This window comes from Microbulbifer sp. TB1203, assembly GCF_030997045.1.
Taxonomy (GTDB): Bacteria; Pseudomonadota; Gammaproteobacteria; order Pseudomonadales; family Cellvibrionaceae; genus Microbulbifer.
Genome location: NZ_CP116899.1, coordinates 1,153,433 through 1,268,775, shown reverse-complemented (window position 1 = coordinate 1,268,775; position 115,343 = coordinate 1,153,433). Strand labels below are relative to the sequence as shown.

Here is a 115,343-nt window from a genome sequence, read left to right as displayed (position 1 = left end):
GCGCGCGAAGCGCCTCATCAGATCGTAGCCGAGCTCGGTGTCCCGATTGCATTTTTCACGTAGGCATTTGCCGCCCAGGCGAATCGCGCGGACCTCATCCAGAGCGCGCGCATCGAAAGTCCACTGATGGGGAGGGAACAACCAGGACCAGCCAAAAATATCGCCATCCTGCAGGGTCTGCAGGCACACCCTCCCGTGTCCGGGCACGTAGGTCTCGATAGCGACCCTACCCCGGCGAATCAGGAAAAAATGATCTGCCGGGGCGTGTTCTTCCGCGATTGTATCGCCGGCACTGTATCCGATAATCTCGCCACAACCACCGATAAATTCGAGGTACTCCTCTTCCATACCGTCAAAGAACGGGTGCTCGCGCAACAGGTCCACGATTTTCTTCACGGCTTTTCTGCCTCCTGGATACGCTGCACCTCCTCGGTGATGTCGATGCCAACCGGACACCAGGCAATGCAGCGCCCGCAGCCGACACAACCTGAGGTACCGAACTGGTCGTACCATGTGGCCAGTTTGTGGGTCATCCACTGGCGGTAACGGGAGCGGGTATCCGGCCGCACCGGGCCGCCGGTGATATAACTGAAGTCAGCCGTAAAGCAGGAATCCCAGCGCTCCCAACGCTGTGCGTGTTCACCGCTGAGATCGGTGGTGTCCTCCACCGTGGAACAGAAACAGGTGGGACAAGCCATAGTGCAGTTGGCGCAGGACAGGCAGCGCTCTGCGACCTGATCCCAGGAGGGGCTCTCGTAGTTGCGGTACAGCAGTTCCTTCAGGTCCGAACTGTCGAAATTGCGCGGCCCTTCCCGCATCTGCTGGACCGCCTGCTGTATTGCATCGTCCCCGGCCTTGCGGTGACGTTTATCGGACGCTTCTAGTGGCAGCTGTCGCAATATCTTCTCACCTTTTTCCGAGCCGCTGCTAATCAGGAAAAAGTGCTCTCCGCCGCCGATCACCTCGGTCATTTTCAGGTCGTTTGGCAGCGTCACCTCCGGCCCGGTATTCATCGAGGTGCAGAAACAGGTTGCCGCAGTGGAGGTACAGTTGATCGCCACGATAAAAAGACTTCCGCGCCTCTGGGCGTAGCTGTCGTTGCGGTATCGATCGTCGACAAACACCCGGTCCTGGGTGGCGATGGCGTGTAGCTCACAGCTGCGCACACCCAGAAACGCCATCGACGGCGCCTCGTCGACAATTTCGGTGACCTGAATCCCGGCGGCTTTTTTTTGTGCCCGCCACACCTGGCGCCGCGGCAGCTGCAGGAATTTCTTCCACGAGTGGGGGCCGGCCGCGTAGCCGAAATAGGCGCCGTCGTCGCGTCGCACAACCCGGTAGTACCCCTTTTCCTGTTCGTCGGTCCAGCCCCTGGGCAGGTCGGCGGCAGTCTCTATTTCATCGTAGACAATGGCCCTGTCGCGAAGCACCGGTCCCAACAGCTGGTAGCCTTCCGCGCGAATCGCCTGGAGCAATAAATCGAGGTTCTCTGCCTGCAGTACGGATTCTTGCATTGTTGGGGCGCTCTACCCGGATCAATCCTGCGCATAAATACATCTGTCTGGTTGGCCGGTAACAACTACACAGATCTCTTATTGATGCAAGATTGTAGAATCTGCTGGCCCGACTTGAGAGGAGATAGGTGACAATGTCCGACGAACAACACCGCGAAGCACTAACGCTGCGTTTCAAAGCCCCTTCTCTGGGGGGAATCGCTGGCACCCACAGGCCGGGAAAGACGTATCCGGATTTGTTTCTCTATCTCGATGATGGTAAACAGAGCCGCGCCTATACCGACGATAATCACTCCATCCAGAATGGGCACGGCTTCTGTGACGAAGATTTTTTGCAGGGGAGGAAGGTAGGTAATGGCGAACTGCCCGGCGGTGACCACGATCACCGCCATCCATACAACCCTGGTGCCGCGCACTGCCTTCCATGTCAACGATGTTCCGTACATATTGCGGATAAAGAAAAGATGAAATATCTCCATCACCACCAGCGTATTCATCGCCATGGTGCGGGCCAACTCCAGGGAATACCGCTGGTCAATCGCATAGGTATAAATCCCGAAAACACCGCAAAGGAACAGGATGCCCACCAGCGCGATATGCCACACCAGCACGCTTGTCAACAGCGACTGACCACGCTGGCGAGGTGGCCGGTGCATGGTATTCTCCTCGGTGGGCTCGAAAGCGAGCGCGATACCGAGAGTGATTGCGGTAATCAGGTTCACCCATAAAATCTGGATTGGCGTAATCGGCAGGACCATACCGAGCATCAACGCCACGATGATGGTCGAGGCTTCCCCCGCGTTGGTCGGCAGCGTCCAGCTGATCACCTTTTTGATATTGTCGTAAACTGTGCGACCTTCGCGTACAGCGACGGCAATAGAGGCGAAGTTGTCATCCGCCAGTACCAGCTCGGAAGCTTCCTTGGCAGCTTCACTGCCTTTCCGGCCCATTGCGATACCGACATCGGCGCGTTTGAGAGCGGGGGCGTCGTTAACGCCGTCGCCGGTCATCGCCACGGTGATACCGTGTGCCTGCAGGGCTGTCACCAAACGCAGCTTGTGCTCCGGGCTGGTACGGGCAAAGATGTCGACGTCCAGTACCTCCATTCCCAATGCCGTGTTATCGAGGTTATCGATGTCTGCTCCGGTCAGCGCCTTCTCAGGCCTTTGCAGGCCTATCTGCAGCCCGATGGCTTTGGCGGTCGACATATGATCACCGGTAATCATCTTTACCCGGATGCCAGCCCCGTGACATTCCGCCACCGCGGCGATCGCCTCCTGCCGGGGCGGATCGATCAGCCCGACCAGGCCGAGAAAGATCAGCGTACCCTCCACATCGGATTGCTCCAGCACGGTATGTTGGGGCACAACCGGTTTGGTGGCCAGGGCCAGCACGCGCTGGCCCTGCGCCGCAATATTGTCGGCCTGCTCCCGCCAATAGGTTTCCTCCAGGGGGGCGGTACCGCCTTCTTCGGTACGGTGCTCTTTGCACATCGACAGAATTTGTTCCGGCGCACCTTTGACTGCGATAAGCGCATGATTTTCATGGTTGTGGTTCAGGGTGGCCATGAATTTGTGCCTGGAATCGAAGGGAATGATATCGGTACGCGTCCACTGATTGCGCGTTTCGCCTCCGTCCATCCCGGCCTTTGCGGCCAATGCCAGCAGGGCCCCTTCCATGGGGTCGCCTTCGACGGTCCAGGTGTCTTCACGCTTTTTGAGTTCGGCGTCGTTACACAGCGCTGCAACGCGGGCCAGCTCGGTCAAAGGCTGGTGGTCGGGAAGGGAAACCGGGCTGCCTTCCAGCTTTATATTGCCCAGCGGTTCATACCCCTCGCCCTCAATGGTATATCGGTGACCCTGCATGACCACCGAAGCGACGCTCATCTCGTTGCGCGTGAGGGTCCCGGTCTTGTCCGTGCAGATTACCGACACCGATCCCAGGGTTTCGATGGCTGGCAGGCGGCGGACAATGGCGTTGCGCCGCGCCATGGCCTGCACTCCGACCGCCAACGTGATGGTCAGCACCGCCGGCAGGCCCTCCGGTATGGCGGCCACCGACAGGCCCACTACCGCCATAAACAGCTCGGAAAATTCGTGATGCTGTACAAACAGCCCAAAGGCAAAAATCAGCGCGGCAATCGCCAGAATAAAAAGGGCGAGCCACTTGGCGAAAGTTCCCATCTGCTCCACCAGAGGAGTGGTCAAGGTCTCGACCCCGGCGAGCAGGCCGCTAATGCGCCCGATTTCCGTCGCCGCACCGGTGGCTACCACGACACCCACACCCTGGCCGCTGGTAATAGTCGTACCGCTATAGGCCAGACAGGAGCGGTCTCCCAGGGGGGCGTCAGCGTTGACCGGATCGGTCTGCTTTTCCACGGCAACGGATTCACCCGTCAGGATCGCTTCCTGAACCTGTAAACCGTAAGTCTTCAGGAGGCGAAGATCGGCGGGCACCTTGTCGCCCGCCTCGAGCAACACGATATCGCCGGGCACGAGCTTTTCCCCTTCAACGGTATGCCTCTGGTTGCCGCGCAGCACCGCCGCCCGCGGCGCCAGCATAAGTCGGATGGCATCCATCGCCTTTTCCGCCTTGCCTTCCTGGGCGAAACCGATAACGGCATTGACGAGGACCACTGCGAGGATCACGGCGGTATCCACCCAGTGACCGAGCAGGCTGGTGATAAGCGCTGCACCCAGCAGCACGTAGATCAGAATATTGTTGAAATGCACCACAAAGCGCAACAGCATCCCGCGCCTGGGGGGCGCCGGCAATCGGTTGGGGCCGTGGGTGTCGAGCCGCGCCAGCGCTTCGTCCTCGCTGAGCCCCTCTGGTGTCGTCTCCATTTCAGAGAGCACCTGCCCCTGCGACAACGCGTGCCAATTGTGATCATGCCTCATCTGAACCTCGGACCGAGCGGCCGACGAAGTGCACGGACAAAACTTGGTGTTGTTGGCCTACCTCCACCAACCGGATCGAAATACCCTGTCAGCGAATGTGAAGGCGGCACGCGGGAGTTGCTTTGACTAATCCGAGAGCCTTCCACCGCGACGCAGCCTTCTTCGCTAGTGAACCGCCGAGAACAGAAATGCGACACAGATGATAGCCCCACCGGCATAGCGCTGCGCATACAAACACCGGGTGCCACGCACCAGCAGACCCAGCAGGAGGCCGCAGGCGTTTAGCGCCAGTGTGGCCAGTACAAAACCGAAATCGTAGCCTGCAGCATCCGCTGCCTGTGGTATTTCCGCGCCGTGGGCCCAGCCGTGGAACAGCGCAAAGAATCCCACCAGCGAAATAGCGACAGACAGTGACAGCCGGTAGCCGAGCGCGATCATGGCACCGAAAACCGGCGCAGAAAAGAAAATCGCCACTTCCATTAGAGGAAGATCCATGCCCGCCAGCCCGGCCATGCCACCCAACGACATGGCTGCAACGAATACCGACGGCAGCAGCCAGATTGCCCGGCCGCCCAATTGAACTGCCCAGAACCCCGCCGCGAGCATGGCGAGCAGGTGATCCGCACCGCCTAAAGGATGTAAAAAGCCGGCGACAAACCCGCTGTGCCCGTCCGCGCCGCCGTGTGCAACGGCCACCGCTGGTAATAATATTCCCGGCAAACAGGCCGGTACAGATAGATTACCCTTAACTGAGTTCATTGTAATCTCTCACCGTGTATTGCATCTGTCCACAAACTTAGCACTCAATACCCAATGAGTGCCTCGCAAACGAATCACCACCGGCGCCGTTAATTTCCTCAGCGTGGCGCCGTTTTTCAACTGCGCGCAGATATCGGTAAGGGAGCCGCCCATGAGCCAACCATTTCAGAATATGGAGGCAGGTGCTGCCGGGAAGTGATCTTACAATACGGCACAGCTGCCTCGCGCAGGAGCTTGCCGATTCAGAGCCCCAAGGGCGCACAGGCTTTAAACTGCGCGAAATAGCTCTCTCCGGCTTGGAGCGCCAGCCGCTCACAGGAAAAGCCGGAGATATCCGCACAGAAGCGTGCATTTCCCGTCGACAGCAGCAGGCGTATCCGACCATCGTCGACTGTCTCCAGGCTTTCGAGACGTACCGGCAAGCAGTTGAGCGCACTGGACAGCCCCGGGTGCACCACAGACAGGCTGATGTCCCCGGCCGCCAGCAGGAAATGCACTGCCTGCGCCACCCGGTAATTATTCGCCACCCGGTCGGCGTAGAGGCTGTGGCCCTCCAGCGACAGGCGCAGCAGCCCCGCGCGCTGCTCTGTCACCAGCGCGTCGATGCGGCTGTACTCCGGCATTTTCCCGCCGGCCAGCCGCGCTGCCACCTGGGGGGTAGGCAGCGGGCCGCGCAGGCGGCCGCACTCCATCCACAGGCAGCTGTCGGCGAGCAGCTGGATTTCCTCGACACTGTGGCTGGCCCAGACAACCAGCGCCGGGTGCCGCTGCCAGAAATCCCACAACTGCGGCAGCAACCGCAAGCGCAGGGGCCGGTCCACCGCCGACAGCGCCTCGTCGCACAGCTGGAGCGCCGGATTGCTGAACAGCTGGCGCAGCAGCGCGACCCGCTGTGCCTCTCCTCCGGACAGGCTCTCCACCGTCTTGTGGAGCAGATCCGTCGCGCCGAATCCGGCCAGCAGCCGCTGCCGCTCCGCCGGCGGCAGCGGTCTGCGGCTGTGGCGGTGCACCAGCGCCAGGTTTTCCGCCACACTGGTTCCTGCAAACAGGCGGCTGTCCTGGAAACCCACACAGGCGTCACGCCGGTGAGCCGCCAGCCCCCGGTTTCCGGATTGCCAGCAAATGCCGCTCCAGTGGATTTCGCCGCTACACCCGCGAAGGCCCGCCAGAGCCTGCAGCAGAGTACTCTTGCCCGCGCCGGATGGACCGCTGAGCCCCACGATGCCTCGCGCGGGCAGGTCCAGGTCCCAGGGAGCCCCCGGGTTCAGCGGGGTGACCAGCTTCCGCGCGCGCAACCCTTCCCCACTTATTTCCATATCGGCCCCTGCACCGCGGCTTCGCCGGCACTGCGCCCGGCAGCCGCACCGCCGCGCGCCGAAGCCAGCCAGCGCGCGGCAAGCAACAGCGTGGTAGACAGCCCGAACAGCAGCAGTGCCAGGCGGTGCGCGGCGCCGTACTCCAGTGCCTCCACATGTTGGTAGAGGGCGATGGAGACCAGTTGGGTTTCCCCCGGAATGGAACCGCCGATCATCAGCACCACGCCGAATTCCCCGAGGGTGTGGGCGAAGGTCAGCGCGCAGGCACTGATCACCGCCGGGCGGCAGGCGGGCAGCACCACGTGAAGCAACGCCGCGGCCGGCGGCACTCCCAATGTGGCCGCGGCGTGGGACAACCGCTGCCCACTCTGGGAGAAAGCGCCCAGCAGCGGCTGCACCATAAACGGCAGCGAATAAATCACCGAGGCCACCACCAGACCGGAAAAGGAAAATACCAGTGGCCCGCCCACTACCTTGACCAGCAACCGGCCAGCGGGGAAATTCGGGGAGAAGAGCAGCAGCAGGTAAAAACCCAGCACCGTGGGCGGCAGCACCAGCGGCAGGGTGACCAGCACCTCCAGCAGGTGCCGCCAGCGACTGCGCCACCGGCTCAACCACCAGGCCAGCGGTACCCCCAGCAGCAGCAACAGCACAGTGGTGATGGCGGCCAGGCGCAAGGTCAACGCCACTGCCTCGAGGTCACTGGGATCCACGGTCAATTCCCCGTCCGTAGCCCAGTTGCATCAGCCTGCGCTGGACCGGCGGGCTGCGCAAATAAGAGGAAAGCGCCTCGGCCATGGCCCGGCGGCGGCTGGAAGCCGGAATTGCCAGCTGGTGTTCGATGGGCGGATACCAGTTCTCCGGCAGCAGCCAGTAATCCCCGCCGCGACCGGCGGCGCGCAACTGGCTGGCCGCGACAAAGCCGATGCCGCCGTGCCCGGATTCCAGCAATAGATAAGCCTGCCCCGCGTTGGCGGCACGCGCCAGGCGCGGGCGCAGCCGCGACCAGAGCCCAAGGTACATCAATGCCTCCCGTGCCGCCGCGCCAAAAGGCGCGAGTTCGGGATCGGCGATTACGACCCTGCCCCGCCAGCGCCGCAAAGTATCGGCGGACGGCGCGGCGCCCCCCGGCGCCCACAACGCCAGCAGGCCGCGGGCATAACTGGCGCGGCTGCCCGGCACCAGCAGCCCCTGCCGCTCCAGCAGTTCGGGACGCAGCCGGTCGGCGGAGAGAAAGAGATCGTAGGGAGCACCGTGCACAAGCTGTTGGTAGAGGACTCCGGAACTCCCGCTGCTCAGCTGCACCCCGCAGTCGTGGCGGCGTTGGAATTCCGGCAGCAGCGATTCCAGCGCCGGCCGAAAACTCGCCGCGACCGCGACCCGCAGGCGGCACTCCGCGGCGGGCGCGGGAAACGGCAGGCAGAGTATCAACAGCAGCGCGGTCAGCCGGTACGCCATTTTTCCAACTCGCGCCTGTCGCTTTGCCGCGCCGCCACCCAGCGGTCTCCCGCCTCTCCGGATTCCAGCTTCCAGAAAGGGGCCTCCGTCTTGAGGCGGTCGACTATATAGTGGCAGGCCGCGAATGCCGCCTGGCGATGGGGACTGGTGACGCCCACAAACAGGATATTCTCCCCCAGTGCCAGGGGGCCGGTGCGGTGCAACAGCCGCACCCGCCCCAGTTGCCAGCGGCTGCGGGCACCGGCCACTATCCGCCGCAGGCTTTCTTCCGTCATGCCCGGGTAGTGCTCCAGCGTCAGCCCGCTGACGTCGGCGCCGGCGTTGTAGTCGCGCACCGAACCCGCAAACACGGCGCAGGCACCGTCAGAGATATTCGCCGACCTGAGCGCCGCGTACTCGACTGGCACCGCAAAGGGTGCCCCGCACACTTCGATGTAATCCACTCGCCCCCTAGCCTCCGGTTACCGGTGGGAAGAAAGCGACTTCATCGCCGTCGCGCACCGGTGTTGAAGACGCGGCTATCTCCCGGTTGACCGCCGCCTGAATATCGGCGGATTGAAGGGCAGCCCGCCAATCCGGAAACAGGCTGCACAATTGCGCGCGCACCTCTTCCACACTGCCGGAAAATCCATCCAGCTGGTGTTCGGCGGTGCCGAGCTCGGCCCGCAGGCGGGCGAAAAACAGAACCTGAATCACTATTCATCTCTCCTTATTGAGCCCGCCTCGTTCGCGTCTTCGCGGCGCCACTCCCCGCGCTTGCCGCCGCTTTTTTTAAGCAGGCGCGTGGGACCTATGCACATGGCCGGGTCAACTGCCTTGCACATGTCGTAGATGGTGAGCGCCGCCACCGCCGCCGCGGTCAGTGCCTCCATCTCCACCCCGGTTCTGCCCGCCAGGCGGCAGTAGCTTTCCACCCGCACCCGGTTCTCATTGGGTAGAAGCTCAAACTGCACCTTCACTTTTGTGAGTGCGAGTGGGTGACACAGAGGAATCAGTTCCGCGGTTTTTTTTGCCGCCTGAATGCCGGCGATGCGGGCTACCGCCAGGACGTCGCCTTTGCGGTGGCTGCCGTCCACCAGCAGTGCAAAAGCTTCGGCGCTCATGCTGACGGCGCTCTCGGCGCGGGCGCTGCGGTCGGTCACGGCTTTGTCCGTCACGTCCAGCATATTTGCTTCGCCGCGGGAATTGAGGTGAGTCAATTTACCCATCGGCTTACCCCCTGGTGGCGCACACCGGCTGCGCGGGGCGAATGTGGGGTATGAAATTGCAGGGCCGGTGGCGCGCGTCCAGCTGCTCCAGCAGTATCTTTTCCCAGGCGGTGCGGCAGGCGCCGGTGGAGCCCGGCATACAGCAGATCAGGGTGCGATTCGCCAGCCCCGCCAGGGCGCGGGACTGCACTGTGGCGCTGCCGATATCCGCAAAGGAAATTTTCCGGAACAACTCGCCGAAGCCGTCCACGGTCTTGTCGAACAGCGGCTGCAACGCCTCCGGTGTCGAATCCCGCGCGGTAAAGCCGGTGCCACCGGTTACCAGCACTGCGTGAATATCTTCCTGTGCTATCCACCGGGAAACCTCGGCGCGCATCCGGTAGATATCGTCCGGCACTATCTTCCTGTCCGCAAGTTTGTGTCCCGTCGCCTGCAGTGCCTCTGCCAAGTACTGGCCGGAGGTGTCGGTCTCTTCGCTGCGGGTGTCGGATACCGTCAATACCGCGATATTGAGCGGAATAAATTCCTCTGAAACGTGTGTCATAAGTGTTTCGCCTGAATCAAAAAACTGAATGTGTGAATTCCTGCGCGTACTGCGCCGGTGTATTGATATTGCAGTGGAAGCCCGCGCATCAGGCCCAGCGCGTGCTCGAGAAAACTGTCGCCGCCGGCCAGCACCACGCCGCAGCTTGTCACCGGGCTTTCGTCCACGGTTCAGCCTCCCAGCATCGCCAGGTTGTGGGTCGCCCCGGTCCGGCCGCTCGCCAAATGATGGCCGGCGGCCTTGCCGCTCACCGCTGCCCGGATCATTTCCGCCAGGGCCCGGTGGTCGCCGCCGGCGATGGCGTCGCGCAGGTCGATACCCTGCTCCGCAAACAGGCACAGGTGCAGCGCGCCCTGTGCGGACATGCGCAGGCGGTTGCAGTCCGCACAAAAATCCTTGCTGTAGGGGGTGATCAGTCCGATGCGGCCGGCGTAGTCCGGGTGCCGGTATTCCCGCGCCGGACCGGCGCTGCGGTGGCGGGCCAGCCGTTCCCAGCCGTCCCGCAGCAACCGCTTTTCGATATCGCGGCCGGAGACGTGATTGCTGGCAAAAAAACTGCGGTTATCGCCGGTGCGCATCAATTCGATAAAGCGCAGGGTCACCGGCGTTGCCCGGACCCACTGGAGAAATTTGTGATATTCGCCCAGGTTGTGTTCCCGCAGCAGCACCGTGTTGACCTTGGTCTCGACGCCCAGCTCCAGGGCCCGCTCGATTCCGCGCAGCGCTTTTTCCAGCTTGTGGTGTCCGGTGATGCGCTCGAACTGGTGCGGGTCCAGGCTGTCGACACTGACGTTGAGCTGGTCCAAACCCGCGTCGCGCCAGCGGTCGATTTCGTTGGCGAGCCTGTAGCCGTTGGAGGTGATGGCAACCCGGCGAATACCGGCGGCGCCGCTGGTTGCAGCAATAAGATCCGGCAGATCCCTGCGCAGGGAGGGTTCACCGCCGGTGATGCGAACTTTTTCCGTGCCCAGGGAGGCGAAGGCGCGCACCACTGTGCGGACCTCGGCAACACTCAGGGTTTTTTCCCGCGCTTGCGCTCCTGTGCACTGATAGCCATCCGGCAGGCAGTAATTGCAGCGGAAATTGCAGACATCGGTCACGGACAGACGCAGGTAAAAAAACCTGCGCCCAAATTCATCGGTTAACATTAAACGCCTTTATTAAACGCCTTTCCAGTTTCGGGAGGCCGGCCGGTTTCCCGGGCGGCCCTGGTGGCCGGCAGTGCCGGCCACGGCCCCCGCACCATACGCAGGGCGCTTAGGCATGGGGGCTCGGTGTTTAAACTCTTTGCAGTGTATCAGCGGGCGATTGTGTTGCACGGGGGCAAAGGTGGTACTCCCTTTGTCTGTCAGAAGGATGCCGTGAGCATCAGCCACAACTTGTCGGTATCGACACTGTAAGCATCGGCTCTGTAGCTGGCGTATTTGACCGTCGCCGATAACTGTTCGGTCAATTTGCGGCTGTAGCCGAGGTCCCACTCGCTGCCCCAGTCGGTGGAGGTCTCCACTGCGGAAAACCGGTGATAAGTGGTACTCAGGATCCCGCCGGCCAGCTTGCCGGCGGCGCCCAGGTACAGGTCCTCGATGCCGTCCGCGGGAGTGGACAGGAACTGGTCGGCAAAGCCCTGGAATTTGTGCAGGGTGGCCAGCGGCGTGGAGAAACCCACTCCGTTGTCCGCTCCCAGCTCTTCATAGCCGAGGCGAACATTGACCGGTCCGAAATCCGTATCCAGTTCAGCGAGGTAATAGGGTGCGCTGTAGTCGAGGCCGCTGTCCCCGGCCTCCGTCTGGCGGGCGTAGCCCAGCTGCGCCTTGACCGGCCCGAAGGCACCGCTATAACGCAGCGCGAGGGTGCGGCTGGAGGCATCGACGGCGTGCTCCAGTTGGAGATCCACAGCCAGGAAGACCAGTTTGTGATTTTCCGTCAGGGGATAACCGGTGCGGAAAATCTGTATATCCCCTTCCAGGTTTCCCTGTTCGCTATCCTCGCCGAAAATTCGGTTGACGTTGTAGATATAGCTGTAGTCCAGCTGCAGCGCGCCGTCGCGCCCGTAGCGAAACCGGTAGCCGTCGAAGGTCTGCTCGTTCTGGCGCCAGGCGACACCGCCGACGAAACGCTGGTCGTCCAGCACTATGCGCTGACGCCCCGCCGTAGCCTTGAAAGTCCCGTTGCCGTACTGCAGATAGGCCTGGTTCACCTCTGTTCCCAGCGGATCGGCGACTACCGGATAATCGGTCCGCCCGTTGGTGGTTGAGTTGTAATTCTCCTGCCCTATTGCGCTTACGTCGTCCACTTCGATCATCGCGCTGAATCCGCGGTAATTTCCGCTCTGCCAACTCAGGCGCGTTCTCAGGGTGGATGCGGTGGCGTCGTTGGACAGGTTGTCCCGCTCGACGTTTTCCGCGCGATAGCGCAGATTGATCGCCAGATCGCCGTTTTGCACGGCACTGGAAAACGTCTGCGCGGTGTCTTCGGCGCTGGCACGCGAAGAGGCCACACCGCTCGCGCACAGCAATGCGCTACAAACAAGGCTGGGAAATTTCTGTGTAATCATTCTCTGGTCCTCTGCAACTGTTTGGGAATTCTGCATGACAAGTTACAGCGCCAGGTAAAACAATGAAAACCTGCCCCATCCTTCCCATCGCGGTGGAGCTGCCACCTGCCGGTGCACAGAGCTAATACCAAATGGCTGGAGGGCATTACCCGAAAGGGGTGTCCTCCCGGTGCAGAAAATTGTGCTGCCTGGCAAATTCGAGACGCTGCAAGGCGCGCTCCCGCTGCAGGGCCAGATACATCGCCAGCATACACACCGCGAGCACGCCGTAGAGCAGCATAAAGGCGGCGCTGTGAATACCCACAATATCCTGGGCGATACCAAACATGACCGGGAGACTGAAGCCTCCCAGGGCGCCGATCGTGGCCACGGCGCCGCCGACGCTGCCCATATAGCGGGGATAATTGTCGTAGACGATCTTGTACACAGAGGCGCGCCCGAATCCCTGAGCGATGCCGATCACCAGGATCAACAGCGTGAAGAGTTCGATGCCCACTTCGAGTTCGATCTGCACGTCCCGCTCGATGCCGTGAATGGTCATGCTGGTGGGCGGATAACTGAGAAAGAAGAGGCACACTAGGCAGGTCCAGAAGACACTCCAGTTGACGGCGCGGGCACCGTAGCGATCGGCAAACCAGCCTCCCAGAGCGCGCACCGTACTGGACAGCGCCACAAACAGCAGCGTAAGGGCCATCGCCGTTTGCGTGGAAACCCCGTAGGCATCCAGGTAGTACTGGGGCAGCCAGAGCAGCAGCGCGAGAAAACTGCCGAAGACAAAATAGTAATAGAGCCCGAAGCGCCACACCCTGATTTCGGATAAGGGGCGCAGGTGAAATTCCAGTTCGGAGCGGCGCCGGCTGCGCATGTAAGGTATCTCCTCCGGCGCCCAGTACGCGAACAGCAGGATCGCGATAAACATGGCGGCGCCGTACACTGGCCCCACCATCTCCCTCCCCAGCCAGTTTTCAATGGCCGGTGCCAGTGCCAGCGTGACGGCGGCGCCGGCATTGCCGGCACCGAATATTCCCATGGCGGTGCCCTGCCGGCGCCGGTCGAACCAGGGGCTGATATACCGGATTCCCGAGACAAAGGCGGTACCGGAAATACCCAGCCACAAACCCGCCAGTAAATGTCCGGAGTAACTGTGAACGCGCGGAAGCAGCAGCAGAATAGGTAGAAGCGACAACGCCTGCGCCAGGATTATTTTCTTTGCGGAAAACCGCTCCGCCAGCAGCCCAACGGGAAACCGCAACAGGGCGCCGCTCAGCATGGGGGCCGCCAGCAGCACGCCGAATTCGGTCGCGGACAGATTTAACTGGTCGCGAATGGATACCCCCAGCACCGCGTACAGGGTCCAGACGGAAAAGTTGGCCGCAAACATGGCGGTGGCGGACACAAGAGCCCGGCCGGCGAGCTGTTCGGTGTATTGCATGATAAATCCCCGGTTTACATCTGGAATTCTACGCAATCCTCGCCCCTGATCCGTGCCGCTCCGTCCCAACTACCCACAAAAACACCGGCGCTGTACACAGTGCGGACCAGCTACCACCAACGAGGTAGGCGGCCGGTGGAGTCACCGGGATCACCGCCGCCCCGCGGTTCGCCGCGACTACCGGGCGGAGGTAGGCGACCGCACTTTGCAGGCTTTTTTCCGGCAAAACTACCACTCCTGTCCGCTGTTCGGGAGCGGGCCCGCTTTTAAACTGTGCGTCAACAATTGGCGGCTAAAGGGCAGACAAGCCAAAGGAGTTATCATGACCACATCCAGCGGGCTAAATTTTTTTAATTGGCACGATCCAAAGATAAAGACACTGCATATCACCTGGTTTGCATTTTTCCTCACGTTCGTCGTGTGGTTCAGCCATGCGCCGCTGATGGTCTTTATCAAGGAGGCTTTCGATCTCAGCAGCCAGCAGGTAAAGGCGCTGCTGATCCTCAACGTGGCACTGACCATCCCGGCGCGCATCGTGATCGGCATGCTGGTGGACAGGTTCGGGCCGCGCCTGGTGTACAGCGGGCTGCTGGTAACGTCATCCGTTATCTGCCTGGGTTTCGCCACCGCAGACAGTTACCGGGCCCTGGCCCTGTTCCGCTTCCTGCTTGGATTTGTGGGCGCAGGCTTTGTGATCGGTATCCGCATGGTAGGCGAGTGGTTCCCAGCCCGGCAGGTGGGGCTCGCCGAGGGCATTTACGGCGGCTGGGGTAATTTCGGTTCCGCTGCCGGTGCCATGACCCTGCCCGCGGTGGCGCTGATGTTCGGCGGTGAAGACGGCTGGCGCTATGCGCTGGGACTAACCGGTGTCGTCGCCGGCCTGTACGGCCTTCTCTACTATCGCATCGCGCGCGATACCCCCAAGGGTTCCACCTATTTCAAACCCCGGAAGAGTGGCGGACTGGAAGTCAGCAGCAAAAGAGACCTCTATTTCTATCTGGCGATGAACGTCCCCATGTACCTGGCCCTGGCCATCCTCGCATACAAACTGTCTCCCGCCGGCGTCGGCCTGCTGTCCGGGAGCACTACCTATATTCTGTGGATATTGCTGGCAGTCCTCTTCGCCTTCCAGACCCGGCAGATCTGGCTGGTAAACAGGGAACACTTGCAGCAGGGCGTGCCGGAGCTGGAGAAATACCAATTCAAGCAGGTGGCCATTCTCGACCTGGCCTACTTCGTCACCTTCGGCTCCGAGCTCGCGGTGGTGTCCATGCTGCCTTTGTTTTTCCTTGAGACATTCTCCGGTGTCAGCGCAGTCGAGGCGGGCCTGCTGGCCTCCGGTTTCGCTTTTATGAACCTGGTCTCCCGCCCCACCGGCGGCCACTTCAGCGATAAGCTGGGGCGGCGCCGCAGCCTGATGTTCCTGATTTCCGGGCTGGCCGTCGGCTATCTGGTACTGAGCCAGATCGACAGTGGCTGGTGGATATCCCTGGCTGTGCTCGCGACTATGGCCTGTTCCTTCTTCGTGCAGGCTGGGGAAGGTGCGGTATTTGCGATAGTGCCACTGATCAAACGCCGTATGACAGGACAGATCGCGGGCATGGCTGGTGCCTACGGCAATGTGGGTGCAGTCACCTATCTCACCGCCTTGTCCTATGTGGACTACAGCACTTTCTTCCTGATCATCGCCGCCTCCGCCGCGCTGGTCGTTTTCGCCTGTGCGTTTATCGAGGAGCCCAGGGGCAAGATCGCGGAAGTGCTGCCCGATGGCACGGTGCAGCTGATCAGCGTGGAGTGATCCGACTCCATGGCCGCGCCGGTGACCAACAGTACTGCCACAGAGAGCGAACAACTCGGACGGCTGCAACTGGCCGCGGGTATTTGCAGCCGCGCCGGGAGCAAGCCGCAAAACGAGGATTCGGCGGTTTTCCACTGGCCGGCGGACCCGCATCTGCAGGAGTACCTGGGCGCCCTGGCCGCAGTGGCGGACGGGGTCAGTTCCGCCGAGGCCGGCGCCCTGGCCAGCCGTATGGCCACCAGCCAGTTTGTCGGCGACTACTACAGCGCGCCGGACACCTGGTCCGCCGCGCGTGCGGGGCAACGGGCGCTCGCCTCCATCAACAGCAAACTCTACCGCAGCAGCCACGAATACTCCCGGGAGGAAAAAGGTTTTCTTTGCACTTTTTCCGCTCTGGTTTTCAAGTCCCGCACTGCCCACTTTTTCCATATTGGCGACAGCCGCATCCAGCTGTTGAGGGGTGGCAAACTGGAGTGCGTGACCCGCGATCACAGCGTCGCCCTCGGGCACCGCCAGAGTATGCTGTCCCGGGCCCTGGGCATGGACACAGGGCTGCAGGTGGATTACGGCAGGATCACAATGGAGCGGGACGACCGCTTTCTACTGACCAGCGACGGGGTGCACGATTTTCTTCCCTGGGAAGTCCTGGTGGACATCCTGCAGCGTGAAGAACTGGAAGAGCGCGAAATGGCCGAAACCCTGGTGCGCCTCGCCGAAGAAAACGGCAGTGACGACAACCTGACAGCGGTGGTCGTTTCGGTCCGCGGCCTTCCGGATGCGACCCTGGATGAATACAGCCACAAGATCGCACGCCTGCCTTTTCCCCCGCCGCTGACCCCGGGAATGATCCTGGATGGCTTTGCTGTCGAGCGGGAAATTTTTTCTTCACAGCGCAGCCAGCTCTACCTGGTGCGGGACACCCACACCGGGTCGGCACTGGTAATGAAAACCCCCTCGGTCAACTACGAAGACGATATCCACTATATCGACCGCTTCGTGCAGGAAGAGTGGATAGGCCTGCGTATCCACAGCGAGCGGGTGGTACGCGTATTTCGCCAGAAGCGGCCCAGAACTGCGCTCTATTACCTGATGGAGTATATCGAAGGCTGCACCCTGGAAACCTGGATTGAGCGCCACCGCTTTCCGAAACCGGCGGAGGCATTCCGTATCGTCAGGCAGATCGCCGAGGGACTGCAAGCCTTCCATGACCGGGAAACCATCCACCAGGACCTCAAGCCCGCCAACATCATGATCGACGGAAAGGGTGGGGTTAAAATCGTGGATTTCGGTTCCGTGTATGTGGCGGGCAGCGCGGAAATTTTCCGTCCACTGGAACATCCCGGAGCGCTGGGCACCGCTTCCTATTCGGACCCCCACTACCTGATGGGCCGCAACACGGCGATCCAGGGCGACATTTATGCCCTGGCCACTATCGCCTACGAGATGTTTACCGGCGAGCTGCCCTATGGCGAAGAGATCAATGAATGCCGCTCCCTGGTGGACTACGAGCAATTGCGCTACCGCAGTGCGCGACAGTTCAACCCGATCATACCCATCTGGTTCGATCGCGCCCTGGAGCGGGGTTGTTCAATGGACCTGGAGAAACGCTATCACACGGTCGACGGGCTTATCACCGACCTGGGTAATCCCAATCCGGACTACCTGCGCGACGATCCGGAAGATTACCGCAATCGGGGCGCCTACCTCTTCTGGAAGATTCTTTCCGGGTTGTGGATAGTTACCCTGCTGTCGGTGCTGGCGCTTTTCTATACCAGTCGCTAGTTAAGCAGAGGTTCCCTTGTAGGATGGGCAAAGGAGCGAAGCGGCGTGCCCATCTTCCAAGGCCTTGATGGGCACGCTACGCTTTGCCCATCCTACAGGGGCCGCTTAACTTGGTGCCATTCAGCTTAGAATTCAATGGCTCCAAGCTTGATGCGAAGGGATGTCACGGCGTGTCCCGGCCGGCTCGGCATTAACTTCACCCGCTGCGGGCAATAATCTCAAAGCCGGGGCGGTCGCACCAATAACCGTCAACACCCCGCGGCAACAGGCCGGAATCCGGCTCGCCTCTGCGCGCGCTATCGAAGGCGGAAATCACCTGCTCCATCTGCTGCCTCTGCGGCGACAGGCGCAGACTATCGACACCGATATCGCACAGTTGATCGTAGTGGCGTAGCAAGTTGACCGGCTCCCCGGACAGGGTCTGGATGCCGTTAATCACAAACAGTTCACTTCCCTCCTGGGATTCCAGCGGTAGTCCATGGGGATGTTCGATGCAACGGTTGGCACAGTTGTCTTTGTCCAGCCCCAGGTGCCGGGCGGTGAAACAGCGCGCGGAATACGCCAGCGGCATATGGCCATAGGCGAACAGTTCGACTTCGGGTTTGCGTTTACAGGAATCCAGCAGCTCACCTAATTGCCGCCCGCTCATCTCCACCGGCACTGTCCAGCGTACCAGACCGAGGGAAGCCAGATGTGCGAGGGCGTGCTGGTTATAAATATTGATTGCCGGGCCGCAGGCAAACGGCAACCCCGCCTCCGACAGCAGCTGTATCGCCGACAGATCGTTGGCCTCCACCAACAGCTTTCCGTTGTCGCAGACCTTCCTGACCCAGTTCAGATCCGCTCCGGATTCCAACAGCGTCAATGTGGAGAGCACCACCTGCTTGTCCGAAACTTCGGCCAGGGTATGGGCGAGTTCAATCCATTCCGCCGCGCGCAATTCCTTGCGCTTGCCGCACACCGCTTCCCCGAGGTAGAGGATGTCCAGGGGTGTGGACAGCATCTCTTCATAAAATTGGTTGATGTCGTTTCGTGCCCAGTAGTACTGCACGGGGCCCAGGGCCAGCTGCATATCGGTTTCTCTCTATTTTCTCTACTGCCACGGACGGTCATAGGCGCCCAGGGTGGTCTGCTTGCCTTCGGAGTTCTTTGCCAGCGTTTCCTTCCAGCGCTCCCTTACCGAGAAACCACCGCCCTCTTCCATCACTGCGTCGATGGCTTCGCGCCAGGTGCGCACCACCTGTGCCACATAGGCCGGACTGCGCTGCCGGCCCTCCAGCTTGATAGCGCCGATCCCCGCCTCCCTGAGCGCGGGCAGCAGCGCCATGCTGTTGAGACTCACCGGCTCCTCGAGGGAGTGCTGGCGTTTGCCCTCCACCACAAAACGCCCCTTGCACAAAGTGGGATAACCCGCGTGTTCATCCGGCGCGAAATGATCGATCAGCACGCCGTTGAGCCGCGCGTCCATACCGCTCTCCGTGGGCCGCCACTGCACCGCTTTGGCAGGGGAGCAAACACCGTTCATATTGGGCGACTCCCCGGTGATATAGGAACTCAGATGGCAGCGGCCTTCGGCCATAATGCACAGGCTTCCGAATCCGAATACCTCCAGTTCCACCGGGCTCCCGGCCGCCAGTTGCTGCACCTGCTTCAGCGAGAGCACCCGCGGCAGTACCGCGCGGCGGATGCCGAACTGCTGCCGATAAAATTCGAGGGCGGTGGCGCTTGTGGCCGATGCCTGCACCGACAGGTGCAGCGGCAACTGCGGATACTTGTCCCGGACATAGCCCATCAGCCCGATATCCGCGACGATGACTGCGTCGGCGGAGAGGTCCGCGGCGCGATCCACCGCCGCCTGCCAGCGGGCGAAATTGCCGGGTTGCGCATAGGTATTGATGGCCACGAACAGGCGCCGGCCGCGGCTCCGTATCCGCTCCAGGGCGCGCAGCGCATTTTTGTCGTCGAAGTTCAAACCGCCAAAATGACGCGCGTTGGTCTCATCGTTGAATCCGATATAGACGGCGTCGGCGCCGTTGTCGATGGCGGCTTCCAGTGCCGGCAGGCCGCCGGCGGGACATATGAGTTCCATAGGTTTTCCATTTATTTTGCGTTGGCATCTGCCAGCGCCCCGACGATCAGCACCAGCCAGCGCTGCGCCCTTTGCGGGAGGCGGCTCCGGTCGATCGCATCCAGGCGGTTTTTGGCCGTCAATCCGAGTTCGGTATCACCGCTGATACTGAGCCGGCGGTGAAAGAACAGCGTGTCCGGATCTTCCCTGCCGCTGGCGATGGCCAGAAAGTCCGCGGCTTTTGCCGCGATGGTGGCATCGGTAATTGCACTCGCCGGTGCGCGCACGAAATGCGCGCCGCGTTTTCCTATGCGCAGGCTGATGCGAAAATCAATGACCGCAATCTCCAATACCCGCCCTTCGAGAAAATCGAACCCGCCCTCCTCCAGCTCTTCGGCCAGCTGGGTGTTGAGAAACTTCATCAGAGCCAGTTCACCCGGCCACTTGGGCAGTACCGGCAGCAGCCGGCAGCCGAGCCGGTAACCTCCGCGGGAAATGGACTTGCGAATGGACGCCATAACTATCTCCATTTAGGAAGGTCCCGAACAAGTAAACTTTCGTCACTTCGGCGAAGTCTGGAAGCCAGGAATCTGGACCCGCTTTCGCCGGGATGACGACTTGTTCGGGCTTTCCTTGGCAGTGCCACAACAGGGGCTGGTTTACTCCGACAGGGCGGAGATTCTGGGAAGGATCACCGAGTTCCAGATTCTCTCGACTTCCTCCGGGTCTGGGTCTTCGTGCATGTTTTTGCGTACGCCTTCCGTGGAGAGGTCTATATGCAGCTCTGGCTCTATGCCGTGACGTTGCAGACAGTTGTTGGCACAGTGCAGCGGGCAACCATCCAGTACGATTTTGGGGCGATCGGACTTTGCTGTTTTTACCAGTGAGCGCACATCGCCACCCACGCCGGCGATGCAGGACATTTCCGCCATTTTTTCCCGGTCGAGCAGCACCGCCAGGGCATTGGTGAGCTGCGCGGCGCTGGAACAGCCGGAGCAGGCGTAGACCAGCGGTAAGTGCCTATATGGATTTTTCGCTGCCATCTGTATTCCTCCCGGAAAAGCGTGCGGCCACTCACCGATCAATGCGCCCAGTCCCGCATCGAAAGTAAATCGATGCCCGTGATGCGGGCGTGGGATACCAGGTCCAGCAGGTAGCCCCGTATCATTCGTCGGCGCAGAGACTCCTGGAGCTGCTGTGCAATCTCTTCTTTCACCATTTCGAATCCCAATGGCCGCCCCGGCTCGAACTGCTCCACATAAATCAGATGCAGCCCATAGGCACTGGCCACTGGCTCCGACACCAGACCGACGCCGTGGCCGAACACTGCTTCTTCGAACTCCGGAACCGTATCCCCCGGGCCCACCTGGCCCAGACTGCCGCCGGAATCCTTCGACGAGCACCGGGAATGGCTGCCGGCAAGCTGCGCGAAGCACTTTAGTGGGTCGGCAGACTGCTCGACCTGCCGCAACAGGGACTCTGCCAGCTGCCGAATGCGATGCGCTTCTTCGCCGTCATCGCCCGGGGCCTGCAGCAGGATATGGCGCACCTCGGCCAGCGGCGGCGAAGTGAATTGCTCCCGGTGCTGACAGTAATACTCCAGGCAACTGGTGCGGCCGGGTTTGGGAACCGGCACTTCCAGCTGCAACAGCTTGTCCACCGCCGTATCAAAGGCGACACTTCCCGGCAGTGTTTCCCGGTCACAGAGTCCCTGTGCCCGGGCGCGCTGGCTCAGAAGTTCTCCCAGAACCAGGGAGCGGGCCGCGTTGAAAATTGCCTCTGCCGGCGTGGCGGCCGGGTGGTACTGCATCTCCCTGTATACTTGTTGCGGGGATATCTCCCGACCGTTGACACAAATCGTTTGCAGAAGATCGGGACGGTCCCCGTCCCGATCTGAAGCCAGTAAACCGTTCATAGTCAGCCCTGTAGGTGATTCCCCGATCAAACCCGACGGGCGCCTCTCGCCCGTACGACCTGGTAGTTGCGGCCCAGGTACTGCACCGGCAGACTCCAGACGTGTACCAGGCGGCTGAAGGGGAACAGCAGGAATAGCGTCATGCCCAGAAATATATGCAGCTTGTAAATGACGTTCACGTCGCTGATCGCGGCCACTGCGTCGGACGCATTGAAGGTGACAATGGACTGTGCCCAGGTCATCAATTGGAGCATGACCGCGCCGTCCATATGCCCGGCGGAGACGAAGATGCTCAACAAGCCGAGTATCAACTGCACGTACAGCAACAGCAGTATGGTGATATCCATTGTCGAGGACGTGGCGCGCACACGGGGGTTGGTCAAACGGCGGTGGATCAGGATGGTCATGCCGACAAAGCAGATGACCCCGAAGAGGCCACCGGCGATCATCGCCAGCGCCTGCTTGGTGGATGCCTCAACCCCCAGTAGATGCCACACCGCCTTGGGGGTCAGCAGGCCCACAAAGTGCCCGGCGAGTATCGCGATTATTCCCACATGAAAAAGATAGCTGCCCAGGCGCAGCTTCTTCTTTTCCAGCAGCTGACTGGAGCCGGTACGCCAAGTGTACTGATCCCGGTCGTAGCGAATCAGGCTTCCCACCAGGAAGACGGTGAGCGCTACGAAGGGATAGATCCCGAACAAAAGCGTATTAAAATAGTTCATCATTTACTCCTCACCCAGGTGTCGCACTGTTCCGACCTTCATCTGCCCAGACGATGGGCTCCTCTCCCATAAACTGCGCCGCAGCCGAGCGCCGTATACTCTGGTCGCAACTGCCACCCGCGGAAAAGGAGACGGCCTCCTCCTCCCAGATTTTGTCCAGGGCTTCCGGCGTATCGTCTCGCTCCTCCTTGGATACCACCTCCGCGAGCGCCGTCATATCCACATTGAGATCGATCAACTCCAGCAGGCCGGTCAATAGGTGCGCGTAAACGGATTCCTTTTGCCTGAGCCGGGCGGACAAGAGTGCCAGTACATGTGCTATCTGCTCCAGCCATTCCCGTGCCGCTGTTTCCTGGGTCGCGCAGAACTCCAGGTAGGTGGGCAGGTAATCCGGCAGCTCCCGTTCCGACAGCTCCAGGCCCGCCTCCCGGTAGTGCTTGAGCAGTTCCACCATGGCCTGCCCGCGATCGCGGGACTCGCCATAAATATGTTCGAAGATATGCAGGGACACGGCGCGCCCTCGCTCAAACAGACCCTCGTATTCGCTCTGCCAGTCGAGGAGATCCCGCTGTCGCTGGTATTCGATGAAACGCAGGATACTTTCCCGCACTTCGCCATTTAGTTCGTCTGCCTGCTCCACCCAGCGGGTGAGTTCCGGCAGGCTTTTTGCCAGATCTTCATCCGGATAGTCCAACAGGTGCGATATCAGCTGAAGTATTTTCATTGGTTTCTCCGCTTACTCCACATTCTTCGCCGGGATAACCTGGCGAACGGCGGGGTTTTTGCCTCCGAAAATATTGACCGAATCGTTTCCGGTACTGCATCCGTTGCCGAAACTGAAGCCACAGGAGGATTTCATATCGTAGGCGTTTTCCGCATAGGAGCGGTGACTCGAGGGAACGACAAAGCGATCCTCGTAATTTGCCAGGGCCATGTAGCGGTACATTTCCTCGATCTGCTGTACCGTCAGACCAACCCGCTCCAGCAGCTGGCGGTCCTGCACTCCCTCGAGGTGCACCGAGCGCATATAGGCGCGCATGGCGATCATGCGTTCCAGCGCGCGTTCCACCGGCGCTTCATCGCCGGCGGTAAGCATGTTGGCGAGATATTTCAACGGAATGCGCAGGCTCTTGAGGTCCGGGATATCGCCGCTCATGCCCACATGGCCGGCCTCGGCGGCGGACTGGATCGGCGACAGCGGTGGCACATACCAGACCATTGGCAGGGTGCGGTACTCCGGGTGCAGAGGCAGCGCCACCCGCCAGTCGATCGCCATCTTGTACACCGGTGACTGCTGGGCCGCGTCGATCCACGCCTGGGGAATACCCTCGGCGAGGGCGGCCTCCTGCACTTTGGGATCGGCCGGGTCCAGGAAAATATCGCACTGCGCCCGGTAAAGATCCTGTTCGTTTTCCACCGCGGCGGCCTCCTCGATGCGATCCGCGTCGTACAGCAGCACGCCGAGATAGCGAATGCGGCCGACACAGGTCTCGGAGCAGATAGTGGGTTGCCCGGACTCGATGCGCGGATAACAGAAGATGCACTTCTCGGATTTTCCGGTTTTCCAGTTGTAGTAGATTTTCTTGTAGGGGCACCCGGAGACGCACATGCGCCAGCCGCGACACTTGTCCTGGTCGATCAGGACAATGCCGTCCTCCTCCCGTTTGTAGATGGCACCGCTGGGGCAGGACGCCACGCAGGCCGGGTTGAGGCAGTGCTCACACAGGCGCGGCAGGTACATCATGAAGGTATTTTCGAACTCTCCGTATATCTCCGCCTGCACCTGGTCGAAATTCTTGTCCTTTTTGCGCTTCTCGAACTCGGTACCGAGAATTTCCTCCCAGTTGGGACCCCATTCGATCTTTTCCATGCGCTCGCCGGTGATCAGCGAACGGGGGCGCGCTACCGGCTGGTGCTTTTTCTGAGGTGACTGGTGCAGATTCTGGTAGTCGAAATCGAACGGCTCGTAGTAGTCGTCGATCTCGGGCATTTCCGGGTTGCCGAAGATATTGGCCAGCACCCGGTGTTTGCCACCCTGGCGGGGTTGCAGTTTGCCGTTTTTCCCGCGCTCCCAGCCACCTTTGTATTTGTCCTGGTTCTCCCACTCCTTGGGGTAGCCGATGCCCGGCTTGGTTTCCACGTTGTTGAACCACGCGTATTCCACCCCTTCCCGGGAGGTCCATACGTTTTTACAGGTTACCGAGCAGGTGTGACAGCCGATGCACTTGTCGAGGTTCAGCACCATGCCGATTTGCGCTCTTACTTTCACTCTGACGCCCCCCCTGCAACCTCTGTTACCTTGGCATCTTCGCCATCCAGCCAGTCAACTTTGTTCATCTTTCTCACAATAACAAACTCGTCCCGATTACAGCCGACGGTGCCGTAGTAATTGAAACCGTAGGATTGCTGGGCATAACCACCGATCATATGGGTGGGCTTCATCACTGCGCGGGTAACGGAATTGTGGATGCCGCCCCGGGTTCCGGTGGTTTCCGCTCCCGGGGTGTTCACGATCCGCTCCTGAGCGTGGTACATCATCGCCATTCCCTCCGGAACCCGCTGGGAGACCACTGCGCGGGCGGCGATAGCGCCGTTGACGTTGAAGATCTCTATCCAGTCGTTGTCTTCCACGCCCGCCAGCTTCGCATCCCTTTCGCTCATCCACACGATGGGGCCGCCGCGGGAGAGCGTCAGCATCAGCAGGTTGTCGGAATAGGTGCTGTGGATGCCCCACTTCTGGTGCGGCGTGATCCAGTTGAGCAGGATCTCTTTGTTGCCGTTGGATTTCCTGTTCAGCACCGGCTCCACGGTTTTGAGATTGACCGGCGGCTTGTAGACGCAAAGGGTCTCGCCGAAGTCACGCATCCATTCATGGTCCTGGTAGAACTGCTGGCGGCCGGTGATGGTGCGCCAGGGAATATACTCGTGCACGTTGGTGTAACCGGCGTTGTAGCTCACATGCTCATCTTCCAGCCCGGACCAGGTGGGGGAGGAAATGATCTTGCGCGGTTGCGCGACAATATCGTTGAAGCGGATCTTTTCCTCTTCTTTTGGCCTGGCGAGGTGAGTGTGGTCGCGACCGGTGATTTCGCCGAGCGCTGCCCAGGCCTTTACCGCTACCTGACCGTTGGTTTCCGGCGCCAGGGAGAGAATCATTTCCGCCGCGTCGATGGCGGTTTCTATTTTTGCGCGGCCATCCCGTGCGGAATCCTCGTTATAGGTGCGATTGAGTTTTTTCAGGAAGTCCACTTCCTTATCGGTATTCCAGGAAATCCCCTTGCCGCCGTTACCGAGTTTTTCCAGCAACGGGCCGATGGATGTGAAGCGGTTGTAAGTGTTGGGGTAATCCCGCTCCACCGGGATCATGCTGGGGGCGGTCACGCCCGGAACCAAGTCGCACTCGCCCTTCCACCAGGCTTTCACCCCGAACGGCTGGGCGATTTCCGCGGGGGTATCGTGGTGAATCGGCAGGGTCACCAGGTCGGTTTCCACTCCCAGGTGCCCCTCGGTAAGTTCAGAGAATTTCTTTGCGATGCCCTTGAAGATTTCCCAGTCGGAACGCGCCTGCCAGGCGGGGTCCACCGCCCTGGTCAGGGGGTGAATAAACGGATGCATATCCGAAGTATTCATGTCGTCCTTTTCATACCAGGTGGCAGTGGGCAGGACGATATCGGAGTACAGGCAGGTGGTGGACATACGGAAATCCAGGGTTACCAGCAGGTCCACCTTGCCTTCGCTGGGCGTGTCGTGCCATGCGACATCCTCCGGCTTTTTGCCACCGGACTCGCCCAGGTCCACACCCATCAGGCCGTGCCGGGTGCCCAGCAGGTGACGCAACATATATTCGTGCCCCTTGCCGGAGGAACCCAACAGGTTGGAGCGCCAGATAAACAGGTTGCGCGGAAAGTTCTGCGGGTTGTCCGGGTCCTGGTTGGCAAACTTCAGTTCGCCGCTCTCGAGCTGCTGCACGACGTAGTCTTTCAGGTCCATACCCGCGGCGGCGGCTTCGCTAGCCAGCCGCAGCGGATTCGTACCCAGCTGCGGAGCCGACGGCAGCCATCCCATGCGCTCGGCGCGGCTGTTGAAGTCGATAATGGAGCCGCTCCATTTTTCCCTGTCCGCCAGCGGGGAAATGACTTCGCTCATCTCGAGCTTTTCGTAGCGCCACTGGCTGGAGTGATTGTAGAAAAAGGAAGTGCCGTTCATGTGGCGCGGCGGACGCTGCCAGTCCAGGGCAAACGCCAGCGGCGTCCACCCGGTCTGCGGGCGCAGTTTTTCCTGGCCAACGTAGTGCGCCCAGCCTCCGCCACTCTGACCCACGCAGCCACACAGCATCAGCATGTTGATCAGGCCGCGGTAGTTCATATCCATGTGATACCAGTGATTCAATGCCGCCCCCACGATCACCATGGAGCGCCCGCGGGTCTTGTCCGCGGTGGTGGCAAATTCCCGTGCAACGCGGATCACGTCCTCGGGCCTGACGCCGGTGATGGCCTGCTGCCAGGCGGGGGTGTAGGGCTTGTCCTCATCGTAACTGTGGGCGCAGTTTGGATCGTCCAGCCCGTGCTCGACACCGTAGTTGGCGAGGGTGAGATCGTAGACGCTGGCCACTAAAATGGTGTTGCCATCCGCGCTGGTGATTTTTTTCACCGGGACTTTGTAGTCGATCACTTCGCTGTGGTTTGTGTGCTGGAAGTAATCGTATTCGTGGGCCTGGCCGCCGAAATAGGGGAAGGCCACTTTGACCACTTCGTCGGCACAGTCCCTGAGGCTCAGCTTCAATTTCAGTTCGGACCCGTCCCCGCCATCCCGCTGCTCGAGGTTCCACTTGCCCTGCCCTTCCTTTGCCGAGGGCTCGCCCCAGCGGTAGCCCACGGACCCGTTGGGGGAGACCAGGCGGCCGTCGTCGTTGACGGCAATGGTTTTCCATTCCGGGTTATTGTCCTGGCCCAGATTGTCGGCCAGATCCGAGGCGCGCAGGAAGCGCCCCTGCACCAGCCTGCCGTCTTTTTCCTCCAGGGTCACCAGCATGGGCATATCGGTGTAGGTGCGCACATACTCGGTGAAGTAGGCGCTGGGTTTGTCCACGTGGAATTCCTTCAGGATCACGTGGCCAAAGGCCATGGCCAAGGCGGCGTCGGTGCCCTGGCGCGGCGCCAGCCAGGTATCGCCGAACTTGGAGCACTCGGAATAATCCGAGGTGATCACACAGGTCTTGGCGCCCTTGTAGCGCACTTCACTGAGGAAATGGGCGTCCGGCGTCCGGGTCTGGGGTACGTTGGAGCCCCACACGATCAGGTAATTGGAGTTGTACCAGTCGGCGGATTCCGGCACGTCGGTCTGCTCGCCCCAAACCTGCGGCGAGGCCGGCGGCAGGTCGCAATACCAGTCGTAGAAGCTCAGGCAGTTGCCGCCTATCAGGGACAGGTAGCGGGCACCCGCGGCGTAGGACACCATGGACATGGCGGGAATCGGGGAAAATCCGCTTACCCGGTCCGGGCCATAGGTTTTGGTGGTGTACACATTAGACGCGGCGATCAGTTCGTTCACCTCATTCCATTCGATGCGCACGAAGCCGCCCATGCCGCGGCACTCCTTGTAGGACCTGGCTTTTTCCGGGTCTTCGACGATACTGGCCCATGCGTCCACCGGATCGGCGTGCTGCAGCCTGGCCTGGCGCCAGAGCTGTACCAGGCGCTTGCGGATTTTCGGGTACTTGAGGCGGTTGGCCGAGTACATGTACCAGGAATAGCTGGCGCCGCGCGGGCAGCCCCTGGGCTCGTGGTTGGGGAGATCCGGGCGCGTGCGCGGGTAGTCGGTCTGCTGGGTCTCCCAGGTGACCAGCCCGTCTTTTACGTAGATTTTCCAGCTGCAGGAGCCGGTACAGTTCACCCCATGGGTGGAGCGCACAATTTTGTCGAACTGCCAGCGGCGGCGATAACCGTCCTCCCAGCTGCGGTCGTCCCAGGTTTTTTCACCGTGGCCGTCCGCAAAAGGCTCTTTGCGTTTTTTGAAATATTTCAGTCGGTCCAGAAAGTGGCTCATGCTTTACTCCGAGACGAAAATGCCGGTGTCTTGCCGTGGATGAAAGCAATATAAAAGGTGCGACAGATGAATTCACCGGGGTGCCGCCGCGGCGAAAATGACCGCCTACCCCCTAAGTGGTAGAGGTATTACCGGTGCCGGGCAGCCGCGGCCGCAGCTGGTCCGGCGCGGCGTGGCCCGCGGGTCGGAGGAGGGACCGGCGGGACTCATTGCGGTTTTTTGGGGGTACTACCAAATACAGTGGTGTCGGGCATAATGAGTGCCGTATTTGCGGAGAATTTCCTATGGGCAATGTACTGAATCGCATCCGCCAATCCATTGTGTTCCGTATCGGCGTGCTGATGCTGCTCACCGTTGTGGTGGCCATCGGCTCCATGGTGGCCTCCTATGTCATCTCCGACGCCGCGGAAAACGACGCCGCCGCCGTCAACCTGTCCGGCTCGCTGCGCGCCATGACCTACAAATCGGTGGCCACCGCCTCCAGTGGTGACCAGAGGGCCACGCAGGATCTGGCGGAACAGATATCCGCGCGCCTGGATCATATCGCCACCATCTCGGAATTCTCCCCCGCCGATCACCAGCCGGAGGCACAGAATTTTCGCGAGGTTAGCCAGGAGTGGCGGCAGCATATCCTGCCGTTGCTGGCATCTGTCGCCAGTGGGGAAAGCCGCATCAGCGACCGCGAACTCCTCAGCACCGCTGAGTCATTTGTGGACCGGGTGGACACCCTGGTACTGGATTACCAGCACACCGCGGAACACAAAGTCGAGTTGCTGCGCCTGGTCCAGCTAGGCTCTCTATTCGCTACCGTCATACTGGTCTATTTTTCCCTCTTCTCACTGTCCCGCTCGGTGGAACAGCCGCTGCGCAAACTGATCGCCAGCTGTCGCGATATTGCCAGGGGCAACTTCCACCAAAAACTCGACCTGCACGGCGAGGACGAATTGGGCCTGCTGGCACAGACCATCAACCGGATGTGTGAGGTTATAGACGGCACACATCGCGAACTGGAAACGCGGGTCAGGGACAAGACCGCACAGCTGCACAAGAGCCACGAGGTACTCGACTTTCAATACCGCCTCGCGCGGCGCATCAGCGAAGGTCCGCTCAACGGATTGGAAATAGACCAGTGGTTGGCGGAGTTCAGCGAGCTCACCGAACTGCACGACCTCGACCTGTGCCTGATGACGCCGGAGGGAATGACCCCTTACCAGCACCTGATTCACGGCACCGGCAACAACGCCTGCCAGGAAAGTAACTGCAACAGCTGTGCACACGCCTCCGGCCCCAGGGAGGCCGCCGGCCAGCAGATCTATCGCTTCCCCCTGGAAGCGGACAAACGCAATTACGGTGTCCTGGTGTGCACCCTTCCGCAGGGCCAGCTGCTGCAGAGGGAACAACAACAGCGCCTCAGCGCGTTCGCCGATGCGGTTACCACGGCGATAACCCTGAAGGAGCGCGGCGAGCAGGACCGGCGCGTGGCGCTGATGGACGAGCGGGGCATTATTGCCCGCGAACTGCACGATTCCCTGGCCCAGTCCCTTTCCTATCTCAAAATCCAGGTGGTCAGGCTGGCCCGCTGCAACCGCGGCGATGCGCTGGACCGCAACCAGGTTGCGGAGATCACCTCCGAACTCAAGCAGGGCCTCAATGCCTCATACCGGCAGTTGCGAGAACTGCTAACCACTTTCCGGCTGCAGATAGCGGAGGGAGGGCTGCGCGCCATTCTGGAAAAATCCGTTTTCCAGTACCGCGAACAACACCCGGAGGTCAATATCGAGCTGGTCTACGACCTGGAGGAAATCCCACTGACCCCCAACGAAGAGATTCATCTGTTGCAGCTGGTCCGCGAGGCGTCGCAAAACGCGGTGTACCATTCGTGGGGCGATCACATCAGCATCCGCCTCACACCGGGCGAGGGGCAGGAAATCCGGGTCAGTATCTGCGACAACGGTGTAGGCATCAGCGAGTCGCCGGAGAAGCGCAATCACTTCGGCATGTCCATCATGCAGGAGCGCGCCAGCAACCTGGGAGGCGGGCTGGATATCCGCCGCCGCGAAAGCGGTGGCACTGAGGTTTCCTTTGTTTTTATTCCCGAGTACGCCCGCGAACGCCAGCTGTTGTGGAACAACGCTGCCGGGGCCGGCGGGTGAGCGGCGGGGCGGCGTCTAACCGAGCGAATTGTGAAACCGAATACCACCGCCGCTATGCGCGAACTGATTTCACAGGTTCGCAGCACCATGCCATTCCATCTGCCGGCGAGCCAGCTGTGTGCCGGCCCCTGCCGCGGATGCCCAAAAAAATTACTGGAATTCCTCGACCAGGAACTGGAGGAATGGGAGACCCGCCTGGATGCCGGCGAAAAGCCCACTCTCGGAGACGTGTCACGCTTTGGCAAAATGTGCCGGCGCATTCACGCGGCGCTGGCATCCAACAAACTGGTCTAAGGAGTCCCCGAACAAGCGCCCCGAGCCCCGAATAGCCGGCATCGTTGTCGCAGGCAAACGAAAGCACAGTCCTTGCAAAGCGGCCGCCTGAGAACCGGATATAAATCCCAAAAAATCCAGCCTGATCAAAACCACCACTCGCTTCGCTGCAGCTCCTCCAGCAGTACCTTGCACAAGAACGCACAGTATTTTTCCAGATAAGTTTGCCCGTTGCTGCTGGCCATACCCCAGGGATTCATGATGGTATGGCGCAACACGAACATGCTGTCCGACTGGCGCTGCGGGTCCGTCACCTCGCTGCAGAAGGCACCACTATCCAGTCCCAGGTTTTCCGCCAGGCGCAGTGCCACCTCTTCGCTCAGATTTTGCCGGAACAACGAAGTGAATGATCCTACGAACTCCTTGGTCTGTATCGGCTTGTTCGGGTCCACTTTCAGGTGTTCGAACACCCGCCGGGTGAACGCATTCTGTCGCACTGGGTTGTTGTTACCGCAGGGATTGAGCGCAATGCAGATCAGATTGGTATCCGGTTCAAAGGGGAGTATCAAGTGCACCTGATCTTTCAGCTCCTGTGCGAGCGCGAGGAGGTGGTCGTACAGATGCTCCGACGCCTGTATCGTGTGCCCCATCAGGCGACCGAAATGCGCGGCATCCAGCGGCAAAACCCGGTGTGCCACATAGGCCGCCGCGGCATTGGCGCCGGGCTTGGACCCCTCCAGCACATACTGGCCCAGATTCTTCAAATTGAGTTCCGGCCCTCTTTCCTGCTCGTCGAATACGTAGGCGGCCTTCTGGGTCAGCAGCTTGGCGACGTCCCGGTTCCGGCAGACGAAACCGCCTGTGCCATACGGCAGATAGCCCATCTTGTGCGGATCGACGGTAATCGAGTCCACCTGGGAAAGCGCGGTGAAACTGCGGTACACCGACTCCGACGGGAAATAGGTGAAATGTTTGCGCACCTCATTGCGCGGCAGCAGAGCGCCCTGCTCGTCGCGGAAAATCGCCGTCAGGTAGCCTCCCCAAGCGGCGTCGACATGAATACAGAAATCAAGCCCTTCTGTACGCCACTGCTCGCGCATCGCCAACAGTTGGTCCAGCGGATCAATGGTGCCGAATTCAGTGGTGCCGAGCACGCCGATCACTGCCAGTACCGGACGTTGGTCACTGCGCAGTTTTTCCAGCAACCGCTGCAGCGCAGGTATATCCATGCGCATGTGTTCGTCTACCGGCACTTTTATCAGTTGCCGGCTGCCGAAGCCAAGTATCCTGACCGCCTTGTTCCATGAGTAGTGGGCACTGGTCGGGGCGAGGATTACCGGTGGCTTGAGATCCATGCGCTGGAAAAACTCAACCGGCCCCAGAGTTTCGATGCGCCTTTCCTCTATGGCATCGAGTAATTTCCGCCGCCCGCTCGCGTCCGGCATCATTGCCAGAGCGCTGGTGCGCAGTTCCAATTGCCGATCAATAGGGAGGTTGAACAGGCGCCAGTCGTCGATATCAGCCATATCGCAACCCAGATCTTCGAGTGCGAGCTCCAAGCGCAGATCGCGGCAGGTGCGCGCGAGCGCCAGCGAATAGAATTTTACTGCTCGAAAATTCCACAGACTCTCATAATTGGCACTGCTGCCACCACTGGTCAGGTGACCCCAAGCGCATGGAGAGTGCTCTTCATCGGTATTGAAACCAAACATCTGCGCAAACTGCTGCCCCACTTCCAATTCCATATCGATGGTCACGGTTGCGGCATCCACCGACACATTGTTCGGGTTGTAGAAGGTTGCCACCTGCTGCGCAATCAGTGCCGGCATCAGCGTCTCCGACACCATGTGGCCTACGTAACGCGGATTGAAGACAGGCACCGACTTTTTCAGGCGAGCCGCCAACTGATGTAGCTCGAACTGCATGCGCGCGATGGCATCGCGATACTTGACCTTATTCTGCATCTGTGGGTTGATCGGTGGAACATCTTCCGGGTGGAAGTTTCGCCGCCAGAATACATGGTCGCGTATAAATTCGATCAGGAATTTTTCCAGAATATCGCTGTTTTCCCCGTAGGCACCCAGGAAATATGGACTGAGAAATTCACCGTATTTTTTCATGTTGGCCTTCCGCACCACTTAACTGACTTGGCCGTCACTGGACGCGCCAATCATGTTCGTCATACAGGAGCAATCCGGCAACCAGGAGGAGAACGAGGTAATCGTCGCGGCGAAAACAGCGGTACCGAAGTGTCCTGGCATTTCCCTCTTCAGCCAGGCTGTCCATCCGCTCGCGGAGCAGTCAGTATCGGCATATAGCAGGCCAGGAACAGGCCGTATCCCAGAATCCACGCAGCGACAGCCAGGACATAGGCGACCGTTGCCGGCGCCCAGAGAACCCTTGCCAGCGCCGCGACCAGCAGCGCCGCAAAAGCCAGGGGCATTACGCCGGGTGCCCGCAACTGCCGGCCACTGTGGCCGAGACTCACGCGGCTGATCATCGCCAGAATCATGCCGCCGATCCCCCCGACGGCAAAGGCGTGCAAGGCCCCACTCTCGAGCGCGGGGGCGATCCCCGGCCAGGCCAGAGAAGCCATGAACAATCCGATCACAACCATCCAGTAACTCAGGTGCAGGGACCACAGCAGGGGCTCCCGCCAGATTCGAGAGACATGCCAGCGGCTACAGCGCAATAGCTGCAGAATTCCCAATGCCAGTGCCAGCAGGCCCCAGGCGGCTCTAGGCAGGTCGAAAGCCACCACCAGCAACAGGGCAAGCGCACAGATATGAGTGCCGATCTCCAGCGCAGGAATCTTGTCCCGCGGGCGCATCTGGTAGCGCCTGGCGGTAAAAAAGGGCACGACCCGACCGCCAAATACGAGTATCAGACTGACGATCAGCAGCAGTGTCAGTACACCTATCCGGCGCTGCCACTCCGGCATCAACCAGTGCAACGCGGATAACACGGCGAGCGCGACCAGTGCCGGGATCACGAACAGGTTACGCCACTGCCGCATCGCCAGCAGCCTGCGGCCCACCAGCAGCGCGGCAAACAGGAAAAAGCCGGCTTCCATTATCACTGGAAGCCACGGCGGGACGGCGGTCAGCCCATAGCCCAGCCGCGCCAACAGCCAGAGCCCCGACATGACAACCAGCGGTGCACCGGACGGAGCGCGCAGGCCGGTCCAGTTTTGACTGGCCGTTGTGATGAACCCCACCACTACGGCGCCGGCAAATCCGAACAGCATTTCGTGCACGTGCCAGGCGAAACCCGCCCGCAGCGCAGGCAACTCTATACCGAGTAATACGGCAAGCCAAAGGCTGAGACAAATACAGCTCCATGCTGCGGCAGCCAAAAACAGAGGGCGGAAGGGCATCCGCCATAGGGGGGCGAGCGCTGTTTCCCGCTCGCGGTCGAGGATTTGCATCACAACACTTCTCCTTAGGCATCGGGGATATCGGGAGAACACTCACAATGGCCGGCGCCAAGGTCAGGACCAAAAAAATGAGAGGGGGTGCCCCTCTCTCAATCATGGCCCCACCCGATTTGATCAGGGGTTATAGAATTCGCTGCCTTTGCGCAGGTAGTACCAGTAGTTGATAACCAGGCATAGTGCGTAGAAAACGGCAAACCCCATCAATGCGTATTCCGGGGTAGTCGCCTTGATCTGTTCGCCGAATACTTTCGGGATATAGAAGGCTCCGTACGCGGCTACCGCGGAAGTCCACCCCAGCACGGGGCCGGCCTGCTCTTTTGGAAACACCATGGCAATGGTGCGGAAAGTCGAGCCGTTGCCTATTCCCGTGGCCGCAAACAGGACCAGGAACAACAGGAAAAAGGGTACGAAATACTCCTCCGGCGTTGCGGATGCATAGGCCGCTTTCATGTAGTAGGACACACCCAGTGCACTGACAACCATCACCAGTGCACATACCTGGGTTACCAGGGCCCCGCCGATCCGGTCGGCAATCCAACCCCCAACCGGGCGAATCAGTGCGCCGATAAAAGGCCCCATCCACGCGTACATCAGTGCACTGGGGCCGTTTGCATTGACAGTGCTGTGAGTCATCACGCCGTCGACCGCCACGTGGCTGTAGCCAAAGATCACTTTGATCGCCAGGGGGAAAGCGGCCGAATAACCGATAAAGCTGCCAAAGGTCATGGTGTAAATCACGCTCATTACCCAGGTGTGCTTGTGGTTGAAGATTCGGTATTGCCTGTTCAGGCTGCTTCTGATTTCCCCGGGTAATAACTTCAGGCCGCAGACAGTGCCGAAAATCACGAAGACCAGCACAATTTCCTTGGGTACTCCCCACCCGGACCCGTTCGCACTCTCCGGCAGCAGTAACCAAAGGCCCACCACGGCGGTGAGGAAACCTATGCCGAGCATCAGGGTCATCTTGCCAAAGGCGCTGACCGGGTTGCCGATATCCGGCGACACCTCTTCGGTACGGATATTGTTCATACCAAACCAGCCAGCCAGTACCAGGGGCACCAGAATCAGCAGCCAGAGAAACCCGGCATTCTGTATCCACGCCTGGGAACCCGCGGGGATTTTTCCGATCAGGGTTCCGGATGAACTCACCAGTGTCATCGGATCTCCGCCCATGGCGCCAAAGGCACCGAAGGTCATAAACAGCGGCACCAGTATCTGCATGGTGGTGACGCCGAAGTTGCCGAGCCCCGCGTTCAGCCCAAGAGCCAGCCCCTGTTTCTCCCGGGGGAAGAAAAAGCTGATATTGGACATGGAGGAAGCAAAGTTACCACCGCCCAGACCGCTGAGGAGAGCCAACAACTGGAAGATCCACAGCGGCGTATTGCGGTCCTGCAATGCGATCCCCGTTCCCAGGGCGGGAATGATCAACAGAGCGGTGGTGAATACTATGGTGTTGCGTCCACCGCACAGACGGATGAAGAAACTGCTGGGAATACGCAGTGTGGCGCCGGTCAAACCGGCGATCGCCATCAGGGTGAACAGCTCAGACTTGGCGATGGGGAAGCCCAGATTGAGCATCTGTACAGTGATGATTCCCCAGTACAGCCATACTGCGAATCCGGCCAGCAGGCTGGGAATTGAAATCCACAGATTGCGGCTCGCAATTTTCCTTCCCCGGGACTGCCAGAACTGGCTGTTCTCCGGGGACCAATCGTATATGTCGGACACAGTGGCGGCTCCTGCTCAAAATGTTTCTTGATGCCACTATGGCCGCCCCCGCGACAGCGCTCAATTACCATCAATAAGTACTCCGTTTTCCACGGCGAATCTCGATATCGCCATGTGCACTCCTCTCTGCGGCCGCCCCGTCAATCCGTACCGATGGAAAGCGCTGGGGCTCCCTACCCACTTTGGGGTAGTCGGCTCCACTGCCGCCCACTTGTGTTAGCATCAGATATTCAGAATCCGGTACAGAGCAAGGCGGGAAAAATCATGTCCAGTCCAGCAAGAGTCATGATGGTTGACGATCATCCTCTATTCCGCAAAGGACTGATGCAACTCTTCAGCCTGGAGCCCCGTCTCGAACTGGTGGCGGAGGCCAGCAGCGGTGAAGAGGCGGTGAAGCTGGCGCAGGAGTGCGATCCGGACATCATCCTGCTGGACCTGAATATGCGGGGCATGGACGGCTTGGATACGCTGCGGGCGATGCGCGCCTCCGATGTCAGCGCCCGCATCGTGATGCTGACGGTTTCCGACAATAACGCCGACGTGGTGGCCTGTATACGTGCCGGTGCCGATGGCTACCTGCTGAAAGATATGGACCCGGAAGAAATTCTGGAGCAGGTACTGGCGGCAACCCATGGCAAGCTGGCAATAAGCCAGCGCCTTACTGAAATTCTCGCCTCTGCACTGCGCAAGCCGGACACTTCCGGCGCCGATGTGCTTTCCACCCTGACCAGCCGCGAATACCAGATACTGCAGCAGATCGCGATGGGACTCAGTAACAAGCTGATCGCCCGTGAACTCGACATCTCCGACGCCACCGTCAAGGTACATGTCAAACATCTACTGAAAAAACTCAACATGCGCTCCCGCATAGAGGCGGCGGTGTGGATGGTTAACCAGAAGCGCAGCGAACCCGCCTCCAGCAGCCGATCTTCCGAACGCTAGTCGGCGTTTACCCCTTATGGGTGATAGTCCGACCTGTAGCCGCTTGTTAGCCTTTTCGCTCAATCCCATTTGAGCGAATTAGCTTTATGTCAAAAGACTGCTGCAGCCAACCCGGCCTGATGCCGATAGAGGAGGCCCGCCGCCAGCTGGTCGAATCCATAACTCCAGTCAGCGGAGTGGAGCGCGTACCACTGGCGAACGCCGCCGGCCGGACACTTGCCGAACCAGTGTTTGCGCAGATCGACCTCCCCTCTTTCGACAATTCCGCAATGGATGGTTACGCGATACGGCACAGGGATCTGACCGACAGCGAGCCGTTGAAACTGGTCGGAAAATCCTTCGCGGGCGCCCCTTTTGAAAATCCCCTTCCCTCCGGCTGCGCTGTGCGCATCATGACCGGTGCGGTCATTCCGGAGGGGGCGGATACGGTGGTAATGCAGGAAAATGTCGAGGTGCAGGGCGACCGGATATTCATTCGCAAAACTGTAGCTGAGGGGGAGCATATCCGGCGTCGCGGCGAAGACGTAGTGACCGGAACGGAACTCCTGATTCCAGGACAACAGATTACCACTGCCCATATCGCTCTTGCGGCCGCCGCCGGCACAGGCTCGATAGTCGCAGTGCGCAAGCCGGTTGTCGCGCTATTCTCCACTGGCGATGAGCTGCAGCAGCCGGGAACCCCACTGACCGCGGGTGGCATTTACGACAGCAACCGGATTGCCCTGCAATCCGCCCTGCAGCAAATGCACGTCGAAGTTCTCGATCTCGGCATACTGCCGGACGATCGCCAACAGATTTCCGATGCACTGGAAAATGTTGCCGCCAGAGCCGATGCCATCATCACTTCCGGTGGGGTTTCGGTGGGCGAGGCGGATTACACGCGGGAAGTCATCGAGTCACTCGGTGAAATCTACCTGTGGAAGATTGCGATGAAACCGGGAAAGCCATTTGCATTTGGACGTGTCGGAGACACCCCCTTGTTTGGCCTGCCGGGCAATCGTGTTTCAGCCCTGGTTACCTTCCAGCAATTAGTGATTCCGGCATTGGCCCAGCTGCGGGGTTCAACCCCGAAGCCCCGGACAAGCCTGTGTGCCCGATTGGTATCCCCACTGAAGAAAAAGCCCGGGCGAGTGGACTTTCAACGCGGGTTCTATTCCCGGAACCGGCGAGGCGAGCTGGAGGTGGCCGCAGTGGGACATCAGGGAAGCCATATATTATCCGGACTGGCGAATGCCAACTGTTTTATCGTCTTGCCGCACAGCAGTGGTGACCTGCCGGCGGGTACCCTGGTGGAACTCACTCCGCTTGAATCACCCTTTGCCTGATTCGAGGGTTTTCGCCCTCGTGTCTTGGCACCTCTTTTTCTGTTCTCCCCTACATTCTCCCGTCTACCTGCCGCCGCCTTGACACAAATCAAGGCGGTCACTTGCAAGCTCCCCTAACCTGAACCACTACATATGGTGTTAAAGTCAAAAAAAATCGGTATATATAGTGATGCCAAGGAATAATTCCATTACCCTCCACGCCACACAGCCCCGCCATATCGCAGTGGCTTCCACCGTCGACGAATACCTGAAGCGTGCCGACTGGCGCGTGCATGCCAACGCCAACCAGGGCTATTCGCTGGGCGGGCTGATCCTCAATATCTCCGGCAAGCTGATCGCAAACTACTGGCTGGACGAGGTCTACCCGGCCGAGATCGGTGCGGCACACCGGGAAGGGGACCTGCACCTGCACGACCTGGACATGCTGGGCGGTTACTGCGCCGGCTGGTCGCTGCGCAGTCTGCTCCACGAAGGCTTCAACGGCGTGCCCGACCGCGCCGAGAGCAATCCGCCGCGACACCTCTCCAGCGCCCTGGGGCAGATGGTCAACTTCCTCGGCACCCTGCAGAACGAATGGGCCGGCGCCCAGGCTTTCAGCTCCTTCGATACCTATCTGGCACCCTATGTACGCCGCGACAGCTTGCAATATACCGAGGTGAGGCAAGCCATCCAGGAGTTCATCTACAACCTCAACGTACCCTCGCGCTGGGGCAGCCAGACCCCCTTCACCAACCTGACCTTTGACTGGGTGTGCCCGGAGGACCTCCGCGACCAGGTGCCGGTGATCGGCGGCGAGGAGCAGCCCTTCACCTACGGCGAGTTGCAGCACGAGATGGACCTGCTCAATCGGGCCTACCTCGAGGTCATGGAAGCCGGCGACCGCCAGGGCCGGGTTTTCACCTTCCCGATTCCCACCTACAACATCACCGCCGACTTCGATTGGCAGAGCGATAACGCCGAGCGGCTGTTCGCGCTGACCGCCAAGTATGGCCTGCCCTACTTCCAGAATTTCCTCAATTCGGACCTGCAGCCGCATATGGTGCGCTCGATGTGCTGCCGGCTTCAACTCGACCTCGGCGAGTTGCTCAAGCGCGGCAACGGCCTCTTCGGCAGCGCCGAGCAGACCGGCTCGCTGGGCGTGGTGACGATCAACTGCGCGCGCCTCGGCCATCGCTTCCAGGGCGACAAGGCAGGGCTGTACGGCGAGCTGGATCGACTGTTGGAACTCGGCCGCGACAGTCTGGAGATCAAGCGCGAACGCATCCAGGAATGGATGGACGCCGGCCTCTACCCCTACACCAAGCGCTACCTGGGCACTCTGCACAATCACTTCTCAACAGTGGGCGCCAACGGCCTCAACGAGATGGTGCGCAACTTCACCGGCGACCGCCTGGACATCGCCAGCGAGGAGGGCCGGGATATGGCGCTCGAACTGCTCGAACACGTGCGCGCGCGTCTGCGCGAATTCCAGGAGTCGACCGAACACCTCTACAATCTGGAGGCTACCCCGGCGGAGGGCACCACCTACCGTTTCGCCAAGGAAGATGCCCGCCGCTTTCCCGGCATTCTCCAGGCCGGCACCCCCGAGGCCCCCTATTACACCAACTCAAGCCAGTTGCCCGTGGGTTATACCGACGACCCCTTCGAGGCGCTGCTGCACCAGGATCCGCTGCAGACCCGCTACACCGGCGGTACCGTACTTCACCTTTACATGCGCGAGCGGCTTTCCAGCGCGGAAACCTGCCGCAAGCTGGTGCGCACCGCCCTGTCGCGCTTCCGGCTGCCCTACCTGACCGTCACCCCGACCTTCTCGATCTGTCCGATGCACGGCTACCTGGCCGGTGAACACGAGTTCTGCCCGCAATGCGACGATGCGCTGCTGGAGCAACAGGCCCGGGCTGCCGACCTGAACAACATTCCCGCCCGAGAGCCAGTGCCGGTGTGACCGGCGAACGGCAGACCACTTACCACCCACAGAACCCACAGAAGGAGTCAACGAACATGACCACAACAACCTCCCAACGCGAAAACCTGCCCACCGAACTGCGCCAGCGCTGCGAAGTCTGGACCCGGGTGATGGGCTATCACCGCCCGGTCAGCCAGTTCAACCTCGGCAAGCGCTCCGAACACCGCGAACGCCGCCACTTCACCCAGCAAACCGCCGGTCTCTAACCAGCGACAAATCGCCGGGGAACCACCGTTCCCCGGTGCGCGATACCGATGACACCATGCCCAACCCGAAAATCCGCTTGCCGATCGCCGGCCTGACACAACTCACCACCCTCGACTTCCCAGGGCATCTAGCCTGTGTGGTGTTCACCCAGGGATGCCCATTGCGTTGCGGCTACTGCCACAATCCACAGATGATTGTTTCGCGCCGCGGGGAAGCACATGAATGGCAGACAGTCCGAAATTTCCTGGAAAGCCGGCAGGGTCTGCTGGAAGGCGTAGTCTTCAGCGGTGGCGAGCCGGCCCTGCACCCCGACCTGCCCGAGGCGGCAGCACAGGCCAGAGCCATGGGTTTCAAAGTGGGCCTGCACACCGCCGGCCCCTATCCCGAGAGAATGGCGAAACTGCTGCCACTGCTCGACTGGGTGGGGCTGGATGTCAAAGGAAACGGGCCCGACTACGACCGTATCTGCGGCCGGCCCGGACTCTGGCGGCGACACGCCCGGAGCCTGGCGCTGCTGCTCGACAGCGGTATCGATTTCGAATGCCGCACCACCGTGCACTGGCGGGACTTCTCCCCCACCGACGTGGAACACCTGGCATTGGCCCTCGCCGACTGCGGCGTGCGCCGCTACGTCATACAGACGGCGCGCGGTGAACAGTGCCTGGACTCCGCCTACTGCCAGCCGGCAATGGAGACACCAGCACCCGGTACGCTGGAAAAGCTGGTGGCACGGCTCGAACACCGCTTCGACAGTCTTTCGCTGCGGGACTAAAAGTTGATTTGAATCAAGCGTCATCGGTCGGCAACCGGATAACCTGCGGGTAACTGAGGTAAAAAGGTTGAAAGGCTTTCACCAGATGACACTTGAGTCGAAACACACTGATGGGAACTTGTCGACGGAGCTGCTGGCCCGCTACAGCGGCCCCTGCCCGCGCTACACCTCCTATCCTACCGCGGACCGCTTCGGGCCCCTGGACGGCGCGGCACCCTGGCGCGCACTGAAGAATGTCCGCAGCCTGTCGCTGTATGTGCACATCCCCTTCTGCCATTCCCTGTGCTACTTCTGCGCCTGCAACAAAGTGATCACCAATCAATATGGGCTGGCTTCGGATTACCTGGACCACCTGCTGGAGGAGGCGCGCGGGTATCGCGACAAGGTGGCGGATGCCCCGGTGGTACAACTGCATCTGGGCGGCGGCACGCCCACCTTCCTGAATGACAGCGACCTGCGGCGCCTGGTGGAAGGGCTGCGGGAAGTGTTCGACCTCCGCAGCGGTGACGATGTCGAATACGGTATCGAGGCCGACCCGCGCACCCTGGCAATAAACACCCTGGATACACTGCGCGAACTGGGCTTCAACCGTCTGAGCCTGGGTATCCAGGATTTCGACCCCGCGGTACAGCAGGCGATCAACCGCTTGTGCACCCCACTGCAGGTGGAACAGCTGACCCGCGCCGCGCGCGAGCTCGGCTTCCGCTCCATCTCCTACGACCTGATTTACGGCCTGCCGCGGCAGACCGTCGAGACCCTGCAGAGCACCATCGACAAAGTCGAGGAACTGGCACCGGACCGCATCGCGCTCTACCACTACGCACATCTACCGCACCGCTTCAAAGCGCAGCGGCTGATCGACACGGACGCCATGCCGAGACCGGCGGAAAAAATCGCAATGCAGCTTGCGGCGGTATCGGCGCTGGAAAAAGCCGGCTACGAATTCCTCGGCATGGACCACTTTGCCCTGCCCGGTGACGAACTGGCGCGGGCCGCCCGCGCGGGCGAACTCAAGCGCAACTTCCAGGGCTACACGGTGATGCCTGCCGACGCACTGGTGGGACTGGGGGTCTCCGCAATCAGCTACAGCGCCGACGGCTACTGGCAGAACCGGCATCGCCTGAAAGACTATGTGGGAAGTATTCGCGAGCAGGGCTTTGCCGCCTATCGCGGCTGGCAGCTCTCCGCTGACGACCGCTTGCGCCAGTACCTGGTGATGGAGCTGATGTGCCACCTGCGGCTGGAAAAGGAAGAAGTGTCGCGGCGCGCCGGGGCACCTTTCGATGTTCTCTTCCGCGAGGAGCTGGCCCGCCTGCAACCCATGTTCGACGACGGGCTACTGGAGCAGGATGAACACTGTCTGCGCATCACCTCCCGTGGCCGCTGGTTCGCCCGCAACGCCGCCTCCGCGTTCGATGCCTATCTGCACGGGGGCACTGAGGGCGCGCAGTATTCGCGAGTGTTGTGACCGGGAATCGGGATTCGGATAAGAATACCGAAGCCAAATGCAAAGGCCCTGACGCCGGGGGCCGTTTGCGAAAAGTGTCTGCGGCCGATAAACAGACCGACGAGGCTGTTGAGCAAACGACCACCGACAGCAGGACCGCCCGGGCCCGCCTTACGGGGTTCGGGATGATTGTCCGCTCATGTAGATATATGGCTAAACAATGTACAATACCGCCACATCAAAACCCGGTTTACGACTAGCGATGAAAGACTCCCCGATCACTGTTCGCTGCGGCGACTGCGCAGTCAAAAGCCTCTGCCTCCCCGCCGGCCTACCGGAGAGCGATATCGCCCGGCTGGAGCGGGTGACGCGGATGAAAAAGGTCGTCAAGGAGGGCGACTGCGTGTACCGGGCGGGGGACCCCTTCACCGGCCTCTACGCCATCCGCTCCGGCAGCTTCAAGTCAGCGATGATCGCCAGCGACGGCGACACCCAGGTGACCCATTTCGCGCTGCCCGGAGAACTGCTCGGGCTGGATGCCTACAGCAAACGCAGCCACCCCAGCTACGCCGAGGCACTGGAAGACAGCTGCGTGTGCGTGCTGCCATTCACCCAACTGGAAACACTGGCGCAGAATATTCCGACGCTGCAGCGGTATATCTACGGGATATTTTCCGAAGAGCTGCGCAGCGAAAACGAAATCCTGATGCTGCTGGGCAAGCGGTCCGCGGAAACCCGGCTCGCGGCGCTGCTGATCAATATTTCCAGTCGCTACGCGCGCCGCGGCTACTCCTCGAGCCGCTTCCTGTTGTCCATGCCGCGCACAGATATCGCCAACTACCTGGGACTCACCGCGGAAACCGTCAGCCGCCTGTTTTCCCGTTTCCAGAAACAGAAGCTGATCGAGGTGAAAGGCCGGGAAGTGAAAATCCTCGACTTGATTGGGCTGAGCGAACTGGCCGGCACCCACTGCAGTTACGACGACTAAAAAGTCGGTCACAGAAGGTTATCAGGCCAGCCACTCCAGTGCCGCTTCGCGATCCTCGAAATAATTTGCCTCCCCGGACATAAACCAGGCGGCGATACCGGATGCCACCTGTGGCCAGTTCGAGCGGCCGAGAATTGCGATCCTCGAAAATTTATTGTGATGCCTGAGAACCAGGGTGAAATCGTCCCAGGCGAAGCAGGGTTCCCAGCCCTGGAAATCCGTCACGTCGAACAAAACCTTCACTCGTGGATGTGCCACAGCCTGCAGGGCCCCATCGATCAGGGGCGCGGCCATTTCATAGTCCACATGGTCGAGCCGCCCCGCCGCCTTCAGGTAAAGAAAAAAATCTGACCCGACGACCCTCCCGATACCCACGCAGATGCCGTGGCTGACAATGGATTCCACGCTTACCTTCATTTTCGATTTCCTTGGTCACTCTGATTGCCGATGGCGCAATTATTTCAACGGGAAGTGGCCCGGCCCTTGACCTGAATCAAGTTGCGTGGCCGCCGGGCACGGGATCATCCGCCCGCCTGAATCTTTCAATTCGCAGTAGCCACCTATGAGTACCGAACTCCTCTCCCCCGCCGGCACCCTGAAAAGCATGCGCTACGCCTTCGCCTATGGCGCCGACGCCGTCTACGCCGGCCAGCCCCGCTACAGCCTTCGGGTGCGCAATAACGAATTTAACCGCCTGGAGAACCTCGCCGCGGCCATAAACGAAGCTCACGGCCTGGGCAAAAGATTCTACCTGGCCAGCAATATTGCCCCGCACAACGACAAAGTTCGCTCCTACCTGCGCGACCTGGAACCGGTAATCGACATGGCTCCGGACGCGCTCATCATGTCCGACCCTGGCCTGATCATGCTGGTGCGCGAGCGCTGGCCGGAACAGGAAATACACCTCTCGGTGCAGGCAAACGCGGTCAACTGGGCCAGCGTGCGTTTCTGGGCCCGCGAGGGCATTCGCCGGGTGATCCTTTCCCGCGAGCTCTCCCTGGACGAGATCGAAGAGATACGCCAGCAGTGCCCGGAGGTGGAACTGGAAGTGTTCGTGCATGGCGCCCTGTGCATTGCCTACTCCGGGCGCTGCCTGCTGTCCGGTTACATGACCCGCCGCGACGCCAACCAGGGTGCCTGCACCAATTCCTGTCGCTGGCAGTACAACGCCCACACCGCGCGCGAAAACGAACTTGGCGACCTGATTGCGGTAGAACCACAGGTGCAGGTCTTCGACCCGGTTGGGAACGAAGTGCCGCCGCTACTACTGCAGGAGCGCGGCCGGCCGGGAGAATACCTGCCCGCCTACGAGGACGAGCACGGCACCTACGTCATGAACTCCAGGGATCTGCGCGCGGTGCAGCACGTGGAGCGGCTGGTAAAGATGGGCATTCACTCCCTCAAGATCGAGGGCCGCACCAAGAGCCACTACTATGTTGCGCGCACCGCACAGGTCTACCGCCGGGCGATCGACGACGCCCTGGCCGGCCGCGGCTTCGACATGCACTTGATGCGTGAGTTGGAGCACCTGGCCAACCGAGGCTATACCGAGGGCTTCTACCGCCGCCACGTCCCCAGCGAATACCAGAACTACGAACAGGGCAGTTCCGGCAACGCGAACCAGCAATTTGCGGCTGAGGCCAGCGCCTGTAACAACGGCTGGCTCACGCTGGAGGTGAAAAACCGTTTCCAGGTGGGCGACGAACTGGAGCTGATTACGCCGCAGGGCAACCGTCGTTTCAGGCTGGAAGTGCTGGAAAATCGCGAGGGCCGCGCAATCGACGCGGCGCCCGGTTCCGGCCACGTGGTGCGGATACCCACGCCCGGTGATCTGGAGCTGACCGCGGACGGCGGTTTCGCGATGTTGATGCGCTGTTTGCAACACTGAAACGGCGCTACATACCATGCCCGGCGCATCATAAAAAAGGCAGGTGCCGTTAAGCACCTGCCTGTTCTTAAAGTCCAGACGTTACGCAGGGTTTATACGGGGTGGCTGCCCCCACAGTTCCCGCAGCAGGCGCTGTCCACGCTCTGGGCTTTGGTAGCCTGATCAGACTCTGCATAAGCCGGTGCGTAAGTCCGGGCGCCGGATTCCAGTCTGGCCGCTTCGGACGCATCCGGGAAGACGAGCCCTTTAACCACCTGCCAGCACACCGCCAGGGCGCCGACGATAAACACCACGTCGCCAATGGTGCGCCCCCAGCGCAGGGTGTGCAGCAGGTCGCTTTGCAGGAAGGCTTCGCTGCGCGCATACCACATGCCCTCGGAGGCGCTGGCCAGGAACTGGATGACGCCGACCGGCAGCAGGCTGGTAAACAGCATCATCGCCAGGCCGATGTTCAACCACCAGAAGCCAATGCTCATCAGTTTGTCGTTAAACACCAGTTGCGGGCGGATATAGCGCAGCACCAGCAGCGTGAAGCCCAGTGCCAGCAGGCCGTAGACTCCAAAGAGCGCAGCGTGGGCGTGGGTAGCTGTGGTGTTCAGGCCCTGCACATAGTAGAGCGAAATGGGCGGGTTGATCATAAAGCCGAGGACACCGGCACCCAGCATGTTCCAGAAGGCGACCCCGACAAAGAAGAGCAGCGGCCACTTGATGTTCTGCATCCAGGGGGCGGCGTGCTTGAGGCGCCAGTTCTCCCAGGCTTCGTAACCGAGTACCACCAGCGGCACCACTTCCAGCGCGCTGAAGCTGGCGCCGACCGCCATCACCGGTGTGGTGGTGCCGGAAAAGTACAGGTGGTGGAAGGTGCCCGGTACGCCGCCCAGCATAAACAGCGAGGCCGATGCCAGGCTTGCGGCGGTCGCCATACTGCGGGATACCAGCCCCATGCTGCAGAAGATAAAGGCCAGGGCCGCAGTGGCGAAGACTTCGAAGAAACCTTCCACCCACAGGTGCACTACCCACCAGCGCCAGTATTCCATCACAGAGATGTGGGTTCGCTCGCCGTAGGCCAGCCCGGCACCATAGAACAGACCGATGGCAATTACGGAGGCGGTCAGCAATGCCAGCAGGTTTTTGTCACCGGGCTGGCGCAGTGCCGGTCCAATGCCGCGCAGCATTAATACCAGCCAGAAGGCGACACCGAGGAATTTGCCGATCTGCCACAGGCGTCCCAGGTCGAGATATTCATAACCCTGGTGGCCCAGCCAAAAGTTCCACTCCGCCGGCATGATCTGGGCAATGGCCAGGTAGTTGCCGGCAAAGGAGCCCACCACCACCAGAATCAGTGCCCAGAACAGGATGTCGACACCCAGCTTCTGGAATTTGGGGTCCCTGCCGCCGTTGATGACCGGTGCGAGGAACAGGCCCGCGGCCAGGAAGCCGGTGGCAATCCAGAACAAAGCCGCCTGGATGTGCCATGTGCGCACCAGGCTGTAGGGGAACCACTCGGAGACATTGATGCCGTAAAAGCTCTGCCCCTCTACCGTGTAGTGGGCGGTAAAGCCGCCGAGAAACACCTGTGCAGTAAAGAGTGCGACCACCACGAACAGGTACTTGCCCAGCGCTTTTTGCGAAGGGGTGAGCGCGAAGGTGGTGATGGGATCTTTTGCGGGGGCCGGGAGTTCCTCTTCGTCCTCCCTGCGCAGGAAGGCCCAGCCCCACACCAGCAAGCCCACCCCGGCAATCAGCAGAACCACACTGGCAATGGACCAGACGATATTTTCCGCGGTCGGCTTGTTGTCGATCAGCGGTTCGTGGGGCCAGTTGTTGGTGTAGGTGGCGCCATCGGCGTAGCGCTCTGTTGCTGCTGCCCAGGCGGTCCAGAAGAAAAATTGAGCCATCTGCTCGCGCCGCTCGCGGTCGGGCAGCGTGTTTTCCTTCATGGCGTAGTTCTCGCGTGTGCCCTGCAACTCGGGGGCGTCGCTGAACAGGCGGCTGTAGTAATCCGCCGTTTGCGCTATGGCCTGTGCACGCCGCTCGGATATCACCAGGGTATCGGTATCGGCGTCATAGGTGTTGGTGCGGTAGGCGGTTTTCAGTTCGTACTGGAGCGCGTTTTGCCGGCGCCCGTCCAGCTCCGCATAGCCCACACCGTATTCATCCCCGGCGGCCAGATCGAGCCAGGCGTTGAGCTCCCGGTGCAGCCAGTCGGCGGTCCAGTCCGGTGCCTGATAGGCGCCGTGGCCCCAGATGGAACCCAGCTGCATACCACCCACCGACTGCCAGGCGGTCTGGCCGTCGAGGATGCTGTCGCGGGTCATCAACAACTGATTATTTTCCGTGACCACCTGCCCCGGGATTGGTGGTGCCTTGCGATACACTTCCGCTCCGACGTATCCCAGGAGCGCGAAAGTAACGGCCAGAATGCCGATCAGAGTCCACCAGAGTTTGCGATACTGGCCCATGTTCAAAATCCCCCTTGTGCGTCAATACGTGCAAACAGCAGGTTGTTTTCCAGGTGAATGTGTTCCGTCAGGTCCCGCTCCAGTGTGGCGAGCCCCAAATAAAGCGCGCGCCAGGTATTACAGGCCCCTTCGGGTAAGGTCAGGTTCCGGGTTAATTGGTTGATTTGCTCGAGCGCTTCACCGTGGCCGTCGTGTTCGTGTCGCATCACACTCACCGGTGCCCGTGCCATTTCGGTCATACCCCGCAGGATCATGGGAAAGAGAATCTGCTCCTCCTTCTGCATATGCCTTTCCAGCTCGGCAAGCGTCTGCTCCAGATGATCCGCCAGGCCGGCTGGGTGTTCCGGGTGGCCGCCGTGTACCAGCTCGACCCGGGCAGCCAGGCGCGCCAGCTCCGTCAACTGCTCCCGATGGCGCTCGTGATAGCGGGTGAGGATGTGCTCGATCAGCACATCGTTCGCCGCCTGATCCCAGTTTTCCGTCGCCGGCTGGTCCTTGAGGGCATCCAGCTCCGCCGCTATGGCTTCCGCGCCCAGTCCCTTGCGGGCAGCGGCTTCGCGCAGGGTTTGTTTTCCCTCATTACAAAAATCCAGCCGGTGCGCAAAAAACACCGACGTGGCGCCTGGAATCCGGCACGCCAACTGGCCCAGGGGTTGATCCAGGGTATCCATCATGCTCCTCCTCGAGACTGTTCTATCGGATAAAAATGGGATGCCAATAGGCACAACTTTAAGATGTATTAAATTTACATCTTTATAAGCGAAGCCTCTTGATCTGGATCAATTACTCACTATCTCTGCGCTTGAAGCGACACACCCAAAGATATAAATTAGATGCATCATTTGATTTGAGTGCACTCTATGAACGCCAGCCCACTGCGACGCCTGCCCTGGCTGTGCCTGACCTGGAGCTGTCTGGGCCTGGGGGCAGCGGGAGCCCTGCTACCGCTGCTTCCCACCACGCCGTTTCTACTGCTGGCGGCCTGGGCCGCCCCCAAGGCTTCCCCCCGGCTGGAGCGCTGGCTGGCAGAACACCCGTATTTCGGCCCGGCGATTCATGCGTGGCGCAGTGAGCGCGCCGTGCCCCTTAAGGCCAAGATTGCGGCCCTGGGCCTGATGACAGCCAGCTGGCTGACTCTCTGGCTGCTGGACACCGCCCAATGGATATTGCTGTTTACCGGGCTGCTGTTTGTGCTGGTGGGAACCTGGCTCTCAACCCGACCGCGGCCAAGGGGAGAGTGCTGATGCAAAACGCTCGACCTGCCGCGTTGCTGGCTTACGGATTCCGGCCTTTTTTCCTGCTTACCGGCCTCTACGCGGTGGTGGTGATACTGGGCTGGATGGGATTTCTGTTTGGCGGTTGGTCCCTGCCCCTGGGATGGTCGCCTTTCAAGTGGCACAGCCACGAGATGCTGTACGGCATGGTGCCCGCCGCCATCGCCGGCTTTTTGCTGACCGCCATCACCAACTGGACCGAGGCGTCCCCCATCAAGGGCTGGCGCCTGCTGTTACTGGTGCTGTTGTGGCTGGCGGGGCGCGTGTTGATGTGGCTGGCTTCCTGGACGCCGGCTTGGCTTGTGGCGTTGGTGGACCTGGCATTTTTGCCGGCACTGGCGCTCTATCTGCTGCGGGTACTGCTTCAGCACAACAACCGGCGCAACCTGATTCTGGTGGCAGTGCTCACCTTGCTGTTTATCGGCAACCTGCTGATGCACTTGGGCTTTGCCAGTGGGCGCACCGGCTTGCTCGACACCGGTGAACAACTGGGCTTTGACCTGATCGTGCTGCTGATGGCGGTGATTGCCGGGCGTATTATCCCCGCCTTTACCGCCAACTGGCTGCGATTCCAGGGCGGCAACCCGGATTGGGTTACCCGCTCGGCGTGGACCGATCGCGTCGCATTAATTTCCCTGGCTCTCCTGACGCTGATGGCTCCCCTGGATGCACTGGGCGCGCCAGCAATGCTGATTGGCCTGACGGTCCTGGCCGCGGCCCTGAGCAACGGCCTGCGCCTGTGGCAGTGGGCCGGCTGGCGGGCGCGAAAGGAACCGCTGCTGTGGATTCTGCATCTGGCCTATGCCTGGATAGTGCTGGGCCTGTTACTGCGGGCGCTGGCGATTCTCACCGGTTCCCTGCCGGACAGCCTCTGGCAGCACTCCCTCGGCGTGGGGGCCATAGGCACACTGCTGCTGGGTGTGATGACCCGTGTGGCGATGGGCCATACCGGGCGCCCACTCAAGCTGGCACCGTTCGGCCTGTGGATCTACCTGTCGATTACTACCGCCGCTGCACTCCGCCTGCTGGTTGCCGCCCAGATAATCGACTTCCGTCTGGGGCTGGCCCTGGCGGCACTCGCCTGGGTTCTGGCCTTCGGCCTGTTTGTGGTGCTTTACTGGCCGATTCTGAGCAGCCCCCGGCCGGATGGCCGCCCCGGATAACCCGAGATTGATACATGCATATCACCCGCTATACCGATTACTCCCTGCGCGTACTGATGTACCTCGCTCTCAAGGGCGAGGAGCTCGCCACCATTCGCGAGATCGCCGAGAGTTACGACATTTCCAAAAATCACCTGATGAAAGTGGTGCAGGATCTGAACAGCAAAGGCTACGTGGTTGCCATTCGCGGCAAAAACGGTGGCCTGCGCCTCGCCGATAAGCCCGAGAACATCAATATCGGCCATCTGGTGCGGGACACAGAACAGGATCTGGCACTGGTGGAGTGTTTCGGCAATAGCCAGGCATGCGCGATCACCCCCGCCTGTGAACTCAAGAGAGTGATTTTCGAAGCGCTGGGAGCATTTTTCGAGGTGCTGGATCAATACACCCTGGCGGACCTGCTGCCGCAGGGGAAAGGAAAGCACATGGTGCGTCTGCTGAGGATTGGCTGATGGTGGATATCCTCCTGCTCAAACAGCTGCATATCACCCTGGCAGCCACTTCCATCATTTTCTTTATCGTGCGCTTCCTGGGCCGGCAGATGGAGGCGCGTTTTGTGCAAAGTAAATGGGTCAGGCCCGCGCCCCACCTGATCGATACGCTGCTACTGGCCTCGGGTATCAGCCTCGCCGTTCTCTACCGGCTATCGCCGCTGCAGGCACACTGGCTGATGGTCAAGCTGATACTGATTCTGGGCTATATCGGTGCCGGCATCGGCGCCATGAAAGCGGCCGATGCCACTCATCGCATGCTTTACGGATTGCTGGCACTGTGCCTGGTGGGCGGGGTGGTATTGATGGCCGTGCTCAAGCCACTACCGCGCCCCATTGTGGCCAACCAGTTGAAGAACGTGCTACAGAGCCAGGCGCTAGCAATGGACGAACACCCTCTGAAGGCCATTTCGATACGGCGCAAGTCTCGCGGTCGCTCGCCGGCATCGAGTTGCCGGATCAGGTGACCGAATTTCAGCAGTGGCTCAGTGCTGCCATCGCCTGCGCCTGGTAGCTGTTCGGCGAACAGCCCTCGCTGCGCATGCTGGCAGGGGCAGTACTCATCATATTTGCCATCGTGCTTTCGGCGTGCGGCAAGGTTCTCCGGCACCAAATCGCAGCGAAATCATCGCCCTCTGGTTTGTTGTAAAGGAGAGCTCCATAGGGTGCTGCCCGCGGAGCTGGTCTCTTGGCCCTTTACTCCATGCCAGATTCAACCTCACTCGGGAGTGACTCTCGTAAAGAATTTTCGAGCTGTTTGAATTGGCCCTGGATAACAGCCTTTTCCTGTAAGATTGCCCGATTCTCGTCAGTCAACAGGTTCACTCTATCTCTGGTTGAGTTCAGCTCCAGCTCTACTTTGCCCAGAGATTGCCGCAACAGTTCGGCCTCTTTGCTGGCAGATGCGTTGCGGCTCGATAGAGAGGTAACTTTATCCTGCAGGGCGCTGATCTCGGCAGTCTTTGCCGCAATCTCCTCTATGTGGTCGATATGCCTTTCCTTTAGGGCCTCAACTTCAGTGCGGTATCCTGAGACCTGCTGCTGCAACTGCTGATTTTCAGTTTCCAGTGTCGCTATGATCTCCTGCTGCCGATCACCGGCCTCTTCGCGTTCCCTGAGCCTGCGGCCAGCTTCAGCAAGCTGTTCCGTGAGGCCGGCTATCTGCCCCTTGAGCTGTTCGTTTGTCGATCTGAACTGATCGCGCTCCTGCTGGCGATCATCAGCTGTCCGCTGCTGGAAATGCTCAAAATGGTCGCGTATATCGCGATTTTCCTGCTTTAGCTCTTCCACAGCCGACTTAAGTTCGGCAATACGGACGCTGCCCTCTGCCCGTTGAAACTCGCTTTTGACCAGCGCCGCCTGCGCTTCCTCCTGAGCCAACTTCAATTTCCGGTTCTGCTCCTCGGATATCTCCAACTTGTGCTTCAGGCTGCGCAGCTCTTCCGCCAGACCGTTGGCCGCGGCCCGGGCCTCCTCCTTCTCCCGTCTGTGCTTCTCGGCGGTGGCCTCAAAACCCTCCCTGGCCTCCTCCACTTTCCGGTCGGCTTCTTGCTGTACCCGATCGTGTAATGCTCTCAGTGCTTCAACCAGGTCCCTGGGCAGTCCGCCTGTATCAGTTTGGCTGCCCGTTTCGGAACGCCAGCGTTTCAGCAGGGGGGCAATTGTGCTTTTGCTCCCCGTACCCAGCTCGGCTCTCACTCTGTCTACTGTCGGCTCTTCACCGCGATTTTTCACCGCTTCGGCAGCTTGAGCGATATCCAGATAAGTAACCCCTGTGCGTGCCATGCTCCGGTCTCCTTGTTTTTCGTATCGTATTACGTAGTATGTAATATAACATTATTTTACTCTTTGGAATAACTCCTTGAAGCACTTTATTTAACCCTCGATAATGACACTTATCGTCGGTTAGAATCTTCAGTGCGAATCTCTTCTTCCCACCATCAGTACAAATGCGGCCTTTCGGTGACACATTTCCCAATGGACAAAGAACACCCTCTCTCACAATCACCAACTCCCTTCATAAATACGTCGACAAGTGCGCGGGAATTGCAATCTGGAGAAGAAGTACAGAAGTACCTGCGTGCGGCAACGTCAGATAACACCCGCAAAGCCTACCGATCGGCGGTCCGGCAGTTCGAGAAGTGGGGAGGAAGGCTTCCTGCCGATAGCCAAGTGGTTGTTCGTTATTTGCTCAGTCGTGTCAAAGAGGTCAACCCGCGCACGCTGGATCTACACCTCACGGCCATTGCTCAATGGCATCAGTACCAAGGCTTTGCCAATCCGGTTAACGATCCCCTGGTACAGAAAACGATGGAAGGCATTCGGCGTATACATGGCACGCCAAAACAGAAGGCTAAAGCACTGCGTCTTCAGCATATCGCGGCAATGACCAGCCATTTACGGGGGCTTCCGGAGACAAAGAAGAAGTTGCGGGATCTCGCCCTATTGCTCACGGGCTTTTTCGGGGCCTTCCGGCGCAGTGAACTCGTGGCGATACAGGTTTCTGACCTGGTCTGGGAGGGTGAAGGGCTTGTTATCCGATTGCCAAAGTCCAAGACCGATCAAGACGGGGAGGGGTTGACGCGCGCCCTGCCCTTTGGGGACAAGCAAATCTGTCCTGCCACTGCCCTCAGGCGTTGGCTGGATGGGGCGGCTATTACTGAGGGCTCGGTATTTCGTTCGGTCAACCGCTGGGACCAGGTCCGGCCAAAACAGCTGAGCCCGGGTGCAGTCAATGATCTACTGAAAAGCCTTGGCACTTCCTGTGGCTTTGATTTTGTTGCCAGTTTAAGCAGCCACAGTTTTCGCCGCGGACTATCTACATCGGCTGCCCGAGAGAAGGTGGACTTTGAACTGATCAAGAAGCAGGGTGGATGGAAAAGCGATGCTACGGTGTGGGAATATATCGAAGAGGGGCAGCGTCTTACCGATAATGCCACCATCATCCTGATGGAAAAAATGGCAGCGCTGATTTAAAGCGACAGCAGAGGCTCCACCTCTGCGTGGCGTCTCGCTATCTCGAAAGCTGCCCCGGCGAACGCCGGTCGTTGCCGGCGCTCGCAAGGTAGTTCTGAAAAAGCTTCTAGAAGGACCGCCGCCGGTATTTCCGATAGCGGGGATACCAGAAGTTCTGCTCGATCGCGGACACCAGATCCTCGGCCTCGCTGACCAGGGCGACGCCATCACTCTGAGCCTGGCGGGCCACGTCAAAGGCAATTTTTTTGCTCAGCTCGCGGATCTCCGACAGCCGGGGAAGCAGGATATTCTCACCAGTGGTATTGATCGGCGCCTGGCTGGCGAGAGCTTTGGAGGCGGCCATCAGCATGGATTCCGTCACCCTTGTCGCGCCCGCGGCGATCACTCCGAGGCCGACACCGGGAAAAATATAGACATTGTTACACTGCGCGATGGGATAGGTTTCTCCGTTCACCGTTACCGGTTTAAAGGGGCTTCCGGTGGCGACGAGCGCCTGGCCGTTTGTCCATGCCAGGATTTGTTCCGGAGCGGCTTCGGCCCGGGATGTTGGGTTGGACAACGGTAGCACCACCGGCCTTGTACAACCCGCCTGCATGGTTTCGATAACACCCTGGGTAAACAGGCCGCCCTGCCCTGAAACGCCGATCAGTACGGTGGGTTTGACCTGTCCGATGATTTGTTGAAGACTCCAGCCGCTTACGCCCCTCAGGTCTTTCGGGTTCCGGGCCAGCCTGGCCTGGAAATCGTAGAGGCCGTCCATATCCGTAGTCAGCAGGCCATTGCGATCCACCATGAAAAGACGGGCTCTGGCCTCGGCATCCGTTAACCCCTGGTCTATCATCGCTTTGATGATCTGCTCTGCAATACCGCAGCCGGCGGAGCCGGCGCCCACCAAGACAACCTTTTGATCTCCGATTTTTTCACCTTTCGCCTGGCACGCCGACAGTATGGTGCCCACGCAAACCGCCGCGGTGCCCTGGATATCGTCGTTGAAACAGCAGAGCTGGTCGCGATACTTTTCCAGCAGAGGCATGGCGTTCTTCTGGGCAAAGTCCTCGAACTGTAGCAGTACGTTGGGCCATCGCCGCTTCACCGCATCGATAAACTGGGCGATAAAGTCATCGTACTCCGCCTGGGAGATCCGCTCGTGACGCCAGCCCATGTACATGGGGTCTTTCAGCAGTTCTTTGTTGTTGGTGCCCACGTCGAGCATGATCGGCAGGGTATTGGCCGGGCTGATACCGCCACAGGCGCTGTACAGGGAGAGTTTGCCGATGGGGATCCCCATACCGCCGATGCCCTGGTCGCCGAGCCCGAGAATGCGCTCCCCGTCGGTGACCACGATGACTTTTACGTTGTCCTTGGTGGCGCTGCGCAGGATATCGTCCATGTGCTCCCGGTCGGGATAGGAGATAAAGAGGCCGCGGTGGTTGCGGTAGATCTTGGAAAACTCCTCGCAGGCCTCGCCCACCGTCGGGGTATAGATGATCGGCAGCATCTCTTCGATATGCGCTTCGATCAGGCGGAAAAACAGCGTCTCGTTATCGTCCTGGATTGCGCGCAGGTAGATATGGCGATCCAGGTCGTTCTTGCACTTGAGGTACTGATGATAGGCACGATGGGCCTGCTCTTTAATGCTCTCGACATTGTTCGGCAGCAGGCCGATCAGATTGAACTCCAGGCGTTCCTCCAGGGTAAATGCGCTGCCCTTATTCAGCAGGGGCATTTCCAGTAAGGAGGGGCCGGCGTGAGGAATATAGAGGGGGCGTTTGATTGGGTCGTTCATACTGCTGAGATTTTACCAGGTGATTGTATGTCTTTGTAATCGGCCAGAAAGTCGGGAATCCGCGACTCCAACCAGTAGTGTGGCCGCCACAGGCTGCCGCTGACAAAGCCAACATGCCCGCCCTGCTCGCTAATTTCAAGCTGTACTTGGGCGCTGACTTCCCTTTTGTGCGGAATCGCCGACGGACAGATAAAAGGATCGTCGATCGCATGAATAATCAGCGTTGGCTTGGCGATATGCTTGAGCAGCGGCTTGCTGGAGGCTCGGCTGTAGTAATCGTCCGCGTCCCGGAATCCGTGCAGGGGCGCGGTGAAGGCGTTGTCGAACTGCCGGAAGTTACGGAAATTGCGCGGGTCCTCCAGGTTCGGCAGGGTCGTAGCCAATTGCGGATTGGCTGCCTTCCGTTGCAGACTGGCTTTCAGGCTGGCCAGCAGATGCCGCTGATAGAGGCGCGATAGCCCGGAGTCTATACGCCGGCTGCAGGCACTCAGGTCCATGGGCGCGGATACTGCCACCGCGGCGGTCAGTGGACTGCCCTCCCCGTCCTCGGCCAGCCACTTCAACAGGACGTTGCCGCCCAGGGAGTAGCCAACAGCCATCAGCGGGGTGTTGGGTAACTGCTTTTTCAACTCTCCCGCCAGCCAGCGGGGATCGTCGCTGTCACCACTGTGGTAAGCCCGGGCCAGTTGGTTGGGTATGCCACCGCAGCCGCGGAAATGCATCACCGCCACCTGATAGTGCCGCTCCAGCAGGGCTGACATCAGCCCCTGGACATAGGGGGATTCCGCAGAACCCTCCAGGCCGTGCAACACCAGAACCAGTGGGCGCTGTGGGTCGTCCACCAGGGCTGCCGGGGCGTGCAGTGCCAGCCGGTCGCCGTCCGGGGTCGGATACCAGGTACGGAGGGTCTCAACCCAGTGCCTGGGCCGGTGGAATCGGGGAAACAACGTTTGCAGGTGGCAGTTGCCGAGCCCGGCCGCGGGGGCGAACTTCTTACTCATTGCAGGTTCCAGCAAGTCGAGCGCGAACCTTACCGGCTTTTGTCTCGGAACCAAAGAGGGGAACCCGGCGGTTCCTTCGAACTGCCGGGCTCCGGGAGAGAGTCAAAGAGTATACATGTAAGCCACCAGGTCTTTCTTATCCTGCTCAGTCAACTGGGTGCCCAGCACGATGTTGAAGAACTCGACGGTGTCATCCAGAGTCATCAGCCGGCCGTCGTGCAGGTAGGGGGGCGAGTCTTTGATGCCGCGCAGGGGGAAGGTCTTGATGGGGCCATCGGCGCTGGCCAGGCGGCCGTTGATCATTTTGGGCTTGAAGAAGCGCTCCGTGCGCAGGTTGTGCATCAGATTGTCGGTAAAGTAAGGCGGGGTGTGGCAGACCGCGCACTGGCCTTTGCCGAAAAATATCTCTTCGCCGCGCAGTTCCTGCTCGGTGGCCTTGTTCTTATCCAGCCGCCCGAGCAGGTTCAGCTTGGGCGCCGGAGGAAAGTCGAACAGTTCCTGTACCTCAGCCATAAAATGTACCTGGCTGCCCCGCTCCAGGATATTGACGCCTTTCTTGGTGGCGATTACCGGGTCGCCATCGAAGTACGCGGCCCGCTGCTCGAATTCAGTGAAGTCTTCCACACTTTTCAGGGCCCGCTGGGAGCCGAACAGTCGCTGGATATTCACTCCGCGCAATGTGGGAGTGTCGATACGGTGCCGGTGCTTCTGCGGCCGGATATCACCCACCAGGTGGGTGGCGGCGTTGGTGTGCCCGTTGATATGGCAGTCCAGGCAGGCGACACCCAGGCTGGGCTTTTCCGAGCGCCGGTCGGCGGTGGCGTTGAATTGCTGCTGCGGGAAAGGTGTCACCAGCAGCCGCATCCCCTCCAGCTGTTTTGGGTTGAGAATGCCGTTGAACAGCTCGAAAAAGTTGGTCAGGGTGACAGCCTTGCCCCGGGAGACATCGCCGAGGTCCGGCCGGGTGGTCAGGAAGATGGGTGGCGGGAACTCCGGTAGAAAGGTGTCCGGCAGCAGGAAATCCAGGTCGAAACGGGTGAGGTCCCTGCCCTCCTGGTCCTTTATCGCGTCGATGTGGAATTGGGGGAACAACATCCCCCCTTCGTTCTGGTTGGGGTGTGGCAATGGGTAGAAGCCCTCGGGCCAGAGTTCTTTTTCCCGGATATTCTCCGGTGACATCTTTGCCAGATCCTCCCAACTGGTGCCGCGAGGCAGCTTGACGCGTACACCGCCCTGCACGGCTTTGCCTCCGCTCATGGTGACCCCTTGCGCCGGCTTGTCGGACAGGTCATAGCGTTTGTTGAGCAACTCCTTGTGACGCTTCTCAATGGAGGGTTTCTCCTCCCGCATACGCTCGAGCGTGTCGCTGAAACTCTCCTTATCCACGACGGGCATGTAGCTGCTTGGCGGGGCCTCATCCTGCGTCAGTGCCTGTGGGGAAAAAATGAATGATGCGATCAGGGCCAGCCGTACAATGGTCGGCCTGGAAGTGATAATTGACATGAATCTCCTCCGCTCTGAGATGGCTTCCGTATTATTTGGATGAAGCTTTACAAGCGACGGGGACTGCGCGCTACTACTGCGAAAAGCCTGTAATCCAATAGCGCAAATAATCAAAGGCTGCCAATTGATTTTACCTTTTGCACCAATAGTGTCCGGCTAAATTGAGGGTCTTTTGGCGTAAATCTATTTGAATTGGCGCGGATTTACAGGGAAGAGCGGGAAAGATTTCCCGCCCCCGTCAGCTTACACGAGCGTAATGGATAGCGTAATGTCGCTGCCTATCACACCAGTGCTTCTGTGGAATGTAGCCGGTTTCCGTGAGCAGGTTATGAAAATCGTCGAGGGAGTATTTGTGGCTGTTCTCCGTGTGAATGGTCTCTCCTTCTCTGAACCGGATTGTTTCACCAGCGATATGCACCGCTTGGTCTTTCAGGCTGACCAGATGCATTTCCACCCGTTGGCGCAACGGGTGATAAAAGGCGCGGTGAGCGAAGAGATTGGGATCAAAATCCCCTGCCAGTTCACCGTTGATACGCACCAGCAGGTTTTTATTGAAAGCTTCGGTCACATGTTCGCTGTCACAATAGGCGCGCTCCAGAATCACGGAATCTTTTACCAGATCGGTGCCGATCAACAGGCCGTCGCCAGTCTCCAGGTGTGAGGAAAAATTCCGCAGCAGTGCCCTGGCCTGTTTCGGATTGAAATTGCCAATGGTAGAGCCGGGAAAGAAAATCACCCGCTTGTCACCGCCGTTGTTTTCCAGGGCATGCCAGGCGCTGTGCTGGGTGAAGTCGCCGACAGTGGCGTGGACCTGGATCTGTGGCAGCCGCTCATTAATGGCATCCCTTGCGGCGAGCAGAATTTCCGGGGAAATATCGATGGGCATATAGCCACTGGGAGATTCCAATTCCTCGAGCAGCGGCTGGATCTTTTCGCAGTTGCCCGCACCGGGCTCAACGATGAGTGCTTCAGGGCCAATGCAGGTGGCCATCTCGCCGAGATTTTCCTCGAGAATCGTCGCTTCGGTACGGGTGAGATAGTAGTCGTCTAGTTCGCAGATCTGCTCGAACAGGCGGGAACCGGTTTCGTCGTAGAGATATTTACACGGCAGGGTTTTCTGTTGTCCGCTCAGCCCTTCGAGTACGTCCCGCAAAAATTCGCCGATTTCCGGCTGTGCGTCGAGCCGCTGTGCCAATGCCATATTCACAATAGATCTCCCGCAAGACGAATACCCGTAAACTGCCAGGACTGGTGTGGATAGAAGAAATTCCGGTAACTCATACGGATATGGTCCGCCGGTGTTACGCAGGAGCCGCCGCGCAATACTTTCTGGTTACACATGAACTTACCGTTGTACTCCCCCACCGCATCGGCGCTGGCACGGAACCCGGGATACGGCAGGTAGGCACTGGAGGTCCACTCCCACAGGTCGCCGAGGAACTGGGTTTGCCCGTGATCGGCGGCCAGGGGGCGAAACTGACGCTTTTCCAGCAGGTTGGCTTTGGCCAACTGGTCCGGCTGGTGGTGCAGGCAGGCGGCAACCTCCCACTCGAATTCGGTAGGCAGGCGTTTGCCCGCCCAGGTGGCGTAGGCATCCGCCTCGTAGAAATTGAGGTGGCAGATGGGTTCGGCATCCAGCAGCGGTTCCAGCCCGGTTAATGTGAACTGGTACCAGCGCCCTTCCCGCTGTTGCCAGTATAGCGGCTTGTCGATGCGCTGTTGCTGCAGCCAGGCCCAACCGTCGGACAGCCACAGGCGCGGCTCGCGGTAGCCGCCGTCCTCGATAAATTCCAGGTATTCGCCATTGCTTACCAGGCGCGAGGCGATCTGGAAGTCCTGTAGCAATTGCCAGTGTGGTGGACTCTCATTGTCGAAACAGAAATGGTCGCCGTCACTGCCGATCGCGTATTCCCCGGAAGGTATTTGCAGCCAGCGCATATCTGCCGTATCAAGGCTATCATCATCCTCTGGGCTGTAGTCGGTGTAGGCGGGCAAAACCGGATTGATGGAGAAGGCGTGTTTGATATCAGTCAACAGCAGTTCCTGGTGCTGCTGTTCGTGATTCAGGCCCAGCACGACCAGTGTCTCCAGGTCCCTGGACAAGGGGTGCCCGGTCAGAAGCCGATTCATCTGTCGGTCCACGGCGCCGCGGTAAGCAAACACACTATCCAGGTCCGGGCGCGACAGCAGCCCGCGTTGCGGCCGGCTGAAGGGTGTGCCCAGGCTGTTGTAATAGGAGTTGAAAAGGTGGTGGTAGTCGGGGTCGAACAGTCGGTAATCCGGCAGGTTAGGCTGAAGGATAAAGGTTTCGAAGAACCAGGTTGTGTGGGCCAGATGCCATTTACTCGGGCTGGCATCGGGCATGGACTGGAGCTGCATGTCTTCCGCAGAAAGCGGGTCCACCAACTGCTCCGTTTCCCCGCGGATACGCCGATAGCGGGTGAGGAGTTCGGCCTGGGTTTCGGTCTGGGCTTTGCTGTCGGCCTCACGCACCGGCATCGTCATTCCAATTGCGAACTGCGGTTATTGGGATTCATCATACGCAGTTTGGACGCAATTCCTATGAAATGGACCTGATTAAAGAGCTATTTGGCGCCAATTTCTTTTAACAGGATAACAAAACGGCAGGACAGCCGTTTTGCACAGCCGAAGGCTGCCCGGAGGGTGAGGGCCATGGATGGCCCGAATAACTAAGCGGCAGGACAGCCGTTTTGCACAGCCGAAGGCTGCCCGGAGGGTGAGGGCCATGGATGGCCCGAATAACTAAGCGGCAGGACAGCCGTTTTGCACAGCCGAAGGCTGCCCGGAGGGTGAGGGCCATGGATGGCCCGAATAACTAAGCGGCAGGACAGCCGTTTTGCACAGCCGAAGGCTGCCCGCAGGGTGAGGGCCATGGATGGCCCGAATGACTAACGGCAGGACAGCCGTTTTGCACAGCCGAAGGCTGCCCGCAGGGTGGACTATCGATAGCAAGGATAAAAGCTGGCAAAACCGCAATGGTGTTTTCTAAGGCAATAGTCGTGATGCGAAGATCCTGATGCCGGGGGCTTTTTGCGGGACAGTATGAGGCATGGATGCCGATTACGAGCGTACAGGGAAGTATTTAAGGGGGGCGCCCAGCCCGTGTTCCGCGAAAAGCCCCCGGCAGCAGGATCGCCTAGTCGCTTGATTCGTAGTGGGTGTCCCTACTACTGGGTTCCACCTTGCGAGACATGCCGTGAATTCACCCCTATAGGCTTGTCCGCGAGGTCCCTCTCGCAGACAAAATGGCAGGAACTGTGAACAGGCTAGAAACGCATGGTGAAGTCGGCACCGTACATCCGCGGCGCGAAGCGCCAGCCGGTGTTGGAGCCAATCGCTTCACCCGGGCCGCCGTAGGAGCCGACAATTTCCTCGTCGGTGAGATTCTGAACCCAGGCGGAAACGGTGTAGGTGTCGTTGGCGCTGTTGAAGGCCACCCGGGCATTCAGCAGCTTGTAGTCGTCGATCACCAGGGAGGGATCGGTGATGGTGCCCACCCGCTCGTCGGTCCAGTTGTAGTCGCCGCGAAACACCACTTGGGCACCGCTGTTCAGCGGCAGGGTGTACTCGGCCATCAGGTTGACCTTGTTTTCCGGAGTGCCCACCCGCGGCTGGCCGGTGCGGTCGTCCTCTTCGGTCTCGCCGGCGGCGGTAATGACCTGGTATTTGGTGTACTCGGTATCCAGGTAGGAGTAGTTGCCGCCGACCAGCAGATTGTCGGTGGCCGCCCAGAGCACTTCCAGCTCGGCGCCCTGCCCTTCGGCGTCGGCGTTGCGCAGGTTGTAGCTGGGGATCGGTTCGCCGATCAGGACCAGCTCCTGCAGGTTGTCGTACTCGTAACTGTACAGCGCCGCGTTCAGCTGCATGCGATTGTCCAGCAGGTTGGACTTCAGGCCCACCTCGATATTGGTGACATTCTCCTGGTCGAATGAGTTTTCGATATCCTCGCCGTAGTTAAGGCTGTTGAAACCGCCCGCCTTGAAGCCGTTGGCCCAGGAAAGGTAGGTCATCACGTTGTCGCTCCAGCGGTAATCCAGCACCAGGCGGCCGGACAGGTCGGACCAGTTGTCAGACTGCTTCTGGGACACCATCGGCTGGCCGTCGCTGAAGAAGGCGATACCGAAGGGCATACCGTAGAGGCTGTTCTGGTAAGCGGTATCGATGGTGAAGTCCTTGTCGTCCCGGGTATAGCGAATCCCGCCTGTCAGATCCATGCGCTCGGTGATGGACCAGGTGGCGTCGGCGTAGACGGCGGCCGAGCGGTAGTCGCCGGTGTTGAGTACGCTCTCGGTCCAGGAGGCGTCGGTGCCCTGCACGAAGGAATTGGCCTGCATAAAGAGGCAGCCCTGCAACTGCGCCGGGTCTTGCAGATAAGGCGCGCAGGTGAAGCTGCTGGTAAATGCAGTCCAGGCTTCAGGAGAGCTCTGGGCCTGTGCTATCAGCGACGGCAGCAGATTCTGGCCGAAGAAGGCGGTGATGATGGCGCCGTCCAAGCCAAAGCCGCGAACTATTTCGCGCGCGACGGGAACGGCTTCACGGACCTGTTCGTCGCTCATTTGCGCTATGGCCTGAAGTTGCGGCTCCAGCTGCGCAGCTATTTCCGGCGTAGGCGCCAGGGCCAGCAGATCCATCGGGTTATCTCTCAGGGCGGTATAGAGCGCGAAGGATTCGAAAGTGCTGGGCGTGAAGATCGCATCGGTCTGGTGTTCGAGTTCTTCCTGTGAATAGGAGGCACCCAGGGTCCATTTCAGGGTATCAGTGGCGCCGTTGAGGCGGAATTCCTGGGAGAAGTATTTCTGCTCGTCGGTGTTCCGCGAACCGAAGAAGAAGTCTCCGTTAGCCGCGCCGTCCTCGTCCTGCTGAATCATCGCGTCGAATTTACGGTAGGCGGTGATGGAGGTCAGGGTGACGTCGTCGAAATCGTGGCTGATGGTCAGCGAGCTACCGTAGAGATCACGTTTTTCCTGATTGGGAAAATCCAGGGCCAAGTCACCGAAAATGTCGCCCTCGGAAATGGAACTGTTGGTGGATACCCGGATGCCGCTGTTCTGGTCCAGTTTGTTGTATTCATTGCGCCAGACGACTTCGGTATTGTCACTGGGTGTCCAGGAGAAGGCGGCGCGGTAGGTCTGCGAGTCCTGGCCGTTCCAGTCGGAACCCTCGCCGGCGTTGGTGTAGTAGCCGTCGCGGCGGTCGCTGGATGCGGAGAAACGCATGGAGAGTTGGTCGGTCAGTGCGCGGTTGACTATCACATCGGAAGACAGGCGGCCGTAGTTGCCCGCTGTCATGGAAACTTCCACCTGGTTGTCGTTGAACGGTTTCTTGGTGATGATGTGAATGGCACCGCCGGTGGCGTTGCGGCCGAACAGGGTGCCCTGGGGGCCTTTCAATACCTCCACCCGCTCGATATCCGCCAGTGGGATTTCGGCACCGGCGCCGCGGCCGGTGTAGACACCATCCACATACACGGCCACCGCCGGGTCGGAGCCCACGGTGAAATCGGAAGTCTGGATGCCGCGGATATTGTAGGTGGGCTGGAGAGTGGTATCGTTGTTCATTTCGACACCGGGGGTGGATTTGCCCAGGTCGGTCAGGTTCTGCGCTCCCATCTTCTCGATGTTGTTGCCGGTAAAGGCGGAGATGGCAATGGGGACATGCTGCAGGTTTTCCGCACGCTTCTGTGCGGTTACCACCACCTCCTCAATTTCAGCCGCATAGGCGCTGCCGCTGATGGCGGTGGCGAATGCGATTGCCTGGGAAAGAGTGGACAGGCGGAAACACCGGTGGCTACCGGTCTGATCGGCGTAATGCATCATCGCGTCCTCGCGTTTGTTGTTATAGAAAAACGTGATGTTCTATTTTTGTTATTGACCCCATCTTACGGTCAGGTCAGAAAGATTAAAAGCCTGTTATGACTTTTTTTGGATGACTGGTCAGTTCTGTTTTGCCCTCAGAAAACAAGCCTCAGCCCAATGGCGCTAAATTCCACTCAATATCTTTTTTTGTGACCAATATTTGTCGCCCGGTAACTACTTTGGTGCGGCCTTCCACTGCTAGAATCCTGCCAATCAGAATAGTGCCGACGGAAATATCCATGTCCATTAGTCCATCCACTCCCCGCCTTTTCCTCCGTATCCTGGCCTGGCTGGCCGCCCTTCTGGCAATTGCCCTGGCCGGCAGCTGGCTGTGGCTTCGACAAAGCCTGCCGATACTGGACGGAGAGCTGGATACCGGGAAACTGGAGGCTCCGGCCACCGTCCGCCGGGATGCCCAGGGCGTGGCTCTGATCGAATCGCAGGATCGCAACAGCATTGCTTTTGCCCTGGGCTTCCTGCACGCACAGGAACGCTTCTTCCAAATGGATTTGTTGCGGCGCAACTCCGCCGGCGAACTGTCCGCGCTGGTGGGGCCCGCGGCGTTGAAACACGACAAAAAAGTACGCCTGCACCAGTTCCGCAAGCGCGCCGAGCGCAACGCGGCCGCGATGCCCCCGGAGCAGCGCCGGCTGCTGAGCCGCTATGTGGAAGGAGTCAATTACGGGCTGCAGCAACTGGGAGCCAGGCCCTGGGAGTACGCTGTGCTGGGGCGGAAGCCGGAGCCCTGGACCGAAGCGGACAGCCTGCTGACCATTTTCAGCATGGGCCTCACGCTGCAGAGCCCCACCGGCGAATACGAAAGGCGCGACACCGCCCTGGCCGAACTGCTGCCCCAGGATCTCTACCAGTTCTTTTTCCCCGACGGCGGCCACTGGGACGCCCCACTGGTCGGGGAGGCGCGCGGCCCCGTCAAAATGCCCCAGACCGATATCGCCTCACTACTGGAGGAGAAGGAGCCGATCGCCTACCAGACGATGGAGAGCGATGACAAAATCTATGGTAGCAATAACTGGGTGGTTGGCGGCGCCCTGACCGAACACGGCAGCGCCATACTGGCAGACGATATGCACCTGGGGCTGAATGTGCCCAATATCTGGTACCGCGCCGGGTGGAACCTACCCGGAAGCGAGCGAATGGTGCGCGGTGTCACTCTGCCCGGTGGTCCCATTGCGGTGGTGGGCAGCAACGGACTGGTAGCCTGGGGGTTCACCAACACCGGCGGTGACTGGGGCGACCTGATTCCGCTGGAGCTGAGCGAAAACGGCCGCCAGTACAAAACACCCGAAGGTTGGCGCGATTTTGAAATCGATCGCGAAGCCATCGAGGTGAAGGGAGGTGAAACAGAGTACCTGGAGGTCCGCAAAACCATCTGGGGGCCGGTGGTGAGCCGGGATTACAGGGGTACTCCCCTCGCCTACCGCTGGGTGGCCCACGATCTGCGCGGCGCCAATGTGAACCTGCTGCAAATGGAGACAGTGGAAAGCGCGCGCGAAGCGTTGGACCTGGGCCCGCAACTGGGCATCCCCCACCAGAACCTGGTGGTGGGCGACCGGGAGGGGCATATCGGCTGGACCGTTGCCGGCGCCATTCCCCGCCGCGTGGGCTTCGATGGCAGCCGCTCGGTCTCCTGGGCCGACGGCAGCGCCCGCTGGGAGGGCTTCCTCTCTGCGAGCGAACAGCCGCGGGTCTACGATCCCCCCTCCCACCGTATCTGGACCGCCAATGCGCGGACCATGGATGGCCAGTTTCTGGCGGTGATGGGCGACCACGGCTACGCCTTGGGAGCCCGCCAGCAGCAGATTCGCGATGCCCTTTTTGCCCGCAAAACCTTTGCCGAGCAAGATCTGCTGGATATCCAGTTGGACGACCGCGCAGTATTTCTGCAGCGCTGGCAGCAGCAGTTGCTGGGGCTGCTGGAGAATGAGGAAGATTACCGCGACGTGCGCGAACAGATCGAAAACTGGGGCGGCCGCGCCGCCGCCTCTTCGGTGGGTTACCGCATTGTGCGCAATTACCGTCTCAAGTTCCTGGAGTTCGCCACGGCACCGGTACTCACCTATATGCGCCGCTTTCAGGAGGATTTTTCCTTCGGTCCCATGAAACGCCAGCTGGAATACGGGGCCTGGGAAATGAGCCTGAGCGAACCGCGGCACCTGCTCAACCCGGACTTTGAATCCTGGCGGGCGCTGAAACTGGCCGCCCTGGACACGGTCCTGGAAGAGATGGCCAAAGACGGCCGTCCGCTGGCGGAGCAGAACTGGGGAGCGCAGAATACTGCGCGTATCCACCACCCCTTGGGCCGCGCGGTATCCGCGATCAACTGGTTTACCGCCATGCCCGCAGAGCCGCTTTCCGGCGACACCCATATGCCGCGGGTACAATCCCCGGATAACGGCGCTTCCGAGCGAATGGTGGTCTCCCCCGGCCACGAAGACAGCGGAATTTTCCATATGGCCACCGGCCAGAGCGCGCATCCGCTATCGCCGTTTTTTGGCAATGGGCACGAGGATTGGGTTCAGGGGAATCCTTCGCCGTTCTCGGAAAGGGAAAGCCGCTACACGCTGACGCTGCGCTGAGGAGTTTGATGTAGGGTGCGCCGCGCGCACCAGCAACAGAGCTGCGAGCCAGCTTGTCGGTGCGCACGGCGCACCCTACGCGGTTTCGTCAAGTATCGCGAAAGATAAAAAGGACGTGAGGAGTCCCAGCGAGAGCACGAAGGGTAGCAGCGGAAAGCACAGCATTAACAGGGCCGAACCTATCCAGAGGTTTTTAACCCAGTTGCGTTTGACTCGGTAGCGGTGTGTATAGCGTCGACTGTGATCGTCATTCGGATCCGGTAGGCAAATTTCGCTTTCCCGTGGCAAAAAACTGCGCACTACAAGAGTGCAGTAGAATCGAATCGACGCCCACAACATACCGCGCACCACTCGCAAACTTCTCTTGCAGTATAGATGCTCGAATTGAATCGGATGTTCTGTGGGGCGGATTCCCACGCGGCCGGCGATGAGAAGTGAAGGCGTGCACTTCGCCTGTCATTCCGATCGCGGCCATGGGCCGCTCCTACAAAGGGGGAGTGGTAACGTCAGGGCTGATACCAGCGCAGTTTTTTATGCAGGCTGACAACGCCGCCAATGATGGTGAGTGCCGGCGCCTCGACGGATTTTTTCTCCGCCAGCGCGGGGATTGACGACAGGTCGCCTACTACCACCCGCTGTTCCCTGGTGGTGCCCTTTTCCACCAGTGCGACCGGTGTATTCGCCGGCATGCCGTGGGAAATCAATTGCTTGCAGATGGTGGGCAGGCCGGTGAGCCCCATGTAGAAAACCAGCGTCTGCCCCGGCGACGCCAGTTCCTTCCAGGGCAATTGCAGTTCGCCCTCTTTCAGGTGGCCGGTGATAAAGCGCACGGATTGCGCGTAGTCCCGGTGGGTCAGCGGAATACCCGCGTAGGTGGAGCAGCCGGATGCCGCAGTGATGCCCGGCACCACCTGAAACGGAATTCGCGCCTCCGCCAGTTTGTCGATCTCCTCGCCACCGCGGCCGAAGATAAACGGGTCCCCGCCCTTCAGGCGCAGGACTTTCTTGCCCTTTCCCGCCAGGTCCACCAGCAGCTGGTTGATGCCATCCTGGGGCACCGAGTGGAATTCCTTTTTCTTGCCCACATAGATGCGTTCCGCGTCGCGGCGCACCAGGTCCAGTACCTGCGGCGACACCAGGCGGTCGTAGAGCACCACGTCCGCCTGCTGCATCAGGCGCAGAGCACGGAAGGTGAGTAGATCCGGGTCCCCGGGGCCGCCGCCCACCAGGTAGACCTCCCCCACTGGCGCGGCTGAGCCGCGCCAGTTGTTCAATGCGGCGAGTAGTTCGGCCTCGCCCTCGGAGGTCTTGCCCGCCTCCACCCTGGAAGCCACCGGCCCGGAGAAAACCCAGCGCCAGAAATCCTTGCGCTGTGGTTCCGGCAGCGCGGTTTTTACTTTATCGCGCACGCGCATCGACAGTTCCGCCAGAGCGCCGATACCCGGTGAGAGCAGTGCCTCCAGCTGGGCGCGCAGCCGCTGGGCCAGTACCGGCGCCGCACCGCCGCTGCTGATGCCGATGGCGAGCGGGCCGCGCTCGACAATGGCGGGAAAAGTGAAAGAGCACAGCTCGGGAGCATCCACCGCGTTGACGGGCAGCTTCCGTTGCCGTGCGTCGGCGGAGACTTCGGCGTTGACAGCCGGATCGGCGGTGGCGGCGATCACCAGCTCTGCGCCGTCGAGGAAATCCGCGTGATAGGTGGCGCGAAAAAACCGTCCGTCGCTGTCGTCGATCAGCTGGCGCAATTCATCGGTGATCTCCGGGGCCACAACCGTCAGCCGGGCCCCGGCCCGGGCCAGTAGCCGCGCCTTGCGTGTGGCCACGGCGCCGCCGCCCACCAACAGGCAGGGGCGGTCTTGAACGTCAAATGCGAGGGGCAGATAGCGCAAAGTGGTATTCCGTGTCGTGGGGTTATGCCGGCGTCAATACTTCCTGGCCGCGCATGTAGGGCCGCAGTATTTCCGGTACTTCGATGCTGCCGTCCTCGCGCTGGTAATTTTCCAGCACCGCAATCAGGGTGCGGCCCACCGCCAGGCCGGAGCCGTTCAGGGTGTGGAGCAGTTCCGGCTTGCCGGTTTCCGGGTTGCGCCAGCGGGCCTTCATCCGCCGCGCCTGGAAATCGCCGACCAGTGAGCAGGAGGATATTTCGCGGTATTTGTCCTGGGAGGGAATCCATACTTCCAGGTCGTAGGTCTTGCGGGCGGCGAAGCCGATATCGCCGCCGCACAGGATCACGGTGCGATACGGGAGGTTCAGTTTCTGCAGGACGGTTTCCGCATTGCGGGTGAGTTCCTCCAGCGCCTCTTCCGACTGGTCCGGGCGGGTAGCCCACACCAGTTCCACCTTCTCGAACTGGTGCTGGCGGATCATGCCGCGGGTGTCGCGGCCGTGGGAGCCGGCCTCGGAGCGGAAGCAGGTGGTGTGCGCGACATACTTGTGCGGTAGCGATTGCGCGTCCTCGACAATTTCATCGCGGTAGAAGTTGGTCAACGGTACTTCCGCGGTGGGTATCAGGTAGAAGCCGCGCTCATCTTCCAACCTGAACAGGTCGTCGGCGAATTTTGGCAACTGGGAAGTGCCGTACAGGGAGTCGTCGTTGACGATGACCGGCACATTGGCCTCGCGATAACCGTGTTCCTCGATATGCAGGTCGAGCATAAACTGCGACAGCGCCCGGTGCAGCTTGGCCACATGCCCGGTCATCACCGCGAAGCGGGAGCCGGTGAGTTTGCTGGCCATCTCGAAATCCAGCCCGCCGAGCTGTGCGCCCAGGTCCACGTGGTCCTTGACGGGGAAATCGAACTGGCGCGGCTGGCCCCAGCGGCGTACTTCCACATTGTCGTCTTCGTCCTTCCCTTCCGGAACGGACTCGTCCGGCAGGTTGGGAATGGCGGAGAGAATGGTGTCCAGTTCGTTCTGCAGTTCCGACAGCGCCTGCTTGGCTTCGCTCAACTGGCTGCCCAGGGACTCGACTTCCTTCAGCAGCGGGGTAATGTCCTCGCCGGCGGCCTTGGCGCGGCCGATATTCTTCGACTTGCTGTTGCGCTCGTTCTGCAGGCTCTCGGTGTGTACCTGCAGTTCCTTGCGGCGCTCCTCGAGGCTTTCGAGTTTGGCCGCGTCCAGTTTCACGCCGCGCTTCTTCAGGGCCGCGGCCACTTGATCCATTTGTGTGCGAATAAGTTTTGGGTCGAGCATCGTTTCCAATCTGCCTGCGTGCAGGCTCCTACAGCATTGTGTTTATGGTTTGGGTTACAAATATTTCGCGGCCAGTGCAAGGGCGCAGCCGGTGGCGCTCAGGCACAGGACCAGGCTGATCAGAATGTAGGCCAGGGCCGTCAAAGGTTGGCCATTGTGCCACAACATCAGGCTTTCCAGCGAGAAGGTGGAGAAGGTTGTCAGGGCCCCGAACAGGCCAGTCATCAGCAGCAGTCGCCACTCGGGGCCGAGCATGCCCCGTTCGACGATCAGCACATAGACGATGCCGATCAGAAAGGAACCGCTGACGTTGACGATCAGGGTCCCAAGCGGAAATTTTCCGTTGAAGACCGGGTAGCTCCAAACGGTAATCAGGTGGCGAAGAATAGCCCCCACTGCGCCCCCGAGGGCAATTGCCAGCCATTGCATATCAGGTTCCAGATCTCGGAATCAGGTCGGTAGGGTGGATACGAATCGGCAATCTTGCCGATTTGTATCCACCCTATGTTTCGTTTTTTTCGGTATTTCTATAGCGTTGCCAAGGGCTTTCCTGGTTCCGCTTGTGAAGGTTGTCCAGTTTTTCGCCAATTTTCAATTCCAGGCCGCGAGGCACCGGCTGGTAGTAGCTGCGCCCGGCGATTTCCTCGGGGAAGTAGTTTTCCCCGGCGGCGAAGGCGTCCGGCTCGTCGTGGGCGTAGCGGTAGTCGGCGCCGTGGGCCAGGCTCTTGGCCAGCTTGGTGGGCGCGTTGCGCAGGTGTACCGGCACCTCGTAGCTCGGGTCCCGGCGCACGTCCGCCAGAACCCGCTTGTAGGCACTGTACACAGCGTTGCTCTTGGCCGCCACGGCGAGGTAGGCGATGGCCTGGGCGATTGCCAGCTCCCCTTCCGGGCTGCCCAGGCGTTCCTGTACATCCCAGGCGTTGAGCGCGATCTGCAGGGCGCGGGGGTCGGCATTGCCGATATCCTCGCTGGCCATGCGCACCGCGCGGCGGGCGATGTAAAGCGGGTCACAGCCGCCGTCCACCATGCGTGCAAACCAGTAGAGCGCGGCGTCCGGATCGGAGCCGCGAACCGCCTTGTGCAGCGCGGAGATCTGGTCGTAGAAGTAGTCGCCGCCCTTGTCGAAACGGCGCACATCGGCGCTCAGTACCTCCGCCAGCACCTCCTCGTCGATCACGAAACGGCCGCCCTCCTCCTGTGCCAGGTCGCAGGCGATCTCCAGCAGGTTGAGGGCGCTGCGGGCATCGCCGTCGGCGGCTCTGGCGATCTTCTGCAGAATCTCCGGGGCGATCGACGGTTTTCGCTCCTTCAGTTCGGCGTCTTCATCCAGTGCTCGCCGCAAAAGGCCCAGAAGTTCCTCCTCGGAAAGGCTGCGCAGCAGGTAGACCCGGCAGCGCGACAGCAGCGCGTTGTTCAGCTCGAAGGCGGGGTTTTCCGTGGTGGCGCCGACAAAGGTGACGGTGCCCTCTTCCACGTAGGGCAGGAAGGCGTCCTGCTGGGCTTTGTTGAAGCGGTGCACTTCATCCACGAACAGGATGGTGCGGCTGCTGTACTGCTTTGCCTCCGCCACCGCCTGGCGGATCTCCTTGACCCCGGCGAGTACCGCGGACAGGGTCGCGAAGCGCGCGTCACACTCCCTGGCCAGCAGGCGGGCAAATGTGGTCTTGCCCACGCCGGGCGGGCCCCAGAGCACCATGGAGTGGAGCTGGCCCCGCTCCACCGCTTCGCGCAGGGGTTTTCCCGGCCCCAGCAAATGCGTCTGGCCCATATACTGGGCCAGGGATTCCGGCCGCATGCGCGCGGCCAGGGGCTGGTGTGCGGGAGTGGACTGAAACAGGTCGCTCATCGCGCCTCACTGATCTTTGACGACATCGGTCCCCGCCGGCGGCTTGAAATTGAATATGGCGTCGGACAACTTCGGATTGGCCTTCATGCCGCTGAACTTGATTTTGGTGGTCTGGCCCATCTCATCGCGTACGGTCATCGCGGACGGTAGGCCCTTGTCGCTGAAGCGGATTTCCATGGATTTGAAAGCCGCCGACTTGCGCTTGGGGGTCAAGTGGTAGGCGCCGTCCTTGCTGTCGACGTTGAAGGAACTGCGAATCTCCTCCACCTTGCCGCCCAGCAGCAGCGCGGGAGTTTCCTTCATGCGCTTGTCCACCGGGCGGATCGTCACCTGCTCCAGGTCCGGATCGTAGAGCCACAGCTTCTTGTTGTTGGTGACCAGCAGTTGGGGAAAGGGTTCGCCGGTCTTCCAGCGCAGCTTGCCCGGCCGCTGTACGGAGAAATTGCCGTTGCTCTTCTGCATGACCTTGCCGCGTTCGTCGATCAGGGTCTGCTGGAAGTTGCCGGAGATACTCGCCAGCGGCTTCAACAATTGGCTCAACTCCTCCGTGGCGTCGGCCCAGGCGCCGCTGGCGGCCAGTCCGAGGGACAGGATCAGAGTTTTCAGAGTACCTTTCATCGAAGAATTCCTGTGCAGGGGATTTCCTTTAAGATTAGTTGCCGGCGGGTGAATACTGCCTGAACCCGATTGGTTGGACTGCAGGGTGCGCCATGCGCACCGTTGATCCAGGTGGTGCGCACGGCACACCCTACACTACCGATCTCTCGTCAGGCCGGCGGCGGCGCCAGTACTTCCCGGTTGCCGTTGTGCCCGGCCTCGGACACCACGCCGGCGGCTTCCATGGCGTCGATGATCCGCGCGGCGCGATTGTAGCCGATACGCAGCTGCCGCTGTACCGAGGAGATGGAGGCCTTGCGGGACTTGGTGACGAAGGCCACTGCTTCGTCGTAGAGGGCATCGGTTTCCGGGTCGTCGTCCTCGCCGCCCTCAGTCTGCAGGCCGGGTACCGGGATGCTGTTGTTGGTGTCGTCGACGATACCGTCGATATACTCCGGCTCACCGCGCCGGCTCCAGTCCGCCACCACTTTGTGCACCTCGTGGTCGTCCACAAAGGCGCCGTGCACCCGCACCGGCACGCCGCTGCCCGGGGGCAGGTAGAGCATGTCCCCGTGGCCCAGCAACTGTTCAGCGCCGCCCTGGTCGAGAATGGTGCGCGAGTCCACCTTGGAGGAAACCTGGAAGGCGATCCGGGTGGGTACATTGGCCTTGATCAGGCCGGTGATCACATCCACCGAGGGCCGCTGGGTGGCCAGCAGCAGGTGGATGCCGGCGGCGCGGGCCTTCTGCGCGATACGCGCGATCAGCTGTTCCACCTTCTTGCCGACGATCATCATCATATCGGCGAATTCGTCGATCACCACCACCACGGCCGGCAGCGGCTTCAGGTACCCCGGGGTCTGCTCCGCTTCCGGTACGCTGGACATGGGGTCCGGTTGCCACAGCGGGTCGACCAGCGGTTCGCCGGCCTCGATGGCGTCGCGCACCTTGCGGTTGAAGCCCGCCAGGTTGCGCACGCCCATGGCCGCCATCAGCTTGTAGCGCCGCTCCATCTCGCCCACGCACCAGCGCAAGCCGTTGGCGGCGTCGTTCATATCGGTGATCACCGGAGTCAGCAGGTGTGGGATGCCCTCGTAGACCGACAGCTCCAGCATCTTCGGGTCTACTAAGATGAGGCGCACCTCCTCCGGTGTGGACTTGTACAACAGGCTGAGCAGCATCACGTTGATGCCCACGGACTTGCCCGAGCCAGTGGTGCCCGCCACCAGCAGGTGAGGCATCTTGGCCAGGTCCGCGACCACCGGCTGACCCGAGATATCGTGGCCCAGGGCCAGGGTCAAAGCCGACTTGGCACCGTCGTATACATCCGCAGAAAGTACTTCAGAAAGTCGTACCATCTGCCTGTTTTCATTGGGAATTTCGATGCCCACCACCGATTTTCCGGGGATCACCTCCACCACCCGCACGCTGATCACCGCCAGGGAGCGGGCCAGGTCCTTGGCCAGGTTGGTAATGCGGCTCACCTTGACCCCGGGGGCTGGTTGTATCTCGAAGCGGGTCACCACAGGCCCTGGCAGCACCGAGACCACCTCGGCCACCACGCCGAAGTCTTTCAGCTTGAGTTCCAACAGGCGCGACATGGCTTCCAGGGAGTCGCGGGAGAAGCCGGCTTTCCTGTTCTTGTCCGCCGCATCCAGCAATGACAGCGGCGGCAGGGTTCCGGTGACCGGCCCGCTGAACAGTTCCCTCTGCTTCTCCTTAGCGGCGCGCGGGCTCTGCTTGGGCGTCGGCAGCGTTGGCTCAATTTTGGGCGGCAGGCGTTTGGCGGTGCGCTGCTTCTCCTCTTCCACCGCCGCCTTGCGCACGACGATGGCCTCCCGCGCCGCGCGCTCCTCCTCGCGCCGCTGGCGCGAGCGCTGATAGCGGTTCCCCAACCAGGTGAAAAATCCGAGGATATTGCGACCGATCGAATCCACCAGTTTCAGCCAGGACAACCCGGTAAAGACGGTGATGCCGATGGCGAACAGGGCCAACAGCAGGATGGTCGCCCCCACATAGCCGAGATTGTGTTCGGTGGCCCCGGCGAGCGCCGCGCCGATAATGCCGCCGTTGGAGAAAGGCAGCGGTTCCGCCCCCTGGGCGAAACAGAGGGTGGCCAGCCCGGCGCCGCAGGCCAGCAATAGCCCCAGCCCGGAAACCCGCAGTGCGAACAGCGGGCCGTGAAAGCGCGCATTGCGATCGCGCAGGATGCCAAAGGCGCGCCAGCCGATCAGCAGCGGGAACAAGTAGGCCATCCAGCCCAGCAGCGACAGGCAGACATCCGCCAGCCAGGCGCCCGTCGGACCGATGGCATTTTCCACCTGATCCGAGTGGCCCGTGTGGGACCAGCCCGGATCTTGCGGGCTGTAGCTCGCCAGGCTGATGGCGAGCAGCAGCGCACCGGCGAGCAGCGCAATCAGCGCACCCTCGCGCAGCAGGCGGGCGATCAGGGAGTCCGGCGGGACACCGGCATCGTCGTTGGTGGCTGCGTCGGTTGCGCTGTCGGCCTTCAATGGCTTACCTCGGGAGTTGATGTTGGTTGTATCGCGCTTGTCGATATCGCGCCGGTCGGCGGCGCCAGAGCGGACTGTGTACTACAGACGCCCGTGAAATGCTACCGACCGCCTTATTGAGAAACCACTTTAAGTGAGTTTAAGTCTATGAAAATCAGCAATATAGAGAACCTTCTTAAGGTTGGCTGTGAAGAAGTCTGCACTTTTTGTAATCGCCTTTTCCCCAGGTCAATAGCGGCGCGTTATTGCAGAAATAAAGGCAAACTATTTCGTTGAGGGGCGCGTTTCGCCTATCATGGCCGCCAAATTGATAGCCTCAACTGATCAAAAAGCGGTCGAGAGAGGCGGAGAGGATTCTCCAACCTAGAAACCGCAGTTGGGCGCGAAAAAGACAGATAAGATATTGGTGTGCATAGTGAATTTAAAAATCGCGTGGTCACCTTATTGGTGATGAGTCGATTATTAAATTTGCTGGGCGCGCCAAGAGCTTGCCTGGACTTTCGTGATCCAACTGCAGTTTCTAGGTTCAATACACTGTTTTTAACTGTTTGTTTAAGAGCGTTCCATGAGCAATAACCACCATCGCCTGATTATCCTCGGATCCGGCCCCGCCGGTTACACCGCAGCCATCTACGCCGCGCGCGCCAACCTGAACCCGGTGGTCATCACCGGTATGCAGCAGGGCGGCCAGCTGACCACCACCACCGAGGTGGAGAACTGGCCCGGCGGCGTGGCGGATCTGCAGGGCCCGGACCTGATGGTTCAGATGCAGCAGCATGCCGAGCGCTTCGATACCCGGATTATCTTTGACCATATCGAAGAAGTGGACCTGAAGCAGCGCCCCTTTACCCTCAAGGGCAACGAGACTTACACCTGTGACGCGCTGATTATCGCCACCGGCGCCTCCGCCCAGTACCTGGGCCTGCCCTCGGAGGAGGCATTCCAGGGCCGCGGAGTCAGCGCCTGCGCCACCTGTGACGGTTTCTTCTACCGCGATCAGAAGGTGGCGGTGGTGGGCGGCGGCAACACCGCTGTGGAAGAGGCGCTGTACCTTTCCAATATCGCCAGCGAAGTGACCCTGATCCACCGCCGGGACGAGTTGCGTGCGGAGAAGATCCTGCAGGACCGCCTGATGGACAAGGTGGAGAACGGCAATATCAATCTATGCTGGCACAACACCCTGGATGAAGTGCTGGGCGACGACAGCGGCGTGACCGGTGTGCGCCTGCGCAGCACCCAGGACGACTCCACCAAAGAGCTGGAGGTTTCCGGGGTGTTCATCGCCATCGGCCACAAGCCCAACACCGATATCTTTGCCGGCCAGCTGGAAATGAATGGCGGCTATATCCTGGTGCAGAGTGGCCTGGACGGCAACGCCACCCAGACCTCGGTACCCGGCGTCTTCGCTGCCGGAGACGTATCCGACCATATCTACCGCCAGGCGGTGACCTCCGCCGGCACCGGCTGTATGGCGGCGCTGGATGCGGAGCGCTTCCTGGACGCGCAGTAACCGGGACGCCCAGCGCCAGCTCGGCTTCCGGGCTGCGGCGATTGATCCCCTGTGTTGACCAGAGCGGTGCCAGGGTCTTCGATATGCTTACTATCCTGGCTTCTGTAGGGCGATCCTTGTGATCGCCCTTTTCATTTGGTTAATCTCAGTAAGTGAAGTCAAAGGGGCTGAGGCGTGACAAAATCTACAGAAGGCCATCTGGTACTGCTCGATGAGGGGCATATCGATTTCCCCCCCACCGACCGCGCCCTACGTGACCCCAATGGCCTGCTGGCCATCGGTGGCCAGCTGAGCCCGGAATGGCTCCTGGCAGCCTACCGCCGCGGCATTTTCCCCTGGTATTCCGACGACCAGCCGATCCTCTGGTGGAGCCCCTCCCCCCGTTGCGTGGTATTTCCGGACCTGTTCCGCATAGGCCGCAGCCTGCGCAAGGCGCTGAGCCGGGGCGGATTCCAGGTGACCTTCGACCGGGCTTTCGAGCGGGTGATAGACGCCTGCCGGAGTTCCCGGGCCGACACCGAGGGCACCTGGATTACCTGGGAAATGCGCGATGCCTATGTCCAACTGCACAGGCTGGGCTACGCCCACTCGGTGGAGACCTGGCGCGGCGGGGAACTGGTGGGCGGCCTTTACGGCATCGCCCTGGGGCGGGTGTTCTTCGGTGAGTCCATGTTCCACCGCGCGACGGATGCCTCCAAAGTCGCTTTTGTCCACCTGGTGCGCCAGCTAGAATCCTGGGGCTGCCCCCTGATCGATTGCCAGGTGGGCAACCCGCATCTGTTCAGCCTGGGGGCGGTGGAAGTGTCCCGGGCAGATTTTGAGCGGCTTTTGCGCAGCGGAGTCGAAATGCCGGCGTTTGCACAGCCTTGGACCCTATCCTGGAACTATGAGTAAGTATTCCCAGCTCGACTCGGTGCGCTTACTGGCCACCCTGCCCCATCCCTGTGGTTACCTTCCGGACAGGGAGGCCACCACGGTTTTCGTGGACCCGCAAACCCTGGTTGACCAGCGCCTTTACAGCCGCCTCTCGGAGCTGGGGTTCCGCCGCAGTGGCGGCTACCTGTATCGCCCCCAATGCGCCGCCTGCCGGGCCTGTATCCCCGCGCGCATCCCCGTGGGGCTGTTTGTCCCCAATCGCAACCAGCGCCGCTGCTGGCGCCGCAATCGCGACCTGGATATCTTTCACGTTGACGGGATTGATACCGACGAGCACTACGAACTCTACGCCCGCTATATTGAACAGCGGCACGCGGACGGCGAGATGTATCCTCCCAGCCGCGAGCAGTATCGCAGCTTCCTCACCGCGGCCTGGGGCTGTACCCGCTATATCGAGTTCCGCGCCCGCGGCAGACTGGTGGCCACGGCGGTGTCCGATGTGCTCACCGCCGGGGTATCGGCCATCTATACTTTCTTCGATCCGGACGAGGACAAGCGCAGCCTGGGCTCCTTCTGCATTCTCTACCAGGTGGAGTGGGCCCGGCGGCTGGGGCTGCCCAGTCTGTACCTGGGCTACTGGATAGAAGAGTGCCAAAAAATGGCCTACAAGAGTCAATTCCAGCCGATCGAACTGCTGCGGGATAACCGCTGGGCAATAAAATCCTCCTAACTTTTGCCCTGCTGGGGCTTTTCGTGCAAAATGCACGCCCGTCGTACCGCGGCTACACGCCGGGGTGAAGGTCCGAGCAAGTTATTTATAAGGTTACTGCCGCATGGCAAAAGACGATTACATTGAAATGGAAGGTGAGGTGATCGACACCCTGCCGAACACCACTTTTCGCGTAAAGCTGGAAAACGGACATGTGGTGATAGCGCATATCTCCGGCAAGATGCGCAAGAACTATATTCGCATCCTCACCGGCGACAAGGTCAAGGTGGAGCTGACTCCCTACGACCTGAGCAAGGGGAGGATCACCTACCGAGCCAGGTGACAGAAGTCAGAGATCAGGTGACAGAAAGGCCACCCGAAGGTGGCCTTTTGCATTTCTGGCATCTGTCCTCTGCCCCCTGTCAGGCGGGAACCGCCGTCCTGATCGCCAGATCGTCATCCTCCAGGGTAACCATCACGCGACCACCCTCCTCCGCCAGATCTCCGAACAGCACTGCCTCCGCCAGCGGCTTGCGCAGCTTGTCGCGGATCAGGCGGGCCATTGGGCGTGCGCCCATCTTTTCGTCGTAACCGTTCACCGCCAGCCACTCGCGGGCCTCCTCACTTACCTCCAGGGTTACGTGGGACTCGTCGAGCTGCGCCTGCAGTTCGACAATAAACTTGTCCACCACGGTTTTCACTACCCCGAGATCCAGGCTGCTGAACTGGATAATACTGTCCAGCCGATTGCGGAACTCCGGGGTGAAGATCTTCTTGATCTCCTCCATGCCATCGCTGGAGTGATCCTGGTTGGTGAAGCCAATGGAGCGGCGGCTCATCAGTTCGGCGCCGGCGTTGGTGGTCATGACCAGGATCACATTGCGGAAATCCGCCTTGCGGCCGTTATTGTCGGTCAGGGTGCCGTGATCCATTACCTGAAGCAGCAGGTTGAAGACCTCCGGGTGCGCCTTCTCGATCTCGTCCAGCAGCACTACGCTGTGCGGGTGCTTGGTCACCGAATCGGTGAGCAGGCCGCCCTGGTCAAAGCCCACGTAGCCAGGGGGGGCGCCAATAAGGCGGGATACGGTGTGGCGCTCCATGTACTCGGACATATCGAAGCGGATCAGCTCGATCCCCATCACCTTGGCCAACTGGCGGCAGAGTTCGGTCTTGCCCACACCTGTGGGACCGGCGAACAGGAAGGAGCCAATGGGCTTTTCCTCGGCGCCAAGGCCCGCGCGGCTCAGCTTGATTGCGGTGCTGAGGGCGCCGATCGCCTGGTCCTGGCCGAAGACCACCATCTTGAGGTTGTCTTCCAGCTTCGCCAGGTGGACCTTGTCGGAAGCGGAGACGCTCTTCGCCGGGATCCGCGCCATTTTGGCGACCACTATTTCAATTTCGGTCACGCCGATGACGTCGCTGCGCTTCTCTACCGGGAGAAGGGACTGATGGGCGCCGGCCTCATCGATCACGTCGATTGCCTTGTCCGGCATGAAGCGCTCGGTGATATGTCTGCTGGCCAGATTGGCCGCGGCCTCCAGGGCGGCGTCGGTAAACCGCACCTTGTGGTGGTCCTCGAAGCAGCTTTTCAGGCCCTGGAGAATCTGTATTGTCTCCTCTACCGAGGGTTCGTTCACATCGATTTTCTGGAAACGGCGTGACAGGGCGCGGTCTTTCTCGAAGATGCCGCGGTACTCGGTAAAGGTGGTGGAGCCGATACAGCGCAACTGGCCACTGGAGAGTAGTGGTTTGAGCAGGTTGGAGGCGTCCATTACCCCGCCGGAGGCCGCCCCGGCACCGATAATGGTGTGGATCTCGTCGATAAACAGCACTGCATGCTCGCGCTTCCTGAGCTCCGCCAACAGAGCCTTGAAGCGCTTCTCGAAATCACCCCGGTACTTGGTGCCCGCCAGCAAGGAGCCCAGATCCAGGGAGTAGATGGTGCTGTCGAGTAGTGGCCCGGGCACCTCCTCGTCCACGATACGTCGCGCCAGGCCTTCGGCGATGGCGGTCTTGCCCACGCCGGACTCACCCACCAGCAGGGGATTGTTCTTGCGCCGACGGGCCAGTACCTGGGTGACCCGTTCCACTTCCGGTCCGCGGCCCACCAGCGGGTCGATGCGTCCGAGGATGGCCTCCTGATTGAGGTTGGTGGCATAGCTTTCCAGCGGGTCGGAACCGCCGGGTTCCACGCCGCCGGCAATATCCTCGTCGGTCTGCTCCGGCGCCGGTTCGGGGTTGTGGTGATGATGGTGGTGATTGTGGCCGCTGCTGCCCACCCGGGATATCCCGTGGGTGATGTAGTTGACCACGTCGATACGGGCCACGCTCTGCTGTTTCAGGTAGTAGACCGCCTGGCTCTCCTGTTCGCAGAAGATGGCAACCAGCACATTGGCGCCGGTCACCTCTTTCTTGCCGGAGGACTGCACATGGAAAACGGCGCGCTGCAACACCCGCTGGAAGCCCAGGGTCGGCTGGGTCTCGCGGTCGGTGTCGGCCTCGGGGATCAGGGGGGTGGTGGAGTCGACGAATTCCAGCAGTTCGCGGCGCAGCGCTCCGAGGTCGGCACCGCAGGCGTGCAACACGTCCGCCGCCGATTCGTTGTCCAGAAGCGCCAGCAACAGGTGCTCCACGGTCATGAACTCGTGGCGCTTCGCGCGTGCACCCTTGAACGCCAGGTTGAGTGTTACCTCTAAGTCCTTGCTGAGCATCTAAACCTCAAAGCCTAACTCGCCTATACCACCCGTCAATCACCAGAAAACACATGCCTGAAAGCGGTGTTTTAGTGAGCCTGATTCCTTTCAAGCGACGGGACCTGATGTGCCTAATCTTCCTCATCTTCGTCTGCTTCGATCTCGCACAGCAGCGGATGCTGGTGATCGCGAGCGAACTGGTTGACCTGCGCGGCCTTCGTCTCCGCTATATCACGAGTATAGACACCGCAGATCGCTTTTCCCTGCGTGTGTACCTGCAGCATCAGTTGGGTGGCGCGTTCTCTGTTGGCACCGAAAAATAGCTCAAGCGTTTCCACGACAAACTCCATGGGGGTGTAGTCGTCGTTGAGCATTACCACCTTGTACATGGGGGGGCGTTTGAGCTGGGGCGGAGCCTCTTCTACTGCTGTATCGCCGCCAACATCGCCAAAGTAAGGCGAGTCGTCCCCAGTTCCGTTTGAGTGTAGTTTAATGGCCAGTGAAATACCCATAGCAATTGTCAATGAGGTCCTGGAGAAAAAATAACAAGCGAACCCGGGCTTTTAAACGGGGGGACCATTGTAACCTCATTTGCATCGCGACACAGCGGGCGCCAGCAGTCCTTGACAATCGCATACCAGTTAGCTACAAGATGTGGTGTCGGTCCCATTCGGGGCTGGATCGCAAGCAGGAACGCGATCTATATGCAGGAAATGCAGATAACAATAAAAGACTCTACAAGGCGGCCAGCAGTCGCCCCGGCAATTAGAGGGAGTTCGCCAATGCCTACCGGTACCGTCAAGTGGTTCAATAACGCCAAGGGATATGGGTTTATTCTTGCGGATGAAGGGGGAGAAGACCTGTTCGCACACTACTCAGCGATCCAGATGGAAGGTTACCGCACCCTGAAAGCGGGCCAACAGGTCACCTTTGACATTATCAAGGGTGATAAGGGCTTTCACGCCGCCAACATCTGTATCAGCACCTCCGCAGGAGCGTCCAAGGAGCCAACCATGGCCCCCGACGACACCAGACGGACACAGCGGGAGAAGGAGGCGGAAGCGTTGGAATAGGCTCTCACCCTTCGGCCCCCTAAACGAATACCCATACAAAAAGCCCCGCACCTTACGGTACGGGGCTTTTTGCTGTGCGGACACGGGGCCCGCATGGGTGCCATCAGGCCATGTGCTTGATGGCTTCGTCGCCAAACTCGGAACAGGACTTCAGCTCGGCGCCGTCCATCAGGCGCTCGAAGTCATAAGTGACCGTTTTGGCTTCGATAGCCCCTTCCACGCCCTTGATCACCAGGTCGGCCGCTTCGTTCCAGCCCAGGTGGCGCAGCATCATCTCCGCGGACAAGATCAGAGAGCCAGGGTTTACCTTGTCCTGGCCGGCGTACTTGGGCGCGGTGCCATGGGTGGCTTCGAACAGGGCCACTTCGTCGGACAGGTTGGCACCCGGGGCAATGCCGATACCACCGACCTGAGCTGCCAGGGCGTCGGACAGGTAGTCGCCGTTCAGGTTCAGGGTGGCGATTACGTCGTACTCCGCCGGGCGCAGCAGAATCTGCTGCAGCATGGCATCGGCGATCACGTCTTTAACCACGATTTCCTTGCCGGTTTTCGGGTTCTTGAAGCTGTGCCAGGGACCGCCGTCCAGGGGCTGGGCACCGAACTCGTCGCGGGCGATCTCATAGCCCCAGTCGGCGAAGGCGCCTTCGGTGAACTTCATGATGTTGCCCTTGTGTACCAGGGTCAGGGAGTCGCGGTCCTGGTCGATGGTGTATTGCAGGGCTTTACGTACCAGGCGCTTGGTGCCTTCTTCGGAAACCGGCTTGACGCCGATACCGCAGTGTTCCGGGAAGCGGATCTTCTTGACCCCCATCTCTTCCTGCAGGAACTTGATCACTTTCTTGGCTTCATCGGTGTCGGCTTTCCACTCGATACCGGCGTAGATGTCCTCGGAGTTCTCGCGGAAGATCACCATGTCGACCTTGTTCGGCTCCTTCACGGGGGAGGGTACGCCGCTGAACCAGCGAACCGGGCGCTGGCACACATACAGATCCAGTTCCTGGCGCAGGGCCACGTTCAGGGAGCGGAAACCACCGCCCACCGGGGTGGTCAGCGGGCCCTTGATGCCCACGACATATTCTTTCAGCGCTTCCAGGGTCTCGGCCGGGAACCAGTCGCCGGCGTAGGTCTCTGCCGCTTTCTCGCCGCAGAAGATCTCCATCCAGGCGATAGATTTGTCGCCGCCGTAGGCCTTCTCCACCGAGGCGTCAATCACCTTGCGCATAACCGGGGTGATATCCACGCCGATGCCGTCACCCTCGATAAAGGGAATGATTGGGCGATTCGGCACATTCAGCGAACCGTCGGAATTGACTGTAACTTTCTCGCCGTCTGCCGGCACCTGGATATGGCCCATATTGTTTGAACTCCGTCTTTGGTGGATCTGACCCGTCCAGCAACCTGTAGCCCCAAAAGTCTGGCAGGTCGCTGGCGGGGTAAAAAATCGGCGGGATTATATCAGCATCGGCTCGTTTTTGTAGTTGGATTACAATAGTGGCTTTTGGACCCACCCAGTGAGCCAGATCGTCCTCTTCAACAAGCCCTACGGGGTGCTCTGCCAGTTCACCGATGACCGCGGGCGCCCCACCCTCGCCGACTATATCCGCCGCCCGGGCTTCTATCCGGCGGGGAGGCTCGATTTTGACTCCGAGGGCCTGCTCTTGCTCACCGATGACGGTGAGCTGCAGCACCGGATCAGCCACCCGCGGCAGAAACTGCCCAAGACCTACTGGGTGCAGGTCGAGGGGGATATCGGCGAAGATGCGTTGACCCTGCTGCGCCGGGGCGTCGAGCTCAAGGACGGCCCCACTGCCCCCACCAGGGCCAGGCGACTGGCGGCTCCGGACCTCTGGCCGCGCAACCCGCCGGTGCGCAGCCGGCAGTCGATTCCCACCTCCTGGCTGGAACTGACCATCAGCGAGGGCCGCAACCGCCAGGTGCGGCGGATGACCGCGGCGGTGGGCCACCCCACATTGCGGCTGGTGCGGGTGGCTATCGGCAATTGGACACTGGGTCAGCTGCAGCCGGGGAAGCAGAAGCTCGAAGAAGTCTACACAGCCCCCGCCAAACCCCGGCCTGTGCAAAAGAGACGACCGAAGCGGTGAGCCACTATCCGCCGTTGTCAAAGCCATTGGTCACGAAGCCCGATCGCGGGTAAAATTGCGCCCCTTTTTATTATCCGTGCGCTGAATGGCGCTAAGTTAAGCGATAGCTCGTAATGCGAGGGGCCCCTCCCTTAACTTAGTAGTTAGTAGTGCCATTTAGTCATGCAGTAACTGATCGTCCTTGTCTATGCCCCACTCCTCAGTGAAACAGCCCCAGCGCGACTGTCCCCAGCGTGTCATTGTCGGCATGTCCGGCGGCGTGGACTCCTCCGTGGCCGCCCTGCTGCTCCTGCAGCAGGGCTATCGGGTGGAGGGGTTGTTTATGAAGAACTGGGATGAGGACGACGGCACTGAATACTGCACCGCCAAGGCCGACCTGGCGGATGCCGAGGCGGTGTGCGCGAAACTGGGAATCCGGCTGCACACCGCCAACTTCGCCGCCGAGTACTGGGACCACGTGTTCGAGTACTTTCTGGCGGAATACAAGGCCGGGCGGACGCCCAACCCGGATATCCTGTGCAACCGGGAAATCAAGTTCAAGGTCTTCCTGGAATACGCCGAAGTGCTCGGCGCAGACCTCATCGCCACCGGCCACTACGCGCGGCGCAGGGATATCGAGGGGCGCACCTACCTGCTCAAGGGTCTGGATGCCAACAAGGATCAGAGCTATTTCCTGCACGCGGTGGACGAAGCGGCTTTCGCCAAGTCTCTTTTCCCCCTCGGCGAGCTGGAAAAACCTGAGGTGCGCCGCCTGGCGGAAGAGCATAATTTCGTCACTCACGACAAGAAGGACAGTACCGGTATCTGCTTTATTGGAGAGCGCCGTTTCAAGGACTTCCTGGAACAGTACCTGCCGGCGCAGCCGGGGGATATGGAGACCCCGGAGGGGGAAGTCATGGGGCGTCACGCGGGGCTGATGTACCACACTATTGGACAGCGCCAGGGTTTGGGAATTGGCGGCGTGAGGGGTGCCGGCGAGGAGCCCTGGTATGTGGTGGGCAAGGACCTGGAGCGCAATGTATTGATCGTGGCCCAGGGCGCCCACCATCCCCTGCTCTACGCCAGTGGCCTGGAAGCGGCACAGATCCACTGGATCAGCGGCAGTGCTCCGGCGACTGAGTTCCGGGCCAGGGCCAAAACCCGATATCGCCAGCCGGATCAGGATTGCACGGTACAGGTCTGCGGCACCGACGGGTTGAAAGTGGCCTTTGACGAACCACAGCGGGCAATCACACCGGGGCAATCACTGGTACTGTACGATGGCGAAGTCTGCCTCGGCGGCGCCGTCATAGAGCGGGCCACCGGCGTTGGCTGCGCCCCCCGTAAACAGAATTAAGGAGTGACTTTGAGCAACTGGCGGGACCAGGCGCTGGCACTGGCGGGAATCTTTCAATCCGCGGTTCTGGTGGAGCGGCTGGCAAAAACCGGCACCGCGCCCCTGGAGCAACTGGAGACCGGCGTCTACAGTCTGTTCCAGATCAACCCGGATCGCGCCGAAGATGTCTTCGGCGGCGCCGACAGGCTGCTGCCGGGGCTGCAGGTCTCCCGCCAGCTTTTGCGCTCGCGCCAGCACCCGGAGTACACCGATTGCCTGCGCTACGCGCTCTCCATCCTTTACCTGCAGCGCCAGTTGAGCAGGAAAAGCGACCTGCTGGCGATAATCGGCAGCCGCCTGGAAAAGGCCAAGGTGCAGGCGGATCACTTCAGCCTGACCCACGAAAATGTCTTTTCCAACCTCGCCGGCGTATACAGCGACACCCTGAGTACCTTCCGTTTCCGCATACAGGTGCTGGGGGATTTTAATTTTCTGCAACAACAACGCATCGCCAACCAGATCCGCACCATGTTGTTCGCCGGTGTGCGCGCCGCCACCCTGTGGCGCCAATTGGGCGGGCGCAGACTGCACCTGCTGTTCCAGCGCAAAAAACTGCTCGCCGCGACCGACGAATTGATCGCGCGAATCGAATCCTCAAATGTTTAAGTTCGGAGAGAAACTATGACTGTCGAGCTGTCCGCCCTAACCGCGGTTTCCCCTATCGACGGGCGCTACGAGAGCAAAACTGCACCGCTGCGGGATATCTTCAGCGAGTACGGCCTGATCCGCGCGCGGGTGGAGGTGGAGGTTCGCTGGTTGCAGCAGCTTTCCAACCACCCGGAAATTGAGGAAGTTCCAGCTTTCGACAGTGAAGCCAACCAGGTTCTCGACAACATCGTGGCCGGGTTCTCGGTGGAGGATGCGCGGCGCATCAAGGAAATAGAAAGCACCACCAACCACGACGTCAAGGCGGTGGAATATTTCCTGAAAGAAAAAATCTCTGCCAACCAACAGCTGGCGGAAGTCAGCGAGTTTGTGCATTTCGCCTGTACCTCCGAGGATATCAATAACCTCTCCCACGCTCTGATGCTGCGCGCCGGGCGCGATCAGGTACTGCTGCCCGCGATGAACCAAATCGTCAGCGAAATTGCCGGGCTCGCAAAAGGGTTTGCCGATGTACCCATGCTTTCGCGCACCCACGGCCAGACCGCCAGCCCCACCACCGTGGGCAAGGAACTGGCCAATGTGGTGGCGCGTTTGCGCCGACAGCTCAAACAGATTCACGATGTGGAATTGCTGGGCAAGATCAACGGCGCCGTGGGCAATTACAATGCGCACTTGTCCGCCTATCCCGATGTGGACTGGGCGGCAAATGCCGAGGCATTTGTCACCTCCCTGGGCCTGGCCTGGAACCCCTACACCACCCAGATCGAGCCCCATGACTATATCGCCGAACTGTTCGATGCCATCGCGCGATTCAATACCATTTTGATCGACTTCGACCGCGATATCTGGGGCTATATCTCCCTCGGCTATTTCAAGCAGAAAGTTGTCGCCGGTGAGGTGGGCTCCTCCACCATGCCCCACAAGGTCAATCCCATCGATTTCGAAAACTCCGAGGGCAACCTGGGCCTGGCCAACGCCGTTTTCCAGCACCTGGCCGCCAAGCTGCCGGTTTCCCGCTGGCAGCGGGACCTCACCGACTCCACTGTACTGCGCAATATGGGCGTGGGTGCGGGCTACGCGGTGATCGCCTATGCTGCGACACTGAAGGGTCTGGGCAAGCTGGAAATCAACCGCCAGCGCCTGGCGGAAGACCTGGACAATGCCTGGGAGGTGCTGGCGGAACCGATTCAGACCGTAATGCGCCGCTACAATATCGAAGAGCCCTACGAGAAGCTCAAGGCGCTGACCCGCGGACAGGGGATCACCCGCGAGACTTTGAAAACCTTTATCGGGGACCTGGAAATTCCGGAAGAGGCAAAGAAATCTCTACTCGAGCTGACGCCGGCGTCCTATATCGGCAATGCCGTGGAGCAGGCCCAGAAAATCTAGGATGAGCGGGATATTTGTAGGATGGGCAAAGCGCAGCGTGCCCATCTCCCGCAGAATCGGTGGGCACACTGCACTTTGCGCACCCTACGAAAAGTTGCCATTGGAAACCGCTGGGAATTTACTGTGGTCAAACCGCTGACACACCTTGGCGATCTGCCAATAGCCGACTTCCTGCGCGACTACTGGCAGCGCAAACCGCTGCTGATTCGCAACGCCTTCCCGGACTTTGTCTCCCCCGTTTCAGGAGAGGAACTGGCCGGTATGGCACTGGAACAGGAAGTGGAATCGCGCCTGGTGGAGGAGAGCGGAAAAGACGGTCCCTGGCAGTTGCGCGACGGGCCTTTTACCGAGAGCGATTTTCTCTCCCTGCCCGCCAGTCACTGGACGCTGCTGGTACAGGCGGTGGATCAGTGGCTGCCGGAAGTGGCCGAACTGAAAGAATGCTTTCGTTTTATTCCCGACTGGCGCCTGGACGACATAATGATCAGTTATGCTGCGGATCGCGGCAGCGTCGGCCCCCACTACGATTTCTATGATGTGTTCCTGCTGCAAGCGGAGGGTAAACGGCTCTGGCACCTGGGGCCCAAGGCCGACGAAAGCAGCCCAAGGGTAGAAGGCACGTCGTTGAATATCCTGCGTGATTTCGAGGCGGAGAACAGCTGGCTGCTGGAGCCCGGCGATATGCTTTATCTGCCACCCCAGTACAGCCACTGGGGCATCGCCGATGGCCCCTGCACCACCATTTCCATCGGCTTTCGCGCTCCCTCCGCACGCGTTGCTCTCGAGGATCTGGCTTCTGAACTGGCAATGGCGCTTCCGGAACATATCCGTTACAGCGATCCCGGGTTGGCGCCGGCAAAAAATCCCGGCGAGATAGACAGTGCCGCTGTGCAGCGGCTGCAGGAGCAACTGGGCCAGTGGATTCAGCAGCCGCAGAATATCGCCCGCTGGTTTGGCGCAGTGATGACCGAGGCCAAATATCCCGACATCCTCGCCTTTGAAGCCGGCGCAGCGGAGGACTGGCGGGATCAGCTGGCGCGTGGTGTCGAACTGGTTCTGAATCCCGGCTCCCGCTGCGCCTTCAGCCGCGATCCCCAGGTGTTGTTCGTGGACGGTGAGGTTTTTTCCGCACCAATCCCCTTTGCGGAAAACTTTTGCACTATGAAAACCCTGGTTGAGCGGGATATCGAGCGGTTCCCCGAACTGGCGACTGCCGGTGGCCTGATCGACCAGTTGGTTGCCCAGGGCAGCCTGATCTACCCACCGGAGGTGGAGTAGCGTGAAAGACCCCAGGCCACTGACGTCCGCCGAGGATTTTCGTCGGGCGCTGATCGAACTGCTCGGCAGCAGCCGCAGAAGCCTGAATATTTTTTCGGAACACCTGGATCGCGCCCTCTACCATGACGCGGAGGTGGTCGAGGCCCTCTCCCGTTTTGCCCGCGACAGCCGCTTCGTCCAGGTACGTATCCTGATTCGCGACAGCGATCCTGTGGTACGTCACCACCACCGCTTGCATCACCTTACCCAGCGGCTCAGTTCGATCATGGAAATCCGCAAGGTTCAGGCCACTGTGGATACACCGGACTGGGAATTCGCCGTCGCCGACGACCGGCAACTGCTTGTACGCGACGAGCGTCATCAATGGCTGGGCGTCTACGAAGCGGATAATCCCGCGCGGTCGCGCAAGCTGCTGGACGTGTTCGAGCAGGATTGGCCGCTGGCCGTACCGGACGGCAATTTGCGGCGGTTACTCATTTAGGTTAGGGCTCCGATTTGGGCTCAGGGCAATTGCGCAACGATTTCCACTTCCAGCAGGTGCTTCATGGGCTTGCGAGCCCGCTGTAAAGGCATCGCCCTCTGCTAAGCTTGTTCTCCATGTACCACCTCGAATACCCGGCCCGCCGCTGAGCGGGATTGGGGAAAGCACCAGATGCGCGACGAAGCCTGTGTAGCGTTTCTGCAATGGGCCCTGCCCCGGCTTCGCATGCGCTGGCCCGGCTTCCGCAAGGTTCGCGGCCAGGTCTGCAAGCGCCTTCACAGGCACATCCAGCGGCTTGAGCTCGAGGACGTATCCGCCTATCGCCGTTACCTGGCCCGGCACCCGGAGGAATGGCGCGTCCTTGACGCCATGACGCGGGTGACCATCTCCCGCTTTTACCGCGACAAAGGAGTATTTGCCCATCTGGTTGAGGAAGTGTTGCCGGAGCTGGCGCAACTGGCCCGCTCGAGAGGGGCCGACCGTCTCGACGTGTGGAGTGCCGGCGCGGGCGCGGGGGAAGAGCCCTATACCCTGGCCATTGCCTGGGAGATGCGGCTGCAGCCGTCGTTTTCCGATCTGCGCCTGCGCATCGTCGCCTCCGATGCCGATGCCAACCAGTGCCGCCGTGCCCGGGAGGCCTGTTATCCCTCCAGCAGCCTCAAGGACCTGCCCGCCGGGTGGCGGGGTACGGCATTCACTCGCCGTGCGGAAAACTATTGCCTGAAACCGGAATTCCGGCGCAATGTCGAGTTCAGGGTGGAAGATATCCGCGAAAGCACACCCCCCGGGCCATTCGACCTGGTGCTTTGCCGTAACCTGGTATTCACCTATTTCGACGAGGAGCTACAACGCACCGCCCTCGAACGCATAGGGGCCGTGATGCACCCGGGAGCGGCCCTGGTGCTGGGCATTCACGAGCGGCTGCCGGAAGGGGCCACGTTCCGTGCCTGGGATGAACGCCTGGGAATCTACCGATTGAACTTGGCGCCGGCACCCGGCTGAACGTCATGGCATCCCTGTCGCTCCGGTTCCCCGTGACAGTAATCCTGCCAACTCCCCCACCCTGCTCCCGAGATATTCCGCGGTCAGGTGATCCTGCCGGTGTACTTCCCCCGCCGCGGAATGCGCTGCAACCAGGCCGGATTGTGCTCCCAGACGAGGGCGCGCAGCAGCATCGGACCCCGCCGGCAGGTCGATACCGATCCACAACATGCCGTGCTGGCTGGCGAAAACCTGCAGGGTTTGCAGCGTGTTCAGCTGGTCGCCGCTGGGGCTGGAACCGATGGTGAAGCCCGCAGCGAGCTTCCCGGCCCAACTTCTCCGGGAATAACGTTCGCTGGTCGCATCCATAAAGGCCTTGAACTGAGCGGAAACACAGCCCATGAACGTGGGGGAACCAAATACGATGCCATCGGCCGCATCCAGCTGTTCCAATGCTCGCTGATTGCGGTAGCGGCCCTGGACTATTTCCTCACCGGTTACTTTTATTCCGACGGCTTCAGTGCCGGTGAGCCCGTTGGCTCCGGCAATCACCGATCTGGCCAAAGCTTCGGTTGTCCCCTGGGCCGAATGATATATAACGGCAATTCTCGTCACGAGGCTTTTCCCACTATTTTCCACTGGTGAATACCTTTTCCAGGCCCCGCTCTGTTTCCGGGGTTTGGGCCAGGTTGATATCAAAAGTCTGCAAAAGCACATCGCGCAGTTCGTTCACACTGGCCAGGGCGGATTCCCGTTTGGGGCCACTGTGGGGATAAAAGATCAGGTTATTGTTGCGCAGGGTATAGCGTCCGCCGGTTGTCGGGCGGGTCGCGATCAGGTCGGTGGTAAAATGCGAGTCCGGATGAGTGGAGCAATACCAGTTGAACATCTTGTAGTCGCCGGCGGACTGCTCCTGCAAATCAAAGCTGTAAATCGGTTTCCACTCACCCGAAATTTCCACTTCCACCCAATATTCGTCTCCTCCCTGCAATATCCGGTAACGCCCGTGAGGCGTGGTTTGCGGTTTCTCGGTATCCAGGCGCAGTGGCCAGGTCGGGGTCTGGATACCGAATCCCACATCCACCAGGTAGGGGATTCCCTCTATCTCCGCGCGCAATATCATATGGGATTGCGCCGGCGTCGTCCCCGCCGGTCTCTGCCAGAGCACCCGTGCGGCGAGACCGGTAACCGCGATGCCGAGCGACTCCAGCACTGCACGAAAGAGTGTGTTCTGCTCATAGCAGTATCCGCCCCGCCCACTGTGTACCAGTTTGCGCTCTACCGCCGGCAGGCTGATATCCACGGACCACCCCAGGAAAGGGTTGAGGTTCTCGAAGGAAATGGCGTGGGTGTGGCGGACAACCAGTGCTTTAACCGTGTCCGGTTCTGCGGATAACCTGCCCTTATAGCCGATCCGCCGGCAGTAGGCCTGCAGGTCTATAGCTGTAGAAGTCATGGTAACCGGGTCCCTTTGCTGCTTGATAACGGCGGGCAGCATAAGACCTCAAGTGCGCTTCAGGTCAAGAAAAAAACTTTGAGTACTTCTACAAGGGGGTACGCTGTGCGCACTGGCTCCGCAAGCTCTGAAAAGGTGCGCATGGCGCACCCTACCAAGCTGTGATCTCGCGCACAAAGGTCTTTTCGCCCTTGCTGATCGATCCATGCAGATCGCTCTTCACCCTTGTAGAGGGCCGGGCTTTTCTTCAGAACTTGGTGCTGAGACCAACAGTAAAGGTTCGCCCCATTTCGGTTTCAAACAAAGGGTCCCTGCGTTGGCTGTCAATGTACAGGGTATTGCGTTCATTCGTGAGGTTCTGTGCCTCAAATATTAACTTGACGGTGTCCGTCAGATAGTAAGATGCTGAGGCATCAACAAAGAATGTCGAATTGTTGCCTAGTACGTCGCTATCGTTGGCTCCGGACGGAACTGAGCGCAAGTAGCCTGAGCGATAGCTTCCTGTGGTGCGGAAACTGAAAACATCATTCTCATAGTAAAGCGTTGCGCTGGCCGCGTTTTCCGAGAGACCGATCAGGTCGTTGGTGGTGGTCAGCGTTGGTATGCCTTCCTCGCTCTGGAGTACATAGTCAATTTCAGAGGTTACGTGGGTATAGTTGGCCAGAATCCCAAAGTCTTTCCAGAAACTAGGCAGGAAGATCATCGGCAACTGAAGATTTAACTCGACACCGCTGAGTGGACCACCTTTAGTGTTAGTCGCTTGGTTTACTGTAAACAAATCATCGGGGTTGGCGGCCGTACCTTCCAGCAGCGTATTGGGGAAGCCAAGTTCAGTGTACGGGACCAGGCTTGAAATGGACTGAATGTAAGTGCTGATGTCTTTCTTGAAGTAGGCAATAGAGGCCAGTGCACCTTCATCAAAGTACCATTCCAGGGCGACATCATAAGTCTTCGCTCGAATCGGCTCAAGAAAGGCGTTGCCGACAGAGGCAGTCCGCGTTACAGGGTTCATGGAACCGCTTGGAATGAGCAGTCCCAGGTCGGGCCGGGACATTACTTCCGCAACTGAAAACCGCCCCAGGAGCGAAGGTGTAAACTCTACGACCAGGTTGGAGGAAGGCAGCAGGTCGTCGTACTGGCGGTCAATATCGACCCGCTGAGCAAAAGTGGCGTAGGGAGAGCTTTCAGGGGCCGCGGTGGGGATAAAGCCAATACTGTGCTGGTCGGTATCTATGTATCGAACGCCGATATCACCGCGCACAGGAAATCTCCATTGATCAAAGGTGAATTCGGCCATCAAGTATGCACTGTTGGTTTTCTCGTTTACCGCGGGAGATTGAGCGCCACACTCTGCGCCACACCATACAAAATCGTCAAAACCCACGATGTCTTTCCATTTTTCGTGATCGACACCCAGGTAGTCGCCCATCGTGGCTGAGCCCAGAACATTGCTCACACCCTGAACGGTTCTTGAGAAGTCGGCGATGCTGGTCCCTTCCGGTAATTGCGATGTGCCTCTGAACTCGTCTGCGATTATAACAGAATGGGTTTTGTAATCGCTCTCACGGGCCTGTACGCCGAACTTGAAGGTAAGCTCAGGTGAGAAGTTCCAGATAATGTCTACTTCGGCCGTTGTATTCTCCGTAACTCTTTTTTGGTTCCGGGTATTGAAATTACCCAAAACAACACCGTCCCCCCGGCGAGGGGCATAGTTGAAGTTTCCTGGGTCATTGACGTTTATGCCGTAACTCATGACGGGAATGTTGTCGCGGTTTCGAAAATCAATGACGAAGTTGTCGGTATTCGGAGAATCTACGTTTACGGTCAGGCGCTCGGGATTGTCGAATTCTGACTCTGAGCGACCCAATAGTGCCTTAACTTCAAAGTCTTCGCTGAACAGATGCGAAATGCTGAGATTGGTTTGCTCAAACGTGGTAGAAAAACGGTCGACCAGACTTTCTGAGCGAAGGTTGACGCCATCAAAAACGCCGTAGATTAATGTACCATTGTCATCTACCTCGAGCTCCCGGACCGATACCATGGGTTGGCCATTGACATTGGCATTTCGAGCGAACGATAGCGCATCAATATAATTGTCACGCCGCACGACATCGTACTTGGAGTAAAGGTTGTCCAGAGCGATATGGGTATCGGAGGTGGGTTGCCATTCGAGCGTCAAGGTGCCGCCGGTGCGCTCAGCATCCTGCTCGGAGTTAAGGTAACGAGGAATGCGTGGAAGGAATACACCACCCCCGGGGTTACCGGACACCCCGGTCCGGGACTGAATGAGCTCATAGGCTTCACTGCTACCCGTGCGCGGGTTATTGGTGCTGCAGTTGAGGGCATCTGCTCCTTTTTCCCCATTGGTTTCCGGGTTTTGAGGAATGTAGCCCAGGGGTGAACAGAAGCCACCATTCACGTAAGTGGGGAGAATGTTAACGGCAGAGTAACCCACTTCGCGAATATTCCGTTCAGAGTGTGCAACGGAGGCCAATACGCCGAAGGTGTCGTCGAAAAATTTCTTTGAAATCAGTCCTGAAAAACGGGGATCGACGGAGTCTCCCACCTCGTTGTAGACGCCTCGCGCGGTACCGGTGATGGTGAGATCCCCTTCCGCAGACAGTGGCCTTGGCGCTCTCAAGTCTACGGTAGCGCCGAGTGAGCCTTCCTCTATATCCGCGCTGGGTGTTTTGCGGACAGTCAGCTCGGAGAAAATTTCGGTTGGGAATACATTGAAGTCGAAGCTCCGCCCTCCGTTGCCGGCGCCGTAAATATCGGATGAGCCGGTCTGGGAGGCACCTTCCATACCGTTGATCCGCACGCGGGTGAACTCGGCACCCAGACCGCGCACCGAAATGTTCTTACCTTCGCCACCATCACCGCGCGCCAGTGCGACACCGGGTATACGCTGCATGGACTCGGCCAGGTTGGAGTCCGGGAACTTCCCGATGTCTTCGGCGACAATACTGTCTACCGCTGCTGTGCTCTCGCGTTTCTGACTGAGTGCGGTATTCAGGGACGCCCTGAACCCTGTCACCTGAACCTCTTCAATGGCGCCGTTTGGGTCAGAAGTTGATTGGGCGTGTGTTGTGCTGGCGAAGGCCATGGCGGCCATGATCGCCGACAGGGGAGCGGGGGCACTCAGTCTTTTGTAGCTCATTGGTTTGCTCCGTCGTTATTAGAGTTGGAACGCATGCAAAGCCGAAACCGCGCAGCTCTCCTCCGCGCTTTGTTTCACCATATGATATATAAGACATATTATCAATCAATAAAGATCATTACCTATCTAACTCTATCATCTTCAATCAATAATGACCGTTTCAGCGAAAGTAGCTTCCGGGCCGGGGAAATGGAGCGGATCGTATTCGGGGTAGCCTTCTCTATCAGGTGGGAAGCCAGCGGCAATTGGCTGTCGCGGATTTCCTCAGCTATATATTTCGCCAGTTGATAAGCATCGATGAGAGGGGGCTTTCCGTGCAGGTGATCGGCGGCGGGATTGGGATTGACCGGGCATCAGTGCCAGCCTGAGTGCCAGCAGCGGTATTGCGGTAGGAGTTTCTTCTTTCTATGAGAAAAGGCCCCGTGGGGCCTTTTCTGTTTAAGCATTTTTCGCCTTGAACTCCCGCCGGCGGCGATGCAGCACCGGCTCGGTGTAGCCGTTTGGCTGCTCGCTGCCCTTGAACACCAGCTCGCAGGCCGCCTGGAAGGCGATGCTGTCGTCGTAGTTTGGTGACATGTCGCGGTAGTCGGGGTCACCGGCGTTCTGTCGGTCCACAACCGCGGCCATACGCTGCATGGTTTCCATCACCTGTTGCTCGGTGCATACACCCTGTTTCAGCCAGTTGGCGATATGCTGGGAGGAAATACGCAGTGTGGCCCTGTCTTCCATCAGGCCCACGTCGTTGATATCCGGCACCTTGGAGCAGCCGATGCCCTGTTCCACCCAGCGCACCACATAGCCGAGAATGCCCTGGGCATTGTTGTCCAGTTCCCGCTGTATTTCCTCGGTGCTCCAGTTGGTGTCCTCCGCGACGGGAACCGTGAGAATGTCGTCCAGGCTGGCCGGTTCGCGCCTGGCCAGCTCTTCCTGCCGTTTGGCCACGTCCACCTTGTGGTAGTGCAGCGCGTGCAGCGTGGCGGCGGTGGGCGACGGCACCCAGGCGGTGTTGGCGCCGGCCATGGGGTGGGCCAGTTTGGCGTGCATCATCGCCAGCATCTGGTCGGGTATCGGCCACATGCCCTTGCCGATCTGTGCCCTGCCCTTGAGCCCGGTGGCCAGCCCCACATCCACATTCCAGTCCTCGTAGGCGGCAATCCATTTGGACTTTTTCATGTCTCCCTTGCGGATCATCGGGCCGGCGAGCATGGAGGTGTGAATTTCGTCGCCGGTGCGATCTAAAAACCCGGTGTTGATAAACACAACCCGCTCCCTGGCTTCGGCAATACAGGACTTGAGGTTGACGGTGGTGCGTCGCTCCTCGTCCATGATGCCCATCTTTACCGTGTTGCGCTCCAGGCCCAGAACGTCTTCGATTTGGTCGAACAGGGTGTTGGCGAATGCCACTTCCTCGGGGCCGTGCATCTTCGGCTTGACGATGTAGATACTGCCGGTCCGCGAGTTTTTCACCGGCCTGTCGTTATCGCCGCGAATATCGTGCAGTGCGATCAGGCTGGTGATCATGCCGTCGAGAATTCCCTCCGGGACTTCGTTGCCGTCTTTATCGAGCACCGCATCGCTGGTCATCAGGTGGCCGACGTTGCGTATAAACAAGAGGCTGCGTCCGGGCAGGGAAAAGGCCCTGCCGTTGGGGGAGGTGTATTCGCGGTCGGGATTCAGTTTGCGTACGAAGGTCTTGTCCCCTTTGCTGATGGACTCCTGAAGATCGCCCTTCATCAGCCCCAGCCAGTTGCGGTAGACCAGCACCTTGTCCGCGGCGTCCACCGCGGCCACCGAGTCCTCACAATCCATAATGGTGGTGAGCGCGGCCTCCACCACAATGTCCTTGACGCCGGCCGTGTCGGTTTTGCCGATGGGGCTTTCGCGGTCGATCTGGATTTCAAAGCGCAGGCCGTGCTGTTGCAGAAGGATTGTATCGGGCGATTCGATATCGCCGGTATAACCGACAAACTGGCTGCTGTTTTTCAGCGTTGCGATATCGCCGTTGGTCAATTCCACTTCCAGCAGCGATCCGTTGAGGCGGTACTCCGCGACATTCTTGTGGCTGCTGCGAGTGAGCGGTGCTGACTGGTCGAGAAATTCCCGGCCGTATTCGATCACCTTGGCGCCGCGCGCCGGGTTGTAGCCGGTGCCTTTTTCCGCACCACCTTCCTCGCTGATTACATCTGTGCCGTAAAGGGCATCGTACAGACTGCCCCAGCGGGCGTTGGCGGCGTTCAGCGCATAGCGGGCATTCATTACCGGCACCACCAGTTGCGGCCCCGCCATGGTGGCGATTTCCGCATCCACGTTTTCCGTGGTCGCGGAGAAATCCGCGGGCCCGTCCACCAGGTAGTCGATTTCGCGCAGGAATTCCTTGTAGCGGGGGATATCCCGGAAGGCGCCGGGGTTGTCGCTGTGCCACTGATCGATTTTGGCCTGCAGTTGGTCGCGTTTCGCCAGGAGGGCGCGATTCACCGGCGACAGGTCGTCGATAATTTTCTCGAATTCAGCCCAGAATTCCCCGGCGTTCACGCCGGTGCCGGGGATCACCTCCTCGTTGATCAGTTTGTACAATTCCGGCGCGATTTGCAGTTCGCCAATTTGGACTCGTTCCGTCATATCCGGGCCTCTCGCTGATCGTTGGGAATTCGGCATTCTAAACAGGCGCTTCGCCATGCTGCTAATTTATAGGTAGAATTTCCACTATTCACATTTTGAATCTTTATCAAACCCTGTCTCGCGCGCGGTTACAGATGGCGGCCGATATCCAGAATCAGCCGTCGCAGCCAGCGATGGGGCGCACTTTGTTGCAACAGTGGACTCCAGGCCATTTTCAGCTCCAGCGGCGGGATCTCCAGCGGCGGCTCCCGGCGCACCACGCGGTGGTTGTCCCGTGCCAGCAGGGCCAGGCGCGTGGGCACGGTGACGATCAGGTCGCTCTGCTCCGCCAGCAGCATGGCCACCTGGTAGTGGCGGGTGAATACCGAGATGGTCCGCTTCTCGCCCAGGCGGCCGATGGCCTCATCCACCCAGCCCAGACGCTGCACGTCCTCCGGATTGACGCCCACGCCGACGCCCATGCCGGTCTTGCTCACCCAGATATGCTGGGCGCGCAGGTAACTCTGCAGATTGTAGTCCTCGAGAATTGGGTTATCCGCCCGCATCACGCAGGAAAAGCTGTCCCGCCACACGGTGGCCTGGTGGAAGCTCTGGGGCATGCTGTCGAAGCGGTTGATCACCATGTCCACCTTGCCCTGCTCCACGTCCACGAAGCTCACGTCGCTGGGGGTCATGATATCCAGGCTGATCCCGGGTGCACCCTCCCGCAATTGCTTCAACAGCGGCGGGATCAGCGTGGATTCTGCGTAGTCACTGGCCATAATACGGAAGGTGCGTCGCGCGGCCCCAGGGTCGAAATCCCGGTTGGGCTGGATCACCCGGTCGATGGCCGCCAGCGCCTCGCGCACCATGGGCTGAAGGTCCAGAGCCCGCTCCGTGGGCATCATGCCCTCGCGGGTGCGCACCAGCAGCGGGTCGTCGAACAGCTCCCGCAGCCGTTTGAGGCCGTTGCTCATGGCGGGCTGGGACAACCCCAGGTAATTGGCGGCGCGGGTGACATTGCGCTCCCGCAGCAGCACATCCAGGTAGACCAGCAGGTTCAGGTCGGCTCTTTCCAGGTTCATTGAGTATTCGTACCGTCGATAGCGAAAATAAAAGCAATAAATTGGGCAAATTATGCCAGGGCTACTAGGATACTCAACACCTAATATCAGTCAGCGCCTTACGAGGGAGAGAGACATGACCGCAGGCAATTATGACCGCAAGGCCGAAATCGAGGCCATCGAGAAGGACTGGGAGTCCAATCCCCGCTGGAAGGGCGTGAAGCGCACCTACTCCGCGGAAGATGTTGTGCGCCTGCGGGGTTCCCTCAAGCGCGAGAACACCATTGCCCAACGGGGCGCCGAGAAGCTGTGGCAACTGATCAACGAGGGCGGCCGCCCGGCCTTCCGCCCGGACAAGGACTTCGTCAACGCCATGGGCGCCCTGACCGGGGGCCAGGCGGTACAGCAGGTAAAAGCGGGGGTACAGGCCATCTACCTGTCCGGCTGGCAGGTGGCGGCGGATGCCAATACCTCCGAGAGCATGTACCCGGACCAGTCCCTCTACGCGGTCGACTCGGTACCCACGGTGGTACGACGCATTAACAATGCCTTCGAGCGCGCCGACCAGATCCAGTGGAAAACGGGTGTGAACCCGGGTGACGCCGGCTATATCGACTACTTCGCTCCCATCGTGGCGGATGCCGAGGCCGGCTTCGGCGGTGTGCTGAATGCCTACGAGCTGATGAAAAACATGATCCGCGCCGGCGCCTCCGGCGTGCACTTCGAGGACCAGTTGGCCTCGGTGAAGAAATGCGGCCATATGGGCGGCAAGGTGCTGGTGCCCACCCATGAAGCGGTGCAGAAACTGGTCGCCGCGCGCCTGGCCACCGACGTGGAAGGTGTTCCCACCATTGTACTGGCGCGCACCGATGCCAACGCCGCGGATCTGATGACCTCCGACTGCGACGAGTACGATGCCCCCTTCCTTACCGGTGAGCGCACCGCCGAGGGCTTCTACCGGGTCAAGGCCGGTATCGACCAGGCCATCAACCGCGGCCTGGCTTACGCCCCCTACGCGGACCTGCTGTGGTGTGAAACCGCCACGCCGAACCTGGACGAGGCGAAGAAATTCGCCGAATCGGTACGTCGGGAGTACCCGGACCAACTGCTGGCCTACAACTGCTCCCCTTCCTTCAACTGGAAGAAGAACCTGGACGACGCCACCATCGCCCGCTTCCAGCGCGAGCTGTCGGCGATGGGCTACAAGTTCCAGTTCATCACCCTGGCGGGTATCCACAATATGTGGAACGGTATGTTCAACCTGGCCTACGAATACGCCCGCGAAGACATGTCCGCCTATGTTCGCCTGCAGGAAAAGGAGTTCGCCGACGCCGAGAAGGGCTACACCTTCGTTGCGCACCAGCAGGAAGTGGGCACCGGCTATTTCGACGATATGACCAACGTGATCCAGGGCGGCCAGTCCTCCGTGACTGCGCTGACCGGTTCCACTGAGGAAGAACAGTTTAGGTAAGGGAGTCTTTCGAAATATTCTTTATTTCACTCCCCCGGGCCGCTCTGCGGCCCATTTTTTGTTTTTCTGCCACCTCATTGTACTTTCGCAGCGTCCGTTCGTGACGCCGGTTCAATTTTTGCTCTTTCCTCCTCGCTGATGGTATCGGTACCACCCCAAAAATCATATATTTCACGCTAACAATAATAAGCTTGTATCGCACCGCATAATTAAAAACAGCGAAAAAGGGAGATCCGTATCATGCGGTTATCACATAAATGTTTATTTTTCAGTATGTGTCTTGCGGCGCCATCGGTATTCGCCGCCCAGGCAAACATGAATATTGCCAGTGACTGGGGGCAAGGCGCCCAGGCTGAGATTGTCGTACTCAATGATGATCCGGTGCCGCTTTCCGATTGGACCGTGGAGTTCGATCTGGATGTGGAGATCACCCAGATATGGAACGGTATCATCGTTTCCCACGCGGGTAGCCACTACGTGGTGGGGCCGGCGGATTACAATGGCACCATCGGCGTTGACGACCAGGTCAATATCGGTTTTCTGACCACTCCGGGCGGTATCTCAGCGGTACCGGTGACTGTGGGGGGAGATGACGGCAGCTCGTCCAGTTCATCGTCGAGCAGTTCGAGTTCCTCTTCGAGCAGCTCCAGTTCTTCCAGTAGCTCTTCAAGTAGTAGCTCTTCAAGTAGTAGCTCTTCAAGTAGTAGCTCTTCAAGTAGTAGCTCCTCAAGTAGTAGCTCCTCAAGTAGTAGCTCCTCAAGTAGTAGCTCTTCGAGTTCTTCCTCAAGCTCTTCTTCAAGTTCCTCGTCGTCTTCCAGCAGTTCAGGAGGCGATTATCAAGGCTACGAGACCAGCAGCTTTATTACCGTGGATCAATTCGGCTACCTGCCCAACGGCGAAAAAGTCGCGGTACTGCGGGACCCGCAAACAGGGTACGACAGCGCAGGAGAATATGTTCCCGCTGCGACCTTCAAAGTGGTGAACACAGACAGCGGTGAAGTGGTCTACAGCGCGCAACCGGTTGCGTGGAACAGCGGCGCCACCGCCGACAACTCAGGTGACCGCGTATGGCACCTGGATTTTTCCTCGGTCACAACCCCCGGCAACTACATACTGGCGGACGATACCAACGAACTGCGCTCTCACACCTTCCGCATCGACAGTGACATCTACCGTCCGGTTCTGGTGCAGGCAGTGCGCAGCTTCTACTACCAGCGTGCCGGTTTCGCCAAACAGGCACCTTACGCCGATGCCCGCTGGGCGGATGGCGCCAGCCACCTGGGTGCGGGCCAGGACCCGGAAGCCCGTTTGTTCAACGACACCGGCAATGCCGCCACCCAGCGCGACCTGCGCGGCGGCTGGTACGATGCCGGCGACTACAACAAGTACACCAACTGGCACGCGGACTACTTGATCGCCCTGCTGCACAGCTATCGGGAAAACCCCGCGGCGTGGACCGACGATTTCAATATTCCGGAATCCGGTAACGGTATCCCCGACCTGCTCGACGAAGTGAAATGGGGGATGGACTGGTTGGTGCGCATGCAGGAAACAAACGGCTCCGTGCTTTCCGTGATGGATCTGTCCCACGCCAGCCCGCCCTCATCCGCCACCGGTCCCACCACCTACGGCCCGGCGACCACCGCCGCCACCTACAGCAGCGCCGCCGCTTTCGCCCTCGGCAGCCATATCCTGGGCCAGGTCCAGGGCCTGGAGAGTTACGCCGCGGACCTGAGTGACAGGGCGGAGAATGCCTGGCAGTGGGCGCAGGCGAACCCCGAAGTGACCTTCAGAAACTCCGACAACGGCGTCGCCGCCGGCGAGCAGGAAGTGGATGAATACGGGCGCTTCGCAAAAAGCCTGATCGCCGCCATTAACCTGTACCGGGCCACCGGCAAGGGCGAGTACCGTCAGTATGTGGAAAGCAACTACCAGGAAGCCCACCTGATGCAGTGGAGCTGGGCCTCCATCTGGGAAACGGAAATCCAGCACGCGCTGCTCTATTTCAGCGCACTCGAAGGTGTTTCCAGTGAAGTGGCCTCGGCTATCCGCAGCGCTTACCAAACAGCCATGAACGGGGATGCCAACTGGCCGGCGGTAAACGGCGACGTCGACGCCTACCGGGCCAGTATCCCGGAATATACCTGGGGCAGTAACCGCGGCCACGCCGCGCAGGGCAACCTGTTTCTGGACCAGTTTCAGTTCGATGCAGGAGCTCCAGGGGTTACCGAAGCGCGCAACGCCGCACAGCGCTACCTGAATTACCTGCACGGCGTCAATCCGCAGGGCAAGGTCTATCTGTCCAATATGGGAGAGTTCGGTGCGGAGAATTCCGTCGACAGCTTCTACCACTCCTGGTTCTCCGACGGCAGCCCGCAGTGGGACTCCGTCAGCGAATCCTCCTACGGGCCCGCGCCGGGCTTCCTGGTGGGCGGCCCCAATCCGAGTTACGACTGGGATGCCTGCTGCCCCAACAGTTGCGGCAGCCCCGAAAACAATGCCCTCTGTGGCGTGGCCCCGCCCGAACCGCCTTTCGGCCAGCCCGCACAGAAGTCCTACCTCGACTTCAACACCAGTTGGCCGCTGAATTCCTGGGCGGTAACAGAGAACCACAACAATTATCAGGTGGCTTATATCCGTCTGCTTTCCAAGTTTGTGAAAGCCGACAGCGAATAACTGCCAGGTAACGCCCAACATGGCCGCTGGCCGGATCTGGATTCACCGGAATCCAGATCCGGCCAGCTTTTTTTGTCCCACCTCCAGAGCCATTGCACTGCTTTTCGTGATCCCTGTTGCAGTTCAGAAGTCGTGCGATAGCGGTAACATATGAAAAATCATATGATTTTGGAAAACAACCAACCATAAAACGACCCATGAATAGACTACCCTCATCCTTTTCCGCCCTGTTGCTCTGCTTTCTGTTGTCCGCCTGTGGTGGAAGTGGTGGTGGAGGCGATGGCAGCTCCGGAAGTAGTAGCAGTAGTTCGGGAAGTAGCAGTAGTTCGGGAAGTAGCAGTAGTTCGGGAAGTAGCAGTAGTTCCAGTAGTAGCAGTAGTTCCAGTAGTAGCAGTAGTTCCAGTAGTAGCAGTTCCAGCTCCAGCGGTGGTGACTCAGAGAACCTGGCTCTCAGCGGTTTTATCGTCGTCGATCAGTTCGGCTATCTGCCGGAATCGGAAAAAGTGGCCGTGCTGCGCGACCCGCAACAGGGCTTTGACGGCGATCGGGAGTATACCCCGGCCGACAGCTATCAAGTGGTGGATAGCGAGAGCAACGAAGTGGTACTCACCGTCGGCCCCCAGGCCTGGAATGGCGGCGCCATCGCAGATAACTCCGGCGACCGGGTCTGGCACCTGGATTTCAGCGCGGTTACCCGCTCCGGCAGCTATATGGTGGTGGACACTGAAAACCAGTTGCGCTCCCCCACCTTCCGCATCGCCGACGACGTCTACCGGCCCGTGCTGGTGCAGGCGGTGCGCACTTTCTACTACCAGCGCGCCGGCTTCGCCAAACAGGCAGCCTACGCCGATGCCCGCTGGGCGGACGGCGCCAGTCACCTGGGCGCCGGCCAGGACCCTGAAGCCCGTTTGTTCAACGACGCCGGCAATGCAGACACCCAGCGCGACCTGCGCGGTGGCTGGTTCGATGCCGGCGACTACAACAAGTACACCAACTGGCATGCCTCCTACCTGACCACTCTGTTGCACAGCTATCGGGAGAACCCCGGGGTCTGGACGGACGATTTCAATATTCCGGAATCCGGCAACGGTATCCCCGACCTGCTCGACGAAGTGAAATGGGGTATGGACTGGCTGATCCGCATGCAGGAAGCGGACGGCTCCGTACTCTCGGTGATGGGCCTGTCCCACGCCAGCCCCCCCTCTTCCGCCACCGGCCCCACCACCTACGGCCCGGCGACCACCGCCGCCACCTACAGCAGCGCCGCCGCCTTCGCCCTCGGCAGCCAGTTCCTGGGCCAGATCCAGGGCCTGGAGAGTTACGCCGCGGACCTGAGTGAAAGAGCGGAAAACGCCTGGCAGTGGGCGCAGGCGAATCCCGAAGTGACCTTCAGAAACTCCGACAACGGCGTCGCCGCCGGCGAGCAGGAAACTAGTGACTACGGGCGTTTTACCAAAAGCCTGATTGCCGCCACCTACCTGTACCAGAAGACCGGTAAAGCCGTTTACCGGCAGTATGTGGAAGACAACTATCAAAACGCCCATCTGATCGAACAGAGCCATGCCGCCCCATGGGAAGCGGAAATTCAGCACGCCCTGCTCTACTTTGCTTCCCTGGACGGTGTATCCGCCCAGGTGGCGGACAGTATCCGCACCGCCTACGGCAACTCCCTGGACCAGGGGGGAGACAACTGGCCCGCGGTAAACAGCGACCGCGAAGCCTACCGCGCCCACATACAGGTTTACACCTGGGGCAGCAACCGCACCCACGCGCACCAGGGCAACCTCTTCTACGACCAGTACCAGTTCGGTGCCGGCGGCCCGGGGGAAGCGGAAGCGCGCAACGCCGCGCTGCGTCACCTGAACTACCTGCACGGAGTCAATCCGCTGGGCAAGGCGTATCTTTCCAGTATGGGAGAGTTCGGTGCGGAGAATTCCGTCGACAGCTTCTACCACTCCTGGTTTTCCGACGGCAGCCCGGAATGGGATTCCGTCAGCGAATCCTCCTACGGGCCCGCACCGGGCTTCCTGGTGGGCGGCCCCAATCCGGGTTACGACTGGGATGCCTGCTGCCCCAGCAGTTGCAACAGTCCCGAGAACAACGCCCGCTGCGGTACAGCGCCGCCCTCACCGCCCGCCGACCAGCCCGCACAGAAGTCGTACCTCGACTTCAACACCAGTTGGCCACTGAACTCCTGGGCGGTAACGGAGAACCACAACGACTATCAGGTGGCTTATATCCGTTTGCTGTCCAAGTTTGTGCCGGCGAGCGAAGAGTAGGGAACCTGCAGGAGCAAAAATCTGTCCATGGCCGCGATCGATCTTTCAGTGTGTGCTGAGAGCCTGATCGCGGCCATGGGCCGCTCCTACAATAAGATTCCTGCCGGGGCTGCCGCTCCGTTTGTTAGGACGGAAACTCTCAGTCCCGGCGCAGCGGCCGCCGGAAATCAATAAACCTCCGCAGCGCCCCGGCCACGGTATAGCCCTCCAGCCGGTGTTCGTAGCTGTCCGTCTGCTCGAACTCCATGCGTTTCAGACAGCGATGCAGCCAGGCGTTTTCCTCAGAGTCGTCTTTCCAGGCTGCCCGCCCGGCAAGAACCAGCGATATCATCTCCCACCATTTTCTGCTGCGGATCTTCAATTGCCCGAGGGCCACCGCCAGCAGCGCCTCCTCTTCCGTAAAGTCCGTACCCGACGGGAAATAAGGCAGTAGCGCCAGGCGTTTGGGATCATTGAACACCGCCTGGATCTTTTCCGGGGTATTGGCGGTAAATTCCAGCGGAACAGTGTAGTCCCGCTCCACCTTGCCGGCGCTCTTGGCTTTTTCCAGGAGTTCGCCCTGGAAGCGGGAATCGGCGATACACAGCATCGCTGTGATCACGTCCCGGTCGGTTTTGCCGCGCAGGTCGGCGATACCGTATTCGGTGACCACGATATCGCGCAGGTGGCGGGGGATGGTGCAGTGGGGATATTCCCAGACGATATTGCTGCGCACCTCGCCCTTGCTGGTGCGGGTGCTGGCCAGGGCGATCACCGAGCGGCCGCCGGGCAGTTCGTGGGCCTGGGCGACGAAGTTGTATTGCCCCCCCACTCCACTCACTACCTGGCATTCGGCCAGACCATCGGAAATCACCGCGCCGTTCAGGGTCACCATCATTGCGCTGTTGACGAAGCGGGCTATGGGGCGCTGGGCTGCTTTCAGTTCGCGATCTTTTTCCAGGCTGTTGATAAAGTCGATGGAGGTCATATTGATGCCGGCTTTTTCGCCCTCCGGCATTTCGCGCAGCTCTCGATACATGGCCGAGGAGCCCAGGTAGAAACCGCCGTGCAGCCAGACACCGCCTTTCAGCTTTTTGCCCTTGCGGTCACCCAGCAGTCTTTCCCGGCCGTGGACGCTGTGCAGGTCGCACTCCTCCTCTTCCCCCCGATCGTTGAGAAATTTGTGCCCGCGCCAGCTGTAGCTGGCATCCACGATGCCCAGGCGCTGCAGGAAATCCGTATCGGCTTTCGTGAGCGGGCAACTGATGCGGCCGGATTCCCTGAGGACCAGCAGGGTTTGCTCATCCACAGTGGAGGATATCTCCCCGGAATCGAGTAATTTCTGCAGGGCTGCGTCCGGGTATGTCTCGCGGGTGAGAATGCCCGCACGGCGCAGATGGAGGAACCCCTCCGGCACCATTTCGCTGGCGCCGTAGAGACCGCGGGTGAAGGTCTCCAATTGCGGGGGCAGTTTTTCCCGCAGTTGCAGTGAATCGTCGCTGGTGAGATCGCGCACCAGCTCACGATAGAAGTCGTTGTGACTCTGGCGCAGGCGCAGGGCGTGGCAGATGGCATCCCCCAGTGCGCCGATGCCCACCTGCAGGGTACCGCCGTCGGCGACCAGGCTGGCGATATGGAAAGCGAGGCTGTAGTTGGTCAAGTCCACTGGCAGAGTGGGCGCGGCAAACAGCGGTGTATCGAAGTCGGCGCCCTCGAGCAGAAAGTCGAAATCGCCGGCGCGCACCCGGGCATCGCCGCCCATAAACGGCAGTTGCGGATTGACCTCGCCAATGAATACCACCGGGTGGTTTCGCGCGCGGGCCATTTCCAGTACCGGCAGGGTGAGGTCCGTATTGCAGCTCAGGCTGAAGTGCCCGCCGTCGGGGCCGGGTGCCACCATCTGGGCAATGACGTTGACCCCCCTGTCGAGCAGGTCCCTCGGCACGTGGGTGTAGTTGCTGCTGACATAATCCTGCTGCACGGAGGGGTTGCCCAGGTAGCTGCCCGGGTGCAGGAAGAATTCGCACACCTCGATGTTGTCCGGCAGCAGCCCCTTGTGCCGCGCCGGGGTGTAGCCCAAATCCTGATAGTGATTGTAGAGGCGGTCCAGCAGCGGCTGTATGAAACGCCGTTGGATTTCACCGTGGCCCACCGGGCGCTCCAGGGTGAGGGCGGTAAAGATGGTCAGGGAGATCGAGGGGTCGCCGGCGGCGCGGGCGTAGAGAGTGTTGGCAAAGTGGTTTGCCTTGCCGACGCCCAGGGGCAGGCCCAGCACGATGCGCTTGCCGGTTTCTTCCAACAGCGCGTCGACGCAAGCTTCCGGGTCGTCGAAGCGCCGGGGTTTTTCGCCAGGAGTTGCTTTCATTTGTGGAATATCTGAAATTGGATATTACCTACAGTGGGCTTTCGGCTCGCTGCTCGCCATTCCCGGTGGCCAGGTGGTCGAAATGGTCCACCTGTATGGCCATATTCACCGCCTCGGCCGCCTCCCGCAGCTCCGCCGCCTCGTCGCCGCTGATCAGCCCGCGCTCCAGCCCCGCGTCGATGGCCTCGCGGTTGAAGGCGCGAATCCCGCCCTTCTTCAGTTTGTCCCGCAGACTCTCGGTGGCGCAGACTTTGTTGAAAGCCTGCTCCACCAGGTCGACACCATCGCCGGGATTGCCGGGGAACACCCCCCTGGTCAGGCGGTCGCGGGTTTCCGAGGGCTCCATCAGCAACTCGGCGCAGGCGTGGGACTGGCGATCGGAAGCGGTGCGTATACTGTGCCCCCAGGGCATGGCGAGGAAGTGCATCAGTTGGCCCAGAAAACGGTTCGGGAAGTTCTGGAACACCTCCAGCAGGCTCACCTCGATATTGTGCAGCCCGGCGCGCATGGCGAACTCCAGCAGTGGTCGGTCCTCTCGCGGACTGCCGTCGTCCTTGAAACGCTTGAGGGTACAGCTGAGCAGATACAGCTGGCTCAGCACATCGCCCAGGCGCCCGGAGATCTGTTCCTTGCGCTTGAGCTCGCCGCCCAGGGATAACAGGGATATTTCCGTGACCAGGGTCAGGACCGCGGAGTAGCGGTCCATCTGTCGGTAGTACTTCGCCGCGTAACCCACGCCCCTGGGACTGTTGGCGAAAAGGCCGCCGGTCCAGCCGTGGAAGACACCGCGGATGAAGGTCTTGATCTGGAACAACATATGTTTGGGCAGCAGTTTGTCCAGCGCTTCCACCCCCTCTTTTGTATCGGGATTCTCCGCCGCCAGCATCTCTTCGAACAGGTAGGGGTGGCAGCGGATGGCGCCCTGGCCGAAGATCATCAGGCTGCGGGTGAGGATATTCGCCCCCTCCACGGTGATGGCCACCGGCACCGCGCGGTAGACGTTGCCCAGGTAGTTGAGGGGGCCGTCCATGATGCCCTTGCCGGCGTGGATATCCATGGCGTCGTTGATCGCCTGGCGCAGACCGTGGGTGGCGTGGGCTTTCATGATTGCGGTGACCACCGCCGGTTTGTGTCCGGCGTCCAGGGCCCGGGTGGTGGTTTTATGGGCGCTGTCCAGCACATAGGCAACACTGGCGATCTCAGCCAGGCGTCGCTGCACCCCCTCGAACTTGCCGATGGGAACTCCGAACTGCTCGCGGATACGCGCGTAGGCGCCGGTGGTGCGCGCGGCCATTTTCGCCCCGCCGGTGGACAGAGACGGCAGGGAGATGCCGCGTCCGGCGGCCAGTGCGCTCATCAGCATATGCCAGCCGCGGCCGACATTCTCCCGGCCGCCGATAATCCACTCCATGGGGATGAACACGTCCACACCCCAGTTGGGGCCGTTCTGGAACGCCTGCATGGCCGGCAGGTGACGCTGGCCGATGGTCACACCTTCGGTGTCCGTGGGTACCAGGGCCACGGTGATACCCAGCGCCTCCTTGTCGCCGAGAAGATGGTCCGGGTCGTAGAGCTTGAATGCCAGGCCCAGCACCGTGGCCACGGGCCCCAGGGTGATATAGCGCTTGTGCCAGTTGACGCGCATACCCAGGGTTTTCTCGCCGTTGTAGTCGCCGTAGCAGACTACCCCCCTGTCCACCATAGCGGCCGCGTCAGAGCCGGCCTCGGGGCTGGTGAGGCCGAAACAGGGGATTTCGCGCCCATCCGCCAGGCGCGGCAGGTAGTACTGCTTCTGCTCGTCGGTGCCGTGGGCCATCAGCAATTCGCCGGGGCCGAGGGAGTTGGGCACCATCACGGTGACGCCGACGCAGGTACTGCGGGTGGAGACTTTGGTGACTATCTCCCCGTGGGCCGTTGGCGAGAAACCCAGCCCCCCATATTCCTTGGGAATAATGATGCCGAAAAAACGCTCCTTCTTGAGGAAATCCCAGATCTCCGGGGAGATGTCACGGTCTTCGAAGCTGATCTTCCAGTCGTCTACCATCCGGCACAGTTCTTCCACCGGCCCGTCGAGAAACGCCTGTTCCTCTTCGCTGAGCTGCGGCGGCCCCATGCTCAGCAACAGGTCCCAATCCGGTTTGCCGGAGAGCAGCTGCGCGTCCCACCACACCTCGCCGGCTTCCATCGCCTCCCGCTCGGTTTCCGAGATTGGCGGCAGAACCTTCTTGATCATTTTCAGTAATGGCGCGGTAATCCACTTCTTGCGCAGTTCGCTCATATTGTCATCCGTGTATTTCTTCGCCTTTCAGCGGGCTCCTGCAAACCCGCAAAGGCCGCCCGCTCCGGGGAATCCCGAGTAAATGATAGGTGACGCTCTCAGGCCAGTGCCAGCGCGCTGATACCGGTGAAGATGATCAGCGCTGCAATCAACCGCCGCAGGGAAAAGCGCTCGTTGAGCACGAATACTGAGATAAGCGAGGCGAACAGTATGCTGCTCTCGCGGGTGGCCGCCACCGCGGCAACCGGCATCACCGAAGTGGCCCACAGTGCCACGGCGAAGCCGCCGGTGGCAAGCAGGCCGGAAGCGGAGCCGCGCACCAGGTTAGCGCGGGCGAAGGCGAAGCCGCGCAACGGTTGGGTGACCAGCACCGCAAGCAGGATACCCAGGCCGGAAAAGATCTCCAGCCAGGCGACAAAACTCAGGGGATTGTCCACCGCGCGCACGCCGGCAGCACCGAAAGTCGTGTAGCCGGTGATCGCCACTCCGGTGCCCAGGGACAGCAGGATACCGGAGCGGGACACGCGCAGTTCCTTCATGATCAGCGCGAAAATCCCGCTGGTCACCAGCAGCACACCGGTCAGCTGCAGCGGGCGCAGGGATTCGTCGAGAAACAGCAGCGCGGCCGTGGCCACCAGCAGCGGTGTGACACCGCGGGCCACCGGGTAGGCGGTGCTGTAGTCCAGCGCGCGATACGAGCGGGTCAGCAGGAAAAAGTACAGGTATTGAAAGGCGGCGCCGCCGAGCAGCAGCCCCAGGGCTTCGGGACCCGGCAGTGGCAACTGGGTCGCGAGGAGCGCGCCGAGCAGCAGGCCGATGCTGCGAATCATCGCCAGCTGCAGGAACCCCTCTGCGCTGTGTTTGACCACCGCGTTCCACACGGCGTGGGCCAGGGCCGACAGCAGGACCAGCCCGTAAACAATTGATTCCGGTACTACCAAGTTACACCAGATTTTTGGGGCGTCGCGTAGCCCCGGTGCCAAAACCCGAATCAGGTGAGGGGCCGGGGAGACACTATCACGCCGTTATTGTCTGCATACAGGTAGGCGCCGGGGGTGAAGGTCACACCGCCGAAGGTCACGGCGACATCTCGCTCGCCGATCCCTTTCTTTTCCGTTTTCATCGGGTGGCTGCCCAGTGCCTGTACCCCTAACTCTAGTCCAGAAATCTCATCCACATCGCGAATACAACCGTACATCAGGATTCCCTCCCAGCCGCTGGCGCAGGCTTTTTCCGCCAGTTGGTCGCCGAGGCAGGCCCGCCGCATGGAGCCGCCGGCATCCACCACCAGCACCTTGCCCCTTCCCTCCTCTGTCACCAGTTCGCGAACCAGGGAGTTGTCCTCGAAACACTTGATGGTCACTATCTGCCCGCCGAAGCACTCGCGTCCGCCGTAGTTGACGAACATCGGCTCCACGACCTGCACCAGCTCTGGGTGGGCGTCGCAAAGATCCGGGGTGGAAATACGCATGGTGTTTTTCCCGCTCTGTTATCCGTACCACCGGATCATAATCGCAATAAAAATGCTTTGCCCCTAAATACCGGGTATTGTCCCGATGGATAATACCCGGTTCGGTTTTGTCACTCGCTACCAGGTTACCCTAACCGGAGTCCCCACGCGCGCGTGGCGATAAAACTTGCGCGCCATCTGCGGCGGCATGCGCACACAGCCGTGAGAGGCGGGATAGTTCGGAACATTCCCCGAGGCGTGCATACCGATACCGCCATTGAAGCGAATATAGTGATTCATCCTGGCGCCGCGGTAATAGGTGCCCGGGGGGCGTCGGTGCTTGCGGGTGTTGACGTCTGCCTTCACCACCCGTCCGGTGCGCGTGCTCACGAAACTGCCGTAGACAGTGGAACGGTGGTTGGGGTGTTTGGAAAGCACGCGAAAATGCCCCGGGCGGGTGCCGTACCCCTTCTTGCCGGAGGATACCTTGGAGACCCCTACAAGGCGCCCGCCCTTGTAGAAATAGGCACGCTGTTCGCTGAGATTGATCTTGATCGAGGGCGATCCCGAAAAGCTGGCCGCGGCCTGGTCGTCGAACCAGTTGACGCCTCTCGAGTTGCCCAGTGCGGGAGACGCGCCCAGCAACGCAACCAGAAAGAGCGCCAGGCCGCCGCTGGGGAATAGAAAGAACAGGGGATTGGCGTGTCTTCTGTTCGTGAGCATAGCTCTACCTCCTCTCGCAAAATCCGCAGCAGACTCCAGCCCAACATTCCAACTGGAGTGCTGATGCCCTTAATCTCGATTCCGGAGATTCACAAGCGTGGTCAATCCTTTTTCAGAAAATTGCGCCATTTCCGGTCTTTGCACCGTGGTGGCACTATCCGGATTCTATTGCGAGAGGAGGGATTATTTAGATTGAATTATTCTCTCAGTGGCGGGAGTTAGCGGAATTGCGCCTGAACTTAGTGTGAAAATCCGGGCGTCGCAAAAACAGAAAGGCGGCCTCCTGTGGCCGCCTTTCGCAAATTATCAGTCTCCCTGATTGGCTAAAAATAGCCAGGTGTCCACAGCGGTATCGGGGTTGAGGGAAACGCTGTCTATGCCCTCCTCCATCAGCCAGCGGGCAAAATCCTTGTGATCCGACGGCCCCTGGCCGCAGATACCCACATACTTGCCCGCCTTCTTGCAGGCCTGAATCGCCCTGGACAACAGCAGCTTGACCGCGGGATTGCGTTCGTCGAACAGATCCGCCACCAGCCCCGAGTCCCGGTCCAGACCCAGGGTCAGCTGGGTCAGATCGTTGGAACCGATGGAGAAACCGTCAAAGTATTGCAGGAATTCTTCCGCGAGCAGTGCGTTGGAGGGCAGTTCGCACATCATGATGATCTTGAGCCCATCCTCCCCGCGCACCAGACCGTTCTGCGCCAGCAGGCCGATCACCTCCTCGGCCTCGCCCGGTGTGCGCACGAAGGGCACCATGATTTCCACATTGGTGAGACCCATCTCGTCGCGCACTTTTTTCAGGGCGCGACACTCCAGTGCGAAGCACGGACGGAAATCCTTTGAACGGTAGCGTGCCGCGCCGCGAAAGCCCAGCATGGGGTTTTCCTCGCTGGGTTCGTACAGTTGTCCGCCCACCAGATGCGCGTACTCGTTGGACTTGAAATCCGACAGGCGCACGATCACCCGCTCCGGTGCGAAGGCCGCGGCCAGGGTGGCGATGCCCTCCACCAGTTTCTCGACGATAAAGTCTTCAGGAGAGGCGTAGCCGCCGATGCGCTCGCGGATATTTTTTTGCAGCTCCGCCGGCAGGCTGTCGAGCTCCAGCAATGCCTTGGGGTGAATTCCGATCATGCGGTTCAGGATAAATTCCAGTCGCGCCAGGCCGACGCCCTGATTGGGCAGGTGGCTGAAGGCAAAAGCGCGATCCGGGTTACCCACATTGAGCATGATTTTGAATGGCAGCTCCGGCATGTCACTGACTTCGGTCTGCTCGCGTTCGAAGTTCAGTTCGCCGGCCATCACGAAGCCGGTATCCCCCTCGGCGCAGGAAACGGTCACCGGAGTGCCGTTCTTCAGCAGTTCGGTGGCATCGCCGCAGCCGACCACCGCGGGGATACCCAACTCGCGGGCGATGATCGCCGCGTGGCAGGTGCGTCCCCCGCGATTGGTGACGATCGCACTGGCCTTTTTCAGCACCGGCTCCCAGTCCGGGTCGGTCATATCGGTGACCAGCACTTCGCCGTCCTGCATCGCCGCCATGTCTGCGACAGATTCCAGCACGCGCACGTTGCCCGCGCCGATGCGCTGGCCGATGGCGCGGCCCTCGCAGAGAATTTCCCCCCGCTCGCGCAGGTGATAGCGTTCGACACTGGTCCCCTGGTCGCGGGAGCGCACGGTCTCGGGGCGGGCCTGGACGATAAACAGCTCGCCGGTATCGCCGTCCTTGGCCCACTCGATATCCATCGGCCGACCGTAGTGTTCCTCGATCCTGCGCGCCTGCAGCGCCAGCCGGGTAAGCTCCTCATCGGTCAGGGAGAAAGTCAGCCGCTCCTCCTCCGGTACCTCTACGGTCTTCACCGAGCGCCCGCAGTCGCCGCTCTCGTCGTAGATCATCTTGATCGCCTTGCTGCCGCGGTTGCGGCGCAGGATCGCCGGGCGGCCGGCATCCACTGCCGGCTTGTACAGGTAGAACTCGTCCGGGTTGACCGCACCCTGGACCACGGTTTCCCCCAGGCCATAGGCGGCGGTAATGAAAATCACATCGCGGAAGCCGCTCTCGGTGTCCAGGGTGAACATCACACCGGACGCACCCGTCTCGCTGCGCACCATATGCTGTATGCCCGCGGAAAGGGCCACACCGTCGTGCATATAGCCGGTGTGCACCCGGTAGGCAATGGCGCGGTCGTTGTAGAGGGACGCGAACACCTCCTTGACCGCCTGCAACACAGCGTCTATGCCGCGGATGTTCAGGAAGGTCTCCTGCTGACCGGCGAAGGAGGCGTCTGGCAGGTCCTCGGCGGTGGCCGAGGATCGCACCGCAACCGCAGTCTCGCCGCCGCCCAGGGCCTCGTAGCCTTCGCGGATCTCCCGCTCCAGCTGCTCGGGAAAGGGAGTATCCAGTATCCATTGGCGGATCTCCCCGCCGGACCGGGTCAGCGCGGTCACGTCATCCACGTCCAGCTCCGTCAGGCGCCCGGCGATGCGCTGTTCGAGCCCCTGGTGAGCGAGAAAGGTGCGGAAGGCGTCCGCGGTGGTGGCAAAGCCCCCGGGAACACTGACCCCGGCGCCCGCCAGTGAGGAGATCATCTCCCCGAGGGAAGCGTTCTTGCCGCCGACCTTGTCGACATCCCCCATACCCAGTTGTGCGAATTCGATGGTGAAGTTCGTCAAGAGAGCGCCCTCTGCCGCAGGATTAGAGGCCGCCGATTATAAGGATGGGTTTTGTAAAAAATACCCCGTAAAAATCGCCGAATATGTTGTAAATTTTCTACAAAAACGGTTTTAGGGAAATTCGGGTTGAAAAACCTGTAGGATGTACCAACCAGAGCACCGCGATACCTCTATGGCACAAGATAAACGCACCGCATTCTTTATATCCGACGGCACCGGACTCACCGTGGAGGCCATCGGCCACAGCCTGCTGGCCCAGTTTCGCGACCAGCAGGTGGAACAGGTGACCCTGCCCTACGTGGATTCCACGGAAAAAGTGCAGAAGGTGCTGGAGCGGATTGAGCGGGCGTCCAAGGAATCGGGCCTGCAGCCGGTAATTATCACCAGCATCGTCTCCGACGAAATCCGCCGACAGCTGCACCGCAGCCCGGCGCTGATGCTGGATGTGTTCGAGAGCTACCTCACGCCGCTGGCGAACCTCTTCGGCCGCGATCCGGCGCAGACGGTGAATATCTCCCACGGCATCGCCGACGACCGCCGCTACAGCGAGCGTATCGAGGCGGTGCACTTCGCCATGGACAACGACGACGGCCGCCGGGTACGGGAGTTCGAGCGGGCGGACATCATCCTGGTGGGCGTCTCCCGCTCCGGTAAGACGCCCACCTGCCTCTACCTTGCCCTGCAGTTCGGCCTGCGCGCAGCCAATTACCCCATTACCGAAGAGGATATGGATTCCACTGCCCTGCCGAAGATCCTGCGGCCCTACCGCGACAAGCTGTTCGGGCTCACCATCGACCCGTGGCGACTGATGAGTATTCGCCAGGAACGCCGCGCCAACAGCCGCTACGCTTCATTGGAACAGTGCGAATTTGAGGTACGCCAGGTGGAGCAGATGCTGCGCCGCGCCCAGGTGCCCTTCCTCAACGCCACACAGCTGTCGGTGGAGGAACTGGCCACGCGGTTGATGTCCCAGGCGGGTATTGAGCGACGGATCAGTTGACAACTCCAGAGATGCACCAGTGGCGATCGTGATGCGAAGGCCCCAGTAGCAGGGCCGCCCAGGCCTTTCACTGAGTGCAATCCAGATCCGGAGTGGCCCCCATACCCGGTTTGCGCTAATGTGCGCCGTTTTCCGTAGTCAGGTATCCGTCCTCTAAGATGCAAATCGTCTCCCTGCCCTATTCCGTCAACACCCCGGTGGCCTTCCAGGCGGTCGAGGACCTCCCCGCGCCGGTTTGGCTGGACAGTGGCCGGCCGCTGGCATACGGCGGGCGCTTCGATATCATCAGCGCAGATCCGGTGCAGACCCTGCAGCTGCAGGCGGGCAGCCCGGAGCCCTTCGCGCAGTTGGATGACCTGCTGTGCGAACTCTGCCCCCAGGAGAGCGACGGACAACTGCCCTTTTGCGGCGGGGCCATCGGCTACGCCGGCTATGAGCTGGGAAGGGAGGGAAACCACCTCGACATCGACCCCCGCCCCGCGGACCTGCCGACGGGCTTTTTCGGGCTCTACACCTGGGCCCTGATCGTCGACCACCAGCTGTGCGCCAGCCATCTGGTGTTCCACCCCGCCTGTACCCAGATACAGAAACGCGACCTGGTGGCCCGGTTTACCTCGGTGCGCTGGCAGACAGAGCCGCGCACGGAATCATTTCGTCTGCTGTCGCGCTTCACCCATGAAT

Annotated in this window: 93 protein-coding genes and 1 riboswitch (2 of these 94 running past the window's edge); of the genes, 35 read left to right on the top strand and 58 right to left on the bottom strand. The window is 60.3% G+C overall.

What is annotated here, in order from left to right:
- The 15 genes from PP263_RS05405 to PP263_RS05335 all read right to left on the bottom strand — a co-directional run.
- Positions 1 to 396 carry the 5' portion of a cyclic nucleotide-binding domain-containing protein gene (locus PP263_RS05405; protein ID WP_308367346.1) on the bottom strand. It extends 84 nt beyond the left edge of the window, so 396 of the gene's 480 nt are visible here — the first part of the coding sequence; it begins with the start codon at positions 394 to 396; its stop codon lies off the left edge, out of view.
- Positions 393 to 1,514 (bottom strand): 4Fe-4S dicluster domain-containing protein, encoded by a 1,122-nt coding sequence (locus PP263_RS05400; protein ID WP_308367345.1) that lies wholly within the window; start codon positions 1,512 to 1,514, stop codon positions 393 to 395. Before PP263_RS05400 ends, PP263_RS05405 begins: the two co-directional genes overlap by 4 nt.
- A gap of 161 nt (positions 1,515 to 1,675) precedes the next feature.
- Complete coding sequence (locus tag PP263_RS05395) at positions 1,676 to 4,414, bottom strand: cation-transporting P-type ATPase (protein WP_308367344.1); 2,739 nt, start codon at positions 4,412 to 4,414, stop codon at positions 1,676 to 1,678.
- Between the two features lie 165 nt (positions 4,415 to 4,579).
- Positions 4,580 to 5,110, bottom strand: coding sequence for a HupE/UreJ family protein (locus tag PP263_RS05390; protein WP_308367343.1), 531 nt, complete (start codon positions 5,108 to 5,110; stop codon positions 4,580 to 4,582).
- Between the two features lie 305 nt (positions 5,111 to 5,415).
- Positions 5,416 to 6,489 (bottom strand): ATP-binding cassette domain-containing protein, encoded by a 1,074-nt coding sequence (locus PP263_RS05385; protein ID WP_308367342.1) that lies wholly within the window; start codon positions 6,487 to 6,489, stop codon positions 5,416 to 5,418.
- The gene (gene modB, locus PP263_RS05380; RefSeq protein ID WP_374693696.1) at positions 6,480 to 7,208 is read right to left on the bottom strand and encodes a molybdate ABC transporter permease subunit; all 729 of its coding nucleotides are present in this window, start codon (positions 7,206 to 7,208) and stop codon (positions 6,480 to 6,482) included. The genes PP263_RS05385 and modB overlap by 10 nt, the downstream gene beginning before the upstream one ends.
- A complete protein-coding gene (gene modA, locus PP263_RS05375; RefSeq protein ID WP_308367340.1) occupies positions 7,189 to 7,947 on the bottom strand; it encodes a molybdate ABC transporter substrate-binding protein in 759 nt (252 codons plus the stop codon). Before modA ends, modB begins: the two co-directional genes overlap by 20 nt.
- Positions 7,932 to 8,390 carry a molybdopterin synthase catalytic subunit MoaE gene (gene moaE, locus PP263_RS05370; protein ID WP_308367339.1) on the bottom strand — a complete coding sequence of 153 codons (459 nt, stop codon included), beginning with the start codon at positions 8,388 to 8,390 and terminating at the stop codon, positions 7,932 to 7,934. The genes modA and moaE overlap by 16 nt, the downstream gene beginning before the upstream one ends.
- Before the next feature lie 7 nt (positions 8,391 to 8,397).
- The gene (gene moaD / locus PP263_RS05365; RefSeq protein WP_308367338.1) at positions 8,398 to 8,643 is read right to left on the bottom strand and encodes a molybdopterin converting factor subunit 1; all 246 of its coding nucleotides are present in this window, start codon (positions 8,641 to 8,643) and stop codon (positions 8,398 to 8,400) included.
- The gene (gene moaC, locus PP263_RS05360; RefSeq protein ID WP_308367337.1) at positions 8,643 to 9,155 is read right to left on the bottom strand and encodes a cyclic pyranopterin monophosphate synthase MoaC; all 513 of its coding nucleotides are present in this window, start codon (positions 9,153 to 9,155) and stop codon (positions 8,643 to 8,645) included. Before moaC ends, moaD begins: the two co-directional genes overlap by 1 nt.
- 4 nt (positions 9,156 to 9,159) lie before the next feature.
- Positions 9,160 to 9,699, bottom strand: coding sequence for a molybdenum cofactor biosynthesis protein B (moaB, locus tag PP263_RS05355; RefSeq protein WP_308367336.1), 540 nt, complete (start codon positions 9,697 to 9,699; stop codon positions 9,160 to 9,162).
- Complete coding sequence (locus PP263_RS05350; protein ID WP_308367335.1) at positions 9,696 to 9,866, bottom strand: hypothetical protein; 171 nt, start codon at positions 9,864 to 9,866, stop codon at positions 9,696 to 9,698. The genes moaB and PP263_RS05350 overlap by 4 nt, the downstream gene beginning before the upstream one ends.
- A gap of 3 nt (positions 9,867 to 9,869) precedes the next feature.
- Positions 9,870 to 10,847 (bottom strand): GTP 3',8-cyclase MoaA, encoded by a 978-nt coding sequence (gene moaA, locus PP263_RS05345; protein ID WP_308367334.1) that lies wholly within the window; start codon positions 10,845 to 10,847, stop codon positions 9,870 to 9,872.
- Between the two features lies 1 nt (position 10,848).
- Positions 10,849 to 10,988: riboswitch (molybdenum cofactor riboswitch) on the bottom strand.
- A gap of 59 nt (positions 10,989 to 11,047) precedes the next feature.
- Positions 11,048 to 12,253, bottom strand: a complete 1,206-nt coding sequence (locus tag PP263_RS05340; RefSeq protein WP_308367333.1) for an alginate export family protein — start codon at positions 12,251 to 12,253, stop codon at positions 11,048 to 11,050.
- Positions 12,254 to 12,398: 145 nt separating this feature from the next.
- Positions 12,399 to 13,685, bottom strand: coding sequence for an MFS transporter (locus PP263_RS05335; RefSeq protein WP_308367332.1), 1,287 nt, complete (start codon positions 13,683 to 13,685; stop codon positions 12,399 to 12,401).
- A 322-nt stretch (positions 13,686 to 14,007) separates the two neighbouring features.
- Here PP263_RS05335 and PP263_RS05330 point away from each other — a divergent pair, with 322 nt between their 5' ends.
- Together PP263_RS05330 and PP263_RS05325 are read left to right on the top strand one after the other, a co-directional pair.
- Positions 14,008 to 15,483: a NarK family nitrate/nitrite MFS transporter gene (locus PP263_RS05330; RefSeq protein WP_308367331.1), complete on the top strand. Its 1,476-nt coding sequence runs from the start codon at positions 14,008 to 14,010 to the stop codon at positions 15,481 to 15,483.
- Positions 15,484 to 15,492: 9 nt separating this feature from the next.
- A complete protein-coding gene (locus tag PP263_RS05325; protein WP_308367330.1) occupies positions 15,493 to 17,265 on the top strand; it encodes a bifunctional protein-serine/threonine kinase/phosphatase in 1,773 nt (590 codons plus the stop codon).
- 196 nt (positions 17,266 to 17,461) lie between these two features.
- Here the strand turns inward: PP263_RS05325 and PP263_RS05320 are convergent, their stop codons facing one another.
- From PP263_RS05320 to PP263_RS05280, 9 genes are all read right to left on the bottom strand, one after another.
- Positions 17,462 to 18,337: a U32 family peptidase gene (locus PP263_RS05320; RefSeq protein WP_308367329.1), complete on the bottom strand. Its 876-nt coding sequence runs from the start codon at positions 18,335 to 18,337 to the stop codon at positions 17,462 to 17,464.
- Positions 18,338 to 18,358: 21 nt separating this feature from the next.
- Entirely contained in the window at positions 18,359 to 19,354 is a 996-nt protein-coding gene (locus PP263_RS05315) for a peptidase U32 family protein (RefSeq protein ID WP_308367328.1), read from the bottom strand.
- 11 nt (positions 19,355 to 19,365) lie between these two features.
- A complete protein-coding gene (locus PP263_RS05310; protein ID WP_308367327.1) occupies positions 19,366 to 19,851 on the bottom strand; it encodes an SCP2 sterol-binding domain-containing protein in 486 nt (161 codons plus the stop codon).
- A 141-nt stretch (positions 19,852 to 19,992) separates the two neighbouring features.
- A complete protein-coding gene (locus PP263_RS05305; protein ID WP_308367325.1) occupies positions 19,993 to 20,376 on the bottom strand; it encodes a putative zinc-binding protein in 384 nt (127 codons plus the stop codon).
- A 38-nt stretch (positions 20,377 to 20,414) separates the two neighbouring features.
- A complete protein-coding gene (locus PP263_RS05300; RefSeq protein ID WP_308367324.1) occupies positions 20,415 to 21,248 on the bottom strand; it encodes a peptidylprolyl isomerase in 834 nt (277 codons plus the stop codon).
- 26 nt (positions 21,249 to 21,274) lie between these two features.
- Positions 21,275 to 21,973: a respiratory nitrate reductase subunit gamma gene (gene narI, locus PP263_RS05295; protein ID WP_308367323.1), complete on the bottom strand. Its 699-nt coding sequence runs from the start codon at positions 21,971 to 21,973 to the stop codon at positions 21,275 to 21,277.
- Positions 21,974 to 21,980: 7 nt separating this feature from the next.
- Positions 21,981 to 22,694, bottom strand: a complete 714-nt coding sequence (gene narJ / locus PP263_RS05290; protein WP_308367322.1) for a nitrate reductase molybdenum cofactor assembly chaperone — start codon at positions 22,692 to 22,694, stop codon at positions 21,981 to 21,983.
- 12 nt (positions 22,695 to 22,706) lie between these two features.
- A complete protein-coding gene (narH, locus tag PP263_RS05285; RefSeq protein WP_308367321.1) occupies positions 22,707 to 24,239 on the bottom strand; it encodes a nitrate reductase subunit beta in 1,533 nt (510 codons plus the stop codon).
- Positions 24,236 to 28,015 carry a nitrate reductase subunit alpha gene (locus tag PP263_RS05280; RefSeq protein ID WP_308367320.1) on the bottom strand — a complete coding sequence of 1,260 codons (3,780 nt, stop codon included), beginning with the start codon at positions 28,013 to 28,015 and terminating at the stop codon, positions 24,236 to 24,238. The genes narH and PP263_RS05280 overlap by 4 nt, the downstream gene beginning before the upstream one ends.
- 284 nt (positions 28,016 to 28,299) lie before the next feature.
- Here PP263_RS05280 and PP263_RS05275 point away from each other — a divergent pair, with 284 nt between their 5' ends.
- Complete coding sequence (locus tag PP263_RS05275) at positions 28,300 to 30,168, top strand: ATP-binding protein (RefSeq protein ID WP_308367319.1); 1,869 nt, start codon at positions 28,300 to 28,302, stop codon at positions 30,166 to 30,168.
- 30 nt (positions 30,169 to 30,198) lie between these two features.
- Positions 30,199 to 30,462 carry a hypothetical protein gene (locus PP263_RS05270; RefSeq protein WP_308367318.1) on the top strand — a complete coding sequence of 88 codons (264 nt, stop codon included), beginning with the start codon at positions 30,199 to 30,201 and terminating at the stop codon, positions 30,460 to 30,462.
- A 125-nt stretch (positions 30,463 to 30,587) separates the two neighbouring features.
- Here PP263_RS05270 and PP263_RS05265 read toward each other — a convergent pair whose 3' ends face one another.
- The 3 genes from PP263_RS05265 to PP263_RS05255 all read right to left on the bottom strand — a co-directional run bounded on the left by PP263_RS05265 (position 30,588) and on the right by PP263_RS05255 (position 35,605).
- The gene (locus tag PP263_RS05265; RefSeq protein ID WP_308367317.1) at positions 30,588 to 32,561 is read right to left on the bottom strand and encodes a pyridoxal-dependent decarboxylase; all 1,974 of its coding nucleotides are present in this window, start codon (positions 32,559 to 32,561) and stop codon (positions 30,588 to 30,590) included.
- Between the two features lie 149 nt (positions 32,562 to 32,710).
- A complete protein-coding gene (locus tag PP263_RS05260) occupies positions 32,711 to 33,868 on the bottom strand; it encodes an NnrS family protein (protein WP_308368562.1) in 1,158 nt (385 codons plus the stop codon).
- 123 nt (positions 33,869 to 33,991) lie between these two features.
- On the bottom strand, positions 33,992 to 35,605 hold the full coding sequence (locus tag PP263_RS05255) for an MFS transporter (protein WP_308367316.1): 1,614 nt from the start codon (positions 35,603 to 35,605) through the stop codon (positions 33,992 to 33,994).
- A gap of 264 nt (positions 35,606 to 35,869) precedes the next feature.
- Between PP263_RS05255 and narL the strand changes: the two genes are divergently transcribed.
- The 7 genes from narL to fnr all read left to right on the top strand — a co-directional run bounded on the left by narL (position 35,870) and on the right by fnr (position 43,252).
- Positions 35,870 to 36,547, top strand: coding sequence for a two-component system response regulator NarL (gene narL / locus PP263_RS05250; RefSeq protein WP_308367315.1), 678 nt, complete (start codon positions 35,870 to 35,872; stop codon positions 36,545 to 36,547).
- 86 nt (positions 36,548 to 36,633) lie between these two features.
- The gene (gene glp, locus PP263_RS05245; RefSeq protein WP_308367314.1) at positions 36,634 to 37,872 is read left to right on the top strand and encodes a gephyrin-like molybdotransferase Glp; all 1,239 of its coding nucleotides are present in this window, start codon (positions 36,634 to 36,636) and stop codon (positions 37,870 to 37,872) included.
- 169 nt (positions 37,873 to 38,041) lie between these two features.
- Entirely contained in the window at positions 38,042 to 39,817 is a 1,776-nt protein-coding gene (locus PP263_RS05240) for a ribonucleoside triphosphate reductase (RefSeq protein WP_308367313.1), read from the top strand.
- Positions 39,818 to 39,873: 56 nt separating this feature from the next.
- Positions 39,874 to 40,044 carry an anaerobic ribonucleoside-triphosphate reductase gene (gene nrdD, locus PP263_RS05235; RefSeq protein WP_308367311.1) on the top strand — a complete coding sequence of 57 codons (171 nt, stop codon included), beginning with the start codon at positions 39,874 to 39,876 and terminating at the stop codon, positions 40,042 to 40,044.
- A gap of 35 nt (positions 40,045 to 40,079) precedes the next feature.
- Positions 40,080 to 40,817 (top strand): anaerobic ribonucleoside-triphosphate reductase activating protein, encoded by a 738-nt coding sequence (locus PP263_RS05230; protein ID WP_308367309.1) that lies wholly within the window; start codon positions 40,080 to 40,082, stop codon positions 40,815 to 40,817.
- Positions 40,818 to 40,935: 118 nt separating this feature from the next.
- Positions 40,936 to 42,285, top strand: a complete 1,350-nt coding sequence (gene hemN, locus PP263_RS05225; RefSeq protein ID WP_308367308.1) for an oxygen-independent coproporphyrinogen III oxidase — start codon at positions 40,936 to 40,938, stop codon at positions 42,283 to 42,285.
- A gap of 241 nt (positions 42,286 to 42,526) precedes the next feature.
- The gene (gene fnr / locus PP263_RS05220; RefSeq protein ID WP_308367307.1) at positions 42,527 to 43,252 is read left to right on the top strand and encodes a fumarate/nitrate reduction transcriptional regulator Fnr; all 726 of its coding nucleotides are present in this window, start codon (positions 42,527 to 42,529) and stop codon (positions 43,250 to 43,252) included.
- Positions 43,253 to 43,273: 21 nt separating this feature from the next.
- Here the strand turns inward: fnr and PP263_RS05215 are convergent, their stop codons facing one another.
- Positions 43,274 to 43,669, bottom strand: coding sequence for an STAS/SEC14 domain-containing protein (locus tag PP263_RS05215; protein WP_308367306.1), 396 nt, complete (start codon positions 43,667 to 43,669; stop codon positions 43,274 to 43,276).
- A 145-nt stretch (positions 43,670 to 43,814) separates the two neighbouring features.
- On the opposite strand from PP263_RS05215, the gene yegQ reads away from it, so the two are divergent.
- The gene (gene yegQ / locus PP263_RS05210; protein ID WP_308367304.1) at positions 43,815 to 45,140 is read left to right on the top strand and encodes a tRNA 5-hydroxyuridine modification protein YegQ; all 1,326 of its coding nucleotides are present in this window, start codon (positions 43,815 to 43,817) and stop codon (positions 45,138 to 45,140) included.
- 92 nt (positions 45,141 to 45,232) lie between these two features.
- On the opposite strand, the gene PP263_RS05205 is transcribed toward yegQ, so the two are convergent.
- A complete protein-coding gene (locus PP263_RS05205) occupies positions 45,233 to 47,602 on the bottom strand; it encodes a nitric-oxide reductase large subunit (protein ID WP_308367303.1) in 2,370 nt (789 codons plus the stop codon).
- Positions 47,603 to 47,604: 2 nt separating this feature from the next.
- Positions 47,605 to 48,276 (bottom strand): iron-sulfur cluster repair protein YtfE, encoded by a 672-nt coding sequence (gene ytfE, locus PP263_RS05200; RefSeq protein WP_308367302.1) that lies wholly within the window; start codon positions 48,274 to 48,276, stop codon positions 47,605 to 47,607.
- 186 nt (positions 48,277 to 48,462) lie between these two features.
- Between ytfE and PP263_RS05195 the strand changes: the two genes are divergently transcribed.
- The 4 genes from PP263_RS05195 to PP263_RS05180 are packed head-to-tail and all read left to right on the top strand — an operon-like array spanning position 48,463 to position 50,997.
- Positions 48,463 to 48,846 (top strand): YbaN family protein, encoded by a 384-nt coding sequence (locus PP263_RS05195; RefSeq protein ID WP_308367301.1) that lies wholly within the window; start codon positions 48,463 to 48,465, stop codon positions 48,844 to 48,846.
- Entirely contained in the window at positions 48,846 to 50,039 is a 1,194-nt protein-coding gene (locus PP263_RS05190) for an NnrS family protein (protein ID WP_308367300.1), read from the top strand. Before PP263_RS05195 ends, PP263_RS05190 begins: the two co-directional genes overlap by 1 nt.
- 14 nt (positions 50,040 to 50,053) lie before the next feature.
- Positions 50,054 to 50,491 (top strand): Rrf2 family transcriptional regulator, encoded by a 438-nt coding sequence (locus PP263_RS05185; protein ID WP_308367299.1) that lies wholly within the window; start codon positions 50,054 to 50,056, stop codon positions 50,489 to 50,491.
- The gene (locus PP263_RS05180; RefSeq protein ID WP_308367298.1) at positions 50,491 to 50,997 is read left to right on the top strand and encodes a SirB2 family protein; all 507 of its coding nucleotides are present in this window, start codon (positions 50,491 to 50,493) and stop codon (positions 50,995 to 50,997) included. The genes PP263_RS05185 and PP263_RS05180 overlap by 1 nt, the downstream gene beginning before the upstream one ends.
- A 229-nt stretch (positions 50,998 to 51,226) precedes the next feature.
- Here PP263_RS05180 and PP263_RS05175 read toward each other — a convergent pair whose 3' ends face one another.
- Positions 51,227 to 52,315: a DNA-binding protein gene (locus tag PP263_RS05175; RefSeq protein ID WP_308367297.1), complete on the bottom strand. Its 1,089-nt coding sequence runs from the start codon at positions 52,313 to 52,315 to the stop codon at positions 51,227 to 51,229.
- A gap of 192 nt (positions 52,316 to 52,507) precedes the next feature.
- Between PP263_RS05175 and PP263_RS05170 the strand changes: the two genes are divergently transcribed.
- Positions 52,508 to 53,506 carry a site-specific integrase gene (locus PP263_RS05170; RefSeq protein WP_308367296.1) on the top strand — a complete coding sequence of 333 codons (999 nt, stop codon included), beginning with the start codon at positions 52,508 to 52,510 and terminating at the stop codon, positions 53,504 to 53,506.
- Positions 53,507 to 53,612: 106 nt separating this feature from the next.
- On the opposite strand, the gene PP263_RS05165 is transcribed toward PP263_RS05170, so the two are convergent.
- From PP263_RS05165 to PP263_RS05135, 7 genes are all read right to left on the bottom strand, one after another.
- The gene (locus tag PP263_RS05165) at positions 53,613 to 55,292 is read right to left on the bottom strand and encodes an NAD-dependent malic enzyme (protein ID WP_308367295.1); all 1,680 of its coding nucleotides are present in this window, start codon (positions 55,290 to 55,292) and stop codon (positions 53,613 to 53,615) included.
- A complete protein-coding gene (locus tag PP263_RS05160) occupies positions 55,289 to 56,293 on the bottom strand; it encodes a hydrolase (protein ID WP_308367294.1) in 1,005 nt (334 codons plus the stop codon). The genes PP263_RS05165 and PP263_RS05160 overlap by 4 nt, the downstream gene beginning before the upstream one ends.
- Before the next feature lie 102 nt (positions 56,294 to 56,395).
- On the bottom strand, positions 56,396 to 57,796 hold the full coding sequence (locus PP263_RS05155) for a hypothetical protein (protein WP_308367293.1): 1,401 nt from the start codon (positions 57,794 to 57,796) through the stop codon (positions 56,396 to 56,398).
- Positions 57,797 to 58,034: 238 nt separating this feature from the next.
- On the bottom strand, positions 58,035 to 58,997 hold the full coding sequence (egtD, locus tag PP263_RS05150) for an L-histidine N(alpha)-methyltransferase (RefSeq protein WP_308368561.1): 963 nt from the start codon (positions 58,995 to 58,997) through the stop codon (positions 58,035 to 58,037).
- A gap of 2 nt (positions 58,998 to 58,999) precedes the next feature.
- Entirely contained in the window at positions 59,000 to 60,295 is a 1,296-nt protein-coding gene (gene egtB / locus PP263_RS05145; RefSeq protein WP_308367292.1) for an ergothioneine biosynthesis protein EgtB, read from the bottom strand.
- Between the two features lie 788 nt (positions 60,296 to 61,083).
- Positions 61,084 to 63,633, bottom strand: a complete 2,550-nt coding sequence (locus PP263_RS05140; RefSeq protein ID WP_308367291.1) for a TonB-dependent receptor — start codon at positions 63,631 to 63,633, stop codon at positions 61,084 to 61,086.
- A gap of 148 nt (positions 63,634 to 63,781) precedes the next feature.
- On the bottom strand, positions 63,782 to 63,919 hold the full coding sequence (locus PP263_RS05135) for a hypothetical protein (protein ID WP_308367290.1): 138 nt from the start codon (positions 63,917 to 63,919) through the stop codon (positions 63,782 to 63,784).
- On the opposite strand from PP263_RS05135, the gene PP263_RS05130 reads away from it, so the two are divergent.
- Positions 63,912 to 66,269: a penicillin acylase family protein gene (locus PP263_RS05130; RefSeq protein WP_308367289.1), complete on the top strand. Its 2,358-nt coding sequence runs from the start codon at positions 63,912 to 63,914 to the stop codon at positions 66,267 to 66,269. The genes PP263_RS05135 and PP263_RS05130 overlap by 8 nt on opposite strands.
- 506 nt (positions 66,270 to 66,775) lie before the next feature.
- Here PP263_RS05130 and cysG read toward each other — a convergent pair.
- The 6 genes from cysG to PP263_RS05100 all read right to left on the bottom strand — a co-directional run bounded on the left by cysG (position 66,776) and on the right by PP263_RS05100 (position 74,420).
- Entirely contained in the window at positions 66,776 to 68,158 is a 1,383-nt protein-coding gene (gene cysG, locus PP263_RS05125; protein WP_308367288.1) for a siroheme synthase CysG, read from the bottom strand.
- A gap of 22 nt (positions 68,159 to 68,180) precedes the next feature.
- A complete protein-coding gene (gene serS, locus PP263_RS05120; protein ID WP_308367287.1) occupies positions 68,181 to 69,464 on the bottom strand; it encodes a serine--tRNA ligase in 1,284 nt (427 codons plus the stop codon).
- A 54-nt stretch (positions 69,465 to 69,518) separates the two neighbouring features.
- Positions 69,519 to 69,893 (bottom strand): fluoride efflux transporter CrcB, encoded by a 375-nt coding sequence (gene crcB / locus PP263_RS05115; RefSeq protein WP_308367286.1) that lies wholly within the window; start codon positions 69,891 to 69,893, stop codon positions 69,519 to 69,521.
- A gap of 73 nt (positions 69,894 to 69,966) precedes the next feature.
- Positions 69,967 to 71,310 (bottom strand): replication-associated recombination protein A, encoded by a 1,344-nt coding sequence (locus PP263_RS05110; protein WP_308367285.1) that lies wholly within the window; start codon positions 71,308 to 71,310, stop codon positions 69,967 to 69,969.
- A gap of 6 nt (positions 71,311 to 71,316) precedes the next feature.
- Complete coding sequence (lolA, locus tag PP263_RS05105) at positions 71,317 to 71,928, bottom strand: outer membrane lipoprotein chaperone LolA (RefSeq protein WP_308367284.1); 612 nt, start codon at positions 71,926 to 71,928, stop codon at positions 71,317 to 71,319.
- A 149-nt stretch (positions 71,929 to 72,077) separates the two neighbouring features.
- Positions 72,078 to 74,420, bottom strand: coding sequence for a DNA translocase FtsK 4TM domain-containing protein (locus PP263_RS05100; protein WP_308367283.1), 2,343 nt, complete (start codon positions 74,418 to 74,420; stop codon positions 72,078 to 72,080).
- A gap of 565 nt (positions 74,421 to 74,985) precedes the next feature.
- Between PP263_RS05100 and trxB the strand changes: the two genes are divergently transcribed.
- The 4 genes from trxB to infA all read left to right on the top strand — a co-directional run bounded on the left by trxB (position 74,986) and on the right by infA (position 77,858).
- The gene (gene trxB, locus PP263_RS05095) at positions 74,986 to 75,930 is read left to right on the top strand and encodes a thioredoxin-disulfide reductase (protein ID WP_308367282.1); all 945 of its coding nucleotides are present in this window, start codon (positions 74,986 to 74,988) and stop codon (positions 75,928 to 75,930) included.
- Positions 75,931 to 76,104: 174 nt separating this feature from the next.
- Entirely contained in the window at positions 76,105 to 76,824 is a 720-nt protein-coding gene (gene aat / locus PP263_RS05090; RefSeq protein ID WP_308367281.1) for a leucyl/phenylalanyl-tRNA--protein transferase, read from the top strand.
- Entirely contained in the window at positions 76,817 to 77,536 is a 720-nt protein-coding gene (locus PP263_RS05085) for an arginyltransferase (RefSeq protein ID WP_308367280.1), read from the top strand. Before aat ends, PP263_RS05085 begins: the two co-directional genes overlap by 8 nt.
- A 103-nt stretch (positions 77,537 to 77,639) precedes the next feature.
- Positions 77,640 to 77,858 (top strand): translation initiation factor IF-1, encoded by a 219-nt coding sequence (infA, locus tag PP263_RS05080; protein ID WP_010130378.1) that lies wholly within the window; start codon positions 77,640 to 77,642, stop codon positions 77,856 to 77,858.
- A 79-nt stretch (positions 77,859 to 77,937) separates the two neighbouring features.
- On the opposite strand, the gene clpA is transcribed toward infA, so the two are convergent.
- Both clpA and clpS read right to left on the bottom strand, forming a co-directional pair.
- Entirely contained in the window at positions 77,938 to 80,226 is a 2,289-nt protein-coding gene (gene clpA, locus PP263_RS05075) for an ATP-dependent Clp protease ATP-binding subunit ClpA (protein ID WP_308367279.1), read from the bottom strand.
- Positions 80,227 to 80,339: 113 nt separating this feature from the next.
- Positions 80,340 to 80,720, bottom strand: a complete 381-nt coding sequence (gene clpS / locus PP263_RS05070; protein ID WP_308367278.1) for an ATP-dependent Clp protease adapter ClpS — start codon at positions 80,718 to 80,720, stop codon at positions 80,340 to 80,342.
- A gap of 270 nt (positions 80,721 to 80,990) precedes the next feature.
- Between clpS and cspD the strand changes: the two genes are divergently transcribed.
- Entirely contained in the window at positions 80,991 to 81,281 is a 291-nt protein-coding gene (gene cspD / locus PP263_RS05065; RefSeq protein ID WP_308367277.1) for a cold shock domain-containing protein CspD, read from the top strand.
- Between the two features lie 103 nt (positions 81,282 to 81,384).
- Here cspD and icd read toward each other — a convergent pair whose 3' ends face one another.
- Positions 81,385 to 82,635, bottom strand: coding sequence for an NADP-dependent isocitrate dehydrogenase (gene icd, locus PP263_RS05060; protein WP_183457020.1), 1,251 nt, complete (start codon positions 82,633 to 82,635; stop codon positions 81,385 to 81,387).
- Between the two features lie 157 nt (positions 82,636 to 82,792).
- On the opposite strand from icd, the gene PP263_RS05055 reads away from it, so the two are divergent.
- The 7 genes from PP263_RS05055 (at position 82,793) to PP263_RS05025 (ending at position 89,514) form a co-directional block, all read left to right on the top strand.
- A complete protein-coding gene (locus PP263_RS05055; protein WP_308367276.1) occupies positions 82,793 to 83,383 on the top strand; it encodes a pseudouridine synthase in 591 nt (196 codons plus the stop codon).
- 187 nt (positions 83,384 to 83,570) lie between these two features.
- Positions 83,571 to 84,719 (top strand): tRNA 2-thiouridine(34) synthase MnmA, encoded by a 1,149-nt coding sequence (gene mnmA, locus PP263_RS05050; RefSeq protein ID WP_308367275.1) that lies wholly within the window; start codon positions 83,571 to 83,573, stop codon positions 84,717 to 84,719.
- 9 nt (positions 84,720 to 84,728) lie between these two features.
- The gene (gene hflD, locus PP263_RS05045) at positions 84,729 to 85,364 is read left to right on the top strand and encodes a high frequency lysogenization protein HflD (RefSeq protein WP_308367274.1); all 636 of its coding nucleotides are present in this window, start codon (positions 84,729 to 84,731) and stop codon (positions 85,362 to 85,364) included.
- Positions 85,365 to 85,379: 15 nt separating this feature from the next.
- On the top strand, positions 85,380 to 86,753 hold the full coding sequence (purB, locus tag PP263_RS05040) for an adenylosuccinate lyase (RefSeq protein ID WP_308367273.1): 1,374 nt from the start codon (positions 85,380 to 85,382) through the stop codon (positions 86,751 to 86,753).
- Between the two features lie 123 nt (positions 86,754 to 86,876).
- Positions 86,877 to 88,031, top strand: coding sequence for a cupin domain-containing protein (locus PP263_RS05035; RefSeq protein ID WP_308367271.1), 1,155 nt, complete (start codon positions 86,877 to 86,879; stop codon positions 88,029 to 88,031).
- Between the two features lies 1 nt (position 88,032).
- Positions 88,033 to 88,512: a hypothetical protein gene (locus tag PP263_RS05030; protein WP_308367270.1), complete on the top strand. Its 480-nt coding sequence runs from the start codon at positions 88,033 to 88,035 to the stop codon at positions 88,510 to 88,512.
- 171 nt (positions 88,513 to 88,683) lie between these two features.
- A complete protein-coding gene (locus tag PP263_RS05025) occupies positions 88,684 to 89,514 on the top strand; it encodes a CheR family methyltransferase (RefSeq protein ID WP_308367269.1) in 831 nt (276 codons plus the stop codon).
- A gap of 3 nt (positions 89,515 to 89,517) precedes the next feature.
- Here PP263_RS05025 and PP263_RS05020 read toward each other — a convergent pair whose 3' ends face one another.
- From PP263_RS05020 to PP263_RS05000, 5 genes are all read right to left on the bottom strand, one after another.
- The gene (locus PP263_RS05020) at positions 89,518 to 90,132 is read right to left on the bottom strand and encodes a flavodoxin family protein (protein WP_308367268.1); all 615 of its coding nucleotides are present in this window, start codon (positions 90,130 to 90,132) and stop codon (positions 89,518 to 89,520) included.
- Positions 90,122 to 90,949, bottom strand: coding sequence for an arylamine N-acetyltransferase (locus PP263_RS05015; RefSeq protein ID WP_308367267.1), 828 nt, complete (start codon positions 90,947 to 90,949; stop codon positions 90,122 to 90,124). Before PP263_RS05015 ends, PP263_RS05020 begins: the two co-directional genes overlap by 11 nt.
- Positions 90,950 to 91,196: 247 nt before the next feature.
- Positions 91,197 to 94,109, bottom strand: coding sequence for a TonB-dependent receptor (locus tag PP263_RS05010; protein WP_308367266.1), 2,913 nt, complete (start codon positions 94,107 to 94,109; stop codon positions 91,197 to 91,199).
- A gap of 438 nt (positions 94,110 to 94,547) precedes the next feature.
- A complete protein-coding gene (locus PP263_RS05005) occupies positions 94,548 to 96,728 on the bottom strand; it encodes a malate synthase G (protein WP_308367265.1) in 2,181 nt (726 codons plus the stop codon).
- A 128-nt stretch (positions 96,729 to 96,856) separates the two neighbouring features.
- Complete coding sequence (locus PP263_RS05000) at positions 96,857 to 97,792, bottom strand: LysR family transcriptional regulator (RefSeq protein ID WP_308367264.1); 936 nt, start codon at positions 97,790 to 97,792, stop codon at positions 96,857 to 96,859.
- A 115-nt stretch (positions 97,793 to 97,907) separates the two neighbouring features.
- On the opposite strand from PP263_RS05000, the gene aceA reads away from it, so the two are divergent.
- The 3 genes from aceA to PP263_RS04985 all read left to right on the top strand — a co-directional run bounded on the left by aceA (position 97,908) and on the right by PP263_RS04985 (position 104,197).
- Positions 97,908 to 99,242, top strand: a complete 1,335-nt coding sequence (aceA, locus tag PP263_RS04995) for an isocitrate lyase (protein ID WP_308367263.1) — start codon at positions 97,908 to 97,910, stop codon at positions 99,240 to 99,242.
- 315 nt (positions 99,243 to 99,557) lie between these two features.
- Positions 99,558 to 101,918: a glycoside hydrolase family 9 protein gene (locus PP263_RS04990; RefSeq protein ID WP_308367262.1), complete on the top strand. Its 2,361-nt coding sequence runs from the start codon at positions 99,558 to 99,560 to the stop codon at positions 101,916 to 101,918.
- Between the two features lie 197 nt (positions 101,919 to 102,115).
- Positions 102,116 to 104,197 (top strand): glycoside hydrolase family 9 protein, encoded by a 2,082-nt coding sequence (locus PP263_RS04985; protein ID WP_308367261.1) that lies wholly within the window; start codon positions 102,116 to 102,118, stop codon positions 104,195 to 104,197.
- A gap of 139 nt (positions 104,198 to 104,336) precedes the next feature.
- On the opposite strand, the gene PP263_RS04980 is transcribed toward PP263_RS04985, so the two are convergent.
- From PP263_RS04980 to ppsA, 6 genes are all read right to left on the bottom strand, one after another.
- Positions 104,337 to 106,541 (bottom strand): acetyl-CoA hydrolase/transferase C-terminal domain-containing protein, encoded by a 2,205-nt coding sequence (locus PP263_RS04980; protein ID WP_308367260.1) that lies wholly within the window; start codon positions 106,539 to 106,541, stop codon positions 104,337 to 104,339.
- A 28-nt stretch (positions 106,542 to 106,569) separates the two neighbouring features.
- Positions 106,570 to 108,819 (bottom strand): acyl-CoA dehydrogenase, encoded by a 2,250-nt coding sequence (locus tag PP263_RS04975; RefSeq protein ID WP_308367259.1) that lies wholly within the window; start codon positions 108,817 to 108,819, stop codon positions 106,570 to 106,572.
- A 98-nt stretch (positions 108,820 to 108,917) separates the two neighbouring features.
- Entirely contained in the window at positions 108,918 to 109,760 is an 843-nt protein-coding gene (locus PP263_RS04970; RefSeq protein ID WP_308367258.1) for a DMT family transporter, read from the bottom strand.
- Between the two features lie 50 nt (positions 109,761 to 109,810).
- The gene (gene rraA, locus PP263_RS04965) at positions 109,811 to 110,290 is read right to left on the bottom strand and encodes a ribonuclease E activity regulator RraA (RefSeq protein ID WP_308367257.1); all 480 of its coding nucleotides are present in this window, start codon (positions 110,288 to 110,290) and stop codon (positions 109,811 to 109,813) included.
- Positions 110,291 to 110,407: 117 nt separating this feature from the next.
- Positions 110,408 to 110,992, bottom strand: coding sequence for a L,D-transpeptidase (locus PP263_RS04960; protein WP_308367256.1), 585 nt, complete (start codon positions 110,990 to 110,992; stop codon positions 110,408 to 110,410).
- A 306-nt stretch (positions 110,993 to 111,298) separates the two neighbouring features.
- A complete protein-coding gene (ppsA, locus tag PP263_RS04955; RefSeq protein ID WP_308367255.1) occupies positions 111,299 to 113,662 on the bottom strand; it encodes a phosphoenolpyruvate synthase in 2,364 nt (787 codons plus the stop codon).
- A 172-nt stretch (positions 113,663 to 113,834) separates the two neighbouring features.
- Here ppsA and PP263_RS04950 point away from each other — a divergent pair, with 172 nt between their 5' ends.
- Together PP263_RS04950 and pabB are read left to right on the top strand one after the other, a co-directional pair.
- A complete protein-coding gene (locus tag PP263_RS04950; protein ID WP_308367254.1) occupies positions 113,835 to 114,662 on the top strand; it encodes a pyruvate, water dikinase regulatory protein in 828 nt (275 codons plus the stop codon).
- 158 nt (positions 114,663 to 114,820) lie between these two features.
- Positions 114,821 to 115,343 carry the 5' end (the start) of an aminodeoxychorismate synthase component I gene (gene pabB, locus PP263_RS04945; protein ID WP_308367253.1) on the top strand. 809 nt of this gene lie beyond the right edge of the window, so the window shows 523 of its 1,332 coding nt (coding positions 1-523); its start codon is at positions 114,821 to 114,823; its stop codon lies off the right edge, out of view.

Coding starts and splice junctions, on each gene's coding strand:
- serS (WP_308367287.1), bottom strand. CDS start 69,464: ATGCTCGACCCAAAACTTATTCGCACACAAATGGATCAAGTGGCCGCG.
- aceA (WP_308367263.1), top strand. CDS start 97,908: ATGACCGCAGGCAATTATGACCGCAAGGCCGAAATCGAGGCCATCGAG.
- PP263_RS05300 (WP_308367324.1), bottom strand. CDS start 21,248: ATGAACGGTTTACTGGCTTCAGATCGGGACGGGGACCGTCCCGATCTT.
- PP263_RS05015 (WP_308367267.1), bottom strand. CDS start 90,949: ATGACTTCTACAGCTATAGACCTGCAGGCCTACTGCCGGCGGATCGGC.
- crcB (WP_308367286.1), bottom strand. CDS start 69,893: ATGCAATGGCTGGCAATTGCCCTCGGGGGCGCAGTGGGGGCTATTCTT.
- PP263_RS05175 (WP_308367297.1), bottom strand. CDS start 52,315: ATGGCACGCACAGGGGTTACTTATCTGGATATCGCTCAAGCTGCCGAA.
- PP263_RS05185 (WP_308367299.1), top strand. CDS start 50,054: ATGCATATCACCCGCTATACCGATTACTCCCTGCGCGTACTGATGTAC.
- PP263_RS04975 (WP_308367259.1), bottom strand. CDS start 108,819: ATGAGCGAACTGCGCAAGAAGTGGATTACCGCGCCATTACTGAAAATG.
- lolA (WP_308367284.1), bottom strand. CDS start 71,928: ATGAAAGGTACTCTGAAAACTCTGATCCTGTCCCTCGGACTGGCCGCC.
- PP263_RS05165 (WP_308367295.1), bottom strand. CDS start 55,292: ATGAACGACCCAATCAAACGCCCCCTCTATATTCCTCACGCCGGCCCC.
- clpS (WP_308367278.1), bottom strand. CDS start 80,720: ATGGGTATTTCACTGGCCATTAAACTACACTCAAACGGAACTGGGGAC.
- PP263_RS05180 (WP_308367298.1), top strand. CDS start 50,491: ATGGTGGATATCCTCCTGCTCAAACAGCTGCATATCACCCTGGCAGCC.
- ytfE (WP_308367302.1), bottom strand. CDS start 48,276: ATGATGGATACCCTGGATCAACCCCTGGGCCAGTTGGCGTGCCGGATT.
- cspD (WP_308367277.1), top strand. CDS start 80,991: ATGCCTACCGGTACCGTCAAGTGGTTCAATAACGCCAAGGGATATGGG.
- PP263_RS05320 (WP_308367329.1), bottom strand. CDS start 18,337: ATGCAGCTGGCCCTGGGCCCCGTGCAGTACTACTGGGCACGAAACGAC.
- PP263_RS05025 (WP_308367269.1), top strand. CDS start 88,684: ATGCGCGACGAAGCCTGTGTAGCGTTTCTGCAATGGGCCCTGCCCCGG.
- PP263_RS05135 (WP_308367290.1), bottom strand. CDS start 63,919: ATGGACATGGATATTTCCGTCGGCACTATTCTGATTGGCAGGATTCTA.
- PP263_RS05305 (WP_308367325.1), bottom strand. CDS start 20,376: ATGGCAGCGAAAAATCCATATAGGCACTTACCGCTGGTCTACGCCTGC.
- trxB (WP_308367282.1), top strand. CDS start 74,986: ATGAGCAATAACCACCATCGCCTGATTATCCTCGGATCCGGCCCCGCC.
- PP263_RS05155 (WP_308367293.1), bottom strand. CDS start 57,796: ATGTCAATTATCACTTCCAGGCCGACCATTGTACGGCTGGCCCTGATC.
- glp (WP_308367314.1), top strand. CDS start 36,634: ATGTCAAAAGACTGCTGCAGCCAACCCGGCCTGATGCCGATAGAGGAG.
- egtD (WP_308368561.1), bottom strand. CDS start 58,997: ATGGCATTGGCACAGCGGCTCGACGCACAGCCGGAAATCGGCGAATTT.
- PP263_RS05275 (WP_308367319.1), top strand. CDS start 28,300: ATGGGCAATGTACTGAATCGCATCCGCCAATCCATTGTGTTCCGTATC.
- PP263_RS05110 (WP_308367285.1), bottom strand. CDS start 71,310: ATGAGCGACCTGTTTCAGTCCACTCCCGCACACCAGCCCCTGGCCGCG.
- PP263_RS05195 (WP_308367301.1), top strand. CDS start 48,463: ATGAACGCCAGCCCACTGCGACGCCTGCCCTGGCTGTGCCTGACCTGG.
- PP263_RS04990 (WP_308367262.1), top strand. CDS start 99,558: ATGAATATTGCCAGTGACTGGGGGCAAGGCGCCCAGGCTGAGATTGTC.
- PP263_RS04950 (WP_308367254.1), top strand. CDS start 113,835: ATGGCACAAGATAAACGCACCGCATTCTTTATATCCGACGGCACCGGA.
- PP263_RS05280 (WP_308367320.1), bottom strand. CDS start 28,015: ATGAGCCACTTTCTGGACCGACTGAAATATTTCAAAAAACGCAAAGAG.
- rraA (WP_308367257.1), bottom strand. CDS start 110,290: ATGCGTATTTCCACCCCGGATCTTTGCGACGCCCACCCAGAGCTGGTG.
- moaC (WP_308367337.1), bottom strand. CDS start 9,155: ATGGGTAAATTGACTCACCTCAATTCCCGCGGCGAAGCAAATATGCTG.
- PP263_RS05140 (WP_308367291.1), bottom strand. CDS start 63,633: ATGATGCATTACGCCGATCAGACCGGTAGCCACCGGTGTTTCCGCCTG.
- PP263_RS05240 (WP_308367313.1), top strand. CDS start 38,042: ATGCCAAGGAATAATTCCATTACCCTCCACGCCACACAGCCCCGCCAT.
- PP263_RS05215 (WP_308367306.1), bottom strand. CDS start 43,669: ATGAAGGTAAGCGTGGAATCCATTGTCAGCCACGGCATCTGCGTGGGT.
- icd (WP_183457020.1), bottom strand. CDS start 82,635: ATGGGCCATATCCAGGTGCCGGCAGACGGCGAGAAAGTTACAGTCAAT.
- PP263_RS05160 (WP_308367294.1), bottom strand. CDS start 56,293: ATGAGTAAGAAGTTCGCCCCCGCGGCCGGGCTCGGCAACTGCCACCTG.
- PP263_RS04985 (WP_308367261.1), top strand. CDS start 102,116: ATGAATAGACTACCCTCATCCTTTTCCGCCCTGTTGCTCTGCTTTCTG.
- PP263_RS04980 (WP_308367260.1), bottom strand. CDS start 106,541: ATGAAAGCAACTCCTGGCGAAAAACCCCGGCGCTTCGACGACCCGGAA.
- PP263_RS05000 (WP_308367264.1), bottom strand. CDS start 97,792: ATGAACCTGGAAAGAGCCGACCTGAACCTGCTGGTCTACCTGGATGTG.
- PP263_RS05330 (WP_308367331.1), top strand. CDS start 14,008: ATGACCACATCCAGCGGGCTAAATTTTTTTAATTGGCACGATCCAAAG.
- clpA (WP_308367279.1), bottom strand. CDS start 80,226: ATGCTCAGCAAGGACTTAGAGGTAACACTCAACCTGGCGTTCAAGGGT.
- nrdD (WP_308367311.1), top strand. CDS start 39,874: ATGACCACAACAACCTCCCAACGCGAAAACCTGCCCACCGAACTGCGC.
- PP263_RS05085 (WP_308367280.1), top strand. CDS start 76,817: ATGAGTAAGTATTCCCAGCTCGACTCGGTGCGCTTACTGGCCACCCTG.
- yegQ (WP_308367304.1), top strand. CDS start 43,815: ATGAGTACCGAACTCCTCTCCCCCGCCGGCACCCTGAAAAGCATGCGC.
- PP263_RS05205 (WP_308367303.1), bottom strand. CDS start 47,602: ATGGGCCAGTATCGCAAACTCTGGTGGACTCTGATCGGCATTCTGGCC.
- PP263_RS05005 (WP_308367265.1), bottom strand. CDS start 96,728: ATGACGGAACGAGTCCAAATTGGCGAACTGCAAATCGCGCCGGAATTG.
- PP263_RS05325 (WP_308367330.1), top strand. CDS start 15,493: ATGGCCGCGCCGGTGACCAACAGTACTGCCACAGAGAGCGAACAACTC.
- infA (WP_010130378.1), top strand. CDS start 77,640: ATGGCAAAAGACGATTACATTGAAATGGAAGGTGAGGTGATCGACACC.
- fnr (WP_308367307.1), top strand. CDS start 42,527: ATGAAAGACTCCCCGATCACTGTTCGCTGCGGCGACTGCGCAGTCAAA.
- narL (WP_308367315.1), top strand. CDS start 35,870: ATGTCCAGTCCAGCAAGAGTCATGATGGTTGACGATCATCCTCTATTC.
- narJ (WP_308367322.1), bottom strand. CDS start 22,694: ATGAAAATACTTCAGCTGATATCGCACCTGTTGGACTATCCGGATGAA.
- PP263_RS05265 (WP_308367317.1), bottom strand. CDS start 32,561: ATGAAAAAATACGGTGAATTTCTCAGTCCATATTTCCTGGGTGCCTAC.
- PP263_RS05335 (WP_308367332.1), bottom strand. CDS start 13,685: ATGCAATACACCGAACAGCTCGCCGGCCGGGCTCTTGTGTCCGCCACC.
- narI (WP_308367323.1), bottom strand. CDS start 21,973: ATGATGAACTATTTTAATACGCTTTTGTTCGGGATCTATCCCTTCGTA.
- PP263_RS05315 (WP_308367328.1), bottom strand. CDS start 19,354: ATGGAACTCATATGTCCCGCCGGCGGCCTGCCGGCACTGGAAGCCGCC.
- egtB (WP_308367292.1), bottom strand. CDS start 60,295: ATGCCGGTGCGTGAGGCCGACAGCAAAGCCCAGACCGAAACCCAGGCC.
- PP263_RS05190 (WP_308367300.1), top strand. CDS start 48,846: ATGCAAAACGCTCGACCTGCCGCGTTGCTGGCTTACGGATTCCGGCCT.
- PP263_RS05340 (WP_308367333.1), bottom strand. CDS start 12,253: ATGATTACACAGAAATTTCCCAGCCTTGTTTGTAGCGCATTGCTGTGC.
- PP263_RS04960 (WP_308367256.1), bottom strand. CDS start 110,992: ATGCTCACGAACAGAAGACACGCCAATCCCCTGTTCTTTCTATTCCCC.
- moaA (WP_308367334.1), bottom strand. CDS start 10,847: ATGTTAACCGATGAATTTGGGCGCAGGTTTTTTTACCTGCGTCTGTCC.
- PP263_RS05010 (WP_308367266.1), bottom strand. CDS start 94,109: ATGAGCTACAAAAGACTGAGTGCCCCCGCTCCCCTGTCGGCGATCATG.
- PP263_RS05385 (WP_308367342.1), bottom strand. CDS start 6,489: ATGGAAATAAGTGGGGAAGGGTTGCGCGCGCGGAAGCTGGTCACCCCG.
- PP263_RS05395 (WP_308367344.1), bottom strand. CDS start 4,414: ATGAGGCATGATCACAATTGGCACGCGTTGTCGCAGGGGCAGGTGCTC.
- modA (WP_308367340.1), bottom strand. CDS start 7,947: ATGGCGTACCGGCTGACCGCGCTGCTGTTGATACTCTGCCTGCCGTTT.
- purB (WP_308367273.1), top strand. CDS start 85,380: ATGACTGTCGAGCTGTCCGCCCTAACCGCGGTTTCCCCTATCGACGGG.
- PP263_RS05310 (WP_308367327.1), bottom strand. CDS start 19,851: ATGGCGTCCATTCGCAAGTCCATTTCCCGCGGAGGTTACCGGCTCGGC.
- PP263_RS05170 (WP_308367296.1), top strand. CDS start 52,508: ATGGACAAAGAACACCCTCTCTCACAATCACCAACTCCCTTCATAAAT.
- mnmA (WP_308367275.1), top strand. CDS start 83,571: ATGCCCCACTCCTCAGTGAAACAGCCCCAGCGCGACTGTCCCCAGCGT.
- moaB (WP_308367336.1), bottom strand. CDS start 9,699: ATGACACACGTTTCAGAGGAATTTATTCCGCTCAATATCGCGGTATTG.
- PP263_RS05400 (WP_308367345.1), bottom strand. CDS start 1,514: ATGCAAGAATCCGTACTGCAGGCAGAGAACCTCGATTTATTGCTCCAG.
- PP263_RS05260 (WP_308368562.1), bottom strand. CDS start 33,868: ATGCAAATCCTCGACCGCGAGCGGGAAACAGCGCTCGCCCCCCTATGG.
- PP263_RS05130 (WP_308367289.1), top strand. CDS start 63,912: ATGTCCATTAGTCCATCCACTCCCCGCCTTTTCCTCCGTATCCTGGCC.